Here is a 115343-nt window from a genome sequence, read left to right as displayed (position 1 = left end):
ACCTACCCCCGCATCTTCTTGGCCGCCGCCAGGGCCCGCTCCCGCCCTTCGCGGTGCCCGATGATCTTGGCCGGATAATCCTTCGGCCGACACCCGGCCTCTTCCGGATCGTGGATCGCGGCATTCGACACATGCTTCAACTCCGGCACCCATTGCCGGATATAGTCGCCCGCATCGAACTTTTCCGACTGGCTGAGCGGCGCCATGATCCGGCCGAACATGTTCGAATCGATCCCTGTCCCCGCGACCCACTGCCAGTTGACGGCATTGTTCCCGTAATCGGCATCGACCAGGCAGTCCCAGAACCAGCGCTCGCCCTCGCGCCAGTCGATCAGCAGATGCTTGATGAGGAAGGAGGCGGTGATCATCCGCACCCGGTTGTGCATCCAGCCTGTCGTCCAGAGCTGGCGCATGCCCGCGTCCACGATCGGATAGCCGGTGCGGCCGGTCTGCCACGCCTTCAGATCCTTGTCCGCCTCCGCACCGCTCCGCCATGGCATCGTGTCGAACGCGTCGCGGCCGTTGTGGTCGGCATAGTCGGGCAACGCCATGACCACGCCATCTGTAAAGTCCCGCCAGGCCAGTTCCTTGCGAAACGTCTCGGTATCCCCGCGCCGGGCGAGCGAGTGCCACACGGCGCGCACCGAGACCTCCCCGAAATGCAGGTGCGGCGACAGGCGTGAACTGCCCTCCTCGGAGGGCATGTTGCGCGCGGTGTCATAGGCGACCGCCTTCTCGCCGAAATCCGCCATCCGCTCGCGCGCCGTCGCCTCGCCCGGTATCCAGTCCTCGTCGAAACCGGTCGACCAGTCGGGCTTGGTGGGGAGCAGCGACCAGTCGGCCAGCGTATCGCTAGTCGGCCAATGCCCAGGCCCCTCCAGCCTCTCGGGGCGGTCGCATGGATGTTCGGGCGGCAAATGGCCCTGCAATCCCTTCCAGAAGGCCGAGTAGATCCGGAACGGCTTGCCGCTGCCCGTCGTCACGAGTTCCGGCCGTGCCAGATGATTACCGTCATGGATCCTCAGACAATCGTCCAGCGCCTCCTCCGCCTTGCGCCACCAGGGTTCGTAATGACGGATGGCATGGATTTCGGTCGCGCCTGTCTCCTCCATCAAGGCGCGCAGGGTTTCGACGGCCTTGCCTCGCCGCAGGATCAGGCGGCTGTCCAGTTCCTTCAAGTCCTTCGCAAGCGAGGTCAGGCTGTGATGCAGCCACCAGCGTTGCGCCGCGCCCATCCGCCAGTCGCCCGGCGTCTCATCATCGAGGATATAGACCGGAATGACCGGCCCCGCTTCCGCCGCCGCGAGGAGAGCCGGTTGATCGTGAAGGCGAAGATCCTGGCGAAACCACAGGATCGTGGGGGAAGCTGTCATCCAGCCGCTACGCTTCGGCCTCCGCCGGGTTCCGATGGGACAGTCTTTCGCCCAGAGTCTGGATCGCCGTGACGTGCCGTTCCGCGATCGCCATGACGTCATCGCCATAGCCGCCGCCGACCGTGCTGGCGACGGGAAGCCCCCGCGCCAATGCCAGATCAGCAATCAGCTTTTCGCGGGCGATCAGCCCCTCCCGCGTCAAGGACAGACGTCCCAGCCGATCCTCGACGAACGGATCGACCCCGGCCTGATACAGGATGATGTCGGGCCGATGCTCGTCGAGGAACGGCGTCAGGGTCGCGGCCAGTTCGGCCAGATAGCCGTCATCATCCACGCCGTCGGGCAATCCGACGTCCAGTGTCGAGCGGGCCTTGCGTGCCGGGAAATTCTTCTCGGCATGGATCGAATAGGTGACGATATCCGGCCGCCCGGCGGTCAGCGCGGCGGTGCCGTCGCCCTGATGCACGTCGCAATCGACGATCGCCACCCGGCCGACGACACCCTGCTCGACCAGCCGCACCGCCGCCACCGCCAGATCGTTGAACACGCAGTATCCCGCCCCCGTGTTGGCCAGCGCATGATGGCTGCCCCCGGCGGTATTGGCGGCCAAGCCATGTTCCAGCGCCAGCAGCGCGGCGGTCCACGTACCCCCCGGCACCGCCCGCGCCCGATGGGCGACCTGCTCGGTGATCGGAAAGCCGATCCGCCGGGTCTTGTCGGGCGGCACGCGGGCCTCCAGCACCTCGGCGACATAATCGGGGTCGTGCACCGTCTCCAGCCAGACTGGCGGGATCAGTTCGGGCTCGGTCCAGACCACCGCATCGCCCTTTGCCCGCAGCAGATCGCGGATCGCCCCGTTCTTGCCCCAGCGATAGGTGGAACGCGCCGGTGCCTCGGTGACATAGGCGGGGTGATGGACGACATGGATCATCGCCCCTAGGTAGGAAGCCATGACCCGCGATAGGAGGGCCACGGCCCCGCTGCCCGAACTGCGTGCCGCAAAACTGCGAACCGACGTGGCCCGCTTTCTCGGCTATTATAACCGTCTCCCCGGCCCGCCCCAGCAGGAACTGGGTCCGGAAGCCGCCCGCCAGATGATGCGCGCCGCGCGCGACCTTACCGACCCGCCGGTGGAGCCGCTCGCGCTCGACGAGGCGTTCACGATCGACGGCCCGGCGGGGCCGATCCCCGTGCGGCGCTTCGATCGGCGCGAACGGCGCGAGCCCGGCCCGGTGGTGCTGTTCTTCCATGGCGGCGGCTTCGTGATCGGCGATATCGACACCCATGCCCCGCTCGCCGCCGAGATGGCGCGCACGCTCAACCTCCCCGTCCTATCGGTCGGCTATCGCCTCGCGCCCGAACATCCCTGGCCCGCCGCGCCCGACGACTGCGAGGCAGCGGCGCGCTGGCTGGCCGGGCAGCCGGGAACGACCGGGCTGATCGTGGCGGGCGACAGCGCGGGCGGCACGCTCGCCACCGTCACCGCCATGAGCCTGCGGGATCGGCCCGCCGATGTACCCGTGATCGCCCAAGGGCTGCTCTATCCGGCTACCGACATGGCGCGCGCGCATCCCTCGCTCCGGGACTTTGCCGAGGGGTATTTCCTGACCCGCGCGATGCTGGACTGGTTCGTCGCCTGCTACGCCGCCGATCTGGGCGACGTGCGCGCGGCGCCGATGCGCGGCGAACTGGCCGACATGCCGCCCGCCGTCATCATGACCGCCGAGTGCGACCCGATCCGCGACCAAGGCCGAGCCTATGCCGCCGCGCTGGCCAAGGCCGGCGTGCCCGTCACCTTTCGTGAGGCACGCGGCACGATCCATGGCTTTGCGACGCTACGCAAGGCGATCCCCTCCGGCGTCGGCGATCTCACCGCTTTCCTGCTTGCGTTGAAGGCCGTGATCGTCGAGGCGGAGGGCATCCGCCCGATGGGACAATGATGATGACCGACCTTCCCTATCGCCCCTGCGCGGGCGTCATCCTGATGAACCGCGACGGCCGCGTCTTTGTCGGCCAGCGGATCGATTCGACGCTGGAGGCGTGGCAGCTTCCGCAAGGCGGCATCGACCCCGGCGAGGAGGCCGATGCGGCAGGGCTTCGCGAGCTGTTCGAGGAAACCGGCGTCACCGCCGACAAGGTCGAACTGATCGCGCGCGCGCCCCATGAACTCACCTACGACCTGCCCGAGGACATGATCGGCAAGGTGTGGAAGGGCAAATGGCGCGGCCAGCGGCAAATCTGGTTCCTCTACCGCTTCCTGGGCGAGGACCGCGACATCCGTATCGACACCGAGCATCCCGAATTCCGCGCCTGGCGCTGGGCCGAGCCGGAAACGCTGCCCGCCATGATCGTGCCGTTCAAGAAGGCATTGTACGAGGAACTGCTGGTCGTCTTCGCGCAGCACTTCACCGCAACCCATGGAAATGCGGCGATTTCAGTCCATGGAACAAAGGGCTAAGGTACCGGACGATGAAGACGCGGCTGTTCCTGATCCCGATGGCGCTCGGCCTGCTCGCCAATGCCGATCCCAAGGACCCGGACCCGGCGCTGATCCCGCCCCAGATCCGTTCGATGCTGGAGGCCGCGATCGCCAGCGGCAATGAGAACGACATCACCACCGTCGTCCGCTACGCCCGCAACGCGGTGCCCGAGGCCGCCGACGCGATCGATGCGATGGCCGATGTCTGGCGCGACGAAAAGACCGCGAGCCGCAGCCGGACCCTGCGCGAGGCGACCTTTTTCGACCTGTGGCATGGCCGGGTGGAACTGGGCGGTTTCGCAACGACCGGCAACAGCCAGAATATCGGCCTGACGGGCATTGTCGACCTGACCCGCGAAGGGCTGCAATGGCGGCACAAGCTGCGCTTCCAGGGCGATTATCAGGAAAGCTTCAGCGTCGTCAGCCGCGAACATTATGTCGCGTCCTATGAGCCGAACTTCAAACTGAACGCCAACAACTATGTCTATGGCGCGGCGCAATATGAAAGCGATCGCTTCCTCGGCTATTTCAACCGTATCTCGGCGTCGAGCGGGGCGGGCTACAGCGCGATCCGCAAGCCGCGCATGACCCTGGACGTCGAACTCGGCCCGGCGTTCCGGCACACCGAGTTCACCGACGGGCGCATCGAAAGCGCGCTGGCAGCGCGCGGCAATCTGAACTTCGTGTGGAAGTTGACCCCGGCCATGACGTTCAACCAGAACGCCTCGGCCTATGTGCAGAAGTTCAACAGCACGGTCAGCACCAATTCGGCGCTGAACGCCAAGCTGTTCGGTCCGCTCTCGGCCGCGCTGTCCTACAACGTTCAGTATGAAAGCGAGCCGCCGCTGGGCCGCCGGACGACCGACACGATCACCCGCGCCTCGGTGGTGTACAGCTTCTAATTTCGGCGACGGGGTTCACCTTTGCCGTGTCCATGGCCTAGATTAAGGTCATGGAGAGACTGAACACGATCGAGCGGGACGCGGTGGCGTCCGCCGCCGCCTATCCCATGCTGCCGCTGGTCGAGGAATGGGCCGCGATCAACAGCGGCACCCGCAACGTGGCCGGGCTGGCGATCATGGCCGACCGGCTGGCCGAGCATTTCGGGACCCTGCCGGGCGATCTTGCCCTGGTCGAACCCGAGCCGGTCGAACGGATCGGCAGCGACGGCCGGTCCGCGCCGCTGGCCCATGGCCGCCATATGCTGCTGTCCGTCCGCCCGGACGCCGCCCGCCGGATGCTGTTCACCGGCCATATGGATACCGTCTATCCGGCCGATCACCCGTTCCAGGCCGTGACGCGGATCGACGAGAACCGGCTCGGCGGGCCTGGGGTCGCGGATATGAAGGGCGGATTGGCGGTGCTGCTCGCCGCGCTGAAGGCGGTCGAGGCAAGCCCGCTGGCCGAACGGTTCGGCTATGACGTCCTGATCAATTCGGATGAGGAAACCGGATCGGCCTCTTCGGCCGCGCTGATCGCGAAATGTGCGGGCGGCAAGGTCGCCGCGCTCACCTACGAACCCGCTTTGCCCGATGGCACGCTGGCAGGCGCGCGAGGCGGAACCGGCAATTTCACCATCGTCGTGCGCGGACGCAGCGCCCATGCGGGCCGCAATCCCGAGGAGGGGCGCAACGCCATCGTCGCCGCCGCACGGATCGCGCTGGAGCTGTCGCAGCTCGCCGCCGACGACATCACCGTCAACCCGGCCCGGATCGACGGCGGCGGCCCGAACAATGTCGTGCCCGATCTGGCGATGCTGCACGTCAATTTCCGTCCGCGCGCGCTGGCCGCGATCGAGCGGACCGGCGCGGCGATGAAGGCGATCGCGGAACGGATCGCCACCGAACACGATGTGCGCGTCGAGGTTCATGGCAGCTTCAATCGCCCCCCAAAGCCCATCGACGACGGCGCAGCCGCCTTGTTCGAGACGGTTCGCGGCGCGGGAGCCGATCTGGACCTGACCATCGGCTGGCGCGACACCGGCGGCGTGTGCGACGGCAACAACATCGCGGCGGCAGGGGTGCCCGTCGTCGACACGATGGGCGTGCGCGGCGGCGCGATCCACTCTTCGGACGAATATATGCTGATCGACAGCCTGGCCGAACGTGCGGGCTTGTCGACGCTGACCATCCTGCGCATCATCGGTGCCGCATGAGCAGCTTCTGCATACGCCCCGCGGTCGATAGCGACCTTCGCCACCTCTATGAAATGGCCAAGCTGACCGGCGGCGGCTTCACCAACCTGCCCCCCGATCGCCGCGCCCTGACCGCCAAGCTGGCGCGCAGCCATGACGCCTTTGCGGGCGATGGCGACGGCAAGGTCAAGGACGAGCTGTTCGTCCTGATGCTGGAGGACCGCGCGACCGGCGAAGTCCGGGGTACCTGCCAGATCTTCACCCATGTCGGGCAGAAGCATCCCTTTTACAGCTATCGCATCGGCACGCTGACCCAGCATAGCCGGGAACTGGACCGCACCTTCCGCGCCGAGATGCTGTCGCTGACCACCGATCTGGAAGGCGCGAGCGAGGTCGGCGGGCTGTTCCTTCACCCCGGCGAGCGCGCCGGGGGTCTGGGCCTGCTGCTTGCTCGTAGCCGTTACCTGTTCATGCGCGCCAACCGCCCGCGCTTCGCCGACCGGGTGCTCGCCGAGCTGCGCGGGGTGATCGACGAGGCGGGCGGATCGCCCTTCTGGGACGGGCTGGCGGGGCGCTTCTTCGGGATGAATTTCCAGGAGGCCGACCAGTTCAATGCGATCCACGGCCACCAGTTCATCGCCGACCTGATGCCCAAGCACCCCATCTACACCGCGATGCTGACCGAGACGGCCCGCGCCGCCATCGGCCTGCCCCATCCCTCGGGGCGCGCTGCCATGCGGATGCTGGAGAATGAGGGCTTCGCCTTCGAACATTATATCGACATTTTCGATGGCGGACCGACGATGACCGCGCGGACCGATCAGGTGCGAACCATCCGCGACGCGCGCGAAAACACGGTCGTCGCGATCGACGCGCATCCGGGGCGCGAGGCGCTGGTCGCGACGGGGCGGCTCGCCGACTTCCGTTGCGCGCTGGCCGAGATCCGTGACGGCGATGGCGGGATCATCCTGTCCGAAGACGCCGCCCGTACGCTCGACCTGACGGTCGGCGATACCGTCCTGCATATCGATCGGTGAGCATCATGCTGAGAGAGATCAATTTCGACGGCATCATCGGGCCGAGCCACAATTATGCCGGGCTCAGTCACGGCAACCTGGCCGCGACGCGCAATGCGGGCAAGACCTCGCATCCCAAGGCCGCCGCGCTTCAGGGGATCGCCAAGATGCGCGCGAATCTCGACCTGGGGCTGGTACAGGGCGTCCTCCTGCCGCATGCCCGACCCGATCATGGCTGGCTCGGGCGGCTGGCAACCGATTATGTCAGCGCCTCGCCGGTCCTGAAGGCGCAGGCGCTGTCTGCCTCGGCGATGTGGGCCGCCAACGCCGCGACCGTCTCGCCCGCGCCCGACACGCGCGACGGGCGCTGCCACCTGACCGTCGCCAATCTGCTGACCATGCCGCATCGCAGCCATGAATGGCCCGCGACGCTGGCGCAGCTGCGGATGATCTTCGCCGACCCGGCCTTTGTCGTCCATCCACCGGTGCCCGCGCCTTTCGGCGACGAGGGTGCAGCCAATCATATGCGGCTGTGCAGCGGCCATGATCATCCGGGCATCGAAATCTTCGTCTTCGGCGAAAGCGGCGGCCCCTTCCCCGCGCGCCAGCATCGCCAGGCGTGCGAGGCGGTCGCCCGCGCGCATCGCCTGTCCCCCGACCGGGTGCTCTTCGCGCGCCAGTCCGATGCGGCCATCGCGGCGGGGGCTTTCCACAACGATGTCGTCGCCGTCGCCAACGAACGGGTGCTGTTCGCGCATGAACAGGCCTTCGCCGACCGTGATACCTTCTACGCCGACCTGCGCACCCTGATGCCCGATGTCGAAATCGTCGAGGTGCCCGCCGAGAGCGTCAGCTTGGAGGATGCCATCGCCTCCTACCTGTTCAACGCGCAACTGGTGACACCGCCGGGCGGCGAGCCGACGCTGATCGTGCCGCAGGAGGCGCGCGACAATGCCCCCGTCTGGTCCTGGCTGCAGGAGCATGTTGCGGGCAATGGTCCGATCCGGCGGCTGAAGGTCGTGAACGTCCGCGAATCGATGGCCAATGGCGGCGGCCCTGCCTGTCTGCGACTGCGGGTGGTGGCCGATCCGGCAACCATCGACCCGCGCTTCCTGGTCGATCATGCCGCGCTGGATCGCATCGCCGCCGTGATCGAGGCGCATTGGCCCGACGCGATCGACCCCACCGAAATCGGCGACTCCGCGCTGATCGGCCGGATCGAGGCCGCGCGCCTCGCCCTCCTGACCGAGCTGGACTGTCTCAAATTGGCAAGCGGTTGACCCTTGGCGGCGGGGCGATCCGGTGGTGTAACGGCGCCATGTGGTCTCGCCTGGTCGCCCTGTTCACGATCAAGTCGAAGTTCGAGGCTTTTCTGGTCATCTATGGCCTGGGCCTCGGCGCGGTCGAGCGCGGGATGCATTATCTGACCGCTTATCCGGGACTTCCGGGCAAGATCCTGTTCGCCGCCTGCCCCATCGCGGTGTTCATGGCGGGTGCGCGCATTCTCGACTCGCTGGAGCGGGACTATCGCGATTGACAGGATAAGTTGGTCGCACGGTTCGCTGGCGACATTATCTGACAATCCGATGACTGGCCTTACCCACCTGCAACGCCTCGAAGCCGAGAGCATCCATATTCTTCGCGAGGTCGTCGCCGAGACCGAGCGTCCGGTGATGCTCTATTCGGTCGGCAAGGACTCGGCCGTGATGCTGCATCTGGCGAAGAAGGCGTTCTTTCCGGCACGCCCACCCTTCCCGCTGCTCCATGTCGACACGACCTGGAAATTCCAGGCCATGTACGAATTGCGCAACCGCGCGGCCGAAGCGGCGGGGATGGAGCTGATCGTCCACCGCAACCCCGAGGCCGAGGCGCTGGGCATCAATCCGTTCGATCATGGCAGCCGCCACACCGATATGTGGAAGACCGAGGGGTTGAAGCAGGCGCTGACCGCAGGCGGCTATGACGCCGCGTTCGGCGGCGCACGGCGCGACGAGGAGAAGAGCCGTGCCAAGGAGCGCGTCTTCTCCTTCCGCTCCGCCGCGCATGGCTGGGACCCCAAGGCGCAGCGGCCCGAGCTGTGGAACCTGTACAACAGCCGCATCCACAAGGGGGAGAGCATCCGCGTCTTCCCGCTGTCCAACTGGACCGAACTCGATATCTGGCAGTATATTCTACAGGAGGGCATCGAGATCGTGCCGCTCTATTTCGCCGCCCCCCGCCCGACGGTGGAGCGCGACGGCATGCTGCTGATGGTCGATGACGACCGTTTTCGCCTGAGGCCCGGCGAGGTACCGGTCGATCGCTCGATCCGCTTCCGTACGCTGGGCTGCTATCCGCTGACCGGTGCGGTCGAGAGCGAGGCGGCGACCCTGTCCGAGGTCATCCAGGAAATGCTGCTGACCACCACGTCCGAGCGGCAGGGCCGTGCGATCGATCACGATCAGGCGGCCAGCATGGAGAAGAAGAAGCGCGAGGGGTATTTCTGAGATGACCGCCTATCAACCCGATGCGCTGATCGCCGCCGATATCGACGCCTATCTCGCCACCCATGCCGCCAAGTCGATGCTGCGCTTCATCACCTGCGGCTCGGTCGATGACGGCAAGTCGACGCTGATCGGTCGGCTGCTCTACGATTCGAAGACCATCTTCGAGGACCAATTGAGCCAGCTGGAGGCGGACAGCCGCCGCGTCGGTACGCAGGGGGCGAATATCGACTTCGCGCTGCTGGTCGACGGGCTGGCCGCCGAGCGCGAGCAGGGCATCACCATCGACGTGGCTTACCGCTTCTTCGCGACGGAGAAGCGCAAGTTCATCGTCGCGGATACGCCCGGCCACGAGCAATATACCCGCAACATGGTAACCGGCGCGTCCACCGCCGATCTGGCGGTGATCCTGATCGACGCGCGCAAGGGCGTGCTGACCCAGACGCGGCGGCACAGCTATCTGGCGCATCTGGTCGGCATCAAGGAGATCGTGCTGGCGGTCAACAAGATGGACCTGGTCGGCCACGACCAGTCGGTCTTCGAGGCGATCGTCGCCGACTATGCCGCGTTCGCCAAGACGATCGGGATCGAGCGGTTCACGGCGATCCCGCTGTCGGGCCTTACCGGCGCGAACGTCACCACGCCTTCGCCCGATATACCCTGGTATGACGGCCCCGCTTTGCTCCCCCATCTGGAAACGGTGGCGATAGACGGCGACCGGGCGGTGGCCGCGTCGTTCCGTATGCCGGTGCAATGGGTCAACCGACCCGATCTCGACTTTCGCGGCTTTGCGGGCCTGATCGCCGGCGGTCGGGTATCGGTCGGCGACCGGGTGCGGATCGCGCCCTCGGGCAAGACCACCAGCATCGCACGGATCGTCACCTATGATGGCGACCGCGAACAGGCGATGGCGGGCGAAGCGGTGACCCTGGTGCTGGCCGAGGAGGTTGACTGCTCGCGCGGCGACGTGATCGCCGCCGCCGAGGACCCACCCGAGGTCGCCGACCAGTTCGTCGCCACCATCGTCTGGATGGCCGATGCGCCGCTGGTGCCGGGACGCAGCTATTCGCTGAAGCTGGGAACCCAGTTGGTCGGCGCGACGGTCCAGCCGCCCCGCCATGTCGTCGACGTCAACAGCCAGGAACAGCGCCCCGCCGACACGCTGGCGCTTAATGATATCGGGCTGGCGGAAGTCTATGCCGACCGCCCGATCGTGTTCGAGCCCTATGCGAAAGGCAGCGCGCTCGGCGGCTTCATCCTGATCGACCGCGCGACCAATGCGACGGTCGCGGCAGGGATGATCGACCATGCGCTGCGTCGGGCGCAGAACGTCCATTGGCAATCGGCGGTGGTGACGCGCGAGGCGCATGCCCGGCAAAAGGGACAGGCTCCCAAGGTCCTGTGGTTCACCGGCCTGTCCGGTTCGGGCAAGTCCACCATCGCCAATATGGTCGAGCAGAAGCTGCACAGCATGGGACGCCACAGTTTCCTGCTGGACGGCGACAATATCCGCCACGGCCTGAACCGCGACCTGGACTTCTCCGAAGCCGGGCGGGTGGAGAATATCCGCCGGGTGGGTGAGGTCGCCAGGCTGATGGCCGATGCCGGCCTGATCGTGCTGACCGCCTTCATCTCCCCCTTCAAGGCCGAGCGCGACATGGTGCGTGCGCTGCTGCCCGAGGGTGAGTTCGTCGAGATCTTCGTCGATACCCCGCTGGATGTCGCCGAAGACCGCGACGTGAAGGGCCTTTATGCCAAGGCGCGGGCCGGCGAGATCGCCGAGTTTACCGGCATCTCCAGCCCCTATGAAGCGCCCGAACGGCCCGAGATCCGCATCGATACGACGAAGGAGACGGCGGAACAGGCCGCATCGCGGATCGTCGAGCATGTGCTGGGCATCTGGAGTTACGATCTGTGACCGATGCCGAACTGGCTCGCTCGGTCGCGGTCGAGGCGGGCGAACTGCTCAAGTCCATCCGCGCGTCGAGCGGATTGGAAGGCGCCGCCCTTGGCGCGCTGGGTGACAGGGATGCCAATAGGCTGATCCTCGACCGTTTACGCGCTGCGCGGCCCGACGACTTCATCCTGTCGGAGGAGTCGGTGGACGACCGGGCGCGCTGTGCCGCCAGCCGGGTGTGGATCGTCGACCCGCTCGACGGCACGCGCGAATATGCCAGCGGGTCGAGCGAATGGGCGGTACATATCGGCCTGGCCATTGACGGCCGTCCGGCCCTCGGCGCGGTGTCAGTGCCCGACCGCGATCAGGTCTTCGCGACCGACGACCTTCCTCCCAAGCATCCCCCCTGCCCGGCGGGTCTGCGCGTCGTCGTCAGCCGCAGCCGCGCGCCCGATATCGCGCGTTGTGTCGGCGACCGGCTGGGCGCGATCATGATCCCCATGGGTTCGGCGGGCGCCAAGGCGATGGCGGTGGTCGAGGGCCGCGCCGATGTCTATCTGCATGACGGCGGGCAATATGAGTGGGACAATTGCGCCCCCGCCGCCGTCGCGCTGGCGGCCGGGTTTCATGCGTCGCGCATCGACGGCAGCCCGCTGGTCTATAATTGCCAGAACCCCCTGTTGCCCGATCTGCTGATCTGTCGGCAGGAAGTGGCGGCCACCGTGCTGGAGGCCATCGCGCAGGGTTGAAGCGGATCGATGCAGGTTGCATAAATGTGACCTTGTAACGTCTCATGGCTTGGTTCATGGGTCAATGATGCCGCACCCTCTTTCCGTCGCTCTTGTCGTGCGGACGCTTCCATGACCCTTGTCCCCCTCGCCTTCGGCTTTGCCGCGATGCTCGCCACGCTGGCGGGCGGGCTGCTCGCCCTGCGGCTGCGCAATCGTATCGGGCTGGTGTTGGGCGTGACCGCCGGGATCGTGGTCGGCGTGGCCTTGTTCGATCTGGTGCCCGAGGCGCTGGAGCTGGCGGGGGACCGTTGGACGATCCGCGCGATGATGGCGTTCAGCGCGATGGGGCTGGGCGGCTATATGCTGCTCGACCGGGTGCTTGCCCGGATACCACGCGCCGCGGCCGCGTCATGGCGGGGCGATCTGGGCCCGGCCATGCTCTGCCTGCACAGCCTGATGGACGGGCTGGGCATCGGCATCGCGTTTCAGATCGATACGGCGGCGGGGTGGATGATCGCGCTGGCCGTGCTGACCCATGACGTGGCGGACGGCGTCAACACCGTCAGCCTCAGCCTGGCGGCACGATCGGAAGCGGCGGCGCGGCGCTGGCTGGTGCTGAACGGGGTCGCCCCGATGCTGGGCGTCTTGATCGGCCTGGGGCTGTCGATCCCGGCGGGGATGCTGGCGCCGCTGATGGCGCTGTTCGCCGGGATTTTCCTCTATATCGGCGCGTGCGAGCTGGTGCCGCGCAGCCAGTCGCTCGATTCGCGGCTTCGGACCAGTTTCGCGACACTAGCGGGCATCGCGTTGATGCTGGGTGTGACGCACTTCGCCCACTGAAGCCGGATTTGGGGCACCGCCGCCGGGAAGGGCGCCGACGACGATGCCCCGCTCACGGCAAAACCCTCAGGCGGGCCGGGCAGCCTCCGCCGCCGCATTCGCACCGCCTTCGGCCATGCCGGTGAGTTTCTCGTCGGTCGCCTTTTCCTCGGCCAACGTCTCGTCCAGGATCGCTGCGCAGTCGCTGCGGCCCAGCTGCCGTGCCCAGGACACCAGCGTGCCGTAGCGCGCGATCTCATAATGCTCGACCGCCTGCGCCGCGGCGATCAGCGCGGCGTCGAGCACACGCTTGTCGGCGACTTCGCCCGCGACCTCATTGGCCTCCTTGATGATGCCGTCGATGGCCGGGCAGGTGACCGCCTTGGGCGTTTCGCCGTGCATCTCGAACACCTGTTCCAGCCGCCGGATCTGCCCTTCGGTTTCGCGCAGATGCTGCTCGAACCCGGCCTTGAGCTGCGGGTCCGTCGCCTTGTCGATCATCTTGGGCAGCGCCTTAATGATCTGATGCTCGGCGTAGTAGATGTCCTGAAGCTGATGGACGAACAGGTCGTTCAGCGTCGTGATGTCCTTGGAAAACAGGCCCATGATCCGTCTCCTGATGGGGTGGTTTTAGCGGTCGGCCGAGCCGGGCTCGGCGATCTTGCGATGGGCTTCGGCCAACACCGATTGGGGCACGACGCCCGAACCTGCGACCTGCAACTTGTTCTTCAGCCCGGTGGTGATGTGTCCCTCACCTGCCTTCATCGCGTCCCAGCCCTTTTGAGCGACCTCGGCGGGATCGTCCTTCTTGCTCTGGCCGATATTGGTGTCGAGCATGTCGGCGCGGGCGAAGAATTCGGTGTCGGTGGCCCCCGGCATCAGGGTCGTCAGAGTTACGCCCTTCTCGTCCTTCAGCTCGTTGCGCAGCGCCTCGGTAAAACTGTCGATGAACGCCTTGGTCGCGTTGTAGATGGCGTTGAACGGACCGGGGATGAAGCCGACGATCGATCCCGTCACCAGCACCTTGCCCTCGCCGCGCCGGACCATCGCCGACAATATGCGTTGCAGCAGATAGACGGTGCCGGTGACGTTGGTGTCGACCGAGCGTCGCCAGTCCCGGACCGACTGATCGAGAAACGCCCCGCCCTTGCTGTTGCCCGCATTGGCGCACAGCACGTCGACGGTCCGGCCATCGGCGGCGGCAAGCAGCGTATCGACGCCCTCCAGGGTCGACAGGTCCGCCTCGACCGCCTGGACCTGCGCGCCCAAAGCGGACAGCTTGCTGGCGGCCGTGTGGATCGCGGCCTCATCCGCGACGATCAGCAGGTCATAGCCGTCACGCGCCGCACACGCCGCCAGATGATAGCCGATGCCCGTCGAGGCCCCGGTCACGATTGCGAATTTCTCTGCCATGGCGTGGTTCCTTATTGGCCGGGCTTCAGCACGATCTTGGTCACTTCATTCTGCTGGTCGTGGAACATGCGATATCCCTCGGGCGCCTGTTCCAGCGGCAGGCGATGCGAGATCAGGAAGGTCGTATCGATCTTCCCCTCCATGATCGCGTCGAGCAGGCCGGGCAGATAATGCTGGACATGGGTCTGCCCAGTCTTGAGCGTCAGCCCCTTCTGCATGACCGCACCCAGCGGAAACTTGTCGACGAACCCGCCATAGACGGCGGGCATCGACACGCGGCCGCCCTTGCGACAGGCGATGATCGCCTGCCGAATGGCATGGATGCGATCAGTGCCGAGGAAGGTCGAAGCCTTGATCTGGTCGATCGCGTTGTCGACGAACAGGCCATGCGCCTCCAGCCCGACCGAGTCGATCACCGCATCGGGGCCGATCCCGCCGGTCATCTGCATCAGTGCGTCATAGGTCGCGGTCTGCTCGTAGTTGATCGTCTCCGCACCGAACTTGCGCGCCAGTTCCAGCCGATGCGGGAAATGGTCGATCGCGATCACCCGCTCCGCACCCATCAGGAACGCTGACTGGACCGCGAACAGCCCGACTGGGCCACAGCCCCAGACGGCGACCGTGTCACCCGGCTCGATCTGGGCATTCTCCGCCGCCATCCAGCCGGTGGGCAGGATGTCGGACAGGAACAAAACCTTCTCGTCCTCCACCCCGTCCGGAATGACGATCGGGCCGGTATCGCTGAACGGCACGCGGACATATTCCGCCTGCCCGCCCGCATAGCCGCCGGTCATATGGCTATAGCCAAAGAGCGCGGACATCGGGTGGCCATACAGCTCACGCGCGATATCCTGATTGTCGGCGGGGTTGCCGTTCTCGCAGCCCGAATATTGATGCTTGCCGCAATGATAGCAGGAACCGCAGGCGATGGTGAACGGCACCACGACCTTCTGCCCCTTTTTCAGCGTCGAGCCCGATCCCGTCTCGACCACCTCGCCCATGAATTCATGGCCCAAGATGTCGCCCGACTGCATCGTCGGGATATAGCCGTCATAGAGGTGAAGGTCGGAGCCGCAGATCGCGGTCGCCGTCACCTTGATGATCGCGTCGCGGGGATTGACGATTTCCGGGTCGTCGACATTGTCCATGCGGACGTCATGCTTGCCATGCCAGGTCAGCGCCTTCATGCGGCCTGCTCCTCACGCTGTTTGGGGTTCATCGCATTGGTGGCGACCTCGCCGGTTTCCATCAGCTGCTTGAAGCGGGCGAGGTCGCGGCGAACCTGGATATTGGGTTCGCGCTGGAACAGCTTGGCGACCAGCTTGCCGATGACGCCCGCCGGCGGATCATAGAGGATGGTCGCGGTGACGACGGTGCCTCGCTTGCCCGCATCGCGGAAGGTCACGCGGCCCGAATTGGCGATGTCGGCCCCTTCCGCCGAGGCCCAGGCGATCAGTTCGCCCTCCCGCTCCTCGGTGACGATCGCGTCCCATTCGACATGGGTGCCGCCCGGCGCCTTGACGATCCAATGCGAGCGCTGGTCGTCGAGCACTTCGACGCGCTCGACATTCTCCATCACGCTGGCGAGATTGGAAAAGTCACGCCACCAGGCATAGAGTTCGGCGGATGGGCGGTTGATCGTCACCGCCCATCCGGCAAAGCTGTTCCCGCGATCCTCGCCCCCCTCGGCCGTGGCGATCCTGACGGCGGCGTCCTGGTCTTTGGACGTTGACACGGGGGCGTCGTCATAGGGTCTGTCGGCGATGTCCGGCATAAGCCTCTCTCCTCATTCCATGCCCGGACAGCGTTGGGTGAGGCGTGATGTTCCTTATTTTATCATGTTTTTCCAATATCTTGATACATATCAAGCGATCGAGTGGATCAGCCTGCCGTCACCCGGATCTGGGCACGACCGACCTTGCGCGCCAGCGCCTTGGGATCGGGAATGGTCATGGATCGCGACGACCAGATCAGATCACCCGCCCGCCGCGCTGCCTGCAACATGCGGTTCACGTGCACCGCCGTCAGGCCGAGCGCATCGGCCAAAGTTTCCTGCGTGATCGGCAGGTCGAAGCTGCGGCCATGGGTCATTTCGCTGAGTTCCAGACGCTCATGCAGTTCGAGCATCAGGTCGCCAATCCGCTCCATCGCATTCATCCGCCCCAGTCGCGCGATCTGGGCCAGCAGATAGGCCTCGTCCATCGCATGGGCGACCGCATAGGCTTCGTCGAGCGCGGGCAGCGTGCCGAGCTCGGGCGGGGCGCAGGTCGTGACCTCGGTCAGGGTGATGATGCTCGTCGGTGCCACCGGGCGCCGGTGATGATAGAGACCGACGACATCGCCCGGCAGCAGGAAGTTGAGGAACTGCCGCCGCCCATCGAGCAGGATGCGCACGCGTGCCGCCCATCCCGACAGGATCAGATGCGGGCTGGCGATATCGCGGCCCTCGACCATCAGATCTCGGCGGGGCCGGAATTGCTGGGGCCGGGCGATCGCCTCGCCAAGCGCCGTGATCGATGCATGGTCCAGGGGCGCGAGGCGGGACAAGCGATGGAGTGCCGGCGCGATCGGCCGGATGCTGCGCGTAAGCGGAATATTCATGGTTTGCCCTTCGCCGTCATCAGGGAAAACGGCCCGCCGGCGGGGCGGCCCAGGGAAAGCACAGCAAGCAGCGGGGATCGGAATAAATTCATCGCAACTCTCCTCATCCTGCCACCGACCTGGATTGGTCGTGCGGCGAGAGCGATGACGCGACGGACGCCACCGGTAATGCATAAAGGGGTTGGACGGCGACCAACCGGCGACATGCCACCGGATCGATCCGCCATCACGGTCATGACGAACCAAGCGGGGCTATCGTAACGCTTCCGTGTGCAAGGTGTACGAACAACCGTCCGCTGCGCTCCATAATGCACATCAATATCCGGCGTTTTTCGTGCGTTACGGTAAAAAACGAGGCAGAACGTGGGAAATAGGCGGCACGATACCGCTGTTTTTCACGTCCATTCAGACTCTTTTTAAGACAGAATGGAATCGCAGCGGGAGGCGGCCCCGGCACGGGTCTTCCGTCATTCCCTTTTGAGCCCGAAACCCTATGGTGCGCGCCTTTCTGTCCAAGAGGCTCTATCATGCGTTTCGCCACCCTCACCCGCCAGCCCGACGATCCCTTGCTGCGGATCATCGGCCAGCACGCCGCCGACCCGCGTACGAACAAGATCGACCTGGGCGTCGGCGTGTTTCGCGATGAGGAAGGCCGCACGCCCGTCATGACGGCAGTGAAGGCGGCCGAGGCCCGCCTGCTGACCGAACAGCCGAGCAAATCCTATCTGGGGCCGGAGGGCGATATCGGCTTTGTCCGTGCGCTGGCGACGCTGGTGCTGGGCGACGCGGTTGCGGCCGAACGGGTCGTCGGGCTCCAGACGCCCGGCGGGACCGGGGCGCTGCGCCTTGCCGCCGAACTGCTGGCGCGGTCGGGCGTCGAACGGATCTGGATCGGCAGTCCGAGCTGGGCCAATCACGCGCCACTCTTCCGCCAGGCGGGTGTCGAACCGGCGATGATCCCCTGTTTCGACCTGAACACCCAAAGCTTCGACCTGGACGGCTTCCTGACCGGGCTGGGCGAAGCGGGTGCGGGCGATGCCGTCTTGCTGCATGGATGCTGCCACAATCCGATCGGGATCGATCCCGATGCCGCGGGCTGGCATGCCATCGCGTCACGCGTCGCCGAACGCGGGCTGCTGCCGGTCGTCGATCTTGCCTATCAGGGCTTGGGCGATGGCTTCGATGTCGACGCCCAAGGCGCGCGCACCATATTGGCGGCGGTGCCCGAGGCGCTGCTCGCCTATTCCTGCGACAAGAATTTCGGGCTGTACCGCGAGCGGACCGGCGCGCTGTTCGCCGTCACCCCCGATCGGGACAGCGGCGCGACGGTGTTCTCCAACCTATTGGCACTGGCGCGGGCCAATTGGTCGATGCCGCCCGATCACGGCGCGGCCATCGTCCGTATCATCTTGGAAGACGAAAGCCTGACCGCTGAGTGGCGGGAAGAGCTGGAGACGATGCGCCAGCGCCTCGAAAGCCTGCGTGCGGCCTTGGCCGCCGGGGGGCGGATCGGGACGATCGATCTGGCGGCCGTGGCGCACGGCAAGGGCATGTTCGCCACCCTGCCCCTCTCGCCCACCCAAGTGGAATGGCTGCGCGATCGTCATGCCATCTATATGGCCGGGTCGGGCCGGATCAATATCGCCGGGTTCAATATGGCGGCTGTCCAGACCTTCCATGAAGCGCTGCGGGATATGGTGGCGAAGGGGGTCGCGTAATCCGGGCTATCCCGCCGTTCCTTTGGGGCGGCGGGATTCCCTTGGCCACTCGGCCAACGAAAAAGGGGCGCATCCGAATGGCCGGATGCGCCCCTTTCCGTGAGGGTACGGGCCGGAAATCCCAGCCCGCCCCGCCTTACTTGCCCGAGTGGACGATGCGGTTGACGATGTTCTCGATCCGCTCCTGACGGCCCGAACGGGGCTTCGGATCGATCGCCTTCTCGACCGCGAGGTCGGCGATCCCGGCCAGGTCGAGACCACCGACCTTCTGCCCAAAATCGCCATCCCAACCGGCATAACGCTCGGACTTGATCGCATCCAGACGACCGTCCTCGATCAGCGCGGCGGCGTTGAGCAGGCCCTTGGCCACCACGTCGATCCCGCCGACATGGCCGTGGAACAGATCGACCGCGTCCATCGACTGGCGACGCACCTTGGCGTCGAAGTTGAAGCCGCCAGTGGTGAAGCCGCCCGCCCGGATGATCTCCAGCATGGCCAACGTCAGTTCCTCGACCGAGTTGGGGAACTGGTCGGTATCCCAGCCATTCTGGTGGTCGCCGCGATTGGCGTCGATCGAACCGAAGATGCCCAGCGCGCCCGCCGTTGCGATCTCATGCTCGAAAGTGTGGCCGGCCAGCGTGGCGTGGTTCGCCTCGATATTGACCTTCACTTCGTTCTCCAGGCCGTAAGCCTTGAGGAAGCCGTACACGGTGGCCGTGTCGAAGTCATACTGGTGCTTGGTCGGCTCGTGCGGCTTCGGCTCGATCAGGATCGTGCCGGTGAAGCCGATCTTGTGCTTGTGCTCGACGACGAGGCTCAGGAAGCGGCCCAGATTGTCCAGTTCGCGCTTCATGTTGGTGTTGAGCAGCGTCTCGTAGCCCTCGCGACCGCCCCACAGCACATAGTTGGCACCGCCCAGACGGTGCGTCGCCTCCAGCGCATCGCGGACCTGCATCGCACCGAAGGCATAGACTTCGGGGTCCGGGTTGGTCGCGCCACCGGCGGCGAAGCGCGGATGGCTGAACAGGTTGGCGGTGCCCCAGAGCAGCTTGCGGCCCGACGAGGCCTGCAGCTTTTCGAGATGATCGACCGCTTCGGCGAAATAGCGGCGATGCTCGGCGACGCCCTGCGCATCGGCCATCACGTCGACGTCGTGGAAGCAGTAATAGGGTACATCGAGCTTCGAGAAGAAATCGAATGCCACTTCACGCTTCTGCGCGGCGGCCGCGCTGTCGTTGGCGCCCGCATGCCAGGGGCGGTTGAACGTGCCGCCGCCGAACACGTCCGAACCCGGCCAGCAGAAGGTGTGCCAGAAGCAGGCGGCGAAGCGGAGATGCTCCTCCATCGTCTTGCCCAGCACGACGCGGTTCTTGTCATAGAAGCGGTAGGCGAGCTCATTGTCGCTGTCCGGACCTTCATAGCGGATCGTCGGGATGTCGGCGAAAAAGTTGGTAGCCATGTTACGAATTCCTCGGAGTGATGCGGGAATAGCTGTCGCGGAAGCGCGCGATCTTGGGGGCAAAACGCTCGGCGAGCGCGGCGTCCGGGGCGATGGTGTGGGACACGGGTGGCGGCGCGCAGACCTCTTCCGGCGAGCCGCCATCGACCGCCAGCTGGGCGAGACGGGCCGCTCCCAGCGCCGGGCCGACCTCGCCACCCTTGAGATAGACCAGCTCGACGTTCAGCGCGGCGGCCAGCGTCTGGCCCCAATAGGAAGAGCGTGCGCCGCCGCCGATGACCGACAGCTGCGACAGTTCGGTGCCGGCATCGCGCAGCACGGACAGGCCGTCAGCCAAAGCAAAGGCCACGCCCTCCAGCACCGCCTGCGCCAGCCGCTCCGGCGTGGTGTCGTGGTCGAGACCCAGGAACGCGCCGCGCACCTCGGCATCGTTATGCGGCGTCCGCTCGCCCGACAGATAGGGCAGGAAGATTTCCGGGCCGCTCGCCGGGCCGACGCTTTCGGCGCGGGCGAACAGCTCGGCCGCGCCGGGCGTGCCGGTCAGCCGTGCGACCCAGTCGATGCAGGCCGCCGCCGACAGATGCACCGACATCTGGTGCCAGACATCGGGCAGACAATGGCAGAAAGCATGGACCGCACCCGCCGGATTGGGCCGGAATTCCCTGGTCGCGGCGAAGATCACGCCCGACGTGCCCAGCGACAGCAATGCATCGCCGTCCTTGACCACGCCAACGCCCGCAGCCCCGGCGGCATTGTCGCCACCACCGCCCGCGACCGGCACCTGATCGATGCCCCAGGCTTCGGCGACATCGGCACGCAGCTTGCCGGTCTGTGCCGTGCCCTCGACCGCCTGCGGCATCTGCTCGCGGGTCAGACCGGTTGCGGCAAGGATATCGTCGCTCCATTCGCGGCGTTCGACGTCCAGCCAGAGCGTACCCGCCGCATCCGACACGTCCGACGCCTTCTCGCCGGTCATCCGCAGCCGGACATAATCCTTGGGCAGTAGCACGGTGCGGATCTTCGCGAAGGTTTCCGGCTCATGATGCTGCACCCATAGCAGCTTGGGGGCGGTAAAACCCGGCATGGCGAGGTTGCCCGCCACCCGGTGGAGATCGGGGGCCTTCGCCTCCAGCTCTGCACACTCCGCATGGCTCCGCCCGTCATTCCACAAAATGCCGGGCCGCAGGACCTGATCGTCCGCGCCCAGCAAGGTGGCGCCGTGCATCTGCCCGGCTAGGCCGATGCCGCGCACCGCCCGGCGGACCGCCGGATCGATCGCCCGGACAGCCGAAATCGTCGCCTGCCACCAGGCCTCCGGGTCCTGTTCGGACCAGAGCGGGTGCGGACGCTGCACGGTCAGCGCCGCCGTCCCCTGCCCCACCACAGCGCCATGTTCGTCCAGCACGACGGCCTTCACGCCCGAGGTGCCGATATCGATGCCAAGGAACATCCCGCGTCCTTACTTCACGAACGGGTCGATGGTCGGGATCGTCCCGTCCGGGTTGAACTTCAACTCGGTCATCTTGACGTTACGCAGGTGGTTCTTATCCGACAATTGCGTATCGGCGTAGAAAAGCCACCACTTGCCCTTCCACTCGACGATCGAGTGATGGGTGGTCCAGCCCTGCACCGGCTTCAGGATGTGCCCCTTATAGGTGAACGGGCCATAGGGGCTGGTGCCGATCGCATAGTTCAAGAAATGCGTGTCGCCGGTCGAATAGGTGTAATAATATTTGCCGTCGCGCTTGAAGACCCAGGACGCCTCGAAGAAGCGCTTGTCATGGTCTCCGCCCAGCACCGGCTTGCCCTTTTCGTCGAGAATCACGACGTCGCGCGGGGTCTCCGCAAAGGTCTTCATGTCGGGGTTCATCTTGGCGATCTTGCCCGAGATGGCGGGCTGGTCGTCCTGCTTCAGGTCGGTATCGCTACCGTTCGGATCGTACTTGCCGTCCTTCCAGCGCTGAAGCTGACCGCCCCAGATGCCGCCGAAATACATATATGCCGTGCCGTCCGCGTCCTGAAACACGGCCGGGTCCATCGAGAAGCTGCCGGGGATCGCCTCCGGCTCGGCCTTGAACGGCCCCATCGGATTCTTTGAGGTCGCGACGCCGATGCGGAACGCGCCCAGGCCGTTCCGGTCCTTGGTCTTATCGCGCGCCGGGAAATAAAGATAATAGGTGCCGTCCTTATAGGCGGCGTCGGGTGCCCACATCTGCTGCGAGGCCCAGGGCACGTCCTTCACGTCCAGCGCGACGGGGCCGACCGTGACCTTGCCGCCCGGCTCGTCCATGCGCAGCACGCGATAGTCGCGCATCGCATATTGATTGCCCAGATCGTCGTTCGGCGTGTCGGTCGGCACGTCGTGGCTGGGGTAGACATAGAGCTTGCCGTCGCTCCAGACATGCGCGGACGGATCGGCGGTGAAGATCTCGCGCACCAGCGGCTGCGACAGGTAATGACGACCATCGGGCGAGGTCGGATTGGCATCGTTCGACGCCGTTGCCGTCGTGTTTTCGCCCACGGCATTGTCGGCCTTTTGCGCCGTCCCGCAGGCCGCCGTGCCGAGCCCCAGCACGAGGCTGGCCATCATCAAGCGCTTCATCGCTTTTCCTCTCCAAGCGCTCCATCTTTGGAGCTTTGAAAGTACGATAGCGCTATCAGGATGCGGGATGCAAGGCCGGTTCGGCGTTTTGCGATGGGACGGGGCTCTGCTTGACAACAGCCATGTCGGCATTGTTGGTAACGATATTCGGCCCCGCTCCTTCCATCGTGGGCCGCCCATTCCAAAGACCGACGCCACCAGGTCGGCAGGCTTTCAGGATAGAGGATGACCCGCATGGCCCTTCGCTTCTTGCCTTCACGCTGGCTGCTTGCCGCAAGCGTCGCCTTGGCCCCGATCACAGCGGCGCCTGCCCAGATGGCGACCCATCAACCGGCCGTCGTGCCGGGCGCCAAGCCGGTCACGATCGAGCGGATCAAGGTCCATTCCGCCGCGATCGAGGGCAATCTGGAAGGCAACAGCGCCGATCGCGACGTCATCGTCGTCCTGCCACCCGACTATGCCAAGAACCGCACGCGCCGCTATCCGGTGGTCTATGCGCTGCACGGCTATTCGATCGGCGCGGACCAGTGGACGAAGGAAATCCATGTCCCCGCCTCGGTCGAAGGGGCCTTTGCCCGCGGCGTCCCGCCGATGATCCTCGTCTTTCCCGACAGCAAGACGATGCACAACGGGTCGATGTATTCCTCGTCGCAGACGGTGGGCGATTTCGAACGGTTCATCAGCCACGATCTGGTCGCCGCGATCGACACCCGCTATCGCACCATCCCGCGTCGCGAAGCGCGGGGCCTCGCCGGTCATTCGATGGGCGGATATGGCACCACACGGATCGGGATGAAACATGCCGACATGTACGGCGCGATCTATATGATGAGCCCCTGCTGCCTGTCGCCCCGCGCGATGGCACGGCCCGAGGGGACGGATGAAAAGCTGCTGACCAGCCTGACTTCACCCAGCGAGTCCGCCAAGCTCAACTGGGGCCAGCGGGCGATGCTGGCAGCCTCGGCCGCTTGGTCGCCCAATCCAAAGAATGCGCCGCTCTATCTCGACCTGCCGATCAAGGACGGCAAGGTGCGGGACGATATCGTCGCCAAGTGGCTGGCCAACACGCCGCTGGCGTTCGTCGACCAATATGTCACGCCCTTGCGCAGCTACCGCGCGATCGCGCTCGATGTCGGATCGCAGGACGGGCTGAAGGCCGATGCGCAGGCCCTGCACGAAGCGCTCGACCGTTATGGCATCGCGCACAAGTTCGAGATTTACGATGGCGATCACGTGAACCGGATCGGGGTGCGGTTCCAGGAGCAGGTGCTGCCGTTCTTCGGACGGGCGCTGGCGACGAAGTAATCTCATTCCTCCCCTTCCATGGTGGAGGGGTGTCCCGCTATCGACAGGGGACACCCCTCCGTCAGGGCTTCGCCCTGCCACCTCCCCTTGCAGGGGAGGAATATGACGCAGATCAATCCGCGATGGACGTCGCTGTATCGATCCGGAACGGCGCACTGCGCACCGGCACACCGGTATCCGGCTGGCCCGAGCCGACCGAGGCGCGATAGTCGCCTTTCATCACCAGCCGCTGGCCATCTCGATCCACCGCGCTCAGGTCGCGCGGGCTGAGCGTGAAGGTAAGCCCGCGCCGCTCGCCGGGGGCCAGACGCACCCGCTGGAATCCGCGCAGTGCGACACGCGGCACGCCCTCCACCTTGGGGAAGTTGAGGTATAGCTGTGCTACCTCGTCGCCCTCGCGACGACCGGTATTCCGCACTTCGGTCGTGACGGTCATGCTGCCGTCCGCCCCGGCCTTCACCGTCAGCGGTGCATAGGCGAAGCTGGTATAGCTAAGCCCATAGCCGAACGGATAGACCGGCGTGCCGGTGAAGTAGCGATAGGTCCGCCCCTTCATCGCATAATTGCCGAACGGCGGCAGGTCCTCCACCGAACGATAGAAGGTCAGCGGCAGGCGCCCGGCCGGGTTGGTCTTGCCCGACAGGACATGACCGACCGCCAGTCCGCCCGCCTGGCCCGGATACCAGGCCTCGATGATGGCATCGGCATTCGTCTTGGCCCAGGCGAGGTTCACCGGACTGCCGTTCATCAGCACGACGATCAGCGGACGTCCGGTCGCCTTGGCCTGTTCGAGCAGCGCCTGCTGGTCGGCAGGCAGGTCAAGCGTCGTCTTGTCGCCCCCCTTGAAGCCGGGGACCGAGATCGGCGCTTCCTCCGCCTCCAGATCGGACGTCAGTCCCACGACCGCGACCAGCGCGTCGCTGGCTTTGGCGACCGTGCGCAGCTCGGCCACGGGGTCGTCGGATACCCGCTTCCAGACCAGATTGATGCCGGTCAGGATACGCGCCTCGGTCGTGACGGAGATCGGGTAGCGACGCCCCTTTTCCAGCGTGACGGTACGCATCGTCGGAAGGCTGTTCCACGATGCCTTGGTCAGGTCGACGAACGGCTGTCCGTCCAACGTCATCGCACCGTTGAAGCCCGCTATGCCCAGCCGGTAACGCCCGGTCTCCGACGGCACGAGATAGCCCGTCCACACCGCCCGGTGCACGTCACGGACGGACGACAGGTCCAGGCTGCGCGAGGCGACGTTGGCCTCGACACGGGTGACGACGGGGCGATCCTCGAACCGGGCAGACTTGAGCCATTCGTTCAGCGCGCCGGGGGCGAAGCGATCGGGAATGCGCCCGACGACATTATAATAGCGCGCCGTCAGGCCCGGCTCGCCGCTCTCGGTCTGGAGCGCGGTCGTCGGGATCGGATCGCCATCGGTATAGGTTTCGGCAAAGGGCAGATAGCGTATTTGCGCGCCCGGCATCGCCTGACGCAGCCCCTCGACCACCGACACCTGCGGCCCCGACAGCGCGGAGGAATAGTTTCCACGCAGCACCCGCGTCGCATCGCCCAGCGGCCCGATGACCGCGATCCGGGCATGGGGCTTCAGCGGCAAGACGCCCTTGTTCTTGAGGAGGACGAGGCTCTTTTCCGCGACGTCCAGCGCCAGTGCGCGGTGGGCGGGCGTGTCGATGTCGCGGGGCGAACTGGTCTGGGTGGACAGCGGACGCAGGCCCGGCAGGTCGCCGGTCCGATAGCGCGCCGCAAACAGCCGCATCAGCGAACGGTCGATATCCGCGACCGAGATCAGCCCGCGCGACAGCGCCTCGCGATACGGATTGGTCAGCCCGTCCGTATCGGTCAGCGTCGCGTTGTTGCACTCGTTATCGACACCCGCCCGCATCGCCGCCGCCACCGCGCTCGCCGCATCGGGGGCATAGTGATGGTTCGCGGCAATATCCTTCACCGCATCGCAATCCGACACGACATAGCCGCGAAAGCCCCAATGTCCGCGCAGATGATCCTTCAGCAACAGGTCGCTCGCGCAGGCGGGCTGGCCGTCGATCCGGTTATAGGCGCACATGATCGATCCGGCCCCGCCCTCGACGATCGCGGCACGAAAGGCGGGCAGATAGGTATCGACCAGATCATGCTGCGAAACATAGACATTGGCTTCGTGCCGGGTCGATTCCGGGCCACTGTGTACGGCATAGTGTTTGGGTGTGGCGACGACATCGATCCGGGTGGGATCGTCGCCCTGCATCCCGCGCACGAAGGCGACGCCCATCCTGGCGGTCAGGAACGGGTCCTCGCCATAGGTCTCCTGCCCCCGCCCCCAACGCGGATCGCGGAAGATGTTGATGTTGGGCGACCAGGTGTCGAGCCCCGTGCCGATCCGACCCATCCGCCCGGTTGTCCGCGCCAGCGCGTGGAGCCCGCGTACCTCGGCGCTGATCGCCTGTGCCGCGCGTCCGACCAGCGCGTCATCGAAGGTCGCCGCCAGCCCCACCGGCTCGGGGAAGTTCGTCGTCGGCACCGGACCCAGCGCGCCATGCAGCGATTCCGTCCACCAATTATACGCTGGCACCTCCAGGCGCGGGATGGCGGGCGCGGTGTTGAGCAATTGGCCGAGCTTTTCGTCGGTCGTCATCCGGCCGATCAGGCGCGCCGCCAGCGCCTCGGCCTGTTCGGGACCGGCCGCCTGCTGCTGATGCTGCTGCGCCAGCACCATGCCGGAGGTCGATAGCGCCAGAGCCGAAAGGAACGCCGCGCGCCATAGATTCATGCCAAACCACTCCCCTGAAATCATATTTTTGGTAACGGTATCACGAAAGCCATCGTCGTCCAGCATTCGATTTTCATACGGCTTTTCAATGGCCCGACGGTGGACAGCCCCGGTTTAGTCGGACAAGATCACTCAAAGACCATCACGGGGAGGATCATCATGCGGCCCATCATCGCCAGGGTTTTCGCGAGCGCTATCGCCATGGCCTGGATGGCCTCCGGGCCCGCCCTGGCGGCGGACAGGACCGATCCCTTGGCCCCGACGGGACGGTGGAGCGCCAATCAGGATGGGCAGGCCGCGCTGCCGCCGATGGGCTGGAACAGCTGGAACGCGTTCAACAGCGATGTCGACGAGGAAAAGGTCATGGCCTCGGCCCGGCTGATCGTCGACAAGGGCCTTCGCGAGGCGGGCTATCGCTATATCAACATCGATGACGGCTGGTGGCTGCGCCGTCGCCAGCCCGATGGCCGCTTGGTCATCCGCGCCGACAAGTTCCCCTCCGCCGCCGCCGGGCCCAACCAGCAGACCAGCTTCCGCCCGCTGACCGACCGGCTTCACGCCATGGGGTTCAAGGCGGGAATCTATTCGGATATCGGCCGCAACAGCTGCGGCCAGGTCTATACCCCGAACTTCGCCAACCAGCCCGAGGGCACGGTCGCCGAGCGGGAGGTCGGGTTGTACGGTCATATCGATCAGGACATCGCGCTCTATTTCCGCGAATGGGGCTTCGACTATATCAAGGTCGATGGCTGCGGCATTCGCGGGCTGGGCAAGGACAGCGACCATGTCCGCAAGGGCGACTATCGCGAACTGACGCCGCTGATCGACATGAACTCGCTCGCGCGTACCAACATCCCGGCGGTGCGCTCGCTTTACGATCAGGTGGCGGCCGCCCTGAAGCGCGAGAACCCCGATGGCGACTATCTCTTCTCGCTCTGCCTTTGGGGTTCGTCGGACGTGCGCAGCTGGGGCAAGCAGATCGGCAATGTCTCGCGAACCAGCGACGACATCACCGCCCATTGGTCGCGGATGCTGACCAATCTCGATACCAGTGCCAGCCGTGCGCTCTATGCCCATCCGCATACGTGGAACGACCCCGACATGCTGTTTGTCGGCTCGGGCGAGTTCGACGCCAACCACATGACCGAGGCGCGGTCGCACTTCGCGATGTGGGCGATGATGAACGCGCCGCTGCTGATCGGCTTCGACCTGCGCAAGGCCAATGCCGAGCAACTGGCCCTGCTCGGCAACCGGGCGATCATCGCGCTCAATCAGGACGCGGGCGCGAACCAGGCGGTGCCCGCCTATCTGTCCGACGATGTGCAGATTTTCGTGAAGAGCCTGGCCAATGGCGACAAGGCGGTGGCGATCCTCAACCGCACCGCCGCGCCCGTGCAGCCGGTGCTGACCGCCGATCATCTGAAGCTGCGCGGCGATGTCTCTATGACCGACCTGTGGACGGGCGCGACGAGCCGCTTCTCTGGCGAAACGAAGCTGACCCTCGCGCCGCACCAGACGCTGATCTACCGCGTGACCGGCGCGCATCGTCTGGCGGATGGCCACTATCTCTCCGAGACCCCCAGCGATGTTAACCCGGCCGAGGACGGCATCGTCACGCCGGAGGGCGATCCGACGATCCATCACGAACTCAGCCCCTGGGGCGGCAGCAAGGGGCCTGGCGATTTCCCGCAATATGCCGGTTGGGGCGGCGCGCAGGCCGATCGCACGCCCTTCGGCCGACCACTGAGACTAAGCGGCAAGGTGTACGACACCGGCATCGGCGTGCTCGCCAATTCCCGGCTGGAGGTGCGCAATCGCGGCCAGGCGCGGTTCAGCGCCATGGTCGGCATCGACGACTCCGCCACCGCGCGCGGACGGCGGGTGGTGTTCGAGGTTTATGGCGACGGCAAGCTCCTAACCCGCTCGCGGGCCGTCGCGCTCAATGAAGCGCCGGTCGCCGTCGAGGCGGATGTGCGCGGCCGTAAGCTGATCGAACTGGTCGCCCGTGCCGATAGCGCTCCCGAGGCGCCGCTGCCTGTCGTCTGGGCGGATGCGCGGCTGACGGGCTGACGGACATTCGCCCCGACTTTCATGGCCTTGCCGTTTGACGCGGGCCATGCAAAAGTTCGGGCAAAGGACAAGGGAGAGGGTGATGAAACCCAATTGGCAGGGGCCATCGCTGACGCGTCGTCAGCAACTGGCCGGAATCGCAGGCGGCCTCGTTATGGGAGCGCTACCTGGCCCGCTATGGGCACAAGGGACATCATCGTTGCGCGATCTGGCTGCGCAGAAAGGCATCCTGTTCGGCACTGCGATCAATGCGGGCCGGGGTTCGCCGATCAACGATCCGGGTTATGGCGCGATCGTCGCGCGCGAATGCGGCGTGCTGGTCCCCGAAAATGAGATGAAGGTCTATGTGCTGGGCAACGATCCCGCGCATCTGAACTTCGCCCCCGCCGACCGGATCGCCGGATTCGCCCGTGATAACCGCATGAAGCTGCGCGGGCATACGCTGCTCTGGAATTACGAGAAGTACATCTCGCCCGCGCTGGCCGAGACGGTGACGAAGACCGGCGCGGAGAAATGGCTGCGCAACTATATCGCCGCCGTTGCCGGGCATTTCGGCGACCAGATTTACAGCTGGGACGTGGTCAACGAAACGATCGACCCCAAGACCGGCGAAGTCCGGGGCACGGTGTTCGACAAGGCGCTGGGCTTCGACGTGTTCAAGATTGCCTATGAGGCCGCACGCGAACACGCCCCCCATGCCCAGCGCGTCTATAACGACTATATGTCCTGGGAAGTCGGCAACGAAACGCACCGCGCGGGCGTGCTCCGCCTGCTGGAGCGCTTCCGCAAGGAGAATGTCCCCGTCGACGCGCTCGGCATTCAGAGCCATCTCGGCAATGACGGCAGCCATTCGAAGGTCCAGCGCGCCGAGTGGAAGCACTTCCTCGATGCCGTCACGGCCATGGGTTATCGCCTGCTGATCACCGAATTCGACATCAACGACCGCGAAATGCCCAAGGACATCGCCCGGCGCGATGCGCAGGTCGCCTCGGTCGCCAAAAGCTATCTCGACATGATGCTGTCCTATCCGCAGCTCGACCAGCTGCTGTGCTGGGGCCTGTGGGACAAGCATAGCTGGCTCAACGGCTTCGCCCCGCGCGCCGATGGCCTGCCGCAGCGTCCCCTGCCCTATGACGATGCGCTGAAACCCAAGCCGCTTCGCGCCGCCATCGCCGCTGCGCTGAGCGCCGCCCCCGTCCGAAAGTCCATCGCATGATCCGCCGTCTCCTCGCCGCCCTCGCCCTGTCGCTCGTCATGACGGGCCCGGCGTCCGCCCAGACCGCGACGTTCGACCGCTTCACCTATCAAGGCCGCTCGATCGAGCAGGTGAAGCCAAAGGCGGGCGAGTATCTGAACCCCATCGTCTCCGGCTATTATCCCGACCCGTCGGTGACGCGGGTCGGCAAGGACTATTATCTCGTCAACTCGTCCTTCGCGCACTTCCCCGGCCTGCCGATCTTCCACTCGACCGATCTCGTCCACTGGACCCAGATCGGCAATGCGATCGACCGGCCGGGCCAGCTGGACTTTACCGGACGTTCGGTGTCGGAGGCGGTGTTCGCGCCCGACATCAGCTATCACGACGGCACCTTCTATATCGTCAACACCTGCGTTCAGTGCCGGGGCAATTTCGTCATCACCGCGAAGAACCCGGCGGGGCCATGGTCCGACCCGATCTGGCTGCCTTTCGAGGGGATCGATCCGTCCATCACCTGGGAAGGCGACCGCGCCTATATCGTCAACAACCGTGCCCCCGATGAGACGCCGCGCTATGACGGCCATCGCGCCATCTGGATCCAGGAATATGACTGGCGCGCGGGCAAGATGGTCGGTGAGAGCACGCAGCTGGTCAATGGCGGCGTCGACCTGTCGAAGAAGCCGGTCTGGATCGAGGGGCCGCATATCTTCAAGAAGGACGGCTGGTATTATCTGACCGCCGCCGAAGGGGGCACCAGCGTCAACCATTCGCAGGTCGTGTTGCGCTCGAAGGAGCTTCGCGGCCCCTATGTGCCGTTCGCGAACAACCCGATCCTGACCCAGCGCGATCTCGATCCCAAGCGTCCGCACCCGATCAGCGCGGCGGGCCATGCCGAACTGGTCCAGACGCAGAATGGCGACTGGTGGGCGACCTTCCTGGCGACGCGGCCCTATGCCGATGATTTCTACAATATCGGGCGCGAGACGTTCCTGCTGCCCGTAACCTGGAAGGACGGCTGGCCGATCATCCTGGACAAGGGCAAGGCGGTACCCTGGACCCACAAGGTTCCGAACCTGCCCGCATCGCCCGCCCCCAAGCTGCCGACCAGTGGCGATTTCGGCTATACCGACGAGTTCGACGGCACCCGGCTGGCGATGCAGTGGATCGGCGTGCGGACGCCGAGGACGCCATTCTATTCGGTCGCGAATGGTGCGCTCACGATGAAGGGCGGTGATGCGCTGGGCGATCGACAGGGCGTACCGGGCTTTGTCGGGCGGCGTCAGCAACATGCGATCGCGGATGTCTCGACCACGCTGCGCTTCACCCCGACCAGGGACGGCGCCCGCGCCGGGCTGGTCGCGATGCAGAACGACTATGCCTATCTGTTCCTCGGCCTGACCCGCATCGACGGCCAGCCCCGCATCGCGCTCTACAAGCGGGAGGGCAAGAATACGCGCGACGAGGCGGCGGCCGAGACGCTGATCGCCTCGGCCCCCTTCGCGCCCAAGGGGCCGGTGACGCTGACCCTTCATGCCAAGGGCGGGACGATGGGTTTCGACTATGAGAGCGGCGGCAAGCGCGCGACGCTGACAAGCGACCTCGATACCCGCTTCCTCAGCACCGAGCGGGCGGGCGGGTTCGTCGGGACCGTGATCGGCCCTTATGTGTACAACCCGCGATGAGGTGGTTTCCGCTCGCGCTGCTCGCAACCCTGCCTGGCTTGGCGGGCGCGCAGGCCTGGCAGTCGGATCGTGGCGACGGCACCTATGCCAATCCGCCGCTCTATGCCGATTATCCCGACCCCGACATCATCCGGGTCGGGCAGGACTTCTATTTCATCACCACGACCTTCGCGAACGTGCCCGGCCTGACCATCATGACCTCGCGCGATCTGGTGAACTGGCGCTTCGTCGGCCATGTCATCGACCGGCTGGAGGGGCTGCCGCAATATGATCTGAAGGACGGCGGCGCATATCGAAAGGGCATTTTCGCGCCCAGCCTGCGCTACCGCGACGGCGTTTTCTATATCGCAGTGACGCCGGTGGGCGAGAAGACGCGCATCTATCGCTCGAAGGATATTCACGGTCCGTGGGAAATGAACCGGATCAGCGAGGCCGCCTTCGACCCCGGCCTATTCTTCGACACCGATGGCAGTGCCTATATCATGACCTCGGTCGGGTCGGACGGCACCAACACGCTGCTCAGCCTGGACCGCGACTTGCGCACCGTCACCGACAAGCGCGTCGTCTATTACAACAAGGGCGCGGAGGGCTCGAAGCTCGTCAAGCGCGGTGACTATTATTACATGTTCAACGCCATCCCCCGGCGGCTGGGCATGACCGTGTCGCGCGCGAAAAGCCTGTTCGGGCCGTGGGAGACGCACGACCAGATCGACGACAAGACCGGCGGCCACCAGGGTGCGATCGTCGATCTGCCCGACGGCACCGATTACGGCTTCGTCATGGTCGATGCGGGCGCGGTCGGGCGGATGACCAATATCAGCCCCATATTCTGGAAGGACGGCTGGCCGGTCTGGGGCACGCCGCAAGCCCCCGGCCGGGTACCCGCCACCGCGACCAAGCCCGTCCAGGGTCAGCCGGTCAGCATCCTTCCCGCCTCGGATGATTTTTCGGGGCGCAGGCTGGGGCTGCAATGGCAGTGGAACCACAATCCCGTCGCCAGCGGCTGGTCGCTGACCGAGCGGCCGGGCTGGATGCGGCTACATGCGGGTCAGGCTCCGGCCTTATGGAGCGCCCGCAACACACTGCTGCAAAAGGGGCAAGGGCCGTTCAGCCGGGGCACGGTGGCGATCGATACGTCGCACATCCGCACAGGCGATCAGTGCGGCTTCGGCACCTTCGGCAAATATAGTGGCCATATCGCGGTCGGCCGGGGCAGCGACGGACGGCTGACCCTGACCATGCGGGTGATCGAGGATGTCGCGGCCGAAAAGGGCACGACGCAGAAGACCGATATGCGGGTCGATGCCAGGCGCGTGTCGGCGAAGCGGCTGTACCTGCGCACGGACATGGACTTCAAGACCGACCGGGCGAGTGTGGCCTATAGTGTGGATGGACGGGACTGGCGGGCGCTGGGCGGGGAATTCCCGCTCGCCTTCGATTGGCGGACGGGTACGTTCCAAGGGCAGCAATATGCGCTGTTCTGCTACAATCCGGGCCTGAACGGCGGATGGATGGACGTGGACAGCTTCACGCTGTCGGGAAGGTAGTCCCCTGGCCTTCGACTTCGCTCAGGCTGAACGGAGCGTGGGGAAGGCCACACATCCCATCACCCGTTCAGCCTGAGCGAAGTCGAAGGCCACGCCCCAACCCTTAAATTGTCGGCAACCCCCGCTCCACGATCTTCCGGATCAGGTCGCGGTGCTTCGGCAACCCCGCCAGCAACCGCCCGGTCTGCACGTCATTCTCCCGCCGCGCCCGCTGGGCCACAATCGTCTCGGCGATCAGGCTGCCCGGTGCGATGTCGGTGCTCTGACCCATGCCGTACAGGACATATTGGTAGCTGGCCGAAGGGAAGACCTCCTCCACCCGGTCGAACTCGTCATGCATCCACGGCGCCTGATAGCGCCAGAGTTCCATCAGCTCCTGCAACCGATCCGGCATCGTCTCAGGCCGACGATTGTCGCGCCAGAAGTCGCTGTCGGTCCGCTGGGTCAGCGAATAATGCAGCTTCAGGAAATCGACGATCCGGCCCCAGCGGTAGAGCGTGGTGTCGTTGAACCGCTTGGCGACCGTATCCATCACCTCGCGACAGGCGGGCATCTGCTCGGCGATCAGCTTGGCCGACAGCTCGATCAGCACGATGGCCGACGCCTCCAGCGGTTCCAGGAACCCCGCTGCCAATCCGACGCCGACGCAATTGCGCTCCCAGAAGCGGGTGCGATGGCCCGCCCGGATCTTCAGCTCGCGAACAGGCAGGTCACGCCCCGCCTCGCCCAGATAGGCTCGCAGCTCACGCTCGGCACCGTCACGATCGATATGGCTGCTGGAAAAGACATGCCCCACCCCGCGCCGCGTCGGCAGGCCGATATCCCAGATCCAGCCCGAGGACTGCGCCGTCGAGATGGTGTGCGAAGCGATCGGCGCCTCGGGATCGTCATAGGGCACCTGGATGGCCAGCGCGGTGTCGCAGAACAGCACGTCGTTCAGCGGCTTGAACGGCACCCCCATCGCCTCACCGAGCAACAGCGAGCGAAAGCCGGTGCAGTCGACGAACAGGTCGCCCGTCACTTCACCCGCCTGCGCCGTCCGCACCGCGTGAATGTCACCGCTTTCGGTCAGCAATACCTCTTCGACATCGGCCAACACATGCCGCACGCCCAGTTGCTCGCAGCAATGGCGGCGCAGAAAGTCGGCAAATTTCCCGGAATCGAGGTGATAGGCGTAATTGGCGATCGCCTCATATTCCGGCGTCGCGATCGTCTTGGGCGCCAGCCCCGCGTCACAGATGCGCCCCTGCGGCGTCACCGCATCGCAGAAACTGACCTGCTCGCCTTCCGCTGTCAGCCAGTGCGGCGCCAGATTCACCTGCGCGAAACTCTGCGGCAGCATCAGCGGATGGTAATAGCCATCGTCCGCCGCGCCCGTGGTCCAGCGATTGAACCGCGCACCCTGTTTGAACGAAGCATCGCATTCGCGGAAGAACGCCGTCTCCGACACACCCATCTTGCGCAATGTGGTGCGCAGCGTCGGCCACGTCCCCTCGCCCACCCCGATGATCGGCACATTGGGGGACTCGACCAAGGTTACGGTGAAGCCATACGGCCGCCGCCCCTGATGCCGGGCGGCGATGACACCGGCCGTCAGCCAACCGGCCGTACCGCCGCCGACGATCACGATATTCTGAACGGGCTGAACCATAGGTCAGTAGGTCCGAGAAGCGGCGGGGATGTCAAGCCGAAGCCCGCCATCCCCGCCACCGGCCATCATCAGAAGCGATAGCGCGCGCCGAGCGTGAAGCGACGGCCATAATCGAACACGTCGAGCAGCTGGTTCTTGAACCGGCCATGCGTGCTCTGCTTGTTCTTGTTGATGTTGAGCGCTTCACCGAAGATCGAAAAGTTCTTCGTGACGTCGTAGCTGCTGGTCAGGTCGACCTGGAAGCTCTGGTTCACGAAGGTCGGCTCGGCACCGTACGACCCGGTATTCTGGTTCTGGCCAAAGCCCGCCAGATATTCGTCACGCCAGTTCAGCGCGGTCCGGAACTGGAAGCCGTTCTTGTCATAGAAGCCGACGAAATTCGCGGAGTTCGCCAGGCCGGTCACCGCGAAGCCGCTCTGCCCGACGATCTTCGGGTCATAGGGCTTGTTGGTGTTGACGAAGGTGCCGTTGGCCTGGAAGCCGAAGCCGCTGTCACCGAACACCTGCTGCCACGCGATTTCGACACCGCGGACCGTTGCGTCGGGACCATTGACCTGCGCCGTGATGGCGAAGACCGCAGGGTTGCCCGTCGTCGGATCGATCACGCCGCCCACCGTCTGGTTGGTTACGCCGCCGACGATGAAGTTGCTGACGTTCTTCAGGAAGAGGTCAACCGCGATGTACGAGTTGCGCTGGTAATACCATTCCGCCGCCACGTCGAAATTGCTGGCGAGGTAGGGCTTTAGGTTCGGGTTGCCACCGCTGCCCGACAGGGCACCGACACGCTGGCCGTTGCCGATACCGACGACGGGGTTCAGCAGGCTGAGGCCCGGACGGGTCAGCGTGCGCGACGCGTCGAAGCGAAGCTGCAGGGTGTCGGTCACTTCCAGTCGCAGATCGACCGAAGGCAGAACATAGGTATAGCTGCTGCGGTTCGAAATCGGCTGGACGTCGGTAAAGGCGATCGACAGCAGGGTCGGATCGGCGGCACTGCGCGTGATGACCGTGGGCGCACGACCCTGGCCGATCGACCGGAGGCGGGTGTTCTCGGTCCGCACGCCAAAGGCGGCGTGCAGCGGCATGCTGCCGATCTGACCTTCCATCTTGCCGCTGAAGAACAGCGACAGGGTCTTTTCGTTGACCGACAGGATGCTGCCCGGATCGACCGCTTCGGTGAACTGGCCGGTGAAGCCGTTCACGCCACCATTATAGTTGAAGCCAGGGACGTTCTGCGCCTGCGGGTTGCCCAAGCTGGTCAGATAGTTCTGATAGGCCTGCGGGCTATAGACCAGGACCGACGGCGGTAGCGTGCCGCCAAAGCCAGGGATGAAGTTGTTGAGGCTGATCGATCCCTGATACAGGCTCGACGGCAGCGGCGAGACGCCCGAGCCTTGGCCCGACGGCGCACCATAACCGGCATAAGCCTGCCAGAAATTATTGGTGAAGGTACTGCGGTTCAGCAGGTTGAAGGTGTCGTCGGTGTACTGGCCACCCGCCTTGAGGGTGATATTGTCCTCTTTCCAGGTCACGACGCCGCGGAATTGCTTCAGTTCGTCGGTGTTCTTCTGGGTTTGCAGAACGGTGACGTGCGACCCGATCACCGCCGGATCGGCCCAACGGCCACCGTTACCGGCGGGACCGAAGTTGCTGATCGACGGGAACGCCTTATTGCTGTCGGCGGTGATGTTGAAGCCCAGATTGGTGCCCAGCGCGCCGCCATAGCCGATGTCGCCGTTGCTGCTGCCGATGGTGTTGCCGGGGTTCAGCCAGCTCTTGGCATAGGCGCCGTCCGCCTCGACGGTCAGCTTCTCGGTGACGTCCCACTTGACGTTCAGACCGGTCTGGTTGGTCTGAAGGATCTGCTTGTTCATCGCTGCGGTGAAGTCGGTCGGAGAACCGGCCTGGGTAAAGCTGACCGCCGTACCGTTGGCGTCCTGCTTGACGTTGCGCAGCGCATCCTGACTGAACCACACGCCGAAGCCGTAAACGTCCGTCGAGATGGTCTGACGGGAAAAGTTGTTGTCCAGCGTGACCATCAGGTCGTTGCTGGGGTGCCATTGCAGGGCGACGCGACCGTCGACGCGCTCGTCCTGGGTCCGCTGCTGTTCGGCGCCATATTGCTGCGGGAACCAGCCGGTCAGGGTGCGGCGTTGGCTGGGGTCAGCGTTGGGGTCGAAGGTAGGTCTGCAGACGGTGGCGGTGCTGCCTTGCAGCTGGCAAGGCGCGAAGTTGCCGCCCGGCCAGCCCGACACGAAGACGCGGTTGGTATCGGTATCACGGCGGGTATAAATGAAGCTCGACAGGATACCGAGCGTGTCATCAGCGAACGTGTCGCTGACCAGCGCGCCGAGCGTCGGCACGACATGGCCCGCGCGGTCCTGTAGCGACCCGGAAGCGCTGACGGCGGCGCGGAAGCCGGGGTGGTCGAACGGCTTGGGGAACTGGATGTCGACGGTCGCGCCGATCGAGCTGGACGCCAGCGACACGTCCGGCGTCTTCAGGACGCTGATGCCGCCGATAAAGTCCGAGCCGACGGTGCTGAAGTCGATCTGGCGACCGCCGGTCGCGGTCGAGATGCGGCGGCCGTCATACAGCGTCGTGTTGAAGTCGCCGCCAAAGCCGCGAACGGTGATGCCGGTCGGCTCGCCACGGGCGCCGGACCGCTGGATCGAGACGCCCGGCAGACGCTGGAGCGAGGCCGCGACGTTCGAATCGGGGAATTTACCAATATCTTCGGCCGAGATCGCGTCGACGACGCCGGTCGCGGTACGCTTGATGTCGAGATTGCGCTGCAAGGAGCTGCGCAGGCCGGTCACGATGATGTCGGCGGTGGTCGCCTCGCCGGCGGGAGACGGACTGTTATCGGCTTCGCTGGGAGCGGTGGACTGGTCCTGCGGGGTACCGGCCTGCTGGGCGGTGGTGGTGTTGGCCTGGACCGGCACGTCCGGGCGGACCGCGCCGCTGGTCTGGGCAAAGGCCGTCCCCGGCGACACCATGGCGAGGGCCATGAGCGGCGAGACGCCCGCCATCAAGGTCCGGCGCGAAACGAATGCAGCCACAAAAGCAGTGCGAGCCACCATCTTCCCCTCTCCTACGTTTATCATATTCATGCGCGATCGGCGTTCTTGCACCGTACCACCCATTCGATGACTCGATGTTAGCGTTATAATAGATGCATCACAAGCCATTTGTCAGAGCGGATGGGACCGGCTATCCCGTGGCTTGACGGCAGGCGCATGGGACGGACACAGTCACGGCCTGACCGCCCCGCTTCGCACGTAACGCGACGGGACCGAGGGGATGAAGGGACCGACCGGCATGGCCGAAATGGAATTGCTCGACAGCGCGCGTCATGCGGCCCTGCGCGTCTCCGCCGCCCCCGATGTGGGGCGACATTTCGTCCAGCTTGTGGCCGACGAATTCCTGCCCGCCGCGCTCCATTATCCGATCCTGATGGCCCGCCATCCCGAAACCGGCGACCTGTATCCCGGCGCGCTGATGGGACTGGTGCCGGACGAAAATCTCTGCCTCGCCCCGAACGGCACGCTGGCGGACTATCGCCCCGCCGATCTGGAGCGTCAGGGCTTCTACGTCTCGGGCGAGAATATCGCGATCGACGTGCATCATCCCGCGCTGACCCAGATGGACGGCGCGGCCGTGTTCGACACGGACGGCGGCCCGGCCCCCGCGCTTCGCCGGGTGCAGGCGGCGCTGCGGCGGCTGCATGTCGGCCTGCCGGAGACCGAACAGTTCCTGCGCCGGCTGGAGGAGAACAGGCTGGTCGAGCCGATCGACCTGAGCTTCGAATTCGACAATGGTGAAAGCCTGCGGCTCGACTCGCTCTACACCATCAGCCTGGATGCGGTGCATGCGCTTCCCGACGATGTCGCGCTGGCGCTGTTTCGCTCGGGCGACCTGCAGCTCATCTATGCGATCACCGGATCGGTCCGGCATATCCCGACACTGGCGCGGCGGCGCAATGAGCGGCTGAGCGGCCTCGCCCGATGACCCAGACGGCGGCCGAGATCGACCGCGCGGCGCTGGACGGGCATGATGCCTTTCGGCGGCTGGTGGTCGAGCCCTGCCGCCCGGTCGTCATTCGCGACGCGGCGTCGAACTGGCCGCTGGCAAAGGCCGCGAAGGTCGATGGCGATGCCCTCACCGCCTATCTCGCGCGCTTCGATACGGGTCGACAGGTCGAGGCGTTCGTCGGCGACGCGGCGATCAGTGGCCGCTACGATTACACCGACGATATGTCGGGCTTCAACTTCCGGCGACAGGCGATGCCGCTGGACGAGGCGGTGCGGCGTATCGCGGCTGGGAGCGACAGCGAGACGCTTTACGTCGGGTCCCTGCCGATCGCCAACGCCCTGCCCGGTCTGGCCGAGGACAATCGCCTGCCCTTCGCACCGCCGGGCGTATCGCCGCTGATCTGGATCGGCCATGCGTCGACCGTCCCGTGTCATTACGACATGATGGACAATATCGCCTGCGTGGTGGCCGGGCGGCGGACCTTCACCCTGTATCCCCCCGACGCGATCGGCGACTTGTATGTCGGGCCGATCGATCACACGATGGCAGGCCAGCCGGTCGCCCTCGCCGCCGGCGCCGAATCCGGCGACCCGCGCTATCCCCGGTTCGAACAGGCGCGCGACCGGGCGATCACCGTCGAGCTGGGGCCAGGCGATGCCCTCTACATGCCCAAGCTCTGGTGGCACCGGGTCGAGGCGACGGGCGCTCTCAACGTCCTGGTCAATTACTGGTGGGACGCCTTTCCGGTCGGCCCCGATCAGCCTTTCCCGACCATGCTCTTGGCGATGAGCGCAATCGCGGGCCGCCCTCCCGCCGAGCGGGCCGCGTGGCGGGCCTGGTTCGACCATTATGTCTTCCGCCCCGACGGCCATCCGCTCGCCCATCTGCCCGAGGAGCGTCACGGCGTTCTGAGCGACGGTCCGGACCATGCCAAGATGGTCCGGGCGCACGCGATGCGGATGCTGCGCGGGGGTTAGCGCGGGCTGAGCGTCACCCCCTGAACCACCACTTCGGGATCGACCAGCCAGAGGGTGACGCGGTGCTTGCCCGCCGACAAGGCAGGCAGCACGGTCGAGGCGACACGCCGGTTTTCGATCACGGAACGGCCCCACGTCTCTTCGGTCTCGCCCGCCATCAGGTTGAGTATGACGGGCGCGGCGTCATCGACCGACACCGCGATCCGGTGCCTGCCCCCGCCCCGCACGTCGAGGCCCGGCGCCGCGACCACGCCCAGCGCCACCGGCCCGGCTTTGGTCCAGTTCACGTCATAGACGATATGCGGGCTGTCGCCGCCCGGCCGTTCGATCACGGGCGCGGTGGTCGGCGTCGCGACCATCGCCGCGCCCTCGGCGGTGAAGCCCGCAACGCGCTGCCACCGGATACCCCGCCCGTCGACCGCGCGACCGGCGTCGGCGGCGATCCGGACCAGTGGTTTCGGCGTGACCGGTGGCAGCGGCAACGGCTTTTCGACCGTCGCCAGCGCGGGCACCACATCGGCATCGGGCTGCTGCCAGCCGGTATAGCCGATATGGGTCTGGGCCATCATGCTGGTCCATTTGCCGGCCGCGGTATCCACCTCGTAGCGGCGGCGGATTGCCGCATCCTGCGCGAAATAGCCGCGCGCGGCATCGGCGAAGCGCTTGGCCTTGGCTGCATCCCCCGCCTGCGCCGCCGCGCGATTGGCGGCGACCGCCTCGTACAGCCGGTGCAGGTTGGTCATCGCCTCGACCCGGTGGAGGACCAGCTCATAATAGGCGTCGTGCAAATCGGCGGGCAGCGTCGCCCCGACCCGGCGCGCCTGCGCATCCAAGGCGTTCCACTCGCCCAGCACCCGCGCCCATTCGCCATCGGCATAACCATAGGTCGTCGCATCGATCAGCTCGGGCTTGCGACGGCTGGCCAGCTGGCCATAGCGGGTCAGGAGCGCACCGATTTCCGTCCCGTGCGCGGCGCCGAACTGCGCCGTCGCCCATTTGGCCGGATAAGCCTGCATCGCGGCCAGATCCATGCGCTTGGGATTCCACGCCATGTCGAGGAAAAAGCCGATGGGATATTCCATCGGCTTCAGATCGCCGACATTGACGATCCACAGGCGATCCGCGCCATAATCGTCCGCCATCCGCATCTGTTGCCAGATGCGGGGGATGGCGTTGGTGTCGAGCCACTTATAATTGCGCGGCCCGCCGACATAATCGAAGTGATAATAGACGCCCGCCCCGCCCGCGCGGCGCTCGCCGATCGGGGGCAGGCGGCGGATATTGCCCCAATTGTCGTCGGCGAACAGCAAGGTCACGTCGTCGGGGACGCGCATCCCCTTGTCGTAATAATCCTGCACCTCCTTGTAGAGCGCCCAGACCTGCGGCGTCTCGGCCGCCGGGCGCTTGGTCACGTCGGCGATGATCTGGCGCTGGTCGCGGACGATCCGCTCTAACAGGTCGGTCGCCGTGCCCTCGGTCATCGGCTCGTCGCCGTCGCCGCGCATGCCGATGGTCACGGGGTCCTCGGCCTTGCCGCGCCGCTCGATGCCTTTCCGCCAGAAAGACCGAAGCACGGGAGCGTTCTTCGTGTAATCCCACGGCCCGGTGCCCTCACGCTTCCAGTCGGCCTGCGCCCGCTGCATCGGTTCGTGATGCGACGTGCCAAGCAGCACCCCCATCTCCTGCGCCAGCGGAGCAGAGGCGGGATCGTCCTCCCACAGCGACTTGCCCCACATGGCGGGCCAGATGAAATTCGCCTTGGACCGCAGCAGCAGGTTGAACACCTTTTCATAGGCCAGGTGATTGACCCCGCCGAACTTCGTCCGCGCCCAGTTGCCGAAGCCCGGTTCCTCGTCATTGATGAAGATGCCGCGATACTTGACCACCGGACGATCCGCGACGCGCCCCGCCGTCAGATAGAGGGTCGGGTGGCGTTGCACGGGCACATCGGCCCACCAGGTCCAGGGGCTGACGCCTGCCTTGGCGCTGATGTCGTACAGGCCGAAGATCGTGCCGCGCCGATCCGACCCGGCGATGACGAGCGCACGCGCGACACCGGGCGCAGGATCGTCGACCACCTGCTCGACATAGCCCTCCCACTGCCCCGCCAGACCCGAAACATCCAGCTTGCCCGCCTTCACCAGCGCATCGATCATCGCACTATGGCCCAGCGTCCCCGCGATCACCGTCGCCCCGCCCGAGACGTCGTGGGCGAGCCTGACCTCGCCGCCGCCGACCGTCTTCAGATCGGCGACCAGATCGCTGGCGGTGCGCGCCACGCCGGGCTCGTCACCCGCATCGACGACGACCGTCGCCACGCGCCCCGGCACCAGCAGCGACAGCGCCCCCGGCGTCGCTCGCTCGCACGCCGCGACGGCGCCAGCGCAATCGGGTGCGGCCCAGGCGACACCGGGGATCAGCGCCGTCAGCGCGGCGGACAGGAACAAATGGCGCATCGTCTCTCTCCTCGCCCCGTCCTTGATAAGCGGGGCGTTCTTCATTGGATTTCCCGCCCGTTATCGCTACCATCCAGCAAAGCCGCAAGCACGGATCGTTGAGAGAGAGGATGGGCATGACGCCGTTCAGCCAGTTTTACCGGGCCGCAGGGCTGTTCGCGATCGCCACGGCGATGACCGCCGCCGCGCCGATGCCGGGCGCGCGCTGGACCCCGGCCTGGGGTTCGTCGCAGATGCGGATCGACGGCGCGAATGCCGACAAACTCGCCAAAATCGGCCCCGCCACCATCCGCCAGATCGTCCATCTGACCGCCGGCGGCAAGACGCTCCGCCTGCGTCTGTCCAACATCGCAGGCACAACCCCGCTGAAGATCGGGGCGGCGACCATCGGGCTGGCGACGCCGGGCCGCTCGGACGTGTCCGCGATCCTTCCGATCCGCTTCGACGGCGCCACGGACGTGATCGTGCCACCGGGGGCCGAACTCTACTCCGACCCCGTCACGCTGCCGGTCGAGGCGGGGCGCGATGTGGCGGTCAGCCTCTATTTCCCCGAAGCCGTCACCACCCCGACCGGCCATTCGGGTGCACGGTCCAAGACCTTCCTGACGGCGGGCGACACCACGGCGCGGAACGCCCTGCCCGATGCGCAGGTCATCGGCGGATGGTGGGCCTTGTCGGATATCGAGGTGCGCGACGCCGTTCAGAAGCAGACGGTCGTGACGATCGGCGACTCGATCACCGATGGCTATGGCATCACCGACGACAGCAACACCCGCTGGCCCGACGATCTGGCACGACGGCTGGCCGCCTCGCCTGCCACGCGGAGTTTTTCGGTCGTCAATGCCGGGATCGGCGGCAACCGGGTGCTGCTCGACGGGCTTGGCCCCAATCTCGTGGCCCGCTTCGACCGCGACGTGATCGCGCGGCCGGGCGTGACCCATGCGATCCTGCTGGAGGGCGTCAACGATCTGGGCGTTCTGACCCGCGAGCAACCGGTCGACGCCGCCACGCATCAGGCGATGGTACGCCGGATCACCCAGGCCTATCGCCAGTTGGCGGAGCGCGCACATGCCCATGGCATCAAGCTGATCGTCGGCACGATCACGCCGTTCCAGGGCAATGACTATTATCATCCCGGCCCGGAAACCGAGGCCGACCGGCAGGCGATCAACCGCTTCATCCGAACGGCGGGAATTTTCGACGGCGTGGTCGATTTCGACCGGGTGGTGCGCGATCCCGCCAAGCCCGATCGGTTGCTCCCCGCCTATGACACGGGCGATCACCTGCACCCCAGCATGGCGGGCTATCGCGCCATGGCGGACGCCATCCCGCTGTCGCTGTTCACGCGCCGCTGATCAGAAAGCGGCGTCGAGCCCGATCCGAAGCGTGCGCGGCCGCAGCGGCGTCACCTGATCCCGCCCCGTCGTAAAGGGCGTGCCCAGGGCGAAGCGATTGCCGCGCACATCGGCCAGGTTGGTGATACCGGCGGTCACCCCGTAGCGGCCCAGCCCCAGTCGCGCGGTCACGCCGCTGTCCAGATAGCTGCCCTGCCGCTCGCCCAGGATCGGCCCGACGCCCAGCCGCGACGATCCGACATAACGCAACCAACCGTCGACCCGCAGGTCCCGCCCGCCCGACAACGTCCGGCGATAGACCGCCCCCGCCCGGCCGGTGAAGCGCGCGATATTGGGAATCTGGCTCAACCGCGCCAGGATCATCGCCCGGTCGGCGGCCTGCCCATCCATCAATGCAAAGGCCTGCGCGCTCGACGGCTCGTCGATGCGGCTGTCATTATAGGAGACCGCGCCCTCCACCCTCAGCCCCGGGGCGATACGAAAGCCCGCCAGCGCCTCAAGGGTCCAGAGCTGGCCGTCGCCGATATTGGCGGTGCTGGGCAGGCCGGTGGCGTCGATGAAGTCGGCTTGGATGTCGCGCCATGCCGTGTGCGCCAGTGTCAGCGACCCGTCGAAGCGGTCCCGCCCCGGCTGTCCGCTGCGCAGGCCCGCCTCGATGGTCGCGACACGGTCGTTGCGGAACCGGCGGACCAGCGGCCCCTCGATCGTCAACCCGCCGGGACGAAACCCCTGCTGATAACGCAGGAACAGCTGTGCGTTGGGCGTAAGGTCGATCAGCGCCGAGGCGGAGGGAAGCAGGATCGTCTGTGCCCGCCGCGCGGTCACTTCCCGCAGCCTGGCCAGCGCCTGGAACGACAAGGCGAGCGGCAAATCCTCGCCCGCTCCGTCCAGCACGGACCGGGTGACGCGCAGGCCGCCGGTGGTGAGCAGGCCCGGCAACAGCCTCAGGCTCGCCTCGCCATAGAGCGTCGCCTCTTCCACCGTGTTGACGACGCCGGTGCGCGGCAGCAACTCGCCCGGCTCGCCAAACAGCCGCGTCAGCCGGGTGCGGTTGTGAACATAGCTGAACCCCGCCAGCCAGCCCGATCCGTCCGGCGCGGAATGCCAGGCGCGGGTCTCGTTGGCCTGCATTCGGGTGGCATTGGCCTGAGCGAACAGCTGGACGGGACCACCCGGCGGGGTCGCGTCATAACGCTCCATCAGGTCGTGCGCCGTGACGCCGCTGCTAGAGCGGAAGCGCACCTGCCCGATCCCGCCGGACAGGATCAGCTGCGCCTGTCCGAAATCGGCGGAGAAACCCTCGGTGACGGGTGCCGAGCGGGTCAGCGGCGGGCCTTCACGATCGACATATTGGCTGTCGGCGCCGCGAATGCGCTGGCCGATGCCGACCGCCTCGATGCTCCAGCCGCCGCCCAGATCGGCCTTCATCGCCGCACGACCGCCCGCGATGCGGGTGCGGTTGACGTCGGTACGGCCGAGCAGCGGCTTGTCGATATAGCCGCCCTCGCTCGCGCTGTCGGCGACCAGTCGGATCGCCAGCCGGTCGGCGATGACGGGCACGTTCAGCACCGCCTGCGCATCCACCCCCGGCGCGCCGTTGGTGGTGGCCGAACCGCCCAGCATCGCCGAACCCCCGAACTGCGTCAGGTCAGGCGCATGGGGCACCAGCCGGATCAAACCGCCCAGCGACCCCGCGCCATACAGGGTGCCTTGCGGCCCCTCCAGCACCTCGACTGCCGCGAGATCGGCCAGCCGCAGATCGGGATCGGGCGCATTGTAGCTGAGGCGCAGGTCGCCGAAATACTGGCCGACGGTCGCCTGGGTCGGGCCGGTGAAGCTCGAATCCGCTATGCCCCGGATGAACAGCTTGTTGCGCCCGGCACCCAGATAGGTGGAGGCGATAGCGGTCATCCGGTCGGCCAGCTTCGACGTGCCGCTCGCCCCGCCCAGGTCCAGATCGGCCCCCGCCACTTGCACCACCTGCCCCGCAAAGTGGTCGCGGGTCGTGTCGCGCTTGCTGGCGGTGACGACGACATCCTCGCCCTGTACGTCCGCTGGCGGCAGGGGACGCGGCTTCGGCCTCGGCGCGGGCGAGCGAAGGCGCGGGGTCAGCCGCCAGCTTCCGGGTCCCAACGCCTCGACCCGCGCGCCGCTGCCGCGCGCGATGGCGGCCAGCGCCTGTTCGACCGACAATGCCCCGCGCAAGGGGGGCACCGGGCGACGCCACAGCCCGGCATCGGGAACCACGATATTGGCACGCGCCACGCGACCCAGCGCCATCACCTGCGCCCCCACGGTTCCGGCGGGCAGGTCGAGCGAAACGCGATCGGCGGCGGTAGCGGGCATCGCCGCCACCACCGCCACCAGACATCCGATCCCGCCCCCGATGGATCTCACTCGCGCGGTTCCAGCATCCAGCCGGTCGCGGCCCGCCGCACCCTCACATCCATCAGCGGCCCCAGCACCGCCGGATCGCGCCGGACCGCTTCCAGGTCGATCGTTCCCCGGAAGGGCCGTGCGGCGATGGCGGGCGCGACCGTCACCGGCCGGGCCAGGAAACGCGACACATCCTCCGCGACAACGCCCAGCGGCACACCGTCAAAGGCCAGCCTGCCCTCGCGCCAGCCGCCGACCTCTTGGGGCTCCACGGCCGATTGGATCAGTCGGTCGCCATCGACCGTCACCGCCTGCCCGGCGTCGAGACGGAGCGCCGCCCCCTTCGGGTCGACCATCACCGCCCCCTCGGCCACGGCGACACGGGTTTGCCCGCCCATTCGCACGTCGAATACCGTGCCCAGATCGACCAGGGCCAGCCTCCCGGCCTGAACCGCAAAGGGGTGCTGCGCATCATGCCGCACCTGGAACAGCGCCTCGCCACGAGCCAGTACCGCCCGGCGCGGTTCGGCATGGTCCAGCTCGACCCGGCTCAGCCCCGCCAGGGTGACGCTACTGCCATCCGACAACGGGATGCGGCGGGTTTCCCCGGCGGCCGTCTCGACCACATAGGGTTGGGGCCGATCCTGCCAGGCGGTCACGCCGATCGCGCCGATCAGCGCCGCCGCCATGGCCCCGCCGACCCAGCGCAGCGGATGCCGCCGCACCGGCTCCGGCGCGATCGCGACGGGCACCGGGACCTCGGGTTGTGCCGACAGCGCCTCCTCGGCCTCCATCAGGGTCGCGGCCGCCCGGTCGTACCGTTCGGCATGGCCGGGATCGGCCTCCAGCCACTCGGTAAAGGCGTCCCAGTCGGCGCTCACCGGATCGGTCATGCGCAGCGCCCAGTCGAGCGCGACCGTATCGACGCCGTGCGCGGGGGAAAGACGGTCCTGGCTCATTCGATCCGTTCCTTCAGCGCGGCCAGCGCATGGGCCGCCATACGGAGATCGCTCTCGACGGTGCTGATACTGACGCCCAGCTCGGCCGCGACCTGACGCTGGGGGATACCGTCGACCCGAACGCGGCGAAAGACGGCGGCGGGACGCTCCCCCAGGCCTGCCAGCGTGGCGGCGACCTGTTCGGCGGTCTGGCGCGCCGCCACTGCGCGTTCGGCACCGGGGGGCGGCTCCGGGCCTTCGCCTTCCACCCAATCCTGCTCGCGCAATTCCTCCTGTCGCCGCGCCCGATAACGATCGATCATCAGCATGTCGGCGGCGCGGTAAAGATAGGCCAGCGGATTGGCGATCGGTCCGTCCATCCGGACCGCCACCTTCAGCCACAGGTCCTGCACCAGATCCTCCGCCGCATCGCCCGCCCCGCGCGCCGCCAGGAAACGGACGAGCTTGTCGCGATTGGCAAGGAAAATGGCCTCAAGCCCGGTGGGCGGCATGGTGGAAACCAGCAAAATCCATTGGGAGTGCTGTCGTTTAGACGAAGCGGGCTCCCGTGAAAAGGAGCCCCACCGGGACGCAAGGTGGGGCTCCCGTCGTCCGCGCGCGCTACAGGGGGGATGCACGCGGACGAACCCTGTCAAAAGGCGAATTGCAAGGCGGCGCGGGCCGACAGCGCGACATTGCCCAGCCGCTGTTCGGCATTCACTTCGCCGCTCAGGCGGATTTCGCTGGTGCCGGTGATCGCGCGCACCCGCCCGACCCAGCCGCCGTTGCGGGCCTCGGGATCGAGGATGAAGGGCGTGCCGTCGCCGAAGCTGGCAACCGTACGGCCCAAGGTCCCGGCGATCCGCTCGCGCCGACCGCCTTCGACCTCCAGCCTGCTCCATTGCGAGTAGCGGTCATTGCCGCCGAAGTTGATGCCCGCCGCAACACTGGCGGTCAGCGCCAGTTCGTCGCTGGTCCGCTTGCGCACCGTCAGGTCATAGCCGGTACCACCGCCCGTCTCGCGATAGGCATCCTCGTTCAACCGATAATAGTCGACCGCCAGGATGGGACGTACGTTGAACTGGCCGACCCAATGCTCCCACGAGACCGAGCCCGAGCCGGAATAGAGCATGCCCTTCCAGTCGCCGGTTGCACGGCGTTGCACCGCCTCGGTGCCGATCACGCCGTTGAACTGGCGCTGCGAGTCGAAGGACAGGAAGGCCGCCGAGCCGCGTGCCTGCGCCGCCAGCGCACCCCAGCGGGCGCGCCAGAAACCGGCCAGCTCATATTGGGTGTGGTTGACGCGGTTGACCGCCGTTCCCTCATTGTCGCGACCGCTCATGTAGGAGAGCGAGGCGCCGAAATTGCCCGCATCGGTCTTGTGCTCGATACCGCCGCTGATGCCCCAGCCGCGCACGTCATAGCTGCGGGTCGAGCGGGTGCCCTTCGACGCGTCCCAGCCGAGCGGGGTCAGCCAATAGCCCCATTTGCCTTCCTCGCTGAACTCGCCCGCCGGTTCGCGAAGCTGTGCCGCCGCCGCGCGCGAGGCCAAAGTCACGCCCTCGAACACGCTGCCGGTATAGTTGGGCAGCATCTGTTCGACCGCGCCCCGAAAGGCCGCGCCGTCATAGATGCCCCGGATCGCGTCGGACAGCTTGGCATCGCGGCCGATCGCGGCGTCGATCGCGTCGAAGGCGCTGACGCCTGCGTTGCTCAGGCCCAATTCGGTCTTGGCCTTGCGGCTGACTTCGACCGCGATCTCGTTGGGCTGAGCCGCGACGATCGCACCCTTGTAGAGGAAGGGCATGGCCGAGGGGGCGAGCGTCAGATTGTTCGCGCCGGTCAGCGTGCCGGAGCGCAACACGACATAGCGGCCGGTCACGTCCGTCCCGCCCGACACGCGCAAGGCAAGCTGGCTGTTCGCCCCGATCGTCGTCGCGCCGCCGACTTGGATCAGGTTGGCGGTCGGGTTCGCCTTGTCGAGCGCGACGCTGAGGATCGACTGGTCGCCCAGGCTGAGCGAGGCGATGTTGGTCACGCCGTTCGCCGCAAAAGTCCCGCCGCCATTCGCGACCGTCACCGCGACGTGCGACGCGTTGGCAAGCCGTCCGGCAAAGACGCCCTTGCCGGTGATCGCCAGCAGGTCCTGCCCCTGCCCCGCAAAATCCGCCACACCGTTGAAGCGCGCGGTGTCGCCGATGGTCAGCGTGTCCGCCCCGGTGCCGAAGGTCGCGGTGCCCGCATAGGTGCCGGTGCCGCTCATCTCCAGCCGGTTGTTGCCGGTGCCGAAGCCGACATCCCCGCTGACCGATCCCGCGCCGATCTGAAGCCGGTCATCACCGCTGCCGAACCGGATCGCGCCGGTGATGCTGGGCGCGGCGGCTCCGGTGGCGGGCGCGATCTGGCGCACGACCGCGCCGCTGGTGTTCGCCGACAGATCGATCGCGACGCTGCGCGAACTGTCCGCGCCTGCGCCCGCGATGGTACCCGCATTCTCGACCAGGGTCAGGCCGCCGGTGCGGTCGAGGATCGCGGTCGCATTGGCCGATGTGGACGCCGCCCGGATCGACCCGGTATTGCGGATCGTCGGCAGCGAAGCCCCCGCCTCGATCAGGACGGCGGTGGTCAGCACGCCCGGCGCACCGCCGCCAGTTGCCGAGATGGTACCGCCATTGCGCAACTCAGGCGTCGAGGCTCCCGCGCCGAAGCGGATCGCGGTCGCTTCCGCGCCATTGGCGGTCGCCTGCACCGTGCCGCCGATAGCGACGCCTTGCGCGATCTGGACGTTGCCGCCCAGCCCGCCGATCGCCAGTGCCGTCGAGCGCACGCCGCTATAGACCCCGGCCGAGGTGATGCGGCCATTGACGACCAACCCTGGCGCGGGCGTCGCGCCGCCGGTCGCGCCGATCACGACCACGCGGGTCGCCGATCCGATCTGCATCGTCGGCGCGGCGCCGTTGGTGACGAGGTCCGCCGCCTTGCCCGTCGCATTGCCCAGCGTGATGCCGCCCGCGACATTGCCGCCCACGACCAGCGCCGACCCGCCCTGGAGCAGATCGTCGGGGTCGAGCTTCGACACATCGGCCGGCGGCGTAGTGTAGCGATAGCCGGTCGAGCCGATCCCGCCCTCGATATTCAACGCGCCGCCGATATCGCCGTCGATCCGCGCGCCGACCGCAGCTTCGCCGATCGCGACGATCGTGCCGCCGATCGTGACATTGCCCGACACGGCCCCCGTGCGTACGCCGACCGAGCGGTCGCCCAGCACATTGACCTTGCCCGACTGGACCAGATTGCCGGTCAGCGGCCCGTTCAGGTAAATCCCCGCCGAGTCGTTGCCCTCCACGGTGATCTCACCGCCATTGGTGATATTGCCGGTGAAGGCTCCCGCCGTACGGATGCCGGTCCGCCGCGCCCCCTGCGCAAAGGGGCCATCCAGGTCGCCGTCCTTGTCGATATCGACCGGCGTATAGGTCTCGTCGATGACGATCTTGCCGGTGTTCGTGATATCGCCCTTCACACCCGCCGCCGCGCCGATGCCGACCGCGTCATTGGCGTCGGTCGTCTGGATCGTCCCCGCGTTGCTCAGCTTGTTGTTGCTGTCGAGCGTGACGGCGGTGCCGGTGCCGGTCGTCACCACACTGCCCGCCGCGACGATGCTGATATCGGCGGCGGCCCCGTTATTGACGGTGGCGGTGCGGACCGGTGTCGTCCGCTTGGTATCGATCACGGTCTGGGCCGAGGCGGCCGTCCCCGCGGCCAGCGCAAGCGTGGCGGTCGAGGCGAAGAGCAGGCGATGCACGAATAAGGTCCCCTTTATGTGCCTTTGCCCCACCAGACGGAGCCGCCCGGCTGAATCCTTGGCGCCCGGATTAAAATTTCGTCAGGTTCGCCGCAGGTGTTGACGATCGCGACCTTGAGGATCAGAGGGCGGCTCAGGCGTGGGAGCCCCCGCGTCGTTCCAGAAAGCGAGAACATGTCCAGCGACAGTTCCAGTAGCGCCGCACGCCTCGGGGTCGTCCGCTAGTTTCGCAACTGGCTTTCGTCCGCCCCGGGTCGTGCGGACGAAAGGTGTGAAATGGTCAACGATCTGATTGCCGGTGTCGCCGCCGGTTTCCGTTCCTCCCGGCGCGGCCTGTCCATCGCCGATCTCGTCGATACGCTGCAGTCGCTTTCCGTCGAGGAAGCGGCCTACGCCCTGACGCAAATGCCCGACGCGCGCGCCGTCGCCGTGCTCGACAGCCCCGAGCTGCGCTCGGCCGCCGATATCCTCGCGCACCTGACAGCGGCACGCGCCGCCGCCCTGCTGTCGCAAATGGCCGAGGACCGCGCCGCCGATGTGTTGACGGACATGGACGAGGGTGACGCCCTCGCAATCCGTGCCGAGCTGCCCGCCCCCGTCGTCGCGTCGATCGATACGCTGCTCCGCTGGCCGCCCGACAGCGCGGGTGGCATGATGACGACCGAATATGTCGCCTCTTCCGCCGACGCGACCGTTGCCGAGGTGCTGGCGCATATCCGCACCGTCGAGCGGAGCCGCGAAACCGTTTATTCCGTTTTCCTGTTGGAACCGCAGGGGCGCCTCGTCGCCACCGTCTCGCTGCGCCAGTTGATCGCCGCCGAGCCGACATCGCGCGCGATCGACCTGGCGCGCGGGCATGACCCGATCACCGTCGCGCCGAGCACCGACCGCGAGGAGGTGGCGCATCTGATCCGCCGCCACGACCTGCTCGCGCTGCCCGTGGTCGACGAACAGGGCCGCCCGATGGGGATCGTCACGGTCGACGACGTGCTCGACGCGCTGGTCGCCGCTCATACCGAGGATACGCAAAAGTTCGGCGGCGTCGAGGCGCTGGACGGCCCCTATCTGGAAACCGGCTTCCTCGCGATGATCCGCAAGCGCGCCGGCTGGCTGAGCATCCTGTTCTTCTCGGAAATGCTGACCGCCAGCGCGATGCAGCATTTCGAAAGCGAGCTGGAGCGTGCGGTCGTGCTGACCCTGTTCATCCCGCTGATCATGAGCTCGGGCGGCAATAGCGGCAGCCAGGCGACCTCGCTGATCATCCGCGCGTTGGCGCTGGGGCAGGTCCGCCTGCGCGACTGGTGGCGGGTGGCGCTGCGCGAGCTTCCGGCGGGTATGACGCTGGGGGCGATCCTGGGGCTGCTGGGCATGGCGCGGATCGCGCTTTGGCAGACGCTCGGCTTCTACGATTACGGCCCGCACTGGGTGCTGGTGGCGACCACGGTCGGCACCGGGCTGGTCGGCATCGTGACCTTCGGCTCGCTGGCGGGGTCGATGCTGCCCTTCCTGCTGCAACGCATGGGCTTCGATCCGGCCAGCGCCTCGGCACCGTTCGTCGCGACTTTGGTCGATGTCACCGGGCTGGTGATCTATTTCAGCATCGCGCTCGCCATCCTGTCGGGAACGCTGCTCTGATTCCTTCCCATGTAGGGGAGGCGGCAGGTCGTCAGGCCTGACGGAGGGGTGTTCCGCTCTCGATAGGTCGACGCCCCTCCACCAGCTTCGCTGGTCCCCCTCTCCTTACAGGGGAGGAAAGGGCTTACCGTTTCCAATAGCGCACATAATCTACCTTCATCGCCTGGGGCAGCGCGGCGTCGTCCACGCCCTTCTGTCCGCCCCAGTCACCCCCGACCGCCAGGTTGAGGATCAGCGAATAGGGTCGCGTGAACGGCCAGGCCGCCGCGCCGCCCGGCCGGTCGTTCCTCACGCGCATATAGGCCCGCCCGTCGACGCCGATCGTGATCGTTTCGGGCGTCCATTCCAGCTGATAGCGGTGATAATCCGTGCACGCCCCCGCCACGCGCACCTCGGCACCGCGCTGGGTCTTCAGGCGGTGGTTGAAGGCGGCGGAATGGACGGTCGCGTGGATCACGTCGGGGTCGAAGCCAACCATCTCCATGATGTCGATCTCGCCGCCATCGGGCCAGCGCGATCCGTCCATCGGCAACAGCCAGATGGCGGGCCACATGCCCCGCCCGCAGGGTAGCTGTGCGCGCACTTCGTAGAAGCCGTAGCCCAGCGTCTGCTTCGCCACCAGCTTGGCCGAGCTATAGCGCTGGCCACCCCAATCCGGCTCGTTGCGCAGCGCCTCCGCCCGCGCCTCGATGACCAATGCGCCCTTCTCGATCCGGGCGTTGGTCCGGTCGGGACCGGCATAATATTGCAGTTCGTGATTGGGCCAGCCGGTCTTGTTCTGACCCGTGTCCCAGCGCCAGCGCCGCTGGTCGATCGCCCCGTTGAACTCGTCGCCGAAACTCGGCCGCGTGGCGGGGGCCGCCATCGCGCCCTCGTAGGCATAGTTGGTCGCACCGAGCAACGGAGCCTCGGCCTGCTGGGCGGACGCCCCGGTGGCCAGCAACATGACGCCCGCCAGCCACCAAGTCGTTCTTTTCATTGCCATCCCCTCTCAGCTTTTGAGAGGGTATAAGCCGATCGGCGAGCCGACGCCAAGTCGCGCCGGATCAGCCCGCGATGGTGAAGACCGAACCGGAGTCGACGCGGATGCCAGCCCCGTTGATGAAGCTCGCCCGTTCCGACACCAGGAAGGCGACGGCGGCGGCGACCTCCTCGGGGCGACCACGCCGCTTCAGCGCCATGCCGGGGCGTTCCTCGTCCAGGAATGTCTCGATCGCCTCGTTGAAGCTGACACCCTTTTCCTCGGCGCGCTTCTCCATCATCTTGTCGGTCATCGGCGTCGCGATGAAGGCGGGCGAGACGGTGTTCACCAGCACATTGTCGGGGCCGTAAGCCTTGGACAGCCCCTTGGCCAGGCTGAGGATACCCGCCTTCGCCGCGCAATAGGGCAGTTCGTCGATATAGGGCTGCACCGCATCCTCGGAGGCGAACAACACGATCCGGCCCCAGCCTTTGCTGCGCATTGCCGGGATCGCCTCTCGACACATACGCACCGCGCCCATCAGGTCGATATCGATCGTCTCCTGCCAGCCCTTGTCGTCGATCTCCAGGAAATCGCCCGTCGCGCCGGTCACGCCCGCAGCGTTTACGTAGATATCGGGGTCGCCCAGCCGCTCGCGGACCTCGGCCCAGATGGCCCGCACCGCCTCGACCTGGGTGACGTCGCCCGTGACCGCGATCACCTCGCCCAGCGGCGACAATTCTTTGACCGCTTCGTCCAGCGTCCCGTCCGGCTTGTCGGTCAGCGCGACGCGCACGCCCGCCTCCAGCAACAGGCGCGCGGTTTCCTTGCCCATGCCGGAGTCCGCGCCGCTGATGAGCGCGATCCGCCCCTTGATACCCAGATCCATCGTCATTCTCCTTGGACAGTGCGGCCGGCGGCGCGTGCTGATGTCGATCATCGATATGGATCAACCGTCCCGGTCATGAAGTGCCGAGGCCCGATAGGGTTCCGCCAATTGGCGGCGATAAGTCTTTGAACTCCAGCGGAACGCCCAACGTCGCCGCCCGTTCGAAAGGGCCCGCCATATTTGCTGGAGTGCCGGTCGTTGCGCATGTTGTCTAAAGCCGAGATCGCCACCATGCCTCCCACCGGAGACGGCCCCGTACCGCTGCCCGGCATCGCCGAACTGGCGGCGGGTGCAGCGGAAATCCTCGACCGATCCGACATCATCCTGGCCGTCACCGACGAGACGCGCACGCTGGGCGTGACGCGGATGCTGGAGGCGATGGCCCCCGACGCAACCATCCTGTTCTGCCCCGGATCCGACGCCCTACCGGGCGACGACGCGCCCGCCTCACCCGCCAATGTGGGGCAGCGCGTGTCGGCGCTGCATCGTGCACAGATGACGCTGGCGGCGAAGGACCGGGGCCGCATCGCCCTGATCACTTCCGGCGAGTCGCTGGCCCGCGCGCTGCCGCCGCCGGAGACCTTCGCCGCCGAGCCGCCCTGTGTCGCGATCGACGACGCGTGCGATCTGGCGGACCTCCACGCGATGCTGCTCGACCTGGGCTATATCGCCGACGAGCGAGTGGACGAGCCCGGCGAAGTCGCGCTGCGCGGCCATGTGCTGGACGTGTTTCCCGCCGACGCCGAACAGCCCTTGCGTATCGAGGTCGCGGACGGCCGGATCATCGCGATCCGATCCTACGACCCCGCCGACCAGCGCAGCACCGGCGAGATCGAACGCCGCGAACTGGGCCGTGTGGCCGAACCACCGCTTGGGCAGACGCAGACCAGCCTGCTCGATCACCTCCCCGGCGCCTGTGTCATTATCGAGCCCGCCGCCGATGAGCGTCGCCGCCGCCTGTTGCTGCTGAGCGCCGATGTCGCCAAGCGCGGATCGAAGCGCGCCGCCCGCGACATGATCGATGAGCGTCACTGGAAGAAGGCGCTTGATCAACGCCAAACCGCCGAGATCGCCCGCATCGCCGAGCCCCCGCCGCGCTTCGTCGAGAGCCGTTCGCCTCTGCGCGATTTCGCAGTCACCGCGCGCGCCGCGATGAAGGAAGGCACGCGCGTCGTCCTGATCGGCAGCGAACGCGACCTGCGCTTCCTGGGCAAGCGGGTCGACAATGTCCTGCGCAAGACCGCGAAGCGGGCGGAAAGCTGGCAGGCCATATCGAAGGCCAAGGCCGGATCGCTCCTGACGCTTGTGGCACCTGCCGAGCGCGGCTTTGCGCGCGACGCTATCCTCGCGGTCAGCGCCGCCGATCTGCTGGGCAGCCGTGCCGAGCGGGAGGACGGGGCCATCCCGCATGTCGACCTGTCGCTGATGCAGACTGCCGAAATCCGGGTGGGCGACACCGTCATCCATGAGGATCACGGCATCGCCACCGTCGTCGGGCTGGAGACGATCGACGGGCAGGACCGGGTGTCGGGCGACGCGATCAAGCTGGAATATGCACGCGATGCAACCCGTCTCGTCCCCGTCGCCGAAGCCGACCGGCTGTGGCGCTATGGCGGCGAGGACGACGCGGTTCGCCTGGACACGCTGGACGGCAAGAGCTGGCACGAACGGCGGCGCGGCATCGACGAGGCGATCGCGACGACCGCACGTCAGCTGACCGATATGGCCGCAGAGCGTGCCGAGCGTCATGCGCCCGTGCTCGATCCTCCCGTCGCGGATTATGAGCGGTTCGCGGCGGGCTTTCCTTATAGCGAGACACCGGACCAGCTGACCGCCATCGAGGCGGTGCGCGCCGATCTCGCCTCCGGTCGCCCGATGGACCGGCTGGTCGTCGGCGATGTCGGCTTCGGGAAGACCGAGGTCGCCCTGCGCGCCGCCGCCATCGCCGCACTCGCCGGGCGGCAGGTGGTGGTGGCCGCGCCGACCACCGTGCTGGCCCGACAACATCTCGACAGCTTCGCGACGCGGTTCGAGGAAGCGGACATCGCGGTCGCCGGTCTCTCCCGCCTGTCCACCGCCGCCGAAAAGCGCAAGGTCAAGGCGGGGCTGGCGGATGGCAGCATCCGCATCGTCATCGGCACCGGCGCGGTCGCGGCCAAGGGCGTGACCTATAAGGACCTGGCACTGGTCATCGTCGACGAGGAACAGCGTTTCGGTGCCGCCGACAAGGCCCGACTTCAGGCGCTGTCGTCGGGGCATGTATTGACCCTGTCCGCCACGCCGATCCCGCGCACGCTTCAGGCCGCGTTGGTCGGCCTGCGTCAGCTGTCGATGATCGCCACCCCGCCCGCCCGGCGACAGCCGATCCGCACCGCCGTCTCGACCTTCTCCCCCGAGACGCTGCGGGCGGCGCTGCTGCGCGAGCGGTCGCGTGGCGGGCAGAGCTTTGTCGTGGTGCCGCGTATCGCCGACATGGCGCCGCTCGCCGAAAAGCTCGCCCGGATCGTGCCCGAGCTGGAGGTCATGCAGGCGCATGGCAAGCTGCCCGCTGCTGAGATCGACGACGTCATGGTCCGCTTCGGCCGGGGCGAAGGCGATGTCCTGCTGGCGACCAACATCATCGAGGCGGGGCTGGACGTGCCGCGCGCCAACACCATGGCGATCGTCCATGCCGACCGTTTCGGACTGGCGCAGCTCCACCAGTTGCGCGGACGCGTCGGGCGCGGGCATCGCCGCGGGCAGGTCCTGCTGTTCGCCAAGGGCGAGGACGCCATCGCGCCGCGCACCCTGAAACGGCTTCGCACGCTGGAGGCATTCGACAGGCTGGGCGCAGGGTTCGCGATCAGCGCCCGCGACCTCGATATGCGCGGCGCGGGCGATTTGCTGGGCGACACCCAGGCCGGTCACATGCGGCTGATCGGGGTCGAGCTGTACCAGCAACTGCTGGAGGATGCGCTGCGCACCGCGCGCGGCGAGACGGTCGAACGCTGGACGCCGGAGCTTCGCATCGGGATGGAGGGTCGCCTGCCCGAGGCCTGGATCCCGGACGAGGACCTGCGCATCTCGCTCTATGCCCGGTTGGGGCGGCTGCGCGACGATGCCGCGCTCGATGCGTTCGAGGCAGAGCTGGAAGATCGGTTCGGCGAACTGCCGGACGATGCCGCCACGCTGTTGTCGCTGGCCCGGTTGCGCGAGCGGATGCGGGCGCGGTCGATCGCGCGGATCGATGCGGGACCCGCCGCCATCGCACTGACTCCGCATGGCCAGCAACCCGACCTGGACGGTATCGAGGGGCTGGAGGAAAAGGACGGTCGCCATCTCCTGAAGGAACGGCACGACAGTCCCGCCGATCGGCTGGCGCGGCTGGGCGAGTTGCTGGCTTGACCCATGCCATTGGCGGCGACGCCCGCGCGGCGTAGAGCCGCCGCCGAACAGAGAGGATTTTCGCCATGGCTTTTCCCGAACCCTATATGGCCGACCCTGCGCGCTATGACGGCCGGATGCCCTATCGCCGGACCGGACGCAGCGGATTGAAGCTACCCGCGATCAGCCTGGGGCTATGGCAGAATTTCGGCGGGACCGATGTCTTCGAGACGGGCCGTGCGATCCTGCGCCGTGCCTTCGACCGGGGCGTGACCCATTTCGACCTCGCGAACAATTACGGGCCGCCTTACGGCTCGGCCGAGGAGAATTTTGGGCGGGTGATGGCGAGCGACTTTGCCGGCCACCGCGACGAACTGATCCTGTCGACCAAGGCGGGCTGGGACATGTGGCCGGGGCCCTATGGCGATATCGGTTCGTCGAAGAAGTACTTGATCGCTAGTTGCGACCAGAGCCTGAAGCGGATGGGGGTCGATTATGTCGACATCTTCTATTCGCACCGTGTTGACCCCACGACGCCGCTGGAAGAGACGATGGGCGCGCTGGTCCAGCTTCATCGCCAAGGCAAGGCGCTCTATGTCGGGATTTCTTCCTATGATGCGGGGCTGACCCGACGCGCCGCGGCGATCCTGGCGGAAGAGAAGGTGCCGCTGTTCATCCACCAGCCGAGCTATTCGATCCTGAACCGCTGGGTCGAGCCCGAGCTGCTGGCCACGCTGGAGGAGCTGGGCACGGGCTGCATCGCCTTTTCGCCGCTGGCGCAGGGCATGTTGACGGGCAAGTATCTGGACGGCGTGCCGCAGGATGCGCGTGCCAGCCGGGGCGGCTCCCTGTCGCAATCGCTGCTGACCGAGCAAAATCTGGCCGCGATCCGGCGATTGAACGACATCGCCCAGGCGCGCGGGCAGACGCTGGCGCAGATGGCGATCGCCTGGGTGCTGCGCGATCCGCGTGTCACCTCCGCACTGATCGGCGCGCGGACGGTGGAGCAGCTGGACGACTCGCTCGATGCGGTGGCGCGGCTCGATTTTACCACCGACGAATTGGCCATGATCGACCAGGCCGCACAGGATGGGGGCATCAACCTCTGGGCCGAATCCTCCGACATTGCTAAGCTGCCCGCAGCGCAGGGAATTCCAGCCTGACGACGCGTTGAGAACGGGCGATGGCCTTTCCATCACCCGTTCCGACATGTTTTGTCATAGGCGAATGCTGGCATTTGTCGGACAGTTGAATTAATCTCCCTTAAAAAGGGGAGACGTTCATGAAGACATTGATCCGTAGTTGCGCCGCCATCGGCGCCCTTTTCGCGACCACGGCGATCCATGCCGGTGGACAGGCACCGGCCTCCGCCCCCCGCAGACTGGAGATCGTGGCGAAGGACAGTCTGCCCAAGCCGCCCGCCCCGCGCGACGCGCGGACCGCCTATCTGATGACCTACTTCACCGACGAGGATCACTCGCTCCACTTCGCGACATCGCGCGACGGCTACAGCTTCACCGACGTCAATGGTGGCAAGCCGGTGATGGACGGACGGGAAGCGGCCGAGCAGAAGGGCATTCGCGATCCGCACATCATGCGCGGCCCCGATGGCGGCTTCTATATGTCGATGACCGACCTTCACATCTTCGCCAAGCGCGAAGGGTTGCGCGATACGCAGTGGGAGCGGCCCGAGGAGCAATATAGCTGGGGCAACAACCGCAACATGATCTTTATGAAGTCTTACGACCTCATCCACTGGTCACGGTCGCGGGTCAGGCCATCGGCCATGTTCCCGCGCTATCGCGACGCGGGCAATATGTGGGCGCCGGAGACGATCTACGATCCGCAGCGCAAACGCCTGATGGTCTATTTCACCACCCGCGACGGCAATGGACCGAATTATCTGGTCTATTCCTATGCCGACAAGGACTTCAGCACCCTGACCGAAGAGCCCAAAAAGCTGTTCGACTATCCCGATCCCAAGGTGAATGTGATCGATGCCGACATCACCAAGGTCGGCGGCAAATACCATATGTTCTATGTCGCGCATCAGGCGCCCGGCAATATCCGCCATTCGGAATCGTCGCAGATCAACAGCGGCTGGACGAAGGACCTGCGCAAGGTCGATCCCGAAACCGTCGGGACGGAGGCGCCGACATTGTGGCGGCGCAACGGCACGAACACCTATGTCCTGATGTATGATGTGTTCGGTATCAACCCGAACAATATGGGCTTTTCCGAAACCACGGACTTCGTGACCTATCGGAATATCGGTCGTTTCAATGAGCCTGGATCGCCGATGAAGGCCACGAACTTCACCCGACCCAAGCATGGCGCGGTCGTCGCGATCAGTCCGGCCGAGGCTACCCGCCTGGAGCGGTATTTCGCCGCGCGTTGAACGTGAAGATGCGCCCGACCATGTCAGGCCGGGCGCATCCCTCAGTCCGGTTACTTCGCGGCGCTGCTCACATCGCCCTGGCCCATGGCCGAGACCAGGACATTGCCCGAGCCGGAGAAGTTGGCGGCGGGCAGGTTGGCGACCTTGTCACCGACCTTCACCAGCACCCGCTCCACCGCGCCGCGTGCGTTGGTGCGGACCGACTGGACCGCGCCGATCGCCCGACCCTGCGCATCGTTGACGACCATGCCGGTATTGACCGGAAAGGCCCCGCCTTGCGCCGCACCGCTACCGGCCAGCGCCAGATTGCCAGCCAGCGAACCGTTGCCGCCCGTCGCCGATGCGGCGCCCGAAGCCGAGCCTGCCACGCTGGCACCCGCATTGGCGGCACGATTGGTCAGGTTGGAGACGGTGCCCCGCGCCCGGTTGCCGACCGCCCCGGCTGTGTCGCGCACCCGTCCGGCGACATTGCCGACCGTGTTCACGCCGCGCCCTGCGGCATCGCGCACCGCATCGGTGCCGACCAGCTGCGCATCCACGCCGCCGCCGACCGTGCCCGAGGCCGAGCCGTTGGCGCCGCCCGACTGGTTGCCGACCCGCGTCGCGCTGTCCAGCGTCGAACCGCCGCCGGCTTCACCCGAAGCCGTCACCCGGCCACGGCGCAGATCGACATTGCGGTCGCCACGCACCGAGCCACGCGTCCGGGTCGCCGTGTCGGTTGCGGCGCGGCCGGTCTGGCCAACCCCGCTCAGCGTACCGTTCGCCCCGCCGGTCAGGCCGCCGGTGACACCACCCAGCTGACCGCCCAGGCCACCACCACCGACCAGGCCGCCGCCGCCACCAAGCAACTGCGCCGAAACGGGCATCGCGACAAGCGCCGCAGCAAGGATCGCGGTGCCGGAAAGAAGGGTCTTCATCATCGTTCTCCTTAACTTCTGAAGAGACAACGAGAGGGCCTTCCGATTTAATCCCAAAAAAATTCGCTTTTTACTGTGCTTGCGTCCGGCAATCGGCGCAAACCATTCCACGGCCGAGGAATTTTTCCTCATTTCTCCGGCCATTTTTTTTGGCTTCGGCGTCGACATCGGCCAGTGCAGCACGGATACGGCCGGGGTCGAGCGACGGATAGGCGGCGGCCACGCGACCCGCGACCAGCGGGGCGGCAAAGGATGTGCCCCGCACCTTGAAGCGACGACCACCGACTCCGGCCGCCAGCATGTCCGCGCCCGGTGCGGCGTAATCGAGATGGCTCGCCCGCCCCGCCTCGATCAGCGGCCGTCCCCGCCCATCGACGCCGGTCACGGCAATGACGCCGAGATAGGAGGCCGGATAGGCGGGCGGCGCGGCCGGGCCATTATTGCCGACCGCCGCCACGATGATGAGGCCCCGCTTCTGTGCCGCCGCGACGACACGGGCAAGCAGCGGGTTGGCGGGGCCGACCAGGCTGATCGTCGCCACCGACACGCGCTGTTCGACCAGCCAGCCCAACGCCTTGGCGATGGCGGTGGCATTGCCGCCCGCCGGATCGCTGCCATAGACATCGGCCGAGGCGATCCGCGCACCGGGCAGCGCCCCCCGGATGCCATTGCTCCCGGCGATCAGCGAGGCGACCGCCGTGCCATGGTCGTTGGCGCGCGGAGCGCCCGTGGCGAAACCCCTGGCCATCGCCGCGCCCTCGGCACCGCCATCGATCACGCCGACCATGGTGCCGCGCCCGGTGCCGCCTTGCACCGCCGTCAGTGCGGCCGGTGCACCGGCTCCGCTCGGCAGGTGAAGCTGATCGGCGCTCACCTCTCCGCCCAGTTTCTGAAGAATGCCCAGTGCGGCCTTCAACGACTGGCCCGGCGGCACACGCAGCCGGACGAAGCCGACGCCCAGCACATCGTCGCGCTCGATCACCGTAAAGCCCAGTCGCCCGACCGTCGCCAACAACGCATCGCTGGGGGCATCGACCACCACCTCGCCCGCGCGCGCCGGAAATCCCATCGGGTCCAGCGCGATGGCGTCCGGGTGATCGCGGACCAGTTGCGCGAAGGTCGCCCGGCGGACCTGCTCCAGCTGCCGCACGGTCGCGCGCGACGCGGCGTCCACCCGGTCGATGACAGGGTCGGCGAGCGATGAAATTCCTCGCCCGACCGAGGGCAAACCGCCGGGAAGCGACGGCATTCCGGGCAGCGAGGGCACCAATTGCGCCCGCCCCGCCGTCACGCCCAGCGCCAGACCCGCCGCCGCCATCGATACTGCCAGATAGCGGGTCGTCCGCTTCATCGCCGTTCATCCATTGTCAAAATTCATGCTGACATGGATTAAACGATGAACCTCATCCGTTTCATCCCTGCAACAAGGAAATAGGTTTGGCCGCTTTCGAGACCGAGTTGTTGGCGCTGCTCCCGCGACTGCGGCGGTTCGCGCGATCGCTCACCCATGACGGGGCGGATGCGGACGATCTGTGCCAGGTCACGATCGAAAAGGCGCTGATGGCGCGGAACGCGTGGCAGGCGGGGACACGATTGGATAGTTGGATGTACCGGATCATGCGCAATGCCTGGATCGACACCGCCCGCGCCCGGTCGCGCGCGGCGGAGACCTTCGTCGCCGAAGAGGCGGGGCTGGGCGTCGGTGGTGCAGGCAATGCCGAGGCGCGGGTCGCGCTGAACGAGGTGGATGCCGCCATGCGTACCCTGCCCGACGAACAGCGCGAGGCGGTGGCGCTCGTCCTGGTGGAGGGGCTCGCCTATAAGGAAGCCGCCGAGATATTGGACATTCCCATGGGCACCCTGACCTCGCGCTTGGTGCGTGGGCGACAGGCGCTGATGGCGCGGCTGGGAGAAGCGGCATGACGATCGAACCCGAATTGCTGATGGCCTATGCCGACGACGCGCTCGATCCGCTGACCGCCAAGCGCGTGGAGCGCGCCATCGCCGCCGATCCCGCTTTGGCCGAGGACCTCGCACGCCATCGCCGCCTGAAGGCAAAACTGGGCGCGGCCTATGCCCCGATCGTGGATGATCCCGTACCAGACCGGCTAGCAGCGATGCTGACCAGCAACGTCGTGCAGATGCCCCAGCGCCAGCCCCGCCCCTCACGCGTTTCGGCTGTCTGGCGATCGGCGGCGGCGATGGCCGCTTGCCTCGTAGTCGGGGTGCTGGTGGGGCGTGGCGTACAACAGGAAGGGCCGGTCATGGCGACCGACCATGGCCTCTATGCCGCCGGGTCGCTCGCCAGGGCGCTCGACGATCAGGCGAGCGGCGTGAAGGGCCCGGTGCGCATTGCGGTCAGTTTCCGCGCGGAGGACAACGGCTTTTGCCGCGTCTTCCAGTCGGCCGAGGCGGACGGCATCGCCTGTCGCGATCCGAAGGGCTGGTCGTTGCGCCGGACCATGCCGGGCAGCACGCCCGGTACAGGCAGCGGCTATGCCCAGGCGGGATCGTCGGATGCCGAACTGATGGCGGCGGCGCAGGACATGATGGCCGACATGCCTTTGGACGCGGCGGGCGAAAAAAAGGCGATTGCGGGCCACTGGCGCACGCACTGACCGGTGATTTCGGAAAGCGATCGTTTCCACCACGTCGGTGGACCGATCGCGCATTCGCCCTATCTTGAGCACATGAAAAAGATCGGTTTCCTCTCGTTCGGCCATTGGTCGCCCTCGCCCCAGTCCGCCACGCGCTCGGCGCAGGACGTGCTGCTACAGTCGATCGACCTTGCCGTCGCCGCCGAGGAGTTGGGCGCAGACGGGGCCTATTACCGGGTCCATCACTTCGCGCAGCAGCTTGCCTCGCCCTTCCCGCTGCTCGCCGCCGTCGGAGCGCGGACCAGCCGGATCGAGATCGGGACCGGCGTGATCGACATGCGCTACGAAAACCCGTTCTATATGGTCGAGGATGCCGGATCGGCCGACCTGATCAGCGGCGGGCGCCTGCAACTCGGCATCAGCCGGGGCTCGCCCGAACAGGTGATCGATGGCTGGCGGCATTTCGGCTATGGGCCCGCACAGGGCGAGACGGATGCCGATATGGGTCGCCGCCATGCCGAAGTGTTCCTGCACCTGCTGAAGGGCCAGGGCTTCGCCAAGCCCAATCCCCGCCCGATGTTCCCCAACCCGCCGGGCCTGCTCCGATTGGAGCCCCATTCGGCGGGGCTACGCGACCGCATCTGGTGGGGCTCCGCCTCCGACGCCACAGCGGTCTGGGCCGCCCAGCAGGGCATGAACCTGCAAAGCTCGACCCTGAAGGCCGATGAAAGCGGCGAGCCCTTCCATGTCCAGCAGGCTAAGCAGATTCGCGCCTATCGCGAAGCGTGGACAGCGGCAGGGCATGACCGTGCGCCGCGCGTGTCCGTCTCACGCTCGATCTTCGCGCTGACCACCGATCAGGACCGCGCCTATTTCGGTCGCGACGACAGTCAGGATCAGGTCGGCATCATCGACAATATGCGCGCGGTCTTCGGCCGCTCCTATGCCGCCGAGCCCGAGCAGCTGATCGAACAGCTACGCGCCGATGAAGCGATTGCGGAGGCCGACACGCTGCTGCTGACCGTGCCCAACCAGCTGGGCGTCGATTACAACGCGCATGTGATCGAGAACATCCTGCGCCACATCGCACCTGCGCTCGGCTGGCGCTGACGACGGGACATGCCCCGGCCATGGTCGGGGCCGAAGCCCGTGGTGCCGATGATGTTGAAGAAATGGCGCGCCCGGAACGATTCGAACGTCCGACCCTCAGATTCGTAGTCTGATGCTCTATCCAGCTGAGCTACGGGCGCGCATGGGGTCTCTGTCGAGACCTGATTTTGATCCACTGGCGCGCCCGGAACGATTCGAACGTCCGACCCTCAGATTCGTAGTCTGATGCTCTATCCAGCTGAGCTACGGGCGCGCTGTGGAGGTGGGCTGATAGAAGCGCTTCGGAACCTTGGCAACCCCTTTGCAAAGGTTATCCACATTTTTTCTGAGGGCGGACCTTCACGGTGCTTTGCGGCATTTGGTCAGGTCCCCTGTTGCGGTTAGGAAGATCGCGATGACGCCCTATCGCCCCGCCCCGTTCGCCCGGCCCGCCGCTCGCTTGGCCCCCTGTATCCTTATCATCGGCCTGACCCTGGCCGGGTGTGCGCGGGACCATGACACGACACCTTACCCGTCGCTGGCGGTCCGGCCGGTCGAGAAACAGGGCTTTGCCGAACCCGCCGCCAAGCCGGTCGTGCTGCGGCCCGATCCGGCGCTTGATACACAGATCGCGGAGATGACCCGCCGCCTGACCGCCGTCGAACAGGAATTCACCAAGGCGCATGACCAGGCCCGCACCGATGCCGCCAAGGCGCGCGGCGCGGCGGTGGGTAGCGAGGCGTGGCTGACCGCGCAGACCGAGCTGGCGACCCTGGACGAAATCCGCGCGCGCACCTCCTCGCTGCTGACCGAGATCGACGACCGCGCGATCCAGCGGGCCGCCGCGCTGGAGCCGGATTATCCCACACTGACGAGCCTGCGCGACCAGGCGTCGGCGGCGGTCACGCGGCAGGCGGCGCAGATCAAGGCGATCAGCGACAGCCTCCCCGCCGCCTGACGTTTGGATCGAGATTACATAGGGTCGACTCAGGTCGAGCCCCTCCCCTTCAGGGGAGGGGTTGGGGTGGGGCATCACCGCAGGCGCGGCGTTTGTGGAAGCGCCCCACCCCCGGCCCCTTCCCTGAAGGGGAGGGGTGGATCAATTTGACGTCATCCTGCTCTAGAACTCGCGGATAAAGGGCAGGACGCTGGAATAATCGTCGGTCCAGGCGGCGAGACCCGGCGGCGCCACCGCCGGGGTCCAGTCTCCCCCTCGCGCCTCCAGCGTCTTTAGCACGCGCGCGTCCCGCGACAGCGCCAGCCAGACCGAGGCGGTGGCCTGCGCCTCGCGATCCAGATCGGTCGGCACATAGCTCATCCGAGAAATCGCCCAGCCCCCTTCCCGCGCGGCGGCGGCGACCAGCGGCTCCAGATCGACGAAGCGGTTCGAGATATGGACGAGCAGCAGCCCGCGCGGGGACAGGACGCGGGCATAGGTCCCGAACGCCTCACGCGTCAGCAGATGCGCCGGAACCGCGTCCGACGAAAAGGCATCGAGCGCCAGCAGGTCCAGGCTGTCCGGTGCCTCGGCGGCCAGGCGGATGCGCGCGTCGCCGATGCGGATGACGGGATCGGGCTGGCACCGGCGCAAATAGCTGAACTGGCCGGTATCGCGCGCGATGCGGACGATGACCGGATCGATCTCGTAGAAGCGCCAGCGCTGGCCCGGCTGCGCATAACAGGCGAGCGTCCCCGTCCCCAATCCGACCACGCCGATCCGCGCCGCCGGTCCGTACAGCATCGGTGCGGCGCGCATCGCCCGGCCGACGCCCGAATAGGGGGCGTAATAGGTGGTCGGCGTCCGCTCGCGCGCCGCCGAACCGCGAAGCTGGATGCCGTGGACCGTCGAGCCATGGTCCAGCTCGCGATAGCCTGCTCCGTCGCGCACGGTATAGACGCCGAAATAGCTGCGCATCCGCGCATCGCGCTCCATCGACAGCGACAATGCGCGATAGCCGCCGAACAGCACGAGCGCTCCTCCGAGCAGCAGCACGAAGCCGGTGCGTGCGCCGATGGTCAGGAACCCCAGCGCGGCGATGACCAAGAACACCGTTCCTTGCCGCTCCTCGCCGAACCACGCCGCGGGGCCGACGAGTCGCAGCTCAAGAACCAGACCGATCACCACCGCCAGCGCGACCAGCATCGCGCGGGGATGTCGCCACCACAGGTCGCGGATTACCGGCAGGATGAACTGCTGTGGGATCAGCATCCCCGCCGCCAGGATCAGCAGCGGATACTCGTACGTCCAGTCGAACAGCACCGGCGCCAGGATGCCCGCGAACACCCCGCCCAGCGCGCCGCCGACGGCCATCCACAGATAGAAGCCGGTCAGCCGGTCGACCGCAGGCCGCGCGCGGTACATGGCGGTGTGCAGCGCGACCGACACCATGAACAGCAGCAGCAGCGCGACGACGACATTGGAATAGGGCCGCTCCGGATAGCCGCCCATGATCACCCCGCCGAACAGCAGCAGCGTCACCGGCGCGATCCGAGTCAGCGTGTCCGCCGCGCCCCGCCGGGTGGCGAAGGCGATGATGAAGCTCGCCAGATACAGCCCCAGCGGCAACACCCAGAGCAGCGGCATCGCCACGATATCGGTGGTGATATAGGTCGAGGTCGCCAGCACCAGCCCCGAGGGCACCGCCGCCAAGGCGACCCAGTACCCGATCCGCCGCCATCCCGGCACGGCCGAGGTCGGTGCGGGGTCGGCCGCCGGGTCGCGCGACGCCGGGAGCCGCGTCGCGCATGCCACGACCAGCAGCGCGAGCAGGCCGTAGCCCAGGCTCCACAACAGGCTCTGGCCATGAAGCGTCATCGCCGGTTCGACCAGCAGCGGATAGGCGATCAGCCCGGCAAAGCTGCCCAGGTTTGACGCCGCATAGAGCGCGTACGGATTACGCCCCGGCTGGGCGAGCGCGAACCAGCGCTGGATCAGCGGGGCCTGCGCCGACACCGCGAAGAAGAGCGGCCCGATGGACAGGCCGAGCAGCCATGGCACCCACAGCGCCGGTTCGGCATCGGGGGGCAGGTCCACCGTCATCAACCCGATCGGCAACCAAAGGGCCGCCGCCGCCAGTACCAGGATATGCACCCCCGCCTGCACCTTCGGCCGCCACCGCCCCAGCGCATGGGCATAGGCATAGCCGCCCAGCAGCAGCGCCTGATAGACGAACATCGCCGAGTTCCAGACGGCGGGAGCGCCACCCAGCCGGGGCAGCGCCATGCGCGCGACCAGCGGCTGGACCAGGAACAGCAGGAACGATCCGGTCAGGATCGTCGCCACGAACAGCGCGCGCGCCGCCAGGTCCGGGATACGGCGTGTCACGGGGAAAAGGTTCAGGCGTTCAGCAGTCGGGCGGCATGGGCGGCGTGATAGGTCAACACGCCCGAGCATCCGGCACGCTTGAATGCCATCAGCGTCTCCAGCACCATCGCGTCGCGGTCCGCCGCGCCCGCCGCGACCGCCGTCTCGATCATCGCATATTCGCCCGACACCTGATAGGCGAAGGTCGGCACGCGGAACTCGTCCTTCACCCGGCGGATGATGTCCAGATAGGGCAGGCCCGGTTTCACCATCACGCTGTCCGCGCCCTCGGCGAGGTCGAGCGCGACTTCGCGCAGCGCCTCCTCGGCATTGGCGTGATCCATCTGATAGGTGCGCTTATCGCCCTTCAGCAGACCGCGCGTGTTCACCGCATCGCGGAACGGCCCGTAAAAGGCGCTGGCATATTTGGCGGCATAGGCCATGATCTGGACGTTGACGAAGCCCTCACGCTCCAGCGCGGCGCGGATCATGCCGATGCGACCGTCCATCATGTCCGACGGCGCGATCACGTCCGACCCGGCACGCGCCTGGGTCAGCGCCTGCTCGACCAGCGCATCGGCGGTGTCATCGTTGACGACATAACCCGCCGCATCGACCAGCCCGTCATGGCCATGCGTCGTATAGGGGTCGAGCGCCACATCGGTCAGCACGCCGATATCAGGCACCGCATCCTTGATCGCGCGGATCGCCCGGCACATCAGATTGTCGGGGTTCATCGCCTCGCGCCCGTCATCGGTGCGCAAGTGCGCGGGCGTATTGGGGAACAGCGCCAGACAGGGAATGCCCAGATCGGCGGCTTCCCTGGCCCGCGCGACGATGCCGTCCAGCGACCAGCGCGACACGCCGGGCAGGCTGGCGATCGGTTCCTCCACGCCCTGCCCCTCGGTCACGAACAACGGCCAGATCAGATCGGCCGGGGTCAGCACCGTTTCCGCGTGGAGTCGACGGCTCCACTGCGAGGCGCGAGTACGACGAAGGCGAAGCGCGGGATAAGATGCGGTCATCAAAAGGGCTTTTGCGGGATCGGACCGCGCTTGCCAAGCGTTGCGTGCAAAGCGTTCCGGGGGCGAAAGGAATATAGGCGTGCGAGAAATTCGATCGGCAGCGATGGTGGTGAATGCCAAGTCGCGTCGCGGCCAGGCCTTGTTTCAGCGGGCGTGTGCGGCGATGTCGGACCTTCCCTACAAGGTCGACGCCCGCGCGGTGGAAGACCCCAAGGATCTGGAGCCGACCGTCCGCGAGTTGCTCGCGGCCAAGCCCGACCTGCTGATCCTGGGCGGCGGCGACGGGACGATCAGCGGGCTCGTCGACCTGATGGTCGGGCATGACGTGATGCTGGGCGTCCTGCCGCTCGGCACCGCGAACAGCTTCGCCCGCTCGCTCGGCATTCCCTTGACCATCGAGGGCGCTGTCGACGTAATCCGCACCGGCCGCCCGCGCCGCATCGATCTGGGCATGATCGACAATGACTATTACGCCAATTGCGCGGCGATGGGGATCAGCCCCAAGATCGCCGAGACGGTCCCGCACGGCCTGAAGCGCGTGGGCGGACGGCTGGGCTATCTGGCCTGGGCGGCCTATCAGTTCCTGCGCTTCCGCCCCTTCACCCTGATCGTCGAGCAGAATGGCAAGCGCGAGCGACTGCGCGTCGTCGAGGTGCGCATCTCCAACGGCCCCTATCATGGCGGCACCGAGTTGGTGGATGCCGCCGCCGTCGACTCGGGCGAGATCGTCGTCCAGGCCGTATGTGGTCATGTGAAACGCCGCCTGATCGTCAACTGGGCGGCCAGCATCCTGCGCAGCGACTATCGCAAGGAGAAGGTCCGCGATTTCCGGGGGCGCGAGATCAAGCTCACCACCATCCCGCCGCTGCCCATTTCGATCGACGGTGAGGTGCTGGCGCGCATGCCGGTGACGGCCCGGATCGCACCGGGTATCATCGAGGTCATCGCGCCGGTCTGAACGACCCTCACCCTTCCCACCCGCTTTCAGCGGGCGGGCCCCTTCCCTCTCCCATCGGGAGAGGGAGGGAGGCGCAAAGCGCCGGAAGGGTGAGGGTATTTGCCTACATACAGGGGCACCCTACCCCACCGGCATCGCCTTGTTCGTCGGCTGCCCCTCGGCCAGCGCCTGTTCCTCGCATTCCTCCTTGCCCGCCGCCGAGGCCATCCGCCCCCTGCGCCAGCCGCCATGCCGGTAATAACCGATGGTCATCAGCATCGAGGCGAGCGAGCCCGCCGGAAAGCTCCACCAGATCGCGTCCGCGCCCAGGCTCGGCTCCAGCAGGTTGGCGAGGCCGAAGCGCACCGGGAACATCGCGATCGCCAGGATGACGAGCGGCCCGACCACCGCGCCATTGGCGCGCACCGTTGCGGCCAGCACCATCGACACACCGAACAGCATGAAGCTCCACCCGCCGATCAGGTTGATCTTAGCCGCAATGCCGATCGCGCCCTCCTCGTTCCCCAGGAACAGCCACAGCACATGCCGGTCGAGCAGCGTGACCGCCAGGACCAGCACGCCGGTCAGCAACAGGTTCATGCGCAGGCCCGCACGGGTGATCCGGTCGACCCGGTCCCACTGCCCCGCGCCGATATTCTGCGCCGCCATCGCGCTGACCGCCGCGCCTACCGCCATGGCGGGCATCTGGATATAGGTCCAAAGCTGGTTCGCCGCGCCGTAAGCCGCCGTTGTCGAGGTGCCGTGGCGGTTGACCAGCCCCATCATCGCCAGCGCCGAGGTGGAGACGACCAGCATCTGGAGCCCCATCGGGAACCCCTTGACCACGATGGTCTTCAACAACTCGGCGGTTGGAAGCAAATAGCGCCACTCGGCGCCGCGCAGCCGGATGACCAGATCCTTGGCATAGAGATAGGTGACGAGCGCCAGCAGCGATCCGGTATTGGCGATCAGCGTGGCGATCGCCGATCCCTCGATCCCCAACGCCGGGATCGGCCCCAGTCCCAGGATGAAGACCGGGTTGAGCACCACGTCGAGGACCGAGCCGAGCGCCATGAACTTCAGCGGCGTGATCGAATCGCCGACCCCGCGCAGCGCCATGGTCAGCAGCACCGAGATGAAGCCCGGCGGCATCGCGACGAAGATCACCCGCAGATAGGCGAGCGCGAGCGGAAACACCTCGGCCGGGGTCGCCAGCGCGCGCAGGATGGCGGGCGCGGCCAGCCACCCCACTCCCACGGTCGCGGTCGAGATCACCGCGAACAGCCCCAACGCCGATCCCAGCACCCGGCGCATCGCGTCCACGTCGCGCCGTCCCATCGCCTGGCCGATCAGAATGGTCGCGGCCATGCCGAAGCCGAAGGTCGCCGCGACCAGCAGGAACATGATGATATTGGCGTTGGTCGTCGCCGCCAGCGCCCGCTCTCCCAGAAACTGGCCGATCCAGATCGCGTTGATCGACCCGTTCAGCGATTGCAGCACGCTCGACCCCAGGGTCGGCAGCGCGAACAGCAACAAAGTCTTGCCGATCGGCCCGGCGGTCAGGTCGCGGCGTCCGCTTGGGGGTTTCACGGTTTCTTGTCTCCGGCGATCCATTCGTCTTCGATAAAACGCGCCATCGCGGCATATTGGAACATCGGTGATCGATTTCCCTGCCCCGCATAAAGGCCTCGCAGATGACCCCAGTCGCACGCCGGCAGGAGGCCTACAGCCTTGACGGCACTGGGCGACACGGCCCGGCCCCGCCGGATCATTTGCGTGCGGTTTCCTCGCGGATGGCACGCGTCATTTCCGACACCTGCTGCCCCCCTCGCGCATGGGGGCGACTGTCATAGAGTCCGTTCAGCAACCCCCGGTCGAATGCCGTCAGTTCCGCAGGAGCGGCCGCATCGGTGTCGAACAGGGTCAGGATCGTCGCCGACGTCATCCCCTCGACCGGCCTGGTCGCAGCCATGGTCCGCATCACGGCATAATCGGCAATCTGGCCCAGCGTCTTGTTCAGCAGAGCCTGACGCTTGATGACCACGACCGAGGCGGCGATGTCCTGACGGATCGGGCTCAACAGGCGCGACGCCGCCCCGACCTTCATCTCGGGCCAGTTTGCCGTGGGGCTGTCCTGTTGCAAAACGAGATCGCCGTCGCGCGACACCCGCATGGCGGCGTTCCAGGCATAGACGGGTCCCGCCCCCTTCACGATGCGACTGACCGCCGGGCGGGACAGGTCCCCGAATATCTGGGGAGAACGCTCGCGCAACGCCATTAGCTGTTGCTGCGGATCGTCGGCGAAAAGGACCAGGATATTGGGTGTGCAGCCATCGGGGGCCATCTTCATGCCCAGCGACTCGACCGTCGCCATCATGCGGCGAAGAATCTCCTCGCTGGCCGAGACCGGCAGCCCGGCGGTGCCGATGCACACGGGCGCACGGAACCGCATGAGCGGCATGGCCGATGTCGGTCGCCCCGTGACGCCGATGACCTGATCGCGCACTTCGCGCTCGGTGGCCTGGGGCCGGGCGGTCACGACGACCGCTTCGCCGGTCGTGCCGGGCGGCGTGGAGGTCTGCGGCGATGCCGATTGCGCCAGGAGCGGTGATGGCAAGAGAAGAAGCATGGCCCCCGTCAAGAAGGCCGTCGTCATTCCCCTGCGCATCGCCACTCTCCCCTGGCTGGTGAAATTACCCCGCGATCGCGTCCCGGACCGCCTGGAGCGCCTCGGCGCCCTTGGTGCCGTCGGGACCGCCGCCCTGGGCCATGTCGGGACGGCCGCCGCCGCCCTGCCCGCCCAGCGCCGCCACCGCCTTGCGCAGCAGCTCGACGGCATTGTGCTTGCCCGTCAGATCGTCGGTCACGCCGACCGCGACCGAGGCGCGACCGTCATTGACCGCGACCATCACCGCGACACCCGATCCGCCCAGACGCTGCTTGGCATCGTCCACCGCGCCCCGCAGACCCTTCGCCTCGAAGCCGTCGAGCACCTGGCCGATGAACGCCACGTCGCCGATCCGCTCCGGCCCGGCCGCCGCACCACCGGCCCCGCCGCCCATGGCGAGCGCCTTCTTCGCCTCGGCCAGTTCGCGCTCCAGACGGCGACGATCCTCGACCAGGGCGGCGATGCGGGCGGGCACTTCGTCGGGGGTGGTCTTCAAGGTCGCGGCGGCGGCCTTCAGCATGTCGTCGCGGTGCGACAAATAGGCGCGCGCGCCCTCGCCGGTCAGCGCCTCGACACGGCGCACGCCGCTCGACACCGCGCCTTCCGACACGATCTTGAACACGCCGATCTCGCCCAGCGCGTTGACGTGAGTGCCACCGCAAAGTTCTAGGGAGTAGGTGCCGTCGGCATCCTCACCCATCGACACGACGCGCACCTCGTCGCCATATTTCTCACCGAACAGCGCCATCGCGCCCATTTCGATCGCCTCGTCCGGCGTCATCAGACGGGTGACGACGGGGCCGTTGCCGCGCACCTGCTCGTTCACCTTCGCCTCGACCTCGGCAATGTCGTCGGCGGTCATGCCGACCGGCTGCGAGAAGTCGAAGCGCAGGCGCTCCGGCGCGACCAGCGAACCCTTTTGCGCGACATGGGTGCCCAGTCGCTGGCGCAGCGCCTCGTGCAGCAGGTGCGTCGCCGAGTGGTTGGCGCGGATCGCGGCGCGGCGATGGGTGTCGATGGCCAGCTTCACGCTGTCGCCCACCTTAATGCCGCCTTCCTGGATTTCGGCATTGTGCACGAACACGCGGCCGAGCTGCTTGGAGGTGTCGGTGACGACCGCCTTCAAACCCGTATCGCTGGAGATGGTGCCGCTGTCGCCGACCTGGCCGCCGCTCTCGCCATAGAAAGGCGTCTGGTTGACGATGACCGACACCGTATCGCCAGCGGCGGCGCTATCGACCCGCGCGCCGTCCTTGACCAGCGCGAGCACTTCGCCCTCGCCGGTGTCGGAAGCATAGCCCAGGAATTCGGTTGAGCCAGTTTCCTCGGCGATGTCGAACCAGACATCATCCGACGCCTTCGCACCCGAGCCTTTCCACGCGGCGCGCGCGGCGCGCTTCTGCTCGGCCATGGCGGCATCGAAGCCCGCGCGGTCGACCGACAGGTTCTGCGCGCGCAGCGCGTCCTCGGTCAGATCATAGGGGAAGCCGAACGTGTCATAAAGCTTGAACGCCGTCTCTCCCGCCAGCGTCTCGCCGGGCGCCATGCCCGCCGTCGCTTCGTCAAGCAGCTTGAGGCCCTTGTCGAGCGTCTGGCGGAAGCGGGTCTCCTCCTGCTTCAAAGTAGCTTCGATCAGCGGCTGCGCGCGGACCAGCTCGGGATAGGCCGCACCCATCTCGGCGACCAGCGCAGGGACCAGCCGGTGCATCAACGGCTCCTTGGCGCCCAGCAGATGCGCGTGGCGCATCGCGCGGCGCATGATGCGGCGAAGCACATAGCCACGCCCCTCATTGGCGGGCAGCACGCCGTCCGCGACCAGGAAACCGGCCGAGCGCAGATGGTCGGCGATCACGCGGTGCGACGCCTTCTGCCCGTCCTCCGCCTTGGTGTGGGTCAACTCGCACGAGGCTGCGATCAGCGCCTTGAAAGTGTCGGTGTCGTAATTGTCGTGCACGCCCTGGAGCACGGCGGCGATCCGCTCCAGCCCCATGCCGGTGTCAATCGACTTTTTGGGCAATTCGCCGACGATTTCATTGGCTTCCTGCTCGAACTGCATGAAGACCAGGTTCCAGATTTCGACGAATCGGTCGCCATCCTCCTCCGGGCTGCCGGGAGGGCCGCCATAGATATGGTCGCCATGGTCGTAGAAGATTTCGGAGCACGGACCGCACGGCCCGTTCTCGCCCATCGCCCAGAAATTGTCCTTGGTCGGGATGCGGATGATCTTGTGATCGGGCAGCCCCGCGACCTTCTTCCACAGGTCGAACGCCTCGTCATCGGTGTGATAGACGGTGGCGGTCAGCTTTTCCGGGTTGATGCCCCAGACCTTGGTCAGCAGGGTCCAGGCATGGGTGATGGCCTGTTCCTTGAAATAGTCGCCGAACGAGAAATTCCCCAGCATTTCAAAGAAGGTATGGTGGCGCGCGGTATAGCCGACATTGTCGAGATCGTTATGCTTGCCGCCCGCGCGCACGCATTTCTGCGAGCTGGTCGCGGTCGAATAGGGCCGCGACTCCAGGCCGGTGAACACGTTCTTGAACGGCACCATGCCCGCATTCACGAACATCAGCGTCGGGTCGTTCTGCGGCACGAGCGGCGCGGAGGGCACGATCTGGTGCCCTTCGCTTCCGAAATAGTCGAGAAAGCCGCGGCGGATGTCGTTGGTCGAGGTCATAAGCGCGGGCTTAGGCGAGGTTTCGCGCGCGCTCAAGCGCCCGCGCGTTCGGCTCGTTCCGTCGCATCGTCGCGTGCAGCGGGACGACGCCACCAGAGATACCGGATCAGGACGAAGCCCAGGCCATCGCCAACCAACCGGCCGATGGGATGCCCGGCCATATCGGCCGCATGCTCGAACCGCCCCAGCGTCAAGCCCAGGGCGAACAGAATGGCGGGCAAGCGCGGCTCGGTCACACCGAAAACGCGGCCGATGAGCCAATAGGCCAGCGTACAGATGATGACGGCATTCAACAGGCCGTTGGCAAAGCCCACCAGCAGTTCAATTACGAGATCGATGGTCAGGATAGCCTCCCCTGCCCGTCCGTGCCCCAGCGCAAACCACGCGGCAAGTCATCCGCCGAGAGATCGATCTGCAAGACCCGCCGGTGCCGCCCGGGTCCGGCGCGGGCCGAGGCGTGAAGGATCAGCGTGCGGTACAGCCAAACCTCGCCCGCCCCGGCCAGACAAACCGCCTCGCCCAGCTGACCGACGACGCCCTTAATCGCATCCTCGGCGATCAGGCCCAGCCGGTGCGAACCCGGTGCGACCAACAACGGCGCATTGTCCGCATCGACGGGATCGAGATGGAGGCGGACCGTGACCATGCGCTCCAGCAGCGACACCGGCGGCGCGACATGGACGCGGCCCTGCTTGACGGTCCATGGCCCGAACCCCGCAACCTCGCGTCGCTCCACCACCTCGATGGTCCGGTCCTGGTGCCAGCCCAATGCCCAGTTCGCGCCGTCCTGCTTGTCGAACAGGATCGCACGGACCGGCCGCACGCCTTCGCCGACGACCGGCTTCATCGCGGCGCAGAGCCGGTGCAGGGCCGACAATCCGGCGGCGCGGGCCGGATCGATCCGCCGTCCCGGACGCACGCCAGGCCAGTCGGCGAACAGCGCCGCCAGCTCGGCCAATTCCCCGTCATCAAGCCGCGAGGGCCACAGGGCATAGCCGCGCGCGTCCAGCTCGGCGATCATCCGATCGGCGCCTCGATCGCCTTGGGCGGCGTCGAGAACCAGGCCGGACCGCTATCGGTCATGTGGAAGCAATCCTCGATCCGGATGCCGAACTTGCCCGGCAGATACAGCCCTGGCTCGTTGGAGAAGCACATGCCCGCAGCCAGCGGCGTCGCTTCGCCATGCACGAGGTTGACCGGCTCATGCCCATCCATGCCGATGCCGTGCCCGGTCCGATGCGACAGGCCGGGCAAGCGATAGCCGGGACCATAGCCTTGGCCTTCGTAGAAACGCCGCACGGCATCGTCGATGCTGCCTGCGGGCGCGCCGATCCGCGCCGCCGCGCGCCCGACCTGCTGGCCCTTCGCCACCGTGTCCCAGACCTTGCGCTGTTCCGCACTGGCGCGGCCATGGACCCAACTGCGCGAGACGTCGGACTGATAGCCCTGCACCGTGCAGCCGCAGTCCATCAGCACGACCTGGCCTTCCGCCACCCGGTGGACCTGCTTGCTGCCATGCGGATAGGCCGAGGCTTCGCCGATCAGCGCCATGCTGAACTCCGGTGCGCCGCCCAGCTTGCGGGTGGCGGCACTCATCAGCGCGCCTACCTCCGCGCCCGTCATGCCCGCCTCGACGCGGGGATATACCCAGCGATAGGCCGCCATCGTCACGTCGGTCGCCAATTGCATCAGCGCGATCTCGGCGGGCGTCTTCACCATCCGGCATCCGCGCACCACCGGATTGGCCGAGACCAGCCGCATGTCGGGCAGCAGCTTTCGCATCCCGTCGAATGCGAAGAAGCGCGCCGTTTCCTCGATCCCGACCGGGCGGTTCGCCAGTTTGCGGTCGCGCAGGAACCCCGCGACGACGGCCAGCGGGTTCTCGTCCTCCTGCCACACCCGCACCTCGGCGGGCACGGCCAGCGTCTCACGGACCGAGGGCTCCTCGAAGAACGGCGTGACGATGCAGGGCTGGCCCTCGACCGGGATGATCGCGGCGGTCAGCCGCTCGCTGCGCCACCATTGGACGCCGGTGAAATAGACCATGGTCGAGCCGGGCTCGATCAGGATCGCGCCGATTCCGTTCGCCTTCATCAAAGCCTGCGCCCGTGCCAGCCGCCGCGCCCGTTCCTCCGGGCCGATCGGAACCGCCCCGCCGGTGATGTCGGACAGCGCCGACAGGTCCGGCTCCGCCGCACGCAGCAGTCCCGGCCGGACGAGGAACGGCAGGGCGGCGGCCGCGATCATCGCGCGGCGGGACAACAGGGTCTGCATGACGGTGACGATAGAATTCTTGACCTGAGCGCCGCAATGCCCTTGGCTCGCCCGCGGATTTTAATTTGGGGTATGCATGGCCAAGCGGCTGACCTTGTACATCTTCATCGGCCTCGTCCTGGGGCTGATCGTGGGGCTCTCGCTCAACCTGTCATTGAATGACGGCAGCGCGGCGGCGACCGCGCAACTCAAGACGATTGCGGGCTATTTTGCGATCGTCACCGGCCTGTTCCTGCGCCTGATCAAGATGATCATCGCGCCTTTGGTCTTCGCCACCCTGGTGTCGGGAATCGCACAGATGGGCGATACCAAGGCGCTGGGGCGGATCGGGGTGCGCTCGCTCGCCTGGTTCATTTCGGCCAGCCTCGTCTCGCTCAGCCTGGGCATGTTGCTGGTCAACCTTCTCCAGCCCGGCGTCGGCTTGAACCTGCCGCTGCCTGCCGTCACTGCCGATAGCGGGGTGGTGAAGGCCGGGTTTGACCTGCAGAAATTCGTGACGCACCTCGTCCCCGCCTCTCTGATCGAGGCGATGGCGACCAACGAGGTTCTGCAGATCGTCATCGGCTCGCTGTTCCTGGGCGTCGCGATCACGGCGGTCGGCGAGCGCGCCGCGCCGCTGGTCCGGGCGGTCGATGCGCTGGTCGCGGTGATGTTGCAGGTGACGGATTACGTCATGCGGGTCGCGCCGATCGCGGTCTTCGCCGCCGTTGCGGGCACGCTGACCGAGCAGGGGCCGTCGGTGATCGGCAAGCTCGCCATCTTCATGGGCAGCTTTTACCTGGGCCTCATCCTGTTGTGGTGCGTGCTGCTCGGCATCGCGGCGCTGTTCATCGGCCCGCGCGTGCGCGACCTGATCGCGCATATCCGCGCGCCTTTGATCCTCGCCTTCTCGACCGCCTCGTCCGAGGCCGCCTATCCGCGTATCCTCGAGGGGCTGGACCGGTTCGGTGTACCGCCGCGCATCGCCAGCTTCGTCCTGCCGCTGGGCTATTCATTCAATCTCGACGGCTCGATGATGTACATGACCTTCGCGTCACTGTTCATCGCGCAGGCGTACGGCATCGATCTTTCGATCGGGCAGCAGATCACGATGCTGCTCGTGCTGATGGTCACGTCGAAGGGGATTGCGGGCGTGCCGCGTGCCTCGTTGGTGGTGATCGCGGCGACCATGCCGATGTTCAACATTCCCGAGGCGGGCTTGCTGCTGATCCTGGCGGTCGACCATTTCCTCGACATGGGGCGCTCGGCGACCAACGTCATCGGCAATGCGGTGGCGAGTGCGGTCATCGCCAAGTGGGAAGGTCCGCTCAATCCGCCCGAGCCGGTCGATGTGGCGTCGCTCCACGCCCCCTCGGGCACGCCTCCGAAGGATGCCCCCGACAGCTTCCGCCAGATCGGGGGGCATTGATCGGCGGACCCTATGCCTCACGCATAGGCATAGGGTCCGCCCTTGGCGAGCGCCGCCTGATAGGCCGGGCGGGCGTGGATACGCTCCAGCCAGGCGATGGTGGCGGGGCGGCGCTCGTCCAGCCCGGCGCGGGATTGGGCGGCTTCCAGCGGGAAGCTCATGATGATGTCGGCCGCCGTCATCTGCTCGCCGGCAAACCAGGGCGAGCGCGCCAGTTCGCTTTCGACATAATCGAGATGGCGGTCGACCATCGGCTGGAAACGCTTCATCGCCACCTTGCCCATGACCGGGATGCGGCTGAGCACCAACGTGACGAACAGCGGCGGCATCAACGATCCTTCGGCATAGTGCAGCCAGAAGCGCCAGCGCTGCATCGCCTCCCGGTGCGCGGGCGGGCCAAGACGGCCATCGCCCTTGCCGACCAGATATTCGATGATCGCGCCCGTCTCTGCGATCACCAGTCCGTCATCCTCGATCACCGGCGACTTGCCGAGCGGATGCACGGCGCGGAGGTCGCGCGGGGCCAGCATCGTCTTGGGATCGCGCTTATAGTGCTTGACCTCATAGGGAAGGCCCAGTTCCTCCAGCATCCACAGGATGCGCTGCGACCGGCTGTTTTCCAGATGATGGACGATGATCGTCATGGCTTTTCCCCTCGATTGCGCGGCTCAACGCGCCAAGCGGGATAGCGGACGCATCGGGGGACCGGTCCTGTGTTTCAGGCTCGAAAACTCAGCGAAAAGATCGCTGCCCAGATCCGCAACCGGCCTCTTCGTCCCTCCTCTCTGGACAGGGGCGAGGATTAGCGGAGCTTGTCAGCGCGCTGGCTAGCGGTTGAGCGAGCCTTCGGCTCGCCCGCTCGCTTACGCGAACGACCACCCCTCACCCAGCTTCGACTAGGCCTTTGCTTTCGCAAAGACCAAGTCTGCGCAACCCTCTCCCCTCTATGAGGGGCGAGGGAAGAAGAGGACGGCTGAATGTCGATCCACTCTAGATCGATCCCCCCCCTCCCCTTCAGGGGAGGGGCCGGGGGTGGGGCGCTTCCGCAAACGCCGTATCTGTGGTGATTCCTCACCCCAACCCAGCATCAGGTCGAGCAGGCTCCCAGCCTGATCTAAACCGCGCGGGGTGCGGTTTACCTGATGCTCCTGAAGAGGAGGGGCTCGACACGGGTCGCCCCTATGTCATCCCCATCCAGATCAGCCATTGCCATGCGCAACGGCCCGCCAGATCCATGCCGAGGCGGGCAACGCGATCCGGTCGTCGGTGCGATACCGCAACAGCGCTTCCCGCAAGGCCGTCTCCATCCGCCGCCGTTCATCGGGGGCTGCCTGCGCCAAGGCCCGTGCAGCGGGGCCGATTTGCAACAGGAATGACAGCGCGTCCTCGACCGGATCGTCGCCTTCGCCCACCACATAGTCGAACGGCACACGCGCGGCACTGTCAGCTTGCCATCCGCTTTCCATCAGCCACGCCCCGACCTGGCTCATATCGGCAAAGGCAAAGGGGCCGGGCGCATAGCCCTCGTTCTGCGGAGGAGCGATACCGATCACCGCATCCGCCAGCGTCGCGAAACCATTGGCGGCGCGTTCCGCAAAGCAGGAAAATACCAGCCGCGCCCCGTCGCGTGCAGCGTGCCGCAAGCTGGCCAGCGCCTCGACAGGATCGGGAAAGAACATCACGCCATGACGCGAGCATAGCAGATCGAACGGCCCTTCGGCGGCCGCCACGGTCAGCGCATCGCCGCACCGGAAATGCAGGCCATCGCCAGCCGCGTCACCCGCCCGCGCCTGTGCCACCGCCACCAATTCCGCCGACAGATCGACGCCCGTCACGCGCAATCCCGGCCGGGCCGTCCGGAGCGCTAGGCTGGTCGCCCCCGCCCCGCAACCAATATCGAGCGCATGCCCCCGTTCGGGCGCGACCGATGCCATCGCAGCATCAAGGTGACGCGACAGGTCCGCCAGGCTGCGGTCGGTCCGGCGCCATTCCGCGGCCCAGACATCACCAACTCGCCCCCGCCAATCCATTGCGCCCGTCACGATCCAGCCCCCGATGCCCTCAAACAAAAAGGCCCGCCATTGCTGGCGGGCCCCATAGTCTTAGATGTCGTCCTCGGCATCGGGGCCGGTCATCATCTCCTCGGCGACCTTTTCGGTCCGCTGGCGGATCGCGCGTTCCAAGCGGTCGGCCATGTCGGGATTGTCGCGCAGGTAATTCTTGGCGTTCTCACGCCCCTGCCCGATGCGGACCGAGTCGTAGGAGAACCAGCTGCCCGACTTCTCGACCAGACCCGCCTTGACGCCCAGGTCGAGAATCTCGCCGATCTTCGAAATGCCTTCGCCGTACATGATGTCGAATTCGACCTGCTTGAACGGCGGTGCGACCTTGTTCTTCACGACCTTTACGCGGGTCGCGTTGCCGGTCACTTCCTCACGATCCTTGATCGCGCCGGTGCGACGGATGTCGAGCCGGACCGAGGCATAGAATTTCAGCGCGTTGCCGCCCGTCGTCGTCTCCGGGTTGCCGTACATCACACCGATCTTCATGCGCAGCTGGTTGATGAAGATCACCATGCAGCGCGAACGGCTGATGGAGCCGGTCAGCTTACGAAGCGACTGCGACATCAGGCGGGCCTGAAGGCCGACATGGCTGTCGCCCATCTCGCCCTCGATTTCCGCGCGCGGCACGAGGGCGGCGACCGAGTCGACCACCAGCACGTCGATCGCGTTCGAGCGGACGAGCGTATCGGTGATCTCCAGCGCCTGCTCACCGGTATCCGGCTGCGACACGATCAGTTCGTCGATATTGACGCCCAGTTTCTTGGCATAGACGGGGTCAAGCGCGTGTTCGGCGTCGACAAAGGCAGCGGTGCCGCCCATCTTCTGTGCCTCGGCGATGACGTGCAGCGCCAGCGTGGTCTTGCCCGAGGATTCAGGGCCATAGACCTCGATCACGCGGCCGCGCGGCAGGCCGCCGACACCGAGCGCGATGTCGAGGCCGAGCGAGCCGGTCGAGATTGCCTCGACCTGCATCGCTTCCTTCTGGCCCAGCTTCATCGCCGAGCCCTTGCCGAATGCCCGGTCGATCTGGGCGAGTGCGGCGTCCAGCGCCTTTTGCCGGTCTGCGTTTGCTGTTGCCATGCCTGTTTCGATCACTTTCAGATTGGCGGCCATCAGATGCTTCCCTCGCTAGACCAACCTTGTGGTCCATTCAACGCATCTGCAATGTATGTGTTTTGTTCCATGAGAACAAGATGCGAACAAAGCCTATCGCAAAAAAGTCGGCAGCGCCCACCAACCCTGCGTCCGCGCTGCGTCCGCTGCCGCATCGCGCGCGTCGGTATCGGCGAAAATCGCAAAGCAGGTCGCACCCGATCCCGACATGCGCGCCAGATCGACGCCCGACGCGCTCGCCAGCAAGGCCAGCACCGCGTCGATCTGCGGCGCGATGGCACGGGCGGGCGGCTCCAGGTCGTTGCGCCCCGCCGCCGCGACGCTCATTACATCACCCTGCCCCAACGCCCCCCGGTCCACACCGTCCCAGCGCCCGAATACCTCCGCCGTCGACACGGCGACGCCCGGATTGACCAGCAGGACCGGCCGCTCGCCCAGCGACTCCAGCGGTTGCAGCGCATCGCCCTTCCCCTCGCCGCGCGACGTCCGGCCGAGCAGACAGGCGGGAACGTCCGCGCCCAGCTCGGCCGCCAAGGCGAACAATATGGGATCATCCATTGCCACGCCCTGCAGCCGCGCCAGCGCGCGCAAGGTCGCCGCCGCATCCGCCGAGCCGCCGCCAATGCCCGACGCGACGGGAAGATGCTTGTCGAGGGTAATGGCATGTCCATCGCTCACCCCGAACCGCGCGCAAAAGCCACGCGCCGCCCGCATGACGAGATTGTCGTCCTGCGACTCGCCCGCCAGCGTGCTGGCGAACGGACCCGTCAGCGTGAGGCTGGGTTTGTCCGTCCGCTCGACCGTGACGACATCGCCATCACGGCAAAAGGCGAACAGCGTCTCCAGTTCGTGATAGCCATCCTCACGACGACGGCGCACATGGAGCGCCAGGTTGATCTTGGCCGGGGCGGTTTCGACGATAACGGTCATGCCCATCCCATGCGTCGCACGAGCGCCCTCGGCAAGGCCGGTCAGCCCGCGATCTTCGCCGCCAACTTGGCCTGCTCCGTGTCGTCCGCCGTCAGTGCCGCCGCGCGCCAGGCATAGCGTGCCTCGTAGCGTCGCCCCAGCGCCCAGTAGATATCGCCCAGATGGTCGTTGATCTCGCTATTGGCGGGCTCGGCCATGGCCGCGCGCTCGACCAGCGGCAGGCCGCGCTTGGTCTGCCCGGCCTTGTGATAGGCCCAGCCGAGCGAATCGGTGATCGAGGCATCGTCGGGGGCCAGCTTGCTCGCCTTTTCGAGCAGCACGAGCGAGCCCGGCACGTCCCTGCCCTGCTCGATCCGCGCATACCCCAGATAGTTAAGCGCCAGCGGCTGGTCCGGGCCAAGCTCGACCGCCTTGGCGAGCGCCACATCCGCCTCGTCCTTGCGACCGGCCTGATCCAGCGCCCCGCCATATTGCAGCCATGCCGCCCAAGGCAGGGCCGGGTCGGCGCGGGTGACGCGCTCATACCAGGGCACCGCATCGGCTGGGCGCTTGGCGGCGATCAACTGGTCGGCATAGACCTGCCAATCATCAAGGCTGGAATCCCTGGCGGTCGCCAGCCCTTGCGCGAGCATCAGCGCTTCCCCCTGCCGTCCCGCCTCGGCGAGCAGGCCGATGCGGACGATCGCGGCGCGGTGCGCGAAGGCGCCGCGCGGCCGCACGTCCCTGATCGCGGCGATGGCGACATCCCACGCCTCGTCCTTCGACAGCGCCTCGGCCATGATCAGCCGGGCGCGGTCATTGTCAGGGTCGGCGATCAGGGCGGTGCGGGTCAGGGCAATGACCAGCGGGCGCGGCCCCTCGCTCGCCAGCTCGCCGCCGATCCGCACGAGCAGTTGCGACACGCCGAAACCGAGATCGGGCTTGGCGCCCAGCGCCTTGCGATCGGCCAGGACGAGCGGATCGCTGAGCAGCGCGCGGGCATTGGCCTCGTCGCCGCGCCCCGCCACGATCTCGGCGGCAGCGATCCGGGTGTCGGGGGCCGCGCGCATCGTCTCCAGCAGGACACGGACCGAGGCCGGGTCGATCCGTTTGCTCGCCAGCGCCAGCAATAGGCGATGCTCGTCGGCCAGCCGCTTGGCCACCGGTTCCTTGCCAGCGCTGTCGAGGCCGGGCTCGACCGGCTGCTTGCGATCCCACGCGGCCCAGGCGCGCAACACCGGCGACAGGATACGCAGCGCGCCGCCATCGATCCGGGTCAGCGCGGCGTCATATCCCGCCCGGTCGCCTTTGCGCGCCGCGATCGCCAGGTCGAGCAGCGCCACGTCGAGCGGCGCGACATTCTCCGCCTCCATCACCCGCGCGGACTTCAGCGCCAGCGACACATCGCCGCTGGTCATTGCCTCGCGATAAGCGCGCACCGCGACGGCGGGGTCGTCGGGCCAACCGGCCAGCGCTACGGCATAATCGTCGCTGGCCGCCGCCGAGCGCCCTTCCGACGCCGCGACCCGCGCCGCCAGATAGGCCGATAACGGCGATCGGGGCACCTCCACCGCCGCCAGCGCCGATGCGGACCAGCAGGCCCCGACCAGCATCACTCCGGTCAGGGCACGGAAAAATGGACGCTTACATATTGGGATAATTGGGTCCTCCGCCGCCTTCCGGCACCACCCAGTTGATGTTCTGGGTCGGGTCCTTGATGTCGCACGTCTTGCAGTGGACGCAGTTCTGGGCGTTGATCACGAATTTCGGATCGCCCTCTTCCACACCCACCACCTCGTAAACACCGGCGGGACAGTAGCGTTGCGCAGGCTCGTCGAACAAGGGCAGGTTGTGCGCGATCGGCACATCCGCGTCCTTCAGCGTCAGGTGGACCGGCTGGTCCTCCTCGTGATTGGTGTTCGACAGGAACACCGAGGACAGGCGGTCGAAGGTCAGCACGCCGTCGGGCTTGGGGTAATCGGGCTTCTTCACCTGATCCTTGCGCCACAGGCTTTCGTGATCGGGCTTGTGCTTCATGGTGAAGGGCATCTTCAGGCCGAAATGCTCGGCCCACATGGTCGCGCCCGCCAGACCCGAGCCCAGCGTGTCGCCATATTTCTTGACCAGCGGCACGACGTTGCGGACGGTCGACAGCTCCTTGTAGAGCCAGGACGCGCGGAACGCCTCCGGATAATCGGTCAGCTCGTCGCCCTCGCGCCCGGCCTGCACGGCGGCGAAGGCCGCCTCGGCCGCCAGCATCGCCGACTTCATCGCGCCGTGCGTGCCCTTGATGCGCGGCACGTTCAGGAAGCCCGCCGAACAGCCGACCAGCACGCCGCCCGGGAAGGTCAGCTTCGGGATCGCCTGAAGCCCGCCGTCATTGATCGCGCGCGCGCCATAGGAGACGCGCTTGCCGCCCTTCAGCAGTTCGGCGATGACCGGGTGGGTCTTCCACTTCTGCATCTCCTGAAACGGGGAGATATAGGGGTTGGTGTAGTTGAGCCACGTTACGAAGCCGAGCGCGACCTGCCCCCCCGCCTGGTGATAGATGAAGCCGCCGCCATTGGCGTCATGCCCCAGCGGCCAGCCTTGCGTATGGATCACCCGCCCCGGTACATGCTTGGCGGGGTCGATGTCCCACAATTCCTTGATGCCCAGGCCATAGACCTGCGGATCGCTGTCGCGGGCCAGATCGAACTGGCGGATGATCTCCTTGGACAGGTGACCGCGAACGCCCTCGGCGAAGAAGGTGTATTTGGCGTGCAGCTCCAGGCCCGGCTGGTAATCGGGCTTGCGGGTGCCGTCGCGCGCGATGCCCATGTCGCCGGTCGCGACACCCTTTACCCGACCATCCTCGTGGAACAGGATTTCGGCGGCGGCGAAACCGGGGAAGATCTCGACGCCCAGTTCCTCGGCCTTGCCCGCCAGCCAGCGGCAGAGGTTGCCAAGACTCCCGGTGTAGGTGCCCTTGTTGTGCATGAAGGGCGGGGTCAGCGCGTGCGGCAGGTTGCGCTGCTTCGTCGCGCTCAGGATCCAATGAAGGTTCTCCGTCACCGGAACCTCGGCCAGCGGACAGCCATCCTCGCGCCAGTCGGGCAGCAGCTCGTCGAGCGCGATCGGATCGATCACCGCGCCCGACAGGATATGCGCGCCGACCTCCGATCCCTTTTCGAGGACGCAGACGGCCAGCTCGCCGCCCTGGCCGGCCGCAAGCTGTTTCAGGCGGATCGCCGCCGACAGGCCCGCCGGACCCGCGCCGACGATCACCACGTCATAAGGCATCGATTCGCGTTCGCTCATGGCATCCTCGCTTTTTGACCGCGCCGCTGCCGTAGCGTCCCGTTTGGCGGGCTCGTCCGGGCGCGGACGGAAAACATCTTGTCCTGACAGCCGATCCGACAGATTGACGCGCACGTCAACCTTGCAGCATGGGCTTACCCCATATGGGGGCTCTCTCAACGTTCGATACCGCACCGTTTGATGGTGCCCTGGCCGCCAGCGTCCTGGACTGGTGGCATGATGCGGGCGTCGACCTGCTGGTCGAGGACGCCCCCCGCGACTGGACGGCGCCGGAGCCAGCTCGCGCGCCGCTCGTCATGCCCGGCCAGGCGCCCGCCGCCGCCCTGCCCGTCGCGGCTCCGGCAACCTCGCTGCCCGATACGTTGGACGCGTTCCTGGCCTGGCGGCTGTCCGATGCCGCGCCGGAGGCGACATGGGACGGCATTTCGCTCACCGCGACCGGGCCCGCCGATGCCGCGCTGATGGTGCTGGTCGACTGTCCCGACCGCGATGACGGCGATGCCGGTCAGATCCTGTCGGGTGCGCCGGGGCGGCTCTTCGACCGGATGCTGGCCGCCATGGGCCTGTCGCGCGAGACTGTCCATGTCGCCTCGGTCTGCGCGCGGCGGCCGATCGCGGGACGCACGCCCGCCGGGGTAGAGACGCGGCTGGCCGAGATCGCGCTGCACCATGTCGGGCTCGTCGCCCCGCGCGGGCTGCTGCTGCTCGGCAATGCGGCGAGCCGTGCCGTACTCGGGACCGAGTTGACCGACGCGCGCGGACATTCACATGTCATTGACCATAAAAGCGGAAAAACGAACGTCGTCGCCACGTTCCACCCGCGCTTCCTGATCGAGAAGCCGATGGCGAAGGCGGAAAGCTGGAAAGACTTGCAAAGGGTCATGGGGGATTTGCGCGCATGAAGCTGGGCCGGACGATCGCGAAGGGCGCGACCATCGGGGCTTTGTTGACGGTCGTCAGCGGTGCAGCCCTTGCCGCCGAACCCGTCCCCAACGCCGACGTCCGCAACCCCGCCGCGCTCAAGGCCCCGCCCGCCATCCCCGCATTGCTCGATGCCGATCAGAAGGCGGGCTATATGCGCGTCTTCGCCGCGATCCGGGACAGCCGCTGGACCGACGCGCAACTGGAACTCGACGCGCTCAAGCCCGGTCCGCTCCACGCCATCGCGCGCGCCGAACTCTACACCGCCAAGGGTTCGCCCAAGGTGGAGGTCGAGCGGCTGGTCGCCCTGCTGAACGAAGCCCCCGAACTGCCCCAGGCCGAGCAGTTGGCCCGCCTCGCCCGCTCGCGCGGCGCGCATGACCTGCCGCCGCTGCCCGAAGCGCACACACTGATCTGGCAGGACGGCGCGCCGCGCCGTACGCGTGCCAAGAGCGTGCGCAGCGACCAGATCGCCGCCGATCTGGCCGTCAGGATGCAGCCCTTCGTCAAGGCGGACGACGGCCCCTCCGCCCGCGCGCTGCTCGAATCGACGCAAGGCCTGTCGCTCGAGGCGCTGACCGAGTGGCAGCAGAAGGTCGCCTGGATCTATTTCCTCAGCGGCGACGACGCCAATGCCCGCATGCTGGCGGCGCAGGCGGCCGAAGGATCGGGCGACTGGGCGGTACAGGGCCGCTGGACCGTCGCCCTGTCGGCATGGCGGCAGAATGACTGCCAGGCCGCCGCGACCGCGTTCGAGGGTACGGCGGCGCGCGCCACCGATGTCGATCTGCGCGCCGCCGCGCTTTATTGGGCCGCGCGCGCCGACATGGTCTGCGGCCGTCCCGACAAGATCGAGGGCCGCCTGCGCTCCGCCTCGCAATTCCGCGAGAGCTTTTATGGCCAGCTCGCCCGGCAGGCGCTGGGGATGCGCGGCGATCGCGAGCCCAAGGGGCAGCTGGTCGCCACCGACTGGGCCGCGCTGGATCGCCGCCCCAATATCCTGGTCGCCGCCGCGCTGGTCGAAGTCGGCGAAACCGACCTTGCCGATCAGGTCATCCGCCAGCAGGCCCGGATCGGCCAGCCGACCGAGTTCCGCAGCCTCGTCCGCCTCGCCGAATCGCTGGACCTGCCCGCCACCACGGTCTGGCTAGCGCACAACTGTCCGGCAGGCGTGACCGCCACCGCCGAGGCGCGCTATCCGACGCCGAACTGGGCCCCCGACAGCGGTTGGCGTGTCGAAAAGGCGCTGGTCTATGCCCATACGCTTCAAGAAAGCGGCTTCCGCAACAAGGTAGTCAGCCCGGCGGGCGCCTATGGCTTGATGCAGATCATGCCCGCCGCCGCGACTGATTTCGCGCGCGAGCGCGGTGTGTCGATCGATCGCAGCGCGCTGACCAAGCCGTCGACCAATATGGATATCGGCCAGCGCCATCTGGAGCGCTTGCGCGACATGACCGGCGTGACCGGCGGCCTGCTGCCCAAGGTGATCGCGGCCTATAATGCCGGGCCGAAGCCGGTCGGCGAATGGAACAGCCTGGTCCACGACAATGGCGATCCGCTGCTCTATATCGAGAGCATTCCCTATTGGGAGACGCGCGGATACGTCACCATGGTCCTGCGCAATTATTGGATGTACGAGGGCCAAACCGGCAAACCGAAGTCGCCCAGCCGCGCCGCGTTGGCGCAAGGGCTGTGGCCACGCTTCCCGGGCCTGCCGGGTGCCTCGGCGATCCGCCTGCAACGGCCGAACGTCGCACAGGCGAGCGTGACGCCCAAGACGACCCTCGCACTGAATGCGACCGTCAGCCCGCAGTCGAATACGGCGATGCCTCAGGCGAACTGATCCCGGCCAGGGGATTCCCTTGGCCTTCGACTTCGCTCAGGCTGAACGGCGGATGGGGATTTTGGATTTACCACAACCTCCGTTCACGCTGAGCGAAGTCGAAGCGCACGCGGATACAATCCTCTCGCATTATGACTGCCCCCCCAACCCCATTCAGCCTAAGCGAAGTCGAAGGCCACGCCCCACCACCAAAGCCGCCCCCAAAACCCGCGCCGAGACGTTCACCCCGCCATGCCCATCGACACGACCCGCAGCTTCATTCCCGTCCGCATCGCGGTGCTGACCGTATCCGACACCCGCTCGCTGGCCGAGGACCGGTCCGGCGATACGCTGGTCGGCCTGCTCGCCGATGCGGGTCATGAACTGGCCGATCGCATCATCCTGCGCGACGATGCGGACCAGATCGTCGCCCAACTCAACCGCTGGATCGACGATACCAGCATCGACTGCGTGCTGACCACCGGCGGCACCGGCGTCACCGGCCGCGACGTCACCCCCGAAGCCGTCGAACGCGTCGCGACCAAGATGATCCCCGGTTTCGGTGAGTTGTTCCGCTGGCTGAGCTATCAGACCATCGGCACCTCGACCATCCAGTCCCGCGCCTGCGCCTGTGTGGCGCGCGGCACCTATATCTTCGCGCTCCCCGGCTCGACGGGTGCGGTCAAGGATGCGTGGAACGGCATCTTGCGCGACCAGCTCGACAGCCGCCACCGTCCCTGCAACTTCGTCGAGCTGATGCCCCGCCTGCTGGAGCGCTGATCAGTCCGCCTGCATTGCCGCCGGTCCATGCCCGTCGACATCGCGGAAGTGAAAGCGCCGCCCGCCGGGAAAAGCGAAGATCGGCACCACGATCGACCCGCCCGCCGCCTCCACGGCGGAAAGCGTCACCTCAAGGTCATCGACACGTATGACCGGCAGCGGGGCCTTCACCTTGTTCGATGCGGCATCGAGCCCGACATCGGTATCACCGCTCATCGTCGCGGCATAATCCGGCCCGAAGTCGGTGAAGGTCCAGCCAAACGCCTCTGCATAAAAATGCTTCGCCGCCGCCCGATCACCGACCGGCAATTCGAGATATTCCAGACGCGCCATTAGACCCTCCGTTCTTAATACGTTCCGATAATGATCGAATGGCTGGGGCGTAGCAAGCTTCCTGTGCTTGCCCATTTGTTCCATTCATGTTCTATTCCCGCCATGTCGAAGATCGCGTCCCGAGGGGCCACCAACAACGCGACGAGCCGACGCTTCGCCCTGCCGGAGCGGGAGGTGGACGGCGACTGGCTCGACGCCCAGTCGCTGGTCGACGGCGCGCCGCCGCCGCTGCGAACCAGCGTCACGGTCCTGACGCCACGGACGATCCTGACACGCAACACGTCCCCGGACGTGCCGTTCAGCCAGTCGATCAACGCTTACGCTGGCTGTGAGCAACCCCGCAACGGTTGTGCAAAGTCAGCTTTCGGGTGGGAAACGCACATTGACGAGCGGGACCGGAGTCTGCATCTTCGCGCGCATGAACCGTTCCGGTCGAAGCTGGCTTCCCAGTGGCGGCGCTATCGCAGGCGTGGTCGCGGCATTTGCAGTCTTCTTGTTTGCCGGCTTCCCGATGATGGCGATGATCCTGCAATCCGGGGGAGGCTGTGAGGGACGCCCCCGCCCATGCGAACCAGACAACACTGCCCTGGATGTTGGGCTGATCGCGTTACTATTGCTGCTGGCGGGTACGTGGTGGGGCATCCGTAAGCTGGTTAACTTTTTCGTTCACGGCGATCGAACTACTGAGGCCAGCGTCTGCAAGTGAGGTGACGGCCGCGGAGCTCAAAAGGCCAGCCTTGCACTTATGTTCTTTATATGTTCCAATGCTCGGCATGCTCAAGATCGCTGGCAGAGGCGCAACAGAGAACGCAACAAGCAGGCGGTTCAACCTGCCGGAACGCGACGCCGATGGCGACTGGCTCGATCAGCAGCAATCCATAGATGGGCTACAACCGAAGCCTCGAACGACCGTGGAAATCGTCGCCCCTCGAAAGATTATCACGCATAATCAGTCGCCTGACATTCCGTTCGATCGCTCGATAAACGGATACGCAGGTTGCGAGCATGGTTGCATCTACTGCTTTGCCCGGCCGACCCACGCCTATCACGACCTGTCGCCGGGGCTGGATTTCGAGAGCCGGTTATTTGCCAAGCCCGATGCCGCCGCCTTGCTTCGCGCCGAGTTGGCCAAGCCCGGCTACCGCGTCGCGCCGATTGCGCTGGGCACCAACACCGACCCCTATCAACCGATCGAGAGCGAATGGCGGATCACCCGATCGATCCTGGAGGTACTCGCGGAGACGGATCATCCGGTGGCGATCACGACCAAATCCGACCGCGTGGCGCGCGATATCGACATTCTGGCCCGGATGGCGGCGAAGGGGCTGGCGACCGTCTGCGTCTCGGTCACCTCGCTCGACGCCAAGGTCGCACGGACGGTGGAGCCAAGAGCGCCCACGCCCGAGCGACGGCTGGCGGCCGTGGCGAAGCTGGCGGCGGCGGGTATCCCAACCTATGTGTCGATCGCGCCCGTCATTCCCGCGATCACCGATCATGAGATCGAACATCTGGTCGCCCGCGCGGCGCAGGCGGGGGCGCGGCACGCCTTCTTCATCCCCATACGCCTGCCGCACGAGGTCGCCCCGCTGTTCCGCGCCTGGCTCGACACCCACTATCCCGAACGGGCGGGCAAGGTGATGGCGATCATCCGGTCCTTGCGGGGCGGGCGGGACAATGATCCCGATTTCTTCACACGGATGAAGGGGCAAGGGCCATGGGCGGAGTTGCTCCGGGTCCGCTTTCACCGTGCCTGTAGGCTGCATGGGCTGAACCAGGATCGGCCCCGCCTCGATACCAGCCTGTTCCGTCCGCCCAGAGGCCCACAGGGTGAGCTATTCTGAGGATCGTCCTGCCTCTCCAAGGCGTTATGCGATGGAAGGAGAGATGCCATGATGACCGATCCCGAACAGACCAGCCCGGAAAACCTGCCTAACGAGGACGAGGCCGATACCTCCGGCGGCGGCTATGGCAACCACGGTGAGGCCGGCGAAGAGGAACAGGATCGCCGCGAAGTCGGTGGCTGACATCGTCTGGGCCCGGGTCGAGAGCTGTCGCGAAGGCCCGGTTCCCATCGTCCACTCAGGCCACCCACGCCGCCGAAAGCCTGGGTCCAGTTACGACGCGCTTGGCACAAGCTGCCCACGTTTGCACAACTGGATCTCGGCCTTCGCCGGGATGGTGGAGGACCTTCGCGATGACAAAGGACCATCACCCGCTTTCGCACGACATACGGGGTCCGCCGCACATCGGCCGATACGCGCGCCCTTACCCCACCAGGGCCAACCGCGCCTCTGACGACTTCATCGCCACCGCCTTCACCCCCGGCAGATCCTCGATATGGCTGGCTAGTTCGGCGTCGAGTAGGAAATTACGCCCAAGCGTCAGCAAGGTATAGCCGTCCTGCCCCTCGATACGCGCCCGTACCTCACCCCGGCCGTTGCGCAACGGGTCCAACATGGCATGCAGCGCCTTGAACGCCACCTTGTCGGTCACCGTCACTTCCACCACGAACTTGGCGGTGCTGGCCAGGCCGTCGAATAGCTGGACGCGCTTGATGCTGACGCGCGGCGCTTCCTCGCCCGGTCGGCGATCCAGCTCGACGGTGATGAGCGCACAATGCCCCTCCTTCGCCGCCTTTTCCAGATCGGCCGCCACCGAATCGTCGAAACAGGTCGCCAGGAACTGCCCGGTCGCATCCGATAGCTGCGCCATCATGTAGCGCTTGCCACGTGCCGAGGTACGCCAGCGCGCATCCTCGACCAGCGCCGCCATGGTCGCGCCGATCCGCGCCCCGTCATCGGGGATGATGAGCTCGGTCAGCGAGGTATAGGTCCGCGCGCCGTGCATCTTGGCGATATGCGCGTGGCGATCGACGGGATGCGCCGAGAAATAGAAGCCGAACGCCTCCTTTTCCTGCTCCATCCGCTGCGACAGGGTCCAGCGGGTGCCGGTCGGCAGCTTGATCGCGTCGCCCGCCACCTCGGTCTCGCCGAACAGGCCGCCCTGCCCGCTCGTCCGCCCCTCATGGGTGCGCGCGGCGATGGCGAGCACCGTTTCGGCCACCGCGTGGACGCCCGCCCGGTTGGGCTCGATCCCGTCGAAGGCGCCCGCAGAGGCGAGCGTTTCGAGCTGGCGCTTGTTCATCAATCGCGGGTCGACCCGCTTGGCCAGCGCATCGAGCGAGGCAAAGGCACCGCCCGCCTGTCGCTCGACGACCAGCTTCTCCATCGCGCCTTCGCCCACCGACTTCAGCGCGCCCAGCGCGTAGCGGACGGCCAGGCCATCCTCATGCGGCTCGACATCGAATTCGGCCTGGCTGGCGTTGATGCAGGGCGGCAGCATCGTCACGCCCAGACGCCGCGCGTCATCGACGAAGATGGCCAGCTTGTCGGTCAGCGCCATGTCGTAGCACATCGACGCGGCGTAGAATTCATGCGGGTGATGCGCCTTCAGCCATGCGGTCTGATAGGCGAGCAGCGCATAGGCGGCCGCGTGGCTCTTGTTGAAGCCATAGCCTGCGAACTTGTCGATCAAGTCGAACAGCTCATTGGCCTTTTGCGCGGGGATGCCGTTCACCTCCTGGCACCCCTTGACGAAGATGGCACGCTGCGCATCCATCTCCGCCTTGACCTTCTTGCCCATCGCGCGGCGCAGCAGGTCGGCGCCGCCCAGCGAATAGCCCGCCAGGATCTGGGCGGCCTGCATCACCTGTTCCTGATAGACGAAGATGCCGTAGGTCTCGGACAGGATCTGTTCGAGCAGGGGATGCGGGTAGATGATCTCCTCGGTCCCCTGCTTGCGGCGGCCGAAGCTGGGGATATTGTCCATCGGGCCCGGCCGATAGAGCGACACGAGCGCGATGATGTCGCCGAAATTGGTCGGGCGCACGGCGGACAGGGTGCGCCGCATCCCCTCCGATTCCAGCTGGAACACGCCGACGGTGTCGCCCTTCTGGAGAAGGCCGTATGTCGCCTCGTCGTCCCAAGCCAGCGCGCCGAGATCGACCTCGACCCCGCGCTTGGCGAGCAACTGCACCGCCTTTTGCAGCACCGACAGGGTCTTCAGGCCCAGGAAGTCGAACTTCACCAGCCCCGCGCCCTCGACAAACTTCATGTCGAACTGCGTCACCGGCATGTCGGAGCGCGGATCGCGGTAGAGCGGCACCAGCTGCGCCAGCGGCCGGTCGCCGATCACCACACCGGCGGCGTGTGTGGAGGAGTGGCGGGGCAGCCCCTCCAGCTTGGTGGCGAGGTCGAGCAGGCGGCGGACCTGGTTGTCGTTGGCGTACTCCTTCGCCAACTCGGGGACGCCGTTCAGCGCGCGCTTCAGGTCCCAGGGGTCGGTCGGGTGGTTGGGCACCAGCTTGGCGAGGCGATCGACCTGGCCATAGCTCATCTGTAGCACGCGGCCGGTATCCTTCAGCACCGCGCGCGCCTTCAGCTTACCGAAGGTGATGATCTGCGCGACCTGATCGCGGCCATATTTCTCCTGGACGTAGCGAATGACCTCGCCACGCCGGGTTTCGCAGAAGTCGATGTCGAAGTCGGGCATCGACACGCGTTCCGGGTTGAGGAAGCGCTCGAACAGCAGGCCCAGCTTCAGGGGATCGAGATCGGTGATGGTCAGCGCCCAGGCGACGACCGAGCCTGCGCCCGAACCACGACCCGGACCCACGGGAATGTCGTGGTCCTTGGCCCATTTGATGAAGTCGGCGACGATCAGGAAGTATCCGGGGAAACCCATCTGGATGATGATGTCGACCTCGAACGTCAGGCGTTCGTGGTACGCCTCGCGCCAGCCGGGTTCGCCCTCCCCTTCCAGCTCGGCGATGCGGTCGAGCCGGGCGTTCAGGCCTGCGGTCGCGTCGCGGCGGAGCATCGCTGCCTCGCCCTCGCGGTCGCCCGCTAGGCTGGGGAGGATGGGCTTTCGCCACGGCGCCATCACCGCGCAACGCTGGGCGACGACCAACGTGTTCTCGATCGCTTCGGGCAGATCGGCGAACAGCTGCTTCATCATCTCGGCGGGCTTGAGCCACGCCTCGGGACAGCTTTTGGGGCGATCGTCCATTTCGACATAGGTCGAATTGGCAATGCACAGCATGGCGTCATGCGCGTCGCGGAAACCGCTATCGGTGAAACAGCAGGGGTTTGTCGCGACCAGGGGCAGGTCGCGATCATAGGCCAGGTCGATCAGGTCCTGTTCGGCCGCCATCTCGATGGGATCGTCGCGACGGGCGAGTTCAACATAGAGCCGGTCACCGAAAATCGCCTGAAGCCGGTCGGCATAGGCTTTCGCCCGATCCGGCTGCCCCTCGGCGAACAGGCGGGCGATACCGCCCTCGCCACCGGCGGTCAGCGCGATCAGGCCCTTGCTGAACGTCTCCAGCGTGTCGAAACCGACATGCGCGGCGAGTTCGATCGGGCGATCCAGATGCGCCGCCGACACCAGCGCGCACAGATTGTCATAACCGGTCACGTCCTGCGCATAGAGCGCGATCCAGTCGACCACCGCGCCGACATTGTCGGGCATGTCGGGACGCGCGATACCCAGCATCGTGCCGATGACCGGCTGCACGCCCGCCTTCTTCGCGGCGTCTGAAAAGGCCATCGCCGCATAAAGACCGTTGCGATCGGTCAACCCGGCGGCGGGAAAGGCGTTCGCCTTGGCCTGCGCCGCAATCGCCTTGGGATCGATCGCGCCGTCGAGCATCGTGAAGGAGGAAAAGATGCGAAGCGGCACATATCCGGAATGCATTGCCCATCCCTACCCGACCGAGCGTGATTCGACCAGTGCGGAACCCGGCCGCCGGAACACTGCTCAAGCCGATCCGTTACGGCAACAGAAGGGTTTATCCAGATCAGGGCGAATGACGATGACCGATACCGACCGATCCTTTGCCACCTCCTTGCGGCCCGGCGCGGGATGGGGCTGGATTTTGGCCTATGGCATCGTGTCGGCGCTGCTCGGGCTGGCCGCGTTCCTGTTTCCCGTTCCGGCCACCTTGGCCGCGACGCTGGTGATCGGGGCGTTCCTGATCGCATCGGGTCTGGTGTCGATCGGCGCAGGCATTTTCGGCAAGGGGCATGAGGGACGCGGCTATGCGATCGGGTTCGGCCTCGTATCGCTGATCATCGGACTGGTCATGGCGTTCGAGCCCGCGACGGGCGCGATCTCGATCACGCTGCTGGTGGCGGTGTGGCTGGGCTTGCGCGGGGCGCTGGAGATCGGGCTGGGCGCGCGGATGCGGCGGCGGCGCGGGTGGATGATCGCGCTGGGGGTGCTGAACATTCTGCTCGCGTTGTTCGTGCTGGCGACGCTGCCATGGAGCGCGATGACGCTGCCGGGTTACATCCTGGGGCTGAGCTTCCTGTTCGGCGGGATCACCGCCATCGCCTCGGCGCTGGACCACAAAAAGGGTGCGAGCGCTTTTTCGGTTTGAGGGGGCAAAGCGCCGTTCAGGCTGAGCGTCATCGAAGCCCACGCCCCGATATCCGCCAATAGGGCACGGCCGCCCTTGGCCTTCGACTTCGCTCAGACTGAACGGAGGTTGGGTATAATACCTCGCTCCGTTCACGCCGAGTGGGGCCGAAGCGCATGTTTCGCCCTATCGAAGCAACCCTTCGATATCCTTGACCATATCCTCGGGCTTGGTCGTCGGCGCATACCGCCCGACCACCTGCCCATCCCGGCCGACTAGGAACTTGGTGAAGTTCCACTTGATTGCCTTCGTCCCCAGCAAGCCCGGCGCTTCCGTCTTCAGCCACTGGAACAGCGGATCGGCGTCGTCGCCATTGACGTCGATCTTGGCCATGACGGGAAAGCTGACATCATAGGTCAGCGAACAGAAATTCGCGATCTCCGCCGCATCGCCCGGCTCCTGCGCCCCGAACTGGTTGCACGGAAACCCCAATATGGTCAGCCCTTGCCCCTCGAAACGGCGATGCAGCGCCTCCAGCCCCTCATATTGCGGGGTGAAGCCGCATTTGGACGCGGTGTTGACAATCAGCAGCACACGACCCGCATAGCGCCCCATGTCCACGACCGAGCCGTCCGCCGCCTTGACGGTGAAATCCGCGATACCGCTCATGCGTGCTTCCCCAGCAGATAGTCGAGATTGGCACGGACGCCTGGCCACTCGCGGTCGATGATCGAATAGACGACGCTGTCGCGGATGCGGCCATCGGCCATTACCTGATGCCCGCGCAACACGCCATCCTTCTTCGCACCCAGCCGCTCGATCGCCCGCTGGCTGCGCGCGTTGAGTGCGTCGGTGCGGATCTGGATCGCCTGGCACGCCATCACCTCGAAGGCATGGGCCAGCAGCATCCGCTTCGCCTCGGTATTGACGCCGGTCCGCTGGACCCGGGTGGCGTAGAAGGTGCCGCCTATCTCCAGCCGTCGATGCTGCGGCGCGATCCGCATATAGCGGGTGGTGCCGACGACCTCGCCGCCCGGCGTCTCCACCGTGAAGATCAGGGCGCGACCGACGTCACGCTCCTTCATCGCCGCCGCCAGCCAGCGCTCGGGCGTCTTCATCATCGACACATTGGCGTAGAAGATGTTCCAGAGATCGCCTTCTCGCGCCGCCTCGACCAAAGCGGGCAGGTCGGCCTCGACAAAGGGGCGAAGCGTGACGTGGCGACCGGTCAGCGTGGGGGTCTCGGTCCAGACGCTCATTGCAGTCGGCCTTCGTGCAGGCGCACCACCCGGTCCATCTTGAGCGCCAGCCGCTCGTTATGCGTCGCGACCAGCGCCGCCGAACCCTCGCCGCGCACCAGCCGCAGGAACTCGGCCAGCACGATTTCGGAGGTATGCTCGTCCAGATTGCCGGTCGGCTCGTCGGCCAGCACCAGAGGCGGCTGGTTGGCGAGCGCACGGGCGACGGCGACGCGCTGCTGCTCGCCGCCCGACAGCTGGCTCGGCCGGTGGGTCAGCCGATGGCCCAGCCCCAGCGCGGTCAGCAGCCCCTTGGCGCGCGCCTCGGCATCGGCGGGCAGCTTACCCTGGACGAGTTGCGGCAGGACGACATTCTCGATCGCGTTGAAGTCGGGCAGCAGATGATGGAACTGATAAACGAAGCCCAGATGATCGCGCCGCGCAATAGTGCGGCCATGCGAGTCGAGCTTCGACACCTCCTCGCCCGCGATCCGGATCGAACCGGAGAAACCGCCCTCCAGCAGGCCGACCGCCTGGAGCAGGGTCGACTTGCCCGAACCCGACGGCCCGAGCAGCGCCACGATCTCGCCCGGCGCGATGGCGAGGTCGACGCCGCGCAGCACCTCGATCGTCTGGCCGCCCTGCGTGAAGCTGCGCGACAATTCGCGGGTCGCCAGCACCGGCTCGGCGGCGTGGGGCTGGGCGACCGTTCCCATGCGGATGATCGGATCATTCATAGCGCAGCACCTGAACCGGGTCCGTGCTCGCCGCCTTCCAGGCGGGGTAGAGCGTGGCGAGGAAAGAGAAGACGAGCGCCATCGACGCGATCACGACGATCTCGACCGGATCGGTCTTGGACGGCAGCTCGGTGAGGTAACGGATCGACGGGTCCCAGAGGTTCTGCCCCGTCACGAACTGGACGAAGTTCACCACACCCTGGCGATAGAACAGGAACACCGCGCCCAGCCCCAGCCCGGCGACGGTCCCCAGTGCGCCGATGGTCGTGCCCACCGTCATGAAGATGCGCATCAGGCCACCCCGCGTCGCACCCATCGTCCGCAGGATCGCGATGTCGCGCGTCTTGGCGCGGACCAGCATGATCAGCGAGGACAGGATGTTGAACACCGCGACCAGAATGATGATCGACAGCACGGTGAACATCGCCACCCGCTCGACCGCCAGCGCCTCGAACAATTGCGCATTCATCGTGCGCCAATCGGCGATGACGGCCCGGCCGCCCAACTTGTCCGCTAGCGGGGCGAGGATCTGGCCCACCCGGTCGGCGTCGACCGTCTGCACCTCGACCATGCCGACCGTGTCGCCCATCAGCAGCAGGGTCTGCGCATCCTCGATGGGCATGATGACATAGGCCTTGTCATAGTCGTACACGCCGATCTCGAAGATGGCGCCGACCGTATAGCTGACGATGCGCGGCACCGTGCCGAACGGGGTCGTCTGCCCCTGCGGACTGATCAGCGAGATTTCCGAGCCGACCTGCGCGCCCAGCGCCTCGGCCAGGCGGCTGCCGATCGCGATGCGCCCGCTGCCCGGTATGACGCTGCTCAGATTGCCCATGATGATCTTGGAGCGGATGGCCGAGTTGCCACGGATGTCGGCGACGCGCATGCCGCGGACCAGCACCGCCTCGACCCGGCCGTTATAGCTGGACATCAGCGGCTGTTCGATCATCGGCACCGCGCTGGTGACGCCGGGCGTGGCGCGCGCATCACGCACGATGTCGCGCCAGTCGGGCAGGCGTCCGCCCACCCCCTGCACCACGGCATGGCCGTTGAGACCGACGATCTTGTCGAACAGTTCGGCGCGAAAGCCGTTCATGACGCTCATGACGATGACGAGCGCGGCGACGCCCAACATGACCGCGACCAGGCTGATCGAGGCGACCAGGAAAATGAACGCCTCTCCCTTGCCCGGCAGCAGATAGCGCCGGGCGATCATCCGTTCATAACGTGACAGGATCATTGATGTCCGATCGATCCATGGAGAAACTGAAAAGCCCAAGGGCTGTACGGGCGGCGCCCGGTGCTGGCAATGCCGCGCCCGGTCCGCGCAGGCAACGGCCGACCCGCCCCATTGTTGCGCGCGCGCCACACAAGCGGCGCAATCGTAGCAAGGATGCCGCAAGAGGGATGACAAGCGGCCCTGCCGTAACGTACCACAATCTCACTGAGACACAGGCAGCAACGGCCGTGGTTCGGGGATTGCTCCAACGCTCACCCAACGAGGTTGATGCGGGAGCGGGAAAAGGGGGCTGACGAGCGATCGTCACGCAGGCGCCCGGATCGGAAACGGTCCGGGCGTTTGCCATTTCCGGCACGATCACATGCCATCCCTCGAAAAGCCGCCGGAACCGGCTGGGAAACGGGGAGCTTCCAGACTCCGTCCCCAGATGCCGGCCCGGCGCCCGTTCACGGGACTGTCGCTATACCAGATCAAGATGAACCGAATGTGGACGGGTCGGGTGATTCGTCGGAGGGCGACTTGCCCCTCCACCACTCGCTTACGCGAGCGGTCCCCCTCCCCAAGCAAGCTTGGGGAGGATCAAGAAGGCCCATTCCTCCCCAAGCTTGCTTGGGGAGGGGGACCGCCGGGCGCCAGCCCGGTGGTGGAGGGGCAAGGCCCCAACATCAAAACGACTTGGAAATCGTGAACCCGTAGGTCCTCGGATCGCCCGGCTGCCCCACGATCAGCCCCGTCGATCCCGACTGGGTCGCCAGCAATTCATAGTAATTGTGATCAAACAGGTTGCGCACCCAGACAAAGGCGTTCCAGCTGCCCGGCGCCTTGAACCCCGCACGAACGTTGGACAGGCTATAGCCATTGATATCGGTATAGGCCGAGCGCGACGGGTTGGACGAGAATCTGGAACGGTAGCTGCCGTCATAACCCAGATAGAATTGCCCCTCGGTCCCCGCCACGGTCGCGGGCAGGTCATACTCCGCGCCATAGGAAAAGGCCCAGCGTGACACGCCCGGCAGCCACTGGCCCGAGATGTCGCAATAGGGCAGCGAATTTCCCGGCGTCCCCGCCGCCGCAGGGGTGCCGACGATCTGGCCGTTCACCACCGGCAGCGCGGTGCCCCCCGACAGCTCGGGCGGGCATGGCGCATTGGTGAAGCGGGTATAGCGCGCGTCGGTAAAGGCCGCATTGGCATAGACGTTGAACCGGCTGGTCGGGCGGAAGGCCGAGTCGATCTCCACCCCGCGCGTCCGCACGCGGCCCGCATTGGCCAGATAGCCGCGCAGGACGTTGACCTGGAGGTTGTTCACCGTCGCCTGGTAATCGCCGATCTCGGTCCAGAAGCCCGCGATGTTCACGGTCGCGCGGCGGTCTGCGAACTGGGTCTTCAGCCCCAACTCGAAATGATTGACCTTTTCGGGACGCACCGTCTGCGTCGCCAGGATCGGGTTGTTCTGCGCATCGAGCGGCAGGCCCGACAGGTTGATGCCGCCCGACTTATAGCTGCGCGCATAGGTCGCATAATAATGGACGTTCGGGTTGAACTCATAGGCGACGGTCAAATCGCCCGACAGGTTCCAGTTGGTGAAGGACGGCGTGTAATTCTGCGGCGCGAGAACCCCGCGCTGGTCGCTGGTCAGCGCGGTCGAGCCCGCCCCGTTGGTCACCAACGAGACATAGGAACCATCCTTGCGATCGTAATTGAGCCGCAAGCCGGGTGACACCGACAGGTGATCGTCGACATGCCAGGTCAGCTTGCCGAACAGGGCGGCCGAGGTGTTCGTAAAGCCGATCGTGTTGCGCGAGGTCAGGCCGTTCAGCGTCGCCGGATTGCGACCGCCCGTACTGGTCGGGTTGAGCAGGAAGGCGCTCGCCGCCGGTCCCTGGACCTGAAGTCCCTGCGTGTCGATCGACTGCCAGAAATAAAAGGCGCCCAGCACATAATCGAGCGCCCGCTTGCCGTTCGACGCAATGCGCAGTTCCTGCGTCACCTGGCTCTGCTGCGACGGATTGGCCGAGACGGTGGTGATGGGCAGGCCGATGAAGTCGCGGTCGTTCGACGGGTCCCAATGCCAGAAACGCCAGGCCGACACGCTGGTCAGCGTCGCCTCCCCCACATCCCAGTTCGCGACCAGCGACAGACCGCCCAGTTCCTGCCTGGCGCGCAGATCGGTATCGACATCGGTCAGCCGGTCGAAGGCATTGGTCGAGGGCACACTATAGCCCTGCGCCGCCGCCAGTGCGGCATATTGCCGGTTGAGCGGGCGCTGCGTCGCCCCCACCCGCGCAAAATATTGGACGCAGCAATTGGGGTTCTGCCGCGCATAATCACCCGACAGGGTCAGGTCGAGCGTCGGTGTCGCGTGCCACAGAAACTGACTGCGCAGCGACAGATTGTCCTGGCTGTTCTGCCATTCCTGCTGACGCGTATTATAGATGGTGCCGCGCCGCGTGGTAATCGAGGTCGACAGGCGGAGCGCCACCTTGTCGTCGACCAGCGGGCCGGACACCGACGCCTTGCCCTGGAAGAAGTCGTAATTGCCCGCGCTCAGTTCGACCCGCGCCTCGGGCGTGAAGCTCGGCGGGCGGGTGATGATGTTGATCGCGCCCGCCGTGGTGTTCTTGCCATAGAGCGTGCCCTGCGGGCCCCGCAGCACCTCGATCCGCTCGGTATCGGTGAAGTCGAACGTCGCCGAGGCGATGCGGCTGTAATAGACTTGATCGACATAGATGCCGACGCCCTGTTCGATCCCGTCATTGGTCAGCCCGAACGGTGCGCCCAGCCCGCGAATATTGGCGGCGGAGTTGCGTGGGTTGGTCGAGTAGAATTGCAGCGTCGGCTGGATTTGGGTCAAACGATTGACATTGTACGTCCCCGTCTCGGCCAGCGCGGTGCCGCCGATCACCGACATGGCGATGGGCACCGACTGGATCGTCTCGGCCCGGCGGCGCGCGGTGACGACGACATCGCCCCCGCCCTGCTGCGCCGTGCCTAGCCGTCCTTCGTCGCGATGGGTCTGGGGGGTCTGGGGGGTCTGGGGGGTCTGCTGTTCGGCATTCGGATCGGCTTGCGGATTGGCAGCGGCGGTCGCCTGCGCCGCCAGGATCAAGGCCAGGGTCAAGGACATGGAAGCTCCCCTTTTGGTTTCATCTCCTATTCACACATCGTTTTAGTAGGCATTCAAGCCCGCCATGGCTTGGGATGAGCGAAGATTTGCTTTTCGATCCTCAAACGCCCTTGAAGCACATTTCCCACGAACCATATCGGTTCGCGTGCGGTGCCGGTATCGGGCCGCACGGATGGGTCGAACCGCCCCGCGCCGGGGTGGATCGGTCGATCCCGTTTCAATTCGCTTCTGATGGAGGTTTTGACATGCGTATCGACCTGACTCCGTACCGCCGCTCGACCATCGGCTTCGACCGGCTGTTCGATCTGCTGGAGGCCAATTCGCGGGCCGCTTCGGCAGAGAATTATCCCCCCTTCAACCTCGAGCGTCTGGCCGACGACCGTTACCGCATCACTTTGGCGGTGGCCGGTTTCGCGCGTGACGAGATCGAGATCACCGCGCAGCAGAACATGCTGCTCGTCACCGGCAAGAAGGATGACAAGGCGAACTCGCCCAACTTCCTGCATGTCGGCATCGCCAATCGCTCGTTCGAGCGGCGCTTCGAGCTGGCGGACTTCGTGTTCGTCGAGGATGCGCGCCTGAACGACGGCCTGCTCGTCATCGACCTCGTCCGTGAGGTGCCCGAGGCGATGAAGCCCAAGACGATCGCGATCAAGACGGGCCAGCCGCTCGCCGCGGTGGAGCATCACGCTGGCGAGGCCGACGAGGCCAAGGCGGCGTAAGCAAGCTCGACGTCTTTCCCTCCCTAAAGACGTCGCGGGGCGTCCGGACCGACGGGTCCGGGCGCCTTTTGTTTTAGGGAATGCAGTCCCCACCCCGTTCAGGCTGAGCGAAGTCGAAGCCCACGCCTTGCTATCCGCCAAATGGAGAACTTCTGCCTTGGCCTTCGACTTCGCTCAGGCTGAACGGAGGTTGGGAGGTGCCCCCATAAGAAAAACCCCGCCTCCATCATCTGGAGGCGGGGTTCTCAAATCACACCAACCGGCTCTGCTTGACCGCCGCTTCGATGAAGCTGGCGAAGAGCGGGTGCGGGTCGAAGGGTTTGGACTTGAGTTCGGGGTGGAACTGCACGCCGACGAACCAGGGATGGTCCGGCCGCTCGACGATTTCGGGCAGCGTGCCGTCGGGCGACATGCCGCTGAACACCAGGCCACCCTTTTCCAGCGCGTCCTTATAGGTGGTGTTCACCTCGTAGCGGTGACGATGCCGTTCCGAGATGTCTTCGCCGCCATAGATCGACGCGACGACGCTGTTGCCCGCCAGCTTGGCTTCATAGGCGCCCAAGCGCATCGTACCGCCCATGTCGCCGCTGGACTCGCGCTTCTCCAGACCGTCGCGGCCCATCCACTCGGTGATGAGGCCGACGATCGGCTCGGAGGTCGGGCCGAACTCGGTCGAGGAGGCATCGGCGATGCCCGCCAGGTTCCGCGCACCTTCGACGCACGCCATCTGCATGCCGAAGCAGATGCCGAAATAGGGCACGCGACGTTCGCGCGCGAAGCGGACCGCCTCGATCTTGCCCTGCGCGCCGCGCTCGCCGAACGCGCCGGGGACCAGAATGGCATGGCAGGGTTCGAGCTGCTGCGCGATTTCGCTCTCATCGCCCTCGAACAGCTCGGCGTCGATCCAGCGGATATGGACCTTCACCTTGTTGGCGATACCGCCATGCACCAGCGCTTCGTTCAGCGACTTGTACGCGTCCTGCAGGCCGACATATTTGCCGACCACGCCGATCGTCACTTCGCCTTCCGGGTTGACCAGACGGTCGACGATCTCGGTCCAGCGCGACAGGTCGGGCGCGCCCTCGGGCTCGATGCCGAAGGCGCGGAGCACTTCCGAATCGAGACCTTCGGCATGGTACTGGAGCGGCACCGCATAGATGCTCTTGGCGTCCAGCGCCGGGATCACGGCCGAGGGCGGCACGTTGCAGAACAGGCCGATCTTGGCGCGGTCCGAGGCAGGCAGCGGATGCTCGCAGCGGCAGACCAGCACGTCGGGGGCGACGCCCAGCGCCGCGATCTCGCGCACCGAATGCTGGGTCGGCTTGGTCTTCAGCTCGCCCGCGGCCGCAATATAAGGCACCAGCGTGACGTGGATGCTGATCGACTTGCCACGGCCCAGCTCGTTCTTGAGCTGGCGGATCGCCTCGATGAAAGGCAGCGACTCGATATCGCCGACCGTCCCGCCGATCTCGCAGAGGATGAAGTCGATCTCCTTGCCGTTCTCGTCGAGCGTATCGGCCTTGGCGAACGCCTTGATCGCGTCGGTGACGTGCGGGATCACTTGGACGGTGGCACCCAGATAGTCGCCGCGCCGCTCGCGCTCGATGATCGTCTTGTAGATCCGGCCCGAGGTCACATTGTCCGACTGGCGCGAGGACACGCCGGTGAACCGCTCATAGTGACCCAGGTCGAGATCGGTCTCGGCCCCGTCGTCGGTTACATAGACTTCGCCGTGCTGATACGGGCTCATCGTGCCCGGATCGACGTTGAGATAGGGATCGAACTTGCGGATGCGCACGCTGTAGCCGCGTGCCTGCAAGAGAGCCGCAAGAGAGGCCGCCATGAGGCCTTTGCCGAGCGACGAAACCACGCCGCCGGTGATGAAGATATACCGCGCCATGGGAAGAATCGCCTAGCTTGGATGGGGTGGATACGACAACAGCAAAGATGCGCGCCGCCGGAAAATATCGGCGGCGCGTTGGCCTATGCTGCGATGGAAACGAGGATTAGCGGGCGAGCGGAACCGCCGAATTGTCCGCCGGGGCCTGGGCAGGAGCCGCACCGGTCGGGACCGGGGCGGGCGCGGGCTGGGTGATCGGCGCCTGAGTCGCGGGCGTGCGGGCCAGCGAGGTATCGATGGCCGGCGCGCCGCGCGTCGCGGCCAGTACGGCCAGCAGGATCGAGAAGCCGACGAACGCGGTCGCCAGCACCGCCGTCGCACGGCTGAGGAAGTCCGCCGCGCCGCGCGCCGACATCAGCCCCGACGGGCTGCCCCCCATGCCCAGACCGCCGCCTTCCGACCGCTGCATGAGGATCACCGTGACCAGGGTCGCGGCGATGATGGCGTGGATGACGAGCAGAAATGCGAACATGAGGCGCGTATGATCCCGAACAAGGGGTGTGCGAAAGCGCGCACATAGGCGACGTACGTGGCGGGATCAACCATGCGGCTGGTCGGCACCCCGTTCCCTGCCATCCGATGTGCTGAAAAGGTTCCGGAAAATCCCTGACCCAAGTTGTTCATCTCATCGGAACAGGAGTGAAACCACCGTGGATAAGCGGCGTTATGACAACGAAACAACGCCCGGCAAAGCCCGGCACAGCTATTGGAATCGCCATCGTGTCCAACCCGCACGACCCGCAGTCGCTGTTCGCCTGGATGAGCGCCCTTGTCGATTATGTCCGGTCGGGCGAACCCGATCTGACCAATCGGCAAATGGCTTTGCTGCTCGTCGTTTATCTGCGCCCGGGCCCCCATACGGTACGCGGTTTGGCGCGCGCCTTGAACGTCTCGAAACCTGTCGTTACCCGCGCCTTGAATAGACTGGGAACGCTGGGCTATCTGCGCCGCCAACGCGATGATAGCGACAAGCGTAATATCTTTGTCGCCAGGACACCTGAAGGGGCGGACTTTCTTGAAGAATTCGGACATTTCATCGGCGCTGGCGACGCCCCAGCCCTCCAACGGGCCAACGCGTAAGAGCTTTGCCCTGCAGGGACGCACCGTCGGGCTCGACCCGCGCACCCATGCGGTTCGCCCCGATCTGGCCGATGTCCGGCTCGCTGAATACGTATTCGCGCCCCATTATGCCGCGCCCCTGCCCTATAGGACCCACGCGCCGGTGACACTGCGCGAGGGACGTGCCACGAACAGTACGGTCCTGGCCGAGTTGCGATCGGGCGAGACGTTCGAGGTATTGGAACTGGCGGGCGGCCATGCTTGGGGCATCGCGCCGCATCTCGGGCTGGTCGGCTATTGCGATGCGGGGCTGTTGGAGCGGGTGCAGTGACGAAGACGGTATTTATCGATGGCGGCGCGGGCACGACCGGGCTGGAGATTGCCGACCGGTTGGCGGGGCGCCCCGACCTTTCGATCCTGACCCTGCCCGATGATCGCCGCAAGGATGCCGAGGCACGCCGCGAAGCGATCAACGACGCCGATTTCGTCATCCTCTGCCTGCCCGACGATGCCGCGCGCGAGGCCGTGTCGCTGATCGCCAATGATCGGACCCGCGTGGTCGACGCCTCGACCGCGCACCGGACCGCTGCGGGCTGGGTCTATGGTTTCGCCGAGCTGGAGCCGGAGCAACTGGACAAGATCGCATCGGCGCGGTTCGTCTCCAATCCGGGTTGTTACCCGACCGGCTTCCTCGCCCTCGTCCGTCCGCTGGTGCGCGCCGGGATCATCCCGGCGGACTTCCCGGTGACGGTCAACGCCGCCTCGGGCTATTCGGGCGGCGGCAAGGCGATGATCGCCGAATATGAGACCGCCACCGAGCGCGCCTTCCGCCCCTATGGCCTCACCCTCGCGCACAAGCACGCGCCGGAGATGCAGCGTCATTCGGGCCTGACCCATGCGCCGATCTTCGCGCCTGCCGTGGTCGACACCTATCGCGGCATGGTCGTCGAGGTGCCCCTGCCCCTTTACGCCCTGCCGGGCGCGCCCTCGCTCGACCGCGTGACGCAGGCGCTGGCCGAGGCCTATGCCGACAGCCGCATCGTGCGTTTTTCGGCGGATGCCGTAGCGGCGGTGAATATCGAGGAAAATGCCGGAACCGACCGGATGACCTTGCGTGTCTGCGGCAATGCGGCCACGGGACAGGCGCGACTGATCGCCACGCTCGACAATCTGGGCAAGGGTGCCGGGGGTGCGGCGGTCCAGAACCTGAATATCATGGCCGGGCTCGATCCGACCGCCGGCCTCGTGCTCTAAGGAGACGTCATGACGCGCAATCCCGTTGGCAAGCTGCTGCTGTTCGGCGCGACCGGCGACCTGTCGCAGCGGATGCTGCTGCCCTCGCTGTTCAACCTCCATTCGGACGGGCTGCTGCCCGAGGGGCTGACGATCACCGGCACCGCCCGGTCGGACCATGACGATGCCAGCTTCCGCGAGTTCGCGGCCAAGGCGCTCGACACCTTCCTGCCGGACGACCGCAAGGACGCCGACAAGATCGCCAGCTTCCTGGAACGCGTGCAGTATCAGTCGCTCGACGCCTCTTCGACGGACGGCTTCCCGGCGCTGGCGGAGAAGGTCGGCGACGTGTCGAACGGCCTCGCCATCTATCTGTCGACCGCGCCCAGCCTGTTCGAGTCCACCATCAAGGGCCTCGAATCGGTCGGCCTGGCGGGCGAGACGGTGCGGATCGGCCTGGAAAAGCCGCTCGGCTACGATCTCGCCTCGTCCAAGGAAATCAACGACGCGGTCGCCTTCGGCTTCCCCGAGGAGCGGACCTTCCGCATCGACCATTATCTGGGCAAGGAAACGGTCCAGAACATCCTGGCGCTGCGCTTCGGCAATTTCTTCTTCGAGCCGATCTGGAACGCGCACGGTATCGACAATGTGCAGATCACCATCGCCGAGACGGTCGGGCTGGAGGATCGCGCGGGCTATTACGAGGGCGCAGGCGCGCTGCGCGACATGGTGCAGAACCATATCCTTCAGTTGCTCGCGCTCGTCGCGATGGAGCCGCCCGCGCGCTATGACGGCACCGCGATCCGCGACGAAAAGGCCAAGGTCTTCCGCTCGCTCCGCCTGATGACGCCGGAGGAAGTGCCCAACAACACCGTCACCGGCCAATATGCCGATGGCGCGGTCGGGGGTAAGATCGTCGGTTCCTATGCCGACGAGCTGGGCAAGCCGTCCAAGACCGAGACCTTCGTCGCGATCAAGGCGCATGTCGACAATTGGCGCTGGCAGGGGGTTCCCTTCTACCTGCGCACCGGCAAGCGCATGGCCGCGCGCCGTTCCGAGATCGCGATCCAGTTCAAGCCCGTACCGCACTCGATGTTCGCCGGGCGTGGCGGCCTGCTCCAGCCCAACACGCTGGTCATCCGCCTGCAGCCCGAGGAATATATCCAGCTGCTGGTGATGGCGAAGGAGCCGGGCCTCGACCGCGACGGCATCCGCCTGCGCGAAGTGCCGCTGAACCTGTCGCTCGACGCCGAGTTTGCGGGCACCCGCCGCCGCATCGCCTATGAGCGGCTCCTGCTCGACCTGATCGAGGGCGATCAGACGCTGTTCGTCCGTCGCGACGAGGTGGAGGCGCAGTGGACCTGGATCGACGCCATCCGCGCCGGTTGGGACGCCAACGACGTCAAGCCCAAGACCTATCCGAGCGGCAGCTGGGGTCCCTCCTCCGCCATCGCGCTGACCGAGCGCGACGGGGTGCACTGGCAGGACGACTGATCGCCGCCGCCCCGATCGTGAGGGCGAAGACTTTGGCGCAATATGGCCCGTCCGTGCGGCGGGTACTATCTTGCGCCCCGAATATCTAGGACAGGATGACATGACCGACGAAATCGAATGGTGGGATTACGAAGACACCACCGAAATGGCGAACGCGCTGGCGGGCGACATCCAGTTCATCATCGAAAGCGCGATCGAGGCGCGCGGCGCGGCGGTGATCGCACTGTCGGGCGGCAAGACGCCGATCCCGGTCTATGAAAAGCTGGCCCAGGCCAAGCTCGACTGGAAGCGCGTGACGATCGTCCCCGCCGACGAGCGCGTCGTGCCGCTGGGTGATCCGCTGTCCAACGTCACCATGATCGGCAAGATCTTCCTGCCCAAGGGCGCGCGCGTCATGCCGATCGTGCCGCAGGCGACGTCGGACTATAAGGCCGCCGGTCGCTCGGCCGATGCGCTGATGCAGGAACTGCACTGGCCGCTCGACCTGGTGCTGCTGGGCATGGGCGCGGACGGGCACACCGCCTCGATCTTCCCCGGCCCGGACTATGACGAAGCGCTCAACGGCCCCAAGGAGCGCCGCGCGCTGGGCCTGATGCCCGACCCGCTGCCGCCCGAAGCACCGGTCGCGCGCGTGACGCTCAGCCGGGCGGGCATCGTTTCGGCCCGTTCGATCATGTTCGCCATCTCGGGCCCCGCCAAGAAGAAGGTGCTGGAAGACGCGATCAAGGAAGGCGCATCGTCGCCCTATCCGGTCGGCCGTGTCCTGGCCGAAGTCGAACTGCCGATCGACATCCACTGGAGCGAGCAATGAGCCTCAACGCCGCCGTCTCTGCCGTCACCGACCGGGTCATCGAACGCTCGCGTCCGGGCCGCCAGGCCTATCTCGACCTGATCGCGCATGAGGCCGAGACGGCGGTCCGCCGCCCCAATCTGGGCTGCGCCAACCTCGCCCATGCCTATGCCGGGACCGAGGAAGACCGCGACGCCATGAAGGCGGATCGGGGCATGAATATCGGCATCGTGTCGGCCTATAACGACATGCTGTCCGCCCACGCCGTCTATTATCGCTATCCCGAACTGATGAAGGTCTGGGCGCGCGAAGTCGGCGCGACGGCACAGGTCGCGGGCGGCGTGCCCGCCATGTGCGACGGCGTGACGCAGGGCTATGCGGGCATGGAGCTGTCGCTGTTCAGCCGCGACACCATCGCGCTGTCGACGGCGGTCGCGCTGAGCCACGGCACCTTCGAGGGGGCCGCGCTGCTCGGCATCTGCGACAAGATCGTGCCCGGCCTGCTGATGGGCGCGCTGCGCTTCGGCCATCTGCCGATGATCCTGGTCCCCGGCGGCCCGATGCCGACCGGCCTGCCCAACAAGCAGAAGGCCGCCGTCCGCGAAGCCTTTGCCGAGGGCAAGGCAGGGCGCGACGAGCTGCTGGACGCCGAGATCGCGGCCTATCATTCCAAGGGCACCTGCACCTTCTACGGCACCGCCAACACCAACCAGATGATGATGGAGGTGATGGGCCTGCACATGCCGGGCGCCGCCTTCGTCAATCCGGGCACCAAGCTGCGCCAGGAACTCAGCCGCGCCGCCGTCCATCGCCTCGCCGCGATCGGCCAGCGTGGCGACGACTATCGCCCGCTGGGGCGCTGCGTCGATGAGAAGGCGATCGTCAACGCGGCGGTCGGCCTGCTGGCGACCGGTGGTTCGACCAACCACCTGATCCACCTGCCCGCCATCGCACGTGCGGCGGGGATCATCATCGACTGGGAGGATATGGACCGCCTGTCGGCCGCCGTGCCGCTGATCGCGCGTGTCTACCCCAACGGCTCGGCCGATGTGAACGGGTTCGAGGCGGCGGGCGGCATGCCCTATGTCATCCGCGAACTCCTGTCCGCCGGGCTGCTCCACCGCGACATCATGACCGTCGCAGGCAAGGACCTGTCCGATTACGGCCAGACGGCGGTCATCGCCGAGGATAAGCTCAGCTGGACCCCGGTCGGCGACAGCGGCGACGAGACGATCCTGCGCCCCGCCGCCGCGCCCTTCTCGGCCGATGGCGGCATGCGTATCCTGTCGGGCAATCTCGGCCGCGCCTGCATCAAGGTGTCGGCGGTCGAGCGCGAACGCTGGATCATCGAGGCGCCTGCCCGCGTCTTCTCCGACCAGTCGGAAGTCCAGGCCGCGTTCAAGGCAGGCGAGCTGGAGCGCGACGTGGTCGTCGTGGTCCGTTTCCAGGGCCCTAAGGCAAACGGCATGCCGGAGTTGCACAAGCTGACCCCGCCGCTGGGCGTGCTCCAGAACCGGGGCTTCAAGGTCGCGCTCGTCACCGATGGCCGCATGTCGGGCGCGAGTGGCAAGGTGCCCTGCGCTATCCATCTCAGTCCCGAGGCGATCGGCGGTGGCGCGATCGGCCTGATCCGCGACGGCGACATCGTCCGTCTGGACGCGGTCGAGGGCACGTTGAACGCGCTGGTCGATCCGGCCGAATGGGCCGCGCGCGAGCAGGCGGCGACGCCCGCCCCGGCACAGGGCATGGGCCGCGAGCTGTTCGCGCTGTTCCGCCAAGCCGCCGACGAAGCCGAGAAGGGCGCATCGCCCATTCTCGCGGGCGCCGGCCTGTAAAAAGATAAGGGGGAGGACATCATGGAAATCGTAGCCGTCGACATCGGGGGCACGCATGCGCGTTTCGCGATCGCCGAGGTCGAGAATGGCCGGGTGGTCAAGCTGGGCGAGCCGTGCACGCAGAAGACGGCCGAGCACGCCTCGCTCCAGACCGCGTGGCAGGCGTTCGAGGCGCATCTGGGCCGCCCGCTGCCCAAGGCCGCCTCGCTCGCCATCGCCTCGCCGATCACCGGCGACGTCATCCGCATGACCAACAACCCCTGGGTCATCCGTCCGTCGCTGATTCCCGAGCGGCTGGGTGCGGACGTCTATACGGTCATTAACGATTTCGGCGCGGTCGGCCATGCCGTGGCGCAGGTGCCGGAGGAGGACTTCCTCCATATCTGCGGCCCTGAAGAACCGATGCCCGCCAATGGCGTCGTCACGGTCTGCGGCCCCGGCACCGGCCTCGGCGTCGCGCAGGTGCTGCTGACGCCGGAACGCTACCATGTCATCGAAACCGAGGGCGGTCATATGGACTATGCCCCGCTCGACGGCATCGAGGATGCGATCCTGAAGCGTCTGCGCCGCACCTATACCCGTGTGTCGTGCGAGCGGATCTGCTCGGGCCCCGGCATCGTCGCCATCTACGAGACGCTCGCCACGCTGGAGGGCCGTGCGGTGCCCAGCCGCGACGACCGTGAAATCTGGACCGAGGCGCTGGAGGGCACCGACTCGATCGCGCTGGCCGCGCTCGACCGTTTCTGTCTCGCGCTCGGCGCGGTGGCGGGCGACTTCGCGTTGGCGCAAGGCGCCAAGACCGTCGTGATCGCGGGCGGCCTCGGCTTCCGGATCAAGGACAAGCTGCTGCGCTCAGGCTTCGACCAGCGCTTCGTCGCCAAGGGTCGGTTCCAGTCGCTGATAGCGCGTATCCCCGTCAAGCTCATCACCCATCCCCAGCCCGGCCTGTTCGGTGCGGCCGCGGCCTTTGCCCAGGAGCATTCATGACCGACATCGCCACCATCATGCGCACCAGCGCGGTCATCCCCGTGCTGGTCATCGACGACGCCGCCACCGCCAAGCCGCTGGCCGAGGCGCTGGTCGCGGGCGGGCTGAAGGTGCTGGAGGTGACGCTGCGCACCCCCGCCGCGCTGGAGGCGATGGCCGAGATGAAGAAGGTGCCCGGCGCGATCGTCGGTGCCGGCACCGTCGTCAACGAGCAGCAGCTGCGCGACGTGGCGGATGCAGGTGCGGAGTTCATCGTCTCGCCGGGCCTGACGGATCGTCTCGGCGCGGCGGTGATCGAGAGCGGCATCCCCTATCTGCCCGGTATCGCCAATGCGGGCGACATCATGCGCGGGCTGGATCTGGGCCTGACCCATTTCAAGTTCTTTCCCGCCGAGACGAGCGGCGGCCTGAAGGCGCTGAAGGCGCTGGCCGCGCCCTTCTACCAGGCGCGCTTCTGCCCGACCGGTGGCATCACCGAAGCGAGCGCCCCCGACTGGCTGGCCTTCGACCGCGTGCTGTGCGTCGGCGGCAGCTGGGTAACCGGCGGATCGATGGCCGATGTGGAGGCCAAGGCCCGCGCGGCGGCAGCGCTGCGAGGTTGATCAAGGACGAACACCCTCACCCTTCCCGCCCGCTATCGCCGGCGGGCCCCTTCCCTCTCCCGTTGGGAGAGGGAGGGAGGCGCAAGGCGCCGGGAGGGTGAGGGTGATAGCTCACTGGCGTGCTCAAGCGCCCACCGCCCCGACCAACCACTGCCGAAACGCCTTCATCGCCAGCCCTTCCTTCCGCGACAACAACCGCGTCAGCCAGTACCGCCCGGCGTCGATCTCCACACCGAATGGCTGAACCAACCGCTCATTCGTCAGCTCACGCCCGAACATCGCCTTCGGCGCGAGTGCGACACCCAACCCGGCCATCGCCGCCGCCACCATCAAGGCGGAACTGTCGAACATGGGTCCACGCAGTGCCGGTGCCGGAACGCCTGCCGCGGCGAACCAGCTCTCCCATTCGCTGACCCGATAGGACCGCAGCAAGCGCTCCCGCGCCAAATCGCCCGGCTCCCTCAACCGCGCGGCCACCAGGGGGGTACAAAGCGGCGTCAGCGGTGCGGCCATCAGCGGCTCGGCATGGGTGCCATGCCAGGCCCCGTCGCCGAAGCGGATCGCGTAATCCAGCCCCTCCCCCGCCAGATCGACACGGTTGTTGTTGATCGATACGCGAACATCGATGTGCGGATGGGTCGCCGCAAAATCGTCCAGCCGCTCGAGCAGCCATCCGGTCGCGAAAGTCCCCACCACCCCGATGTTCAGCACATATTGGAAACGGCCATCGGCAAACCGGTCGAGCGTCGCCCCGATCCGGTCGAACGTCTCGGCCAAGACCGGTACCAGCGCCTGTCCGTCATCGGTCAGCGCCAGTCCTCGCGGCAGACGATGGAACAGCCGCGCGCCAAGTCTCTTCTCCAGTGCCGCGACCTGATGGCTGACCGCCCCCTGACTGACACATAGCTCGATCGCGGCGCGCGTGAAGTTCAGATGCCGCGCCGCCGCCTCAAAAGCACGCAAGGCATTGAGGGGAAGCTGTGCGCGGTCCATGCCCCATCATGAAATCCGCTCATGGCTGTGTCGAGGGAAGATGCTTTGTCGCGCGGGACAAAGCGATCCATCCTGCCGGGCAAGGAGACACGCCATGCTCGCCAGACCGACCCTGCTTTCGCTGATCGCCATCGTCGCCGCGCCCGCCATGCCACAAACGCCCGATCCGCTGACCAAACCGATCGTGACCGAACACACGGCAGAATGGCTCGCACCGCGCCCGCCGGTGAAGGTCTTTGGCACCACCTATCTGGTCGGCTTTGGCGGTTTGAACGTCGCGCTGATCGATACGGGCCAGGGTCTGATCCTGATCGACGGCGCGCTGCCCCAGGCCGCACCTGCGATCCTTGCCAATGTCGCAAAGCTCGGCTTCCGCCCGCGCGACATCAAATATATTCTCAGCACGGAGCCGCATTTCGACCATGCGGGCGGTCTCGCCGCGCTCGCGCGCGACACCGGTGCAACGGTCGTCGCCAGCCCTCGGGGCGCGCAAGGGTTGCGCACCGGGCGGCTGGCCATGGACGATCCGCAACGTGGGTATGACAGCAAATTTCCGCCCCTCCGCACGGTGAAGGTCCTACGCGACGGCGAGCGACTGACTGTAGCGCGACATCGTCGGTGACTGGTCAGCGACATTGATGGTGATGTGTCAGCGGTGACGTTGGGGATAGTGTCACACGAGGTTGGCCTGGAT

92 protein-coding genes, 2 tRNA genes and 1 pseudogene are annotated in these 115343 nt (G+C 66.4%); 47 read left to right on the top strand and 48 right to left on the bottom strand.

Annotated features, from left to right (window positions below; all coding sequences use genetic code 11):
- Positions 1–2 precede the first annotated feature (2 nt).
- The gene (locus tag GGQ89_RS03695; RefSeq protein WP_184104201.1) at positions 3–1373 is read right to left on the bottom strand and encodes a cryptochrome/photolyase family protein; all 1371 of its coding nucleotides are present in this window, start codon (positions 1371–1373) and stop codon (positions 3–5) included.
- 7 nt (positions 1374–1380) lie between these two features.
- Positions 1381–2304, bottom strand: a complete 924-nt coding sequence (locus tag GGQ89_RS03690; protein ID WP_184104695.1) for a histone deacetylase family protein — start codon at positions 2302–2304, stop codon at positions 1381–1383.
- A 19-nt stretch (positions 2305–2323) separates the two neighbouring features.
- On the opposite strand from GGQ89_RS03690, the gene GGQ89_RS03685 reads away from it, so the two are divergent.
- From GGQ89_RS03685 to GGQ89_RS03635, 11 genes are all read left to right on the top strand, one after another.
- Positions 2324–3313, top strand: coding sequence for an alpha/beta hydrolase (locus GGQ89_RS03685; RefSeq protein ID WP_184104199.1), 990 nt, complete (start codon positions 2324–2326; stop codon positions 3311–3313).
- Positions 3314–3315: 2 nt separating this feature from the next.
- Positions 3316–3831, top strand: coding sequence for an RNA pyrophosphohydrolase (locus GGQ89_RS03680; RefSeq protein ID WP_184104197.1), 516 nt, complete (start codon positions 3316–3318; stop codon positions 3829–3831).
- Positions 3832–3842: 11 nt separating this feature from the next.
- Positions 3843–4754: a DUF481 domain-containing protein gene (locus GGQ89_RS03675; RefSeq protein ID WP_076716470.1), complete on the top strand. Its 912-nt coding sequence runs from the start codon at positions 3843–3845 to the stop codon at positions 4752–4754.
- 50 nt (positions 4755–4804) lie between these two features.
- Complete coding sequence (locus GGQ89_RS03670; protein ID WP_184104195.1) at positions 4805–6007, top strand: hydrolase; 1203 nt, start codon at positions 4805–4807, stop codon at positions 6005–6007.
- Entirely contained in the window at positions 6004–7023 is a 1020-nt protein-coding gene (locus GGQ89_RS03665) for an arginine N-succinyltransferase (RefSeq protein WP_184104193.1), read from the top strand. Before GGQ89_RS03670 ends, GGQ89_RS03665 begins: the two co-directional genes overlap by 4 nt.
- Before the next feature lie 5 nt (positions 7024–7028).
- The gene (locus tag GGQ89_RS03660; RefSeq protein WP_184104191.1) at positions 7029–8282 is read left to right on the top strand and encodes an N-succinylarginine dihydrolase; all 1254 of its coding nucleotides are present in this window, start codon (positions 7029–7031) and stop codon (positions 8280–8282) included.
- 38 nt (positions 8283–8320) lie between these two features.
- Positions 8321–8539: a hypothetical protein gene (locus GGQ89_RS03655; protein WP_042482538.1), complete on the top strand. Its 219-nt coding sequence runs from the start codon at positions 8321–8323 to the stop codon at positions 8537–8539.
- A 49-nt stretch (positions 8540–8588) separates the two neighbouring features.
- Positions 8589–9488, top strand: coding sequence for a sulfate adenylyltransferase subunit CysD (gene cysD / locus GGQ89_RS03650; protein ID WP_184104189.1), 900 nt, complete (start codon positions 8589–8591; stop codon positions 9486–9488).
- 1 nt (position 9489) lies between these two features.
- Complete coding sequence (gene cysN, locus GGQ89_RS03645; protein ID WP_184104187.1) at positions 9490–11403, top strand: sulfate adenylyltransferase subunit CysN; 1914 nt, start codon at positions 9490–9492, stop codon at positions 11401–11403.
- On the top strand, positions 11400–12131 hold the full coding sequence (locus tag GGQ89_RS03640) for an inositol monophosphatase family protein (RefSeq protein WP_184104185.1): 732 nt from the start codon (positions 11400–11402) through the stop codon (positions 12129–12131). Before cysN ends, GGQ89_RS03640 begins: the two co-directional genes overlap by 4 nt.
- A gap of 111 nt (positions 12132–12242) precedes the next feature.
- Positions 12243–12953 (top strand): ZIP family metal transporter, encoded by a 711-nt coding sequence (locus tag GGQ89_RS03635; protein ID WP_184104183.1) that lies wholly within the window; start codon positions 12243–12245, stop codon positions 12951–12953.
- Positions 12954–13019: 66 nt separating this feature from the next.
- Here GGQ89_RS03635 and GGQ89_RS03630 read toward each other — a convergent pair whose 3' ends face one another.
- The 5 genes from GGQ89_RS03630 to GGQ89_RS03610 all read right to left on the bottom strand — a co-directional run bounded on the left by GGQ89_RS03630 (position 13020) and on the right by GGQ89_RS03610 (position 16946).
- Positions 13020–13538 (bottom strand): YciE/YciF ferroxidase family protein, encoded by a 519-nt coding sequence (locus GGQ89_RS03630; protein ID WP_184104182.1) that lies wholly within the window; start codon positions 13536–13538, stop codon positions 13020–13022.
- 24 nt (positions 13539–13562) lie between these two features.
- The gene (locus GGQ89_RS03625; RefSeq protein WP_184104180.1) at positions 13563–14345 is read right to left on the bottom strand and encodes an SDR family NAD(P)-dependent oxidoreductase; all 783 of its coding nucleotides are present in this window, start codon (positions 14343–14345) and stop codon (positions 13563–13565) included.
- 11 nt (positions 14346–14356) lie between these two features.
- Entirely contained in the window at positions 14357–15532 is a 1176-nt protein-coding gene (locus GGQ89_RS03620) for a zinc-dependent alcohol dehydrogenase (RefSeq protein ID WP_184104178.1), read from the bottom strand.
- Entirely contained in the window at positions 15529–16119 is a 591-nt protein-coding gene (locus tag GGQ89_RS03615; protein ID WP_184104176.1) for an SRPBCC family protein, read from the bottom strand. The genes GGQ89_RS03620 and GGQ89_RS03615 overlap by 4 nt, the downstream gene beginning before the upstream one ends.
- Before the next feature lie 107 nt (positions 16120–16226).
- Positions 16227–16946: a Crp/Fnr family transcriptional regulator gene (locus GGQ89_RS03610; protein WP_056437381.1), complete on the bottom strand. Its 720-nt coding sequence runs from the start codon at positions 16944–16946 to the stop codon at positions 16227–16229.
- 527 nt (positions 16947–17473) lie between these two features.
- Between GGQ89_RS03610 and GGQ89_RS03605 the strand changes: the two genes are divergently transcribed.
- On the top strand, positions 17474–18664 hold the full coding sequence (locus tag GGQ89_RS03605) for an amino acid aminotransferase (protein ID WP_184104174.1): 1191 nt from the start codon (positions 17474–17476) through the stop codon (positions 18662–18664).
- A 136-nt stretch (positions 18665–18800) separates the two neighbouring features.
- Here GGQ89_RS03605 and xylA read toward each other — a convergent pair whose 3' ends face one another.
- Genes xylA through GGQ89_RS03590 form a run of 3 tightly spaced genes read right to left on the bottom strand, consistent with a single transcriptional unit; the run spans position 18801 to position 22725 of the window.
- On the bottom strand, positions 18801–20123 hold the full coding sequence (xylA, locus tag GGQ89_RS03600) for a xylose isomerase (protein WP_184104172.1): 1323 nt from the start codon (positions 20121–20123) through the stop codon (positions 18801–18803).
- A 1-nt stretch (position 20124) separates the two neighbouring features.
- Complete coding sequence (gene xylB, locus GGQ89_RS03595) at positions 20125–21573, bottom strand: xylulokinase (protein WP_184104170.1); 1449 nt, start codon at positions 21571–21573, stop codon at positions 20125–20127.
- A gap of 9 nt (positions 21574–21582) precedes the next feature.
- On the bottom strand, positions 21583–22725 hold the full coding sequence (locus GGQ89_RS03590; RefSeq protein WP_056437393.1) for a glycoside hydrolase family 43 protein: 1143 nt from the start codon (positions 22723–22725) through the stop codon (positions 21583–21585).
- Between the two features lie 234 nt (positions 22726–22959).
- On the opposite strand from GGQ89_RS03590, the gene GGQ89_RS03585 reads away from it, so the two are divergent.
- On the top strand, positions 22960–24030 hold the full coding sequence (locus GGQ89_RS03585; RefSeq protein ID WP_184104168.1) for an alpha/beta hydrolase: 1071 nt from the start codon (positions 22960–22962) through the stop codon (positions 24028–24030).
- Between the two features lie 112 nt (positions 24031–24142).
- Here GGQ89_RS03585 and GGQ89_RS03580 read toward each other — a convergent pair whose 3' ends face one another.
- Positions 24143–26755 carry a glycoside hydrolase family 3 C-terminal domain-containing protein gene (locus GGQ89_RS03580; RefSeq protein ID WP_380773312.1) on the bottom strand — a complete coding sequence of 871 codons (2613 nt, stop codon included), beginning with the start codon at positions 26753–26755 and terminating at the stop codon, positions 24143–24145.
- Positions 26756–27010: 255 nt separating this feature from the next.
- Here GGQ89_RS03580 and GGQ89_RS03575 point away from each other — a divergent pair, with 255 nt between their 5' ends.
- The 4 genes from GGQ89_RS03575 to GGQ89_RS03560 all read left to right on the top strand — a co-directional run bounded on the left by GGQ89_RS03575 (position 27011) and on the right by GGQ89_RS03560 (position 33306).
- Positions 27011–28879: an NPCBM/NEW2 domain-containing protein gene (locus tag GGQ89_RS03575; RefSeq protein ID WP_244955756.1), complete on the top strand. Its 1869-nt coding sequence runs from the start codon at positions 27011–27013 to the stop codon at positions 28877–28879.
- A 199-nt stretch (positions 28880–29078) separates the two neighbouring features.
- Positions 29079–30095: an endo-1,4-beta-xylanase gene (locus GGQ89_RS03570; RefSeq protein WP_240456484.1), complete on the top strand. Its 1017-nt coding sequence runs from the start codon at positions 29079–29081 to the stop codon at positions 30093–30095.
- Complete coding sequence (locus GGQ89_RS03565) at positions 30092–31759, top strand: glycoside hydrolase family 43 protein (RefSeq protein WP_184104160.1); 1668 nt, start codon at positions 30092–30094, stop codon at positions 31757–31759. Before GGQ89_RS03570 ends, GGQ89_RS03565 begins: the two co-directional genes overlap by 4 nt.
- Positions 31756–33306 carry a glycoside hydrolase family 43 protein gene (locus GGQ89_RS03560; protein WP_184104158.1) on the top strand — a complete coding sequence of 517 codons (1551 nt, stop codon included), beginning with the start codon at positions 31756–31758 and terminating at the stop codon, positions 33304–33306. The genes GGQ89_RS03565 and GGQ89_RS03560 overlap by 4 nt, the downstream gene beginning before the upstream one ends.
- Before the next feature lie 103 nt (positions 33307–33409).
- On the opposite strand, the gene GGQ89_RS03555 is transcribed toward GGQ89_RS03560, so the two are convergent.
- Positions 33410–34957, bottom strand: coding sequence for a tryptophan halogenase family protein (locus GGQ89_RS03555; protein WP_184104156.1), 1548 nt, complete (start codon positions 34955–34957; stop codon positions 33410–33412).
- Positions 34958–35025: 68 nt separating this feature from the next.
- Entirely contained in the window at positions 35026–38037 is a 3012-nt protein-coding gene (locus GGQ89_RS03550; protein WP_184104154.1) for a TonB-dependent receptor, read from the bottom strand.
- A gap of 220 nt (positions 38038–38257) precedes the next feature.
- On the opposite strand from GGQ89_RS03550, the gene GGQ89_RS03545 reads away from it, so the two are divergent.
- Entirely contained in the window at positions 38258–38965 is a 708-nt protein-coding gene (locus tag GGQ89_RS03545; RefSeq protein WP_240456483.1) for a SapC family protein, read from the top strand.
- On the top strand, positions 38962–39966 hold the full coding sequence (locus GGQ89_RS03540) for a cupin-like domain-containing protein (protein WP_184104152.1): 1005 nt from the start codon (positions 38962–38964) through the stop codon (positions 39964–39966). The genes GGQ89_RS03545 and GGQ89_RS03540 overlap by 4 nt, the downstream gene beginning before the upstream one ends.
- Here GGQ89_RS03540 and GGQ89_RS03535 read toward each other — a convergent pair.
- Positions 39963–42422, bottom strand: coding sequence for a glycosyl hydrolase 115 family protein (locus GGQ89_RS03535; protein ID WP_184104150.1), 2460 nt, complete (start codon positions 42420–42422; stop codon positions 39963–39965). The two genes, GGQ89_RS03540 and GGQ89_RS03535, sit on opposite strands and share 4 nt — an antisense overlap.
- Positions 42423–42538: 116 nt before the next feature.
- Between GGQ89_RS03535 and GGQ89_RS03530 the strand changes: the two genes are divergently transcribed.
- Entirely contained in the window at positions 42539–43777 is a 1239-nt protein-coding gene (locus GGQ89_RS03530; protein WP_240456482.1) for an SGNH/GDSL hydrolase family protein, read from the top strand.
- On the opposite strand, the gene GGQ89_RS03525 is transcribed toward GGQ89_RS03530, so the two are convergent.
- From GGQ89_RS03525 to GGQ89_RS03510, 4 genes are all read right to left on the bottom strand, one after another.
- On the bottom strand, positions 43778–46174 hold the full coding sequence (locus GGQ89_RS03525; protein ID WP_338112328.1) for a TonB-dependent receptor: 2397 nt from the start codon (positions 46172–46174) through the stop codon (positions 43778–43780).
- The gene (locus tag GGQ89_RS03520; RefSeq protein WP_184104147.1) at positions 46171–47112 is read right to left on the bottom strand and encodes a FecR family protein; all 942 of its coding nucleotides are present in this window, start codon (positions 47110–47112) and stop codon (positions 46171–46173) included. Before GGQ89_RS03520 ends, GGQ89_RS03525 begins: the two co-directional genes overlap by 4 nt.
- Positions 47109–47603: an RNA polymerase sigma factor gene (locus tag GGQ89_RS03515; RefSeq protein WP_184104145.1), complete on the bottom strand. Its 495-nt coding sequence runs from the start codon at positions 47601–47603 to the stop codon at positions 47109–47111. Before GGQ89_RS03515 ends, GGQ89_RS03520 begins: the two co-directional genes overlap by 4 nt.
- Before the next feature lie 140 nt (positions 47604–47743).
- Positions 47744–50893 (bottom strand): autotransporter outer membrane beta-barrel domain-containing protein, encoded by a 3150-nt coding sequence (locus tag GGQ89_RS03510; RefSeq protein WP_184104144.1) that lies wholly within the window; start codon positions 50891–50893, stop codon positions 47744–47746.
- Between the two features lie 276 nt (positions 50894–51169).
- Here GGQ89_RS03510 and mgtE point away from each other — a divergent pair, with 276 nt between their 5' ends.
- Positions 51170–52528, top strand: a complete 1359-nt coding sequence (mgtE, locus tag GGQ89_RS03505) for a magnesium transporter (RefSeq protein ID WP_184104142.1) — start codon at positions 51170–51172, stop codon at positions 52526–52528.
- Positions 52529–52652: 124 nt separating this feature from the next.
- On the opposite strand, the gene GGQ89_RS03500 is transcribed toward mgtE, so the two are convergent.
- Positions 52653–53507 carry a glycoside hydrolase family 16 protein gene (locus GGQ89_RS03500; RefSeq protein WP_184104140.1) on the bottom strand — a complete coding sequence of 285 codons (855 nt, stop codon included), beginning with the start codon at positions 53505–53507 and terminating at the stop codon, positions 52653–52655.
- 67 nt (positions 53508–53574) lie between these two features.
- A complete protein-coding gene (locus GGQ89_RS03495; RefSeq protein WP_184104138.1) occupies positions 53575–54378 on the bottom strand; it encodes an SDR family NAD(P)-dependent oxidoreductase in 804 nt (267 codons plus the stop codon).
- A gap of 204 nt (positions 54379–54582) precedes the next feature.
- On the opposite strand from GGQ89_RS03495, the gene GGQ89_RS03490 reads away from it, so the two are divergent.
- The 3 genes from GGQ89_RS03490 (at position 54583) to GGQ89_RS03480 (ending at position 60139) form a co-directional block, all read left to right on the top strand.
- The gene (locus GGQ89_RS03490) at positions 54583–57762 is read left to right on the top strand and encodes a helicase-related protein (RefSeq protein ID WP_244955754.1); all 3180 of its coding nucleotides are present in this window, start codon (positions 54583–54585) and stop codon (positions 57760–57762) included.
- A 65-nt stretch (positions 57763–57827) separates the two neighbouring features.
- Positions 57828–58904 (top strand): L-glyceraldehyde 3-phosphate reductase, encoded by a 1077-nt coding sequence (gene mgrA, locus GGQ89_RS03485; protein WP_184104134.1) that lies wholly within the window; start codon positions 57828–57830, stop codon positions 58902–58904.
- A 119-nt stretch (positions 58905–59023) separates the two neighbouring features.
- Positions 59024–60139: a glycoside hydrolase family 43 protein gene (locus GGQ89_RS03480; RefSeq protein ID WP_206362760.1), complete on the top strand. Its 1116-nt coding sequence runs from the start codon at positions 59024–59026 to the stop codon at positions 60137–60139.
- Positions 60140–60189: 50 nt separating this feature from the next.
- On the opposite strand, the gene GGQ89_RS03475 is transcribed toward GGQ89_RS03480, so the two are convergent.
- Together GGQ89_RS03475 and GGQ89_RS03470 are read right to left on the bottom strand one after the other, a co-directional pair.
- On the bottom strand, positions 60190–61056 hold the full coding sequence (locus tag GGQ89_RS03475; protein ID WP_184104133.1) for a hypothetical protein: 867 nt from the start codon (positions 61054–61056) through the stop codon (positions 60190–60192).
- Positions 61057–61126: 70 nt separating this feature from the next.
- The gene (locus GGQ89_RS03470; protein ID WP_240456480.1) at positions 61127–62407 is read right to left on the bottom strand and encodes a S8 family serine peptidase; all 1281 of its coding nucleotides are present in this window, start codon (positions 62405–62407) and stop codon (positions 61127–61129) included.
- An 80-nt stretch (positions 62408–62487) separates the two neighbouring features.
- Here GGQ89_RS03470 and GGQ89_RS03465 point away from each other — a divergent pair, with 80 nt between their 5' ends.
- The 3 genes from GGQ89_RS03465 (at position 62488) to GGQ89_RS03455 (ending at position 64763) form a co-directional block, all read left to right on the top strand.
- On the top strand, positions 62488–62979 hold the full coding sequence (locus GGQ89_RS03465; protein ID WP_380773310.1) for an RNA polymerase sigma factor: 492 nt from the start codon (positions 62488–62490) through the stop codon (positions 62977–62979).
- The gene (locus GGQ89_RS03460) at positions 62976–63674 is read left to right on the top strand and encodes an anti-sigma factor family protein (protein ID WP_184104131.1); all 699 of its coding nucleotides are present in this window, start codon (positions 62976–62978) and stop codon (positions 63672–63674) included. The genes GGQ89_RS03465 and GGQ89_RS03460 overlap by 4 nt, the downstream gene beginning before the upstream one ends.
- Positions 63675–63746: 72 nt before the next feature.
- A complete protein-coding gene (locus GGQ89_RS03455; protein ID WP_184104129.1) occupies positions 63747–64763 on the top strand; it encodes an LLM class flavin-dependent oxidoreductase in 1017 nt (338 codons plus the stop codon).
- Between the two features lie 63 nt (positions 64764–64826).
- Here GGQ89_RS03455 and GGQ89_RS03450 read toward each other — a convergent pair.
- Both GGQ89_RS03450 and GGQ89_RS03445 read right to left on the bottom strand, forming a co-directional pair.
- A tRNA-Arg gene (locus tag GGQ89_RS03450) sits at positions 64827–64903 on the bottom strand.
- A 36-nt stretch (positions 64904–64939) separates the two neighbouring features.
- Positions 64940–65016, bottom strand: a tRNA-Arg gene (locus tag GGQ89_RS03445).
- 141 nt (positions 65017–65157) lie between these two features.
- Between GGQ89_RS03445 and GGQ89_RS03440 the strand changes: the two genes are divergently transcribed.
- Positions 65158–65700 carry a hypothetical protein gene (locus tag GGQ89_RS03440; protein ID WP_240456479.1) on the top strand — a complete coding sequence of 181 codons (543 nt, stop codon included), beginning with the start codon at positions 65158–65160 and terminating at the stop codon, positions 65698–65700.
- A 162-nt stretch (positions 65701–65862) separates the two neighbouring features.
- Here GGQ89_RS03440 and GGQ89_RS03435 read toward each other — a convergent pair whose 3' ends face one another.
- Together GGQ89_RS03435 and hemB are read right to left on the bottom strand one after the other, a co-directional pair.
- Positions 65863–68067: a spermidine synthase gene (locus GGQ89_RS03435; RefSeq protein ID WP_338112325.1), complete on the bottom strand. Its 2205-nt coding sequence runs from the start codon at positions 68065–68067 to the stop codon at positions 65863–65865.
- 11 nt (positions 68068–68078) lie between these two features.
- Positions 68079–69071 carry a porphobilinogen synthase gene (hemB, locus tag GGQ89_RS03430; RefSeq protein ID WP_184104125.1) on the bottom strand — a complete coding sequence of 331 codons (993 nt, stop codon included), beginning with the start codon at positions 69069–69071 and terminating at the stop codon, positions 68079–68081.
- A gap of 103 nt (positions 69072–69174) precedes the next feature.
- On the opposite strand from hemB, the gene GGQ89_RS03425 reads away from it, so the two are divergent.
- Complete coding sequence (locus GGQ89_RS03425; RefSeq protein ID WP_184104682.1) at positions 69175–70029, top strand: diacylglycerol/lipid kinase family protein; 855 nt, start codon at positions 69175–69177, stop codon at positions 70027–70029.
- A 120-nt stretch (positions 70030–70149) separates the two neighbouring features.
- Here the strand turns inward: GGQ89_RS03425 and GGQ89_RS03420 are convergent, their stop codons facing one another.
- From GGQ89_RS03420 to GGQ89_RS03390, 6 genes are all read right to left on the bottom strand, one after another.
- Entirely contained in the window at positions 70150–71598 is a 1449-nt protein-coding gene (locus tag GGQ89_RS03420) for an MATE family efflux transporter (RefSeq protein WP_338112324.1), read from the bottom strand.
- A 178-nt stretch (positions 71599–71776) separates the two neighbouring features.
- Positions 71777–72625: a hypothetical protein gene (locus tag GGQ89_RS03410; protein WP_184104121.1), complete on the bottom strand. Its 849-nt coding sequence runs from the start codon at positions 72623–72625 to the stop codon at positions 71777–71779.
- A 76-nt stretch (positions 72626–72701) separates the two neighbouring features.
- On the bottom strand, positions 72702–75350 hold the full coding sequence (alaS, locus tag GGQ89_RS03405; protein ID WP_184104119.1) for an alanine--tRNA ligase: 2649 nt from the start codon (positions 75348–75350) through the stop codon (positions 72702–72704).
- Between the two features lie 32 nt (positions 75351–75382).
- The gene (locus GGQ89_RS03400) at positions 75383–75664 is read right to left on the bottom strand and encodes a hypothetical protein (protein ID WP_184104117.1); all 282 of its coding nucleotides are present in this window, start codon (positions 75662–75664) and stop codon (positions 75383–75385) included.
- A 26-nt stretch (positions 75665–75690) separates the two neighbouring features.
- Positions 75691–76371 carry a phytanoyl-CoA dioxygenase family protein gene (locus tag GGQ89_RS03395; RefSeq protein ID WP_184104115.1) on the bottom strand — a complete coding sequence of 227 codons (681 nt, stop codon included), beginning with the start codon at positions 76369–76371 and terminating at the stop codon, positions 75691–75693.
- Positions 76368–77624: a M24 family metallopeptidase gene (locus GGQ89_RS03390; RefSeq protein ID WP_184104114.1), complete on the bottom strand. Its 1257-nt coding sequence runs from the start codon at positions 77622–77624 to the stop codon at positions 76368–76370. The genes GGQ89_RS03395 and GGQ89_RS03390 overlap by 4 nt, the downstream gene beginning before the upstream one ends.
- Before the next feature lie 76 nt (positions 77625–77700).
- On the opposite strand from GGQ89_RS03390, the gene GGQ89_RS03385 reads away from it, so the two are divergent.
- Positions 77701–79032 (top strand): dicarboxylate/amino acid:cation symporter, encoded by a 1332-nt coding sequence (locus GGQ89_RS03385; RefSeq protein WP_184104112.1) that lies wholly within the window; start codon positions 77701–77703, stop codon positions 79030–79032.
- Positions 79033–79049: 17 nt separating this feature from the next.
- Here GGQ89_RS03385 and GGQ89_RS03380 read toward each other — a convergent pair whose 3' ends face one another.
- From GGQ89_RS03380 to GGQ89_RS03355, 6 genes are all read right to left on the bottom strand, one after another.
- Positions 79050–79676 (bottom strand): glutathione S-transferase family protein, encoded by a 627-nt coding sequence (locus GGQ89_RS03380; RefSeq protein ID WP_184104109.1) that lies wholly within the window; start codon positions 79674–79676, stop codon positions 79050–79052.
- Positions 79677–80231: 555 nt separating this feature from the next.
- Complete coding sequence (locus GGQ89_RS03375) at positions 80232–81074, bottom strand: methyltransferase domain-containing protein (RefSeq protein WP_184104107.1); 843 nt, start codon at positions 81072–81074, stop codon at positions 80232–80234.
- Between the two features lie 60 nt (positions 81075–81134).
- The gene (recA, locus tag GGQ89_RS03370; RefSeq protein WP_042482753.1) at positions 81135–82208 is read right to left on the bottom strand and encodes a recombinase RecA; all 1074 of its coding nucleotides are present in this window, start codon (positions 82206–82208) and stop codon (positions 81135–81137) included.
- A 93-nt stretch (positions 82209–82301) separates the two neighbouring features.
- Positions 82302–83138, bottom strand: coding sequence for a 4-(cytidine 5'-diphospho)-2-C-methyl-D-erythritol kinase (locus tag GGQ89_RS03365; protein ID WP_184104105.1), 837 nt, complete (start codon positions 83136–83138; stop codon positions 82302–82304).
- A gap of 41 nt (positions 83139–83179) precedes the next feature.
- Positions 83180–84730 carry a hypothetical protein gene (locus GGQ89_RS03360; RefSeq protein ID WP_184104103.1) on the bottom strand — a complete coding sequence of 517 codons (1551 nt, stop codon included), beginning with the start codon at positions 84728–84730 and terminating at the stop codon, positions 83180–83182.
- 31 nt (positions 84731–84761) lie between these two features.
- The gene (locus GGQ89_RS03355) at positions 84762–86417 is read right to left on the bottom strand and encodes an electron transfer flavoprotein-ubiquinone oxidoreductase (RefSeq protein WP_184104101.1); all 1656 of its coding nucleotides are present in this window, start codon (positions 86415–86417) and stop codon (positions 84762–84764) included.
- 143 nt (positions 86418–86560) lie between these two features.
- On the opposite strand from GGQ89_RS03355, the gene GGQ89_RS03350 reads away from it, so the two are divergent.
- From GGQ89_RS03350 to moaB, 3 genes are all read left to right on the top strand, one after another.
- Positions 86561–87319 (top strand): uracil-DNA glycosylase, encoded by a 759-nt coding sequence (locus GGQ89_RS03350; RefSeq protein ID WP_184104099.1) that lies wholly within the window; start codon positions 86561–86563, stop codon positions 87317–87319.
- Complete coding sequence (locus GGQ89_RS03345) at positions 87316–89181, top strand: lytic transglycosylase domain-containing protein (RefSeq protein WP_184104097.1); 1866 nt, start codon at positions 87316–87318, stop codon at positions 89179–89181. Before GGQ89_RS03350 ends, GGQ89_RS03345 begins: the two co-directional genes overlap by 4 nt.
- A gap of 231 nt (positions 89182–89412) precedes the next feature.
- Positions 89413–89940, top strand: a complete 528-nt coding sequence (gene moaB / locus GGQ89_RS03340; RefSeq protein WP_184104095.1) for a molybdenum cofactor biosynthesis protein B — start codon at positions 89413–89415, stop codon at positions 89938–89940.
- Here the strand turns inward: moaB and GGQ89_RS03335 are convergent, their stop codons facing one another.
- Complete coding sequence (locus GGQ89_RS03335) at positions 89941–90273, bottom strand: VOC family protein (RefSeq protein ID WP_184104093.1); 333 nt, start codon at positions 90271–90273, stop codon at positions 89941–89943.
- A 102-nt stretch (positions 90274–90375) separates the two neighbouring features.
- On the opposite strand from GGQ89_RS03335, the pseudogene GGQ89_RS03330 reads away from it, so the two are divergent.
- The 3 genes and pseudogenes from GGQ89_RS03330 to GGQ89_RS20210 all read left to right on the top strand — a co-directional run.
- Positions 90376–90624: pseudogene (locus tag GGQ89_RS03330) on the top strand (PA0069 family radical SAM protein); the annotation flags it as partial.
- A gap of 422 nt (positions 90625–91046) precedes the next feature.
- The gene (locus tag GGQ89_RS03325; protein WP_184104091.1) at positions 91047–92114 is read left to right on the top strand and encodes a PA0069 family radical SAM protein; all 1068 of its coding nucleotides are present in this window, start codon (positions 91047–91049) and stop codon (positions 92112–92114) included.
- 48 nt (positions 92115–92162) lie between these two features.
- On the top strand, positions 92163–92297 hold the full coding sequence (locus tag GGQ89_RS20210; protein ID WP_257787190.1) for a hypothetical protein: 135 nt from the start codon (positions 92163–92165) through the stop codon (positions 92295–92297).
- A gap of 241 nt (positions 92298–92538) precedes the next feature.
- Here the strand turns inward: GGQ89_RS20210 and dnaE are convergent, their stop codons facing one another.
- Complete coding sequence (gene dnaE, locus GGQ89_RS03320) at positions 92539–96027, bottom strand: DNA polymerase III subunit alpha (protein WP_184104089.1); 3489 nt, start codon at positions 96025–96027, stop codon at positions 92539–92541.
- A gap of 112 nt (positions 96028–96139) precedes the next feature.
- Here dnaE and GGQ89_RS03315 point away from each other — a divergent pair, with 112 nt between their 5' ends.
- Positions 96140–96712 (top strand): HdeD family acid-resistance protein, encoded by a 573-nt coding sequence (locus tag GGQ89_RS03315; RefSeq protein WP_244955753.1) that lies wholly within the window; start codon positions 96140–96142, stop codon positions 96710–96712.
- Positions 96713–96877: 165 nt separating this feature from the next.
- Here GGQ89_RS03315 and GGQ89_RS03310 read toward each other — a convergent pair whose 3' ends face one another.
- The 5 genes from GGQ89_RS03310 to GGQ89_RS03290 all read right to left on the bottom strand — a co-directional run bounded on the left by GGQ89_RS03310 (position 96878) and on the right by GGQ89_RS03290 (position 103034).
- Complete coding sequence (locus GGQ89_RS03310; protein ID WP_184104087.1) at positions 96878–97360, bottom strand: glutathione peroxidase; 483 nt, start codon at positions 97358–97360, stop codon at positions 96878–96880.
- Positions 97357–97950, bottom strand: coding sequence for a GNAT family N-acetyltransferase (locus GGQ89_RS03305; protein WP_184104084.1), 594 nt, complete (start codon positions 97948–97950; stop codon positions 97357–97359). Before GGQ89_RS03305 ends, GGQ89_RS03310 begins: the two co-directional genes overlap by 4 nt.
- On the bottom strand, positions 97947–98666 hold the full coding sequence (locus tag GGQ89_RS03300) for an ABC transporter ATP-binding protein (protein ID WP_380773210.1): 720 nt from the start codon (positions 98664–98666) through the stop codon (positions 97947–97949). Before GGQ89_RS03300 ends, GGQ89_RS03305 begins: the two co-directional genes overlap by 4 nt.
- Positions 98659–99909 carry a lipoprotein-releasing ABC transporter permease subunit gene (locus GGQ89_RS03295; protein WP_184104082.1) on the bottom strand — a complete coding sequence of 417 codons (1251 nt, stop codon included), beginning with the start codon at positions 99907–99909 and terminating at the stop codon, positions 98659–98661. Before GGQ89_RS03295 ends, GGQ89_RS03300 begins: the two co-directional genes overlap by 8 nt.
- Before the next feature lie 665 nt (positions 99910–100574).
- Entirely contained in the window at positions 100575–103034 is a 2460-nt protein-coding gene (locus GGQ89_RS03290) for a TonB-dependent receptor (RefSeq protein ID WP_184104080.1), read from the bottom strand.
- Positions 103035–103279: 245 nt separating this feature from the next.
- Here GGQ89_RS03290 and GGQ89_RS03285 point away from each other — a divergent pair, with 245 nt between their 5' ends.
- On the top strand, positions 103280–103756 hold the full coding sequence (locus GGQ89_RS03285; RefSeq protein WP_184104078.1) for an Hsp20 family protein: 477 nt from the start codon (positions 103280–103282) through the stop codon (positions 103754–103756).
- A 250-nt stretch (positions 103757–104006) separates the two neighbouring features.
- Here the strand turns inward: GGQ89_RS03285 and GGQ89_RS03280 are convergent, their stop codons facing one another.
- Positions 104007–105656 (bottom strand): CTP synthase, encoded by a 1650-nt coding sequence (locus GGQ89_RS03280; protein ID WP_184104076.1) that lies wholly within the window; start codon positions 105654–105656, stop codon positions 104007–104009.
- Positions 105657–105762: 106 nt separating this feature from the next.
- Positions 105763–106128, bottom strand: a complete 366-nt coding sequence (secG, locus tag GGQ89_RS03275) for a preprotein translocase subunit SecG (protein ID WP_042482793.1) — start codon at positions 106126–106128, stop codon at positions 105763–105765.
- A gap of 287 nt (positions 106129–106415) precedes the next feature.
- Here secG and GGQ89_RS03270 point away from each other — a divergent pair, with 287 nt between their 5' ends.
- The 8 genes from GGQ89_RS03270 (at position 106416) to eda (ending at position 113656) form a co-directional block, all read left to right on the top strand.
- On the top strand, positions 106416–106736 hold the full coding sequence (locus GGQ89_RS03270) for a MarR family transcriptional regulator (protein ID WP_042482995.1): 321 nt from the start codon (positions 106416–106418) through the stop codon (positions 106734–106736).
- Entirely contained in the window at positions 106672–107046 is a 375-nt protein-coding gene (locus GGQ89_RS03265) for an SH3 domain-containing protein (RefSeq protein ID WP_338112323.1), read from the top strand. The genes GGQ89_RS03270 and GGQ89_RS03265 overlap by 65 nt, the downstream gene beginning before the upstream one ends.
- Complete coding sequence (gene argC, locus GGQ89_RS03260; RefSeq protein WP_184104074.1) at positions 107043–107969, top strand: N-acetyl-gamma-glutamyl-phosphate reductase; 927 nt, start codon at positions 107043–107045, stop codon at positions 107967–107969. The genes GGQ89_RS03265 and argC overlap by 4 nt, the downstream gene beginning before the upstream one ends.
- A gap of 9 nt (positions 107970–107978) precedes the next feature.
- Positions 107979–109442 carry a glucose-6-phosphate dehydrogenase gene (zwf, locus tag GGQ89_RS03255; protein ID WP_058716760.1) on the top strand — a complete coding sequence of 488 codons (1464 nt, stop codon included), beginning with the start codon at positions 107979–107981 and terminating at the stop codon, positions 109440–109442.
- 100 nt (positions 109443–109542) lie between these two features.
- Complete coding sequence (gene pgl, locus GGQ89_RS03250) at positions 109543–110253, top strand: 6-phosphogluconolactonase (RefSeq protein WP_056437543.1); 711 nt, start codon at positions 109543–109545, stop codon at positions 110251–110253.
- Positions 110250–112067, top strand: coding sequence for a phosphogluconate dehydratase (edd, locus tag GGQ89_RS03245; RefSeq protein ID WP_184104072.1), 1818 nt, complete (start codon positions 110250–110252; stop codon positions 112065–112067). The genes pgl and edd overlap by 4 nt, the downstream gene beginning before the upstream one ends.
- 21 nt (positions 112068–112088) lie before the next feature.
- Positions 112089–113054 carry a glucokinase gene (gene glk / locus GGQ89_RS03240; protein ID WP_184104070.1) on the top strand — a complete coding sequence of 322 codons (966 nt, stop codon included), beginning with the start codon at positions 112089–112091 and terminating at the stop codon, positions 113052–113054.
- The gene (gene eda, locus GGQ89_RS03235) at positions 113051–113656 is read left to right on the top strand and encodes a bifunctional 4-hydroxy-2-oxoglutarate aldolase/2-dehydro-3-deoxy-phosphogluconate aldolase (RefSeq protein WP_042482810.1); all 606 of its coding nucleotides are present in this window, start codon (positions 113051–113053) and stop codon (positions 113654–113656) included. Before glk ends, eda begins: the two co-directional genes overlap by 4 nt.
- A gap of 123 nt (positions 113657–113779) precedes the next feature.
- Here eda and GGQ89_RS03230 read toward each other — a convergent pair whose 3' ends face one another.
- Positions 113780–114649: a LysR family transcriptional regulator gene (locus GGQ89_RS03230; protein ID WP_184104068.1), complete on the bottom strand. Its 870-nt coding sequence runs from the start codon at positions 114647–114649 to the stop codon at positions 113780–113782.
- A 94-nt stretch (positions 114650–114743) separates the two neighbouring features.
- Here GGQ89_RS03230 and GGQ89_RS03225 point away from each other — a divergent pair, with 94 nt between their 5' ends.
- Positions 114744–115271: an MBL fold metallo-hydrolase gene (locus GGQ89_RS03225; RefSeq protein ID WP_184104066.1), complete on the top strand. Its 528-nt coding sequence runs from the start codon at positions 114744–114746 to the stop codon at positions 115269–115271.
- The last annotated feature ends 72 nt before the right edge of the window (positions 115272–115343 follow it).

The organism is Sphingomonas yabuuchiae (assembly GCF_014199595.1).
GTDB classification, from domain to species: domain Bacteria; phylum Pseudomonadota; class Alphaproteobacteria; order Sphingomonadales; family Sphingomonadaceae; genus Sphingomonas; species Sphingomonas yabuuchiae.
The sequence above is the reverse complement of the archived record's forward strand: the minus strand, read 5'-3'. Positions and strand labels throughout refer to the sequence as shown.

Coding starts and splice junctions, on each gene's coding strand:
- GGQ89_RS03285 (WP_184104078.1), top strand. CDS start 103,280: ATGCGTATCGACCTGACTCCGTACCGCCGCTCGACCATCGGCTTCGAC.
- alaS (WP_184104119.1), bottom strand. CDS start 75,350: ATGACCTCGACCAACGACATCCGCCGCGGCTTTCTCGACTATTTCGGA.
- mgrA (WP_184104134.1), top strand. CDS start 57,828: ATGGCTTTTCCCGAACCCTATATGGCCGACCCTGCGCGCTATGACGGC.
- GGQ89_RS03660 (WP_184104191.1), top strand. CDS start 7,029: ATGCTGAGAGAGATCAATTTCGACGGCATCATCGGGCCGAGCCACAAT.
- GGQ89_RS03335 (WP_184104093.1), bottom strand. CDS start 90,273: ATGGCGCGTCTGGAATATCTCGAATTGCCGGTCGGTGATCGGGCGGCG.
- GGQ89_RS03440 (WP_240456479.1), top strand. CDS start 65,158: ATGACGCCCTATCGCCCCGCCCCGTTCGCCCGGCCCGCCGCTCGCTTG.
- GGQ89_RS03535 (WP_184104150.1), bottom strand. CDS start 42,422: ATGCGCCATTTGTTCCTGTCCGCCGCGCTGACGGCGCTGATCCCCGGT.
- GGQ89_RS03495 (WP_184104138.1), bottom strand. CDS start 54,378: ATGGATCTGGGTATCAAGGGGCGGATCGCGCTCATCAGCGGCGCGGAC.
- GGQ89_RS03620 (WP_184104178.1), bottom strand. CDS start 15,532: ATGAAGGCGCTGACCTGGCATGGCAAGCATGACGTCCGCATGGACAAT.
- GGQ89_RS03690 (WP_184104695.1), bottom strand. CDS start 2,304: ATGATCCATGTCGTCCATCACCCCGCCTATGTCACCGAGGCACCGGCG.
- GGQ89_RS03580 (WP_380773312.1), bottom strand. CDS start 26,755: ATGGTGCTGGCGCAGCAGCATCAGCAGCAGGCGGCCGGTCCCGAACAG.
- GGQ89_RS03470 (WP_240456480.1), bottom strand. CDS start 62,407: ATGAAGCGGACGACCCGCTATCTGGCAGTATCGATGGCGGCGGCGGGT.
- GGQ89_RS03610 (WP_056437381.1), bottom strand. CDS start 16,946: ATGAATATTCCGCTTACGCGCAGCATCCGGCCGATCGCGCCGGCACTC.
- GGQ89_RS03280 (WP_184104076.1), bottom strand. CDS start 105,656: ATGGCGCGGTATATCTTCATCACCGGCGGCGTGGTTTCGTCGCTCGGC.
- GGQ89_RS03300 (WP_380773210.1), bottom strand. CDS start 98,666: ATGAATGATCCGATCATCCGCATGGGAACGGTCGCCCAGCCCCACGCC.
- GGQ89_RS03685 (WP_184104199.1), top strand. CDS start 2,324: ATGACCCGCGATAGGAGGGCCACGGCCCCGCTGCCCGAACTGCGTGCC.
- GGQ89_RS03630 (WP_184104182.1), bottom strand. CDS start 13,538: ATGGGCCTGTTTTCCAAGGACATCACGACGCTGAACGACCTGTTCGTC.
- GGQ89_RS03520 (WP_184104147.1), bottom strand. CDS start 47,112: ATGAGCCAGGACCGTCTTTCCCCCGCGCACGGCGTCGATACGGTCGCG.
- GGQ89_RS03230 (WP_184104068.1), bottom strand. CDS start 114,649: ATGGACCGCGCACAGCTTCCCCTCAATGCCTTGCGTGCTTTTGAGGCG.
- recA (WP_042482753.1), bottom strand. CDS start 82,208: ATGGCCGCCAATCTGAAAGTGATCGAAACAGGCATGGCAACAGCAAAC.
- GGQ89_RS03515 (WP_184104145.1), bottom strand. CDS start 47,603: ATGCCGCCCACCGGGCTTGAGGCCATTTTCCTTGCCAATCGCGACAAG.
- dnaE (WP_184104089.1), bottom strand. CDS start 96,027: ATGCATTCCGGATATGTGCCGCTTCGCATCTTTTCCTCCTTCACGATG.
- hemB (WP_184104125.1), bottom strand. CDS start 69,071: ATGACCGCATCTTATCCCGCGCTTCGCCTTCGTCGTACTCGCGCCTCG.
- GGQ89_RS03290 (WP_184104080.1), bottom strand. CDS start 103,034: ATGTCCTTGACCCTGGCCTTGATCCTGGCGGCGCAGGCGACCGCCGCT.
- GGQ89_RS03530 (WP_240456482.1), top strand. CDS start 42,539: ATGACGCCGTTCAGCCAGTTTTACCGGGCCGCAGGGCTGTTCGCGATC.
- edd (WP_184104072.1), top strand. CDS start 110,250: ATGAGCCTCAACGCCGCCGTCTCTGCCGTCACCGACCGGGTCATCGAA.
- GGQ89_RS03565 (WP_184104160.1), top strand. CDS start 30,092: ATGATCCGCCGTCTCCTCGCCGCCCTCGCCCTGTCGCTCGTCATGACG.
- glk (WP_184104070.1), top strand. CDS start 112,089: ATGGAAATCGTAGCCGTCGACATCGGGGGCACGCATGCGCGTTTCGCG.
- mgtE (WP_184104142.1), top strand. CDS start 51,170: ATGGTCAACGATCTGATTGCCGGTGTCGCCGCCGGTTTCCGTTCCTCC.
- xylA (WP_184104172.1), bottom strand. CDS start 20,123: ATGGCTACCAACTTTTTCGCCGACATCCCGACGATCCGCTATGAAGGT.
- GGQ89_RS03365 (WP_184104105.1), bottom strand. CDS start 83,138: ATGACCGTTATCGTCGAAACCGCCCCGGCCAAGATCAACCTGGCGCTC.
- GGQ89_RS03605 (WP_184104174.1), top strand. CDS start 17,474: ATGCGTTTCGCCACCCTCACCCGCCAGCCCGACGATCCCTTGCTGCGG.
- GGQ89_RS03380 (WP_184104109.1), bottom strand. CDS start 79,676: ATGACGATCATCGTCCATCATCTGGAAAACAGCCGGTCGCAGCGCATC.
- GGQ89_RS03490 (WP_244955754.1), top strand. CDS start 54,583: ATGTTGTCTAAAGCCGAGATCGCCACCATGCCTCCCACCGGAGACGGC.
- GGQ89_RS03575 (WP_244955756.1), top strand. CDS start 27,011: ATGGCCTGGATGGCCTCCGGGCCCGCCCTGGCGGCGGACAGGACCGAT.
- GGQ89_RS03675 (WP_076716470.1), top strand. CDS start 3,843: ATGAAGACGCGGCTGTTCCTGATCCCGATGGCGCTCGGCCTGCTCGCC.
- GGQ89_RS03385 (WP_184104112.1), top strand. CDS start 77,701: ATGGCCAAGCGGCTGACCTTGTACATCTTCATCGGCCTCGTCCTGGGG.
- GGQ89_RS03655 (WP_042482538.1), top strand. CDS start 8,321: ATGTGGTCTCGCCTGGTCGCCCTGTTCACGATCAAGTCGAAGTTCGAG.
- GGQ89_RS03590 (WP_056437393.1), bottom strand. CDS start 22,725: ATGAAGCGCTTGATGATGGCCAGCCTCGTGCTGGGGCTCGGCACGGCG.
- GGQ89_RS03350 (WP_184104099.1), top strand. CDS start 86,561: ATGGGGGCTCTCTCAACGTTCGATACCGCACCGTTTGATGGTGCCCTG.
- secG (WP_042482793.1), bottom strand. CDS start 106,128: ATGTTCGCATTTCTGCTCGTCATCCACGCCATCATCGCCGCGACCCTG.
- GGQ89_RS03545 (WP_240456483.1), top strand. CDS start 38,258: ATGAAGGGACCGACCGGCATGGCCGAAATGGAATTGCTCGACAGCGCG.
- eda (WP_042482810.1), top strand. CDS start 113,051: ATGACCGACATCGCCACCATCATGCGCACCAGCGCGGTCATCCCCGTG.
- GGQ89_RS03425 (WP_184104682.1), top strand. CDS start 69,175: ATGGTGGTGAATGCCAAGTCGCGTCGCGGCCAGGCCTTGTTTCAGCGG.
- moaB (WP_184104095.1), top strand. CDS start 89,413: ATGCCCATCGACACGACCCGCAGCTTCATTCCCGTCCGCATCGCGGTG.
- GGQ89_RS03585 (WP_184104168.1), top strand. CDS start 22,960: ATGGCCCTTCGCTTCTTGCCTTCACGCTGGCTGCTTGCCGCAAGCGTC.
- GGQ89_RS03460 (WP_184104131.1), top strand. CDS start 62,976: ATGACGATCGAACCCGAATTGCTGATGGCCTATGCCGACGACGCGCTC.
- GGQ89_RS03390 (WP_184104114.1), bottom strand. CDS start 77,624: ATGCAGACCCTGTTGTCCCGCCGCGCGATGATCGCGGCCGCCGCCCTG.
- GGQ89_RS03355 (WP_184104101.1), bottom strand. CDS start 86,417: ATGAGCGAACGCGAATCGATGCCTTATGACGTGGTGATCGTCGGCGCG.
- GGQ89_RS03680 (WP_184104197.1), top strand. CDS start 3,316: ATGACCGACCTTCCCTATCGCCCCTGCGCGGGCGTCATCCTGATGAAC.
- GGQ89_RS03310 (WP_184104087.1), bottom strand. CDS start 97,360: ATGAGCGGTATCGCGGATTTCACCGTCAAGGCGGCGGACGGCTCGGTC.
- cysD (WP_184104189.1), top strand. CDS start 8,589: ATGACTGGCCTTACCCACCTGCAACGCCTCGAAGCCGAGAGCATCCAT.
- GGQ89_RS03550 (WP_184104154.1), bottom strand. CDS start 38,037: ATGGTGGCTCGCACTGCTTTTGTGGCTGCATTCGTTTCGCGCCGGACC.
- xylB (WP_184104170.1), bottom strand. CDS start 21,573: ATGTTCCTTGGCATCGATATCGGCACCTCGGGCGTGAAGGCCGTCGTG.
- GGQ89_RS03295 (WP_184104082.1), bottom strand. CDS start 99,909: ATGATCCTGTCACGTTATGAACGGATGATCGCCCGGCGCTATCTGCTG.
- GGQ89_RS03455 (WP_184104129.1), top strand. CDS start 63,747: ATGAAAAAGATCGGTTTCCTCTCGTTCGGCCATTGGTCGCCCTCGCCC.
- pgl (WP_056437543.1), top strand. CDS start 109,543: ATGACCGACGAAATCGAATGGTGGGATTACGAAGACACCACCGAAATG.
- GGQ89_RS03225 (WP_184104066.1), top strand. CDS start 114,744: ATGCTCGCCAGACCGACCCTGCTTTCGCTGATCGCCATCGTCGCCGCG.
- GGQ89_RS03325 (WP_184104091.1), top strand. CDS start 91,047: ATGCTCAAGATCGCTGGCAGAGGCGCAACAGAGAACGCAACAAGCAGG.
- GGQ89_RS03665 (WP_184104193.1), top strand. CDS start 6,004: ATGAGCAGCTTCTGCATACGCCCCGCGGTCGATAGCGACCTTCGCCAC.
- GGQ89_RS03345 (WP_184104097.1), top strand. CDS start 87,316: ATGAAGCTGGGCCGGACGATCGCGAAGGGCGCGACCATCGGGGCTTTG.
- GGQ89_RS03395 (WP_184104115.1), bottom strand. CDS start 76,371: ATGATCGCCGAGCTGGACGCGCGCGGCTATGCCCTGTGGCCCTCGCGG.
- GGQ89_RS03475 (WP_184104133.1), bottom strand. CDS start 61,056: ATGAAGACCCTTCTTTCCGGCACCGCGATCCTTGCTGCGGCGCTTGTC.
- GGQ89_RS03560 (WP_184104158.1), top strand. CDS start 31,756: ATGAGGTGGTTTCCGCTCGCGCTGCTCGCAACCCTGCCTGGCTTGGCG.
- GGQ89_RS03270 (WP_042482995.1), top strand. CDS start 106,416: ATGAGCGCCCTTGTCGATTATGTCCGGTCGGGCGAACCCGATCTGACC.
- GGQ89_RS03305 (WP_184104084.1), bottom strand. CDS start 97,950: ATGAGCGTCTGGACCGAGACCCCCACGCTGACCGGTCGCCACGTCACG.
- GGQ89_RS03540 (WP_184104152.1), top strand. CDS start 38,962: ATGACCCAGACGGCGGCCGAGATCGACCGCGCGGCGCTGGACGGGCAT.
- GGQ89_RS03635 (WP_184104183.1), top strand. CDS start 12,243: ATGACCCTTGTCCCCCTCGCCTTCGGCTTTGCCGCGATGCTCGCCACG.
- GGQ89_RS03360 (WP_184104103.1), bottom strand. CDS start 84,730: ATGCTGGTCGGGGCCTGCTGGTCCGCATCGGCGCTGGCGGCGGTGGAG.
- GGQ89_RS03500 (WP_184104140.1), bottom strand. CDS start 53,507: ATGAAAAGAACGACTTGGTGGCTGGCGGGCGTCATGTTGCTGGCCACC.
- GGQ89_RS03555 (WP_184104156.1), bottom strand. CDS start 34,957: ATGGTTCAGCCCGTTCAGAATATCGTGATCGTCGGCGGCGGTACGGCC.
- GGQ89_RS03615 (WP_184104176.1), bottom strand. CDS start 16,119: ATGCCGGACATCGCCGACAGACCCTATGACGACGCCCCCGTGTCAACG.
- cysN (WP_184104187.1), top strand. CDS start 9,490: ATGACCGCCTATCAACCCGATGCGCTGATCGCCGCCGATATCGACGCC.
- GGQ89_RS03480 (WP_206362760.1), top strand. CDS start 59,024: ATGAAGACATTGATCCGTAGTTGCGCCGCCATCGGCGCCCTTTTCGCG.
- GGQ89_RS03670 (WP_184104195.1), top strand. CDS start 4,805: ATGGAGAGACTGAACACGATCGAGCGGGACGCGGTGGCGTCCGCCGCC.
- GGQ89_RS03695 (WP_184104201.1), bottom strand. CDS start 1,373: ATGACAGCTTCCCCCACGATCCTGTGGTTTCGCCAGGATCTTCGCCTT.
- GGQ89_RS03315 (WP_244955753.1), top strand. CDS start 96,140: ATGACGATGACCGATACCGACCGATCCTTTGCCACCTCCTTGCGGCCC.
- GGQ89_RS20210 (WP_257787190.1), top strand. CDS start 92,163: ATGATGACCGATCCCGAACAGACCAGCCCGGAAAACCTGCCTAACGAG.
- GGQ89_RS03625 (WP_184104180.1), bottom strand. CDS start 14,345: ATGGCAGAGAAATTCGCAATCGTGACCGGGGCCTCGACGGGCATCGGC.
- zwf (WP_058716760.1), top strand. CDS start 107,979: ATGACGCGCAATCCCGTTGGCAAGCTGCTGCTGTTCGGCGCGACCGGC.